This window comes from Streptomyces sparsogenes subsp. cuspidosporus (assembly GCF_039532705.1).
Taxonomy (GTDB): domain Bacteria; phylum Actinomycetota; class Actinomycetes; order Streptomycetales; family Streptomycetaceae; genus Streptomyces; species Streptomyces sparsogenes.
Genome location: NZ_BAAASD010000005.1, coordinates 225,889 through 336,675 on the forward strand (window position 1 = coordinate 225,889; position 110,787 = coordinate 336,675).

Sequence of the window (110,787 nt, forward strand, 5' to 3'; positions counted from 1 at the left end):
CCACGGGTTCAGGCCATGGGTTCGGGTCAAGGCCGCGGGTTCGGGTGAGACGGGTGAGGCGGTCTTGCCGCGGCCGCCCACCGCTCCCCACACTGCCCGGGTACGCACGGGAGGGGAGACATGGCAACCACGGCACGACGGCGACGCACGCGGTCCTTACGACGGCTGAAGACGCGGGCACGCCGCGGGGCATGGGGCGCCGGTGCCGTGGTGGCGCTCGCGCTGGCGCTGACGTGGCGGACCGTGTGGCCGTACGTGCTCGGGGCGGTCGTCGCGGCGCTGCTCGCCGGCATCGGCTGGTGGCTCCTGAGGGCCCACCGGCGCGCCGTGGCCGGCGACCACGCCTGGCGGGCCGAGGAGGAGCACCGGGCGCGGGAGCTGGCCATGTCCGATGTCGACGCGATGACCTGGCAGCGATTCGAGCGGTACGTCGCGGACTTGTGCCGCCGCGACGGCTGCACCCAGGTCGAGGTCTCCGGGAAGGCCGGCGACTTGGGCGCCGATGTGATCGGACTGATGCCGGACGGGCGTCGGCTGGTCATCCAGTGCAAGCACTACGCGCCGCACCGCACCGTGGGGAGCGGTGAGATGCAGAAGTTCCTCGGCACGGCGAAGGCCGAACACGGCGCGGACGTCGCCGTGTACGTCGCCACCTGCAACTTCACGGCGGCGGCTGAGAAGCTGGCGGTGAAGCACGAGATCCTCGCCATGCACCGCGACCTGCTCGGGGCATGGGTCCGCGGGGCCACCCTGGCCTCGCTGATCCCCCTCAACGGGACCGGCGGCGGGGCGCGAAGCGGCCGCCGCCCGGTCCGGTAGCCCGCCACCACGCCACCACGACGGCGTCCCGCCCGGCCGCCGCGCGATTCTGCGCACCTCCGACGGGTCGATCAGATACATAGCCGCGATCCTCGGGGCGTACTCCAAGGTGACCGAGCAGAACCCGGACAACGAGCCCATCCGTAACAACGTCCCGGTGCTCGTCAGCCTGTACCAGGGAAGCGATCTCAACAGATGGCGGAATTGGCTGAACACTCACCCGGGCGCCCCGTACGATCCCGGGAATCGGATGGGCGAATGGGCCGTGTCACCCGAGGGCCGGCGCTTGCTCGATGACTCCCTGCGGCTGTGGGACCAGGATTAGCCCCCACATGTGCACCGGATGTCGTGTCCGCCCGCGACGAGTCCCCTCCCGTCGCTGCCGTGGGGAACCAGGACCATCTGGAGCCGCCCGCAGGCGCAACGGCTCCAGACCACAACGCCCTCGCTGGTGGTGTGCCGGGAAACGACGGTGTTCGCGCTGGTGTTCATGACAGCAGGATGAACCCGGTCGACCGTTGCGGTGCGGCCTGATCGCCCCCGCGGGCGGGCGGCTGCGGCACAGCCACCCCGACCTCCAGGTGCGGGTCCGCGAGTGCGAGACCGCGGAGAGCATGGACCTGCTGGTGGCGGGCGAGGTGGACATCGCGGTCGTGGAGCCCATCGAGGACGGCCCGCCGCCGGATGACGCCCGGTTCGAGCAGAGCCCCCTGCTGGAGGAGCCGCACCTCATGCTGGTGCCCGCCGACCACCCGCTGGCACGGGCGGCGTCGGTGCGGCTGGAGGACGCCGCGGACGAGGACTGGATCGTCTCCGACCCGGGCGCCTGCGACCACGCCCAGCGGGTACGGATGCTGTGCGCGGCGGCCGGATTCTCACCCCGGATCGTGCACGCCGCCACCCACTGGCCGGCGATCTGGTCGCTGGTCGGAAACGGCCTGGGCGTCTCCCTGGTCCCCCGGCTGGCCGAGGGCCCGGCGGGCCAGGCGGTGGCGCGGATGCCGCTGTCGGGCGGGAACACGCCGACGCGCCGCATCCTCACCTGCGTACGCCGGGGCAGCCGGCGAAACCCGCTCATCGACCTCGGGATACGGGCGCTGGAAGAGGCGGCACGCGACCACGAGCCCAGGAACGACCGCCCCCGATTCGCCGCCTGACGGCTCGCCCGCCACGGGCCGGGGGCGGAGGGTAGCCGGAGCGGCCGACCGAGCCACCGCGCGCCACCCCCGGCCCCCTGCCGGGGGCTCACCCACCGCGCGCCACCCCCGGCCCCCTGCCGGGGGCTCAGCTACCGCGCGCCACCTCCGGGCCCCTGCCGGGGGCTCAGCCACCGGGTGTGCCACCGCTCCATACACTGACCCCATGTCAGCCACGGATCTCGAGCGCATCGCGGCCTTCCGCTCGTCCTTCGCCCGGCGTCAGGCCGCCGTGGTGACCGAGGTGCCCGGTGGGGTGGCGGTCCTGGACCAGGAGTACGCGGCTTCCCACGAGCACAACCAGCTGATCGTCGAGGGGACTTCGGCTCCCCCGGAGCTCCCCGCCCTCGCCGAGACCGTTCTCGGCCACCTGGGCCACCGCCGGATCACGGTCCTCGACGACGCCGTCGGCACCGCCTGTGCACCGGCGCTCACCGCGCTCGGCTACTCCCATGACACCGAGCTCGTGATGGCGTACTCCGGCTCCGCCGCCGTCCCCCACCCGTCCGTGCGGACGGTCACCCTCGCCGATCTGCGCCCCGCTCTGCTCCGCCGGCTGCGTGACTGGATGCCCGAGGCCGACGACGCCGTGGTCCGCCAGCTCGCCGACCGCAGGACGGCCCGGCTCCGCGGCGCCGACCAGGTCCGCTTCCTCGCCGTACGCGACGAGAACGGCACCGTCGCCTCCTGGGCCGACCTCTACCTCGATACGGCCGAGGGCGTCGCCCAGATCGAGGACGTCGTCACCGCCGACACCCACCTCGGGCGCGGCTGCGCGGACGCCGTCCTCGCCACCGCCCTGCACCACGCCGCGGGGTGCGGCCTGGTCTTCCTCCTCGCCGACCTCCATGACTGGCCGCGCCACTGGTACGCCCGCCGTGGCTTCACCCCGATCGGCCGCTCCCACGTCTTCACCCGGACGCGAGCCGGAAGCTGAACCTCCGGCGCCGTGGCCGTCGGCGCCGGTGGGCCGGCCGGGGCCTCGTCCAACTCCCCGCGTACGGCGGCGAGGCCGGCGACTTCACACGCCGGGTGCGGGCCGCACCGTGACGCCGTTCCGCTCGAGCAGCGCCGCCGTCACCCCGTCTCCCGACACCAACTCCCCGGCGAACGATCCGTCGTACACCACGCCCCGGCCGCACGAAGGACTGCGCGGCATCAACAGCGCCTCCGTGCAGCCTCCCCGCCGCGCCGCCTCAAGTGCGCGCTGAGCTCCGGCCACGAACGCCTCGGTCACGTCACGCCCGGTGTCCTCGACGACCCGCGCCGTCCCGTCGAGCACGTCGTGCCCGTCACCGCCGACCAGCTCGGCAGGCCTGCGCGGAGTCGTGAGCCCGCCCGCGACCTCCGGGCAGAAGGAGACGACTTCGCGGCCGGCCACCGCCTCCTCGAACTCCGGCGAAGCCTTGTGCCGCCCGTCGAACCGGCACGGCACCCCGCGCAGACACGCGCTCACCAGGATCGTTTCCATGCCGCCAGGTTAGCCACGCGCTCGGCCCCTCTGCCCCCGCCTCGGCTGCGAGACGGGTCGAGGGTCCGAATCAGGCTCTCGCACACCGGGGGCGACCGTCCCGCCCGGCGAGCCCGGCCGGGACGGGGCGGACGGCGCGCCGGGCGTCCCAGGAGAAAAGGGGGACCCTGGAGAGCGCGGCGCCACCGGTCCGCCTGGCCCGTTCTGCCCGGACGGCTACTCCCTGCAGACGCCGAGCTGGGACCCGGATGCCCTGGTGTGCCGCCGCGACGGCGCGCCTCGACCCGACGAGCCGACGCCGAGCCCGACGACGCCGGCCGCGCTCGCACCGGACCGCCGACGCCTCTGATACAAGACACCCCCTCGTCTGGCCTCCGGGCCGGGCGAGGGGGCTTTCGTCGTGTCAAGAGAACGCGACGGCCCCCACCGGAATGGGGGCCGATCGGCCGTACCCACGGAGCCGACCGCAGGTACCGTTCTGAGTGTCAGCAGAACGGAGTTCAGCATGCCATACGGCACGGACGAACACACCGGCGGAATCGGACAGCGCATCGCCGAACTGCGCGCTATCCGGGGCTACTCACTACGTCAACTGGGGCGACGCTCGCACGTCTCGGCCTCAATGCTCTCGATGATCGAGAAGGGCGACCGGAACGCAAGCGAGGAGATAGTGGCCTCTGTCGCTCGCGCTCTCGATGTCGGCGTCTCGAACCTGCGAGGCCAGCCCTACCGCGAACAGATGCAGCAGGACCGCATCGACCGAATGATCGAGCCTCTCGGTGGCGCTCTCGAGAGCTGGGACCTCTCTCCAGACCCAGCTGCACCCCCACCCCGCCCCCTCGAAGAGCTACGCGCCGCTGTGGCGAGCACCGTCGAGCTCCGCGCTGCGGCCAACCTGGGGGGGCTCGCTGAGGCCCTGCCTCCGCTGATTGCCGAGATCCTCCACGCGATCCACCTCCACGACCGGCCCGGCCGAGTCCGTGAGGAACTGCACGGGCTCCAGGCCGAGGCCGCCCGTGGCGTGTGGCGTGTGGCGTACCGGGTCGGCGAGATGCACCTCGCTCGACTGGCCTTGACCCGGATGGCCCAGGCCGCAGCTGAGTCCGGCGATCCGCGACAGGTCGCGGTCGAGCGGTGGATGCGCGCCCAGACGTCAGTCGAAGGAGGCAAGCCAGGCCTGGACGTGGGCTTGCGGCTGGTAGACCAGGCCCTGCGAGATCTCGAAGACGACGGCGCCCCGGAGACCCGGGCGGTACGCGGCGCGCTGCACCTGAAGGGCTCCATCCTCGCGTCCCGCCGGGGGGACAAGGACGGTTCCGATGCGTGGCTGGAGGAGGCGCGCGGGATGGCCCAGGAGACGGGCGAGACGCGCGCCTACGAGCTGACGTTCGGGCCCACGAACGTCGAGTTGCACGCCGTTGCCGCTGCGGCGGACCGGGACAAGCACGGGCTGGCGCTCAAGCGCGCGGCCAAGGTGCACATCCCCGAGGGCTACCCGCCGGGCCGGGCCGGGCACTTCTACATCGACCTCGCCCGAGCACAGGTGTGGACGGCGCGCCATGATGAGGCGTTCGCGTCCCTGCTCAAGGCGCGGGAGGTGGCGCCCCAGATGACGCGGCACCACCCCCAGGTGCATGAGACGGCAGCGGCGTTGCGACGAGCGCGGGCCCGAATCCCGGACGAACTGCGAGAGTTCTCTCTGTGGTGCGGCGTGTAGCGCCACGATTACACAAAGTCAAGGGCCCTGGTGTTCACAATCTGTGGACACCGGGGCCTTCCTGCGTCGGCACGATGTGACGGTCAGCACACCGTCCGTACATGGAGCCGACCATGACGACCAAAGACCCGAAGTGGGCACCGCCAAGCGGATACGACGTCAAGGTCGCGCGAACAGGGAAACAGCAGGACGCCGTCGGGACATCTGAGACGGTCGGCAGCGCGATCCCCGCCATGGACTGGATCCTCGACACCGGCGCCAGCCTCAGCGACACCCTCATCGCGTGGGACCGCGGCGACCTGGCCCCGCTACCCGTCGGAACGGCGTGGGACGTCGTCCGCCTGCAACAGCCAGCCGGGTGGGCAGCCATCCGCATGCTGCGGAAGATGGAGTCCCCGCTCGGACCGGTGCTGTACGCGCACCTCGCCGTCGAGGTCCCCGTCCCCGTCCACGCAGCCGACGACTGGGACCTGCCCGGCGCCACGGTGCTGGGCGCCGGCGAGACCCTCCTGGTTCCGCACGCGAGGATCGTCGCCCCCCGCACCCAGCACGGTCGAACGTGGATCGTCGCACCGCATCAACAGCCTCTCCTGACCGACGCCAACGACCTGTACGGCGCGTACTTCGCGGCCCTGGCCAAGGCCGGAGAGAAGCGGGGGGTGCTCCGATGACGAGCGCCATCGAGGCCAGCGCGCCGCCGGCACCGACCCCCGGTCTGATCGCCTCCCTCAAACCGCGGCTGTGGCTCGACCACACCATCGGCGGCGAGGTGTTCGCCGCCCTGCTCCTGACCTACCCCGCACCGCAGGTCGAGGACGTGGACCCGGCCAACATCGAGCGGACCATGCATGGCGTCGCCGCATCCCTCGGCCTCGCGCCGCGCGATCAAGGGCTCGTGGACGTCGGCGAGCGACTCACCGTCCACCCCGGCGGGGCCATCCTGCTGCACTTCGACGGTGCAGAGTACGCGCTGCGCCTCCCCGCCCACCAGCGGTGGGCCCAGACGATAGCCGGGTTCGGGAAGGTCTTGTTGGCCGTCGGCCTGGACGAGCTCTCCTCGGTGGCCTCCCCGGCCGAGGTCGACGAGTACATAGAGGCTGGCGGGGAGACCGGGCGGCTGCTGGTGGGGCTCGCCAGGGTGGCGGACTCGCCGCGCACCGCCCGGCGTGCGATCGCCGCCCGCCGCGCCGGCCAGCAGGGCAGGACCCGATGACCACGTGGATGACCACGCACTGCCGCCTGGCGAACCATGACCCTCGGTACGCCGAGGTGCACGAGTGGTGCCGCATACCCGCGGTCATCCCCACCGCCCGCTGCGGGTGTCCCTGCCACAACAACGCCGTCGTGAACGGCTTGCCCCGCCCCCAGCGGCCCCCTGGCGGGCGCCGGTGGGTCAGCCTCGGCGACGTGATCGGCGGCCCCTCGGACGCCGTGCCAGCCTCCGCTGTGCTCGACCCCGACGACCACCGGCCCCGCGCTGGGACAAGGAGGCGCTGGCCGAGACGGCCGACTGGGAGTTCCACGAGGCCGGATTCGAGCCGCAGTCCCCGTTCCCGGGGACCGTGAAGGCCCCGTGGCCGAGCCGGTGCTTGGGATGCGGCGCAGCACGCCAGCCGAGCCTTGCGGCGGTCCGGCGCGGCGCCCGGTGCGTGTGCCAGCGCCACTCGGCCCCTCGGCAGCGCCGCGCACCAGCTGGCGGCCGCTCATGAGCTGGCTGCCACGCGTGAGCTGGCGCGGCTCGCCCGCCGAGCGGGCACAGCAGGCCTGGCGCATCATCCGCGAGGCCGGGTACGAGCCGCTGGAGCCCTGGCCGGGTAAGGCGACCGTCCCGTGGCGGTGCCGGTGCATCACGTGCAAGAGGGTGCGGCATCCGACCGTCAGCGGCGTGCTCCAGGACCGGTGCCAGCACGTGCGGCCCGAGCAGCCGCCGCCCCGTAGCCGGGCGGCCCCGTAGACCGGTGGGCCGTCGGCGTCCGGTCCCCCCGTGCCGGGCTGCAGTCGCGTCCCGGCGGCCCACCTTCATAGACACCCTGCGAGTCGGTACAGCCAGGCACGGCCGCCGACCGCAGGGCAAGGACTCCGGCCCCGGCTTGGGGGCCGCGGGCCGGAGTCCCATCACAGAAGATCCGCACACGAATGGAGAACACCGTGACACTGACCATGGAACGTGCGCAGACCCGCTCGGCCGTGAGGCCGTTCGGGCTGTCCAAGGCCGTCCCCATCGCCGACGAGAAGCTCATCCTGCCGGCCCTGCGGCTCTGCCCGGAGCGGCAGATCAGCGTGACCGAGGGCGGGACGCCGTTCATCAGCGAGCCGTCGATGAAATCGGCCTTCGAGTCGACGAGCCAGACCAGGGAGGACAGCCAGCTGGCGGACGACAAGGAGAACGACACGGACTGACGTCGGCTGACAGAAGGATCTGAATCATGACCGTCCTGGTGCTGACCCGGCCCACTGACGCGACCGCTGACCTGGTCATAGCGGAGCTCAACGAGCGATCCGTGCCCGTGTGTCGCCTCGATCCCGGGGACTTCCCGGAGGCGCTGATGGTGGCGGCCCGGATCGACTCCGACCGCACATCGTGGTCGAGCGTCTTACGTGGTCAGCACCGGGACGTGTCTCTCGCCGACGTCCAGTCGGTCTACTACCGGCGCCCTGGAACCCCCCGGCTCCACCCGGAGATGCCCGAGGAGGACGCACGGTGGGCCCAGGCCGAGGCGCAGGCCGGGTTCGGCGGGCTGCTGTACTCGCTGCCCTGCCTGTGGGTGAACCACCCCCACCGCAACCGGTGGGCCTCGTACCCGCCGGTCGCCCTGGCCGCCGCTGTCCGGAGCGGGCTCTCCGTCCCCCGCACGCTGATCACCAACGACCCGGGCGAGGCACGCGAGTTCATCTCGGCGCTGCCGGGCCAGGTCGCCGCGTACAAGGCGCTCGGCACCACCCACCCCAGCGACCGCAACGACCGGCCGCAGGCCCTGTGGACGACGCAGGTCCGGTCCGACGAGATCGACGCCTCGGTCGCGCGCACTGCCCACCAGTTCCAGGAGTGGGTGGACAAGGCGTACGAAGTGCGGCTCACCGCTGTTGCCGAGCAGCTCTTCGCCGCCGAGATCCACGCGGGCTCGTCAGCGTCGCGCATCGACTTCCGGGCCGACTACGACAGCCTCACGTACAAGCCCTGCCAGGTGCCCGAGCCCACCGCCGCCGGGGTCCGCACGCTCATGGCCACATTCGGCCTGCGCTACGTCGCACTGGACTTTCTCGTTAACCCCGAGGGGCGCTGGTACCTGATCGACGTGAATCCCAACGGGCAATGGGGATTCATCCCCGACCTGCGCGCACCCATCACCCACGCACTCGCCGACCTACTGGAGAGGCCCACCTCATGACCGTCACCGACGCACCGTCCGCTGACGAGCTGCGCCACCACATGGCCGACCATCTGGTGAGGAACGGCAGTATCCGGTCCGAGCCGTGGCGCGCCGCCTTCCTGAGCGTGCCCCGCCACGAGTTCGTCCCCGACTTCACCGTCCGGTCCCAGGGCAGCCTGCACAGGTACAGCCAGGGCGACCCCGCATGGCTGGCCGCGGCCTACCAGGACATTTCCCTGCTGACCCAGTTCGACCAGGACGGCACCGCCACCAGCTCGTCCACGCAGCCCTCCCTCATGGCCCAGATGCTCGAGGCCCTGGACGTCCACGACGGGGACACCGTGCTGGAGGTCGGCGCGGGCACCGGCTACAACGCGGCTCTCCTCTCCCACCGCCTCGGCGCCGACCGCGTCGTGACCGTCGACGTCGACCCCGACCTCGTGGCGACCGCGCAGACCCGGCTGCGGGAGGCCGGGTACGAGCCCACTCTCATCGCCGGCGACGGCATGGCCGGGCATCCGGAACGGGCCCCGTACGACCGGCTGCTCGCTACCTGCGGAGTGCCCCGGATCCCGACGCCCTGGCTGGAACAGCTCCGCCCCGGCGGCGTCATCGTGGCCAACATCGGCTGCGCCATCGTCCGCCTGGAGGTCGCGGCCGACCACTCCGCCGCCGGCCGCTTCCTGCCCGGCCTGGCCACCTTCATGACCGCCCGGCCGACCCCCGACACCGTGGGCGCCACCGCGCAGCGGCTCGTGCAGCCGCTGCTGACCTGGACAGGCCAGACCCGGGGGATCACCGTCCCGGCGCTGGGCACCCCAGGGCCGCAGTTCCTCGCCTCGATGCTGCACCCAGGAGTCAGCGATTTCGCCCTGGCCGACGATGACGGCCGGCAGATCCGGTGCCTGTTCGACCCGGTTACCGAGTCGTGGGCGCGGATCACCATGACCGGGGTGACGAGCGCTCGGCTCGACCACGGGGGGCCGCGTGATCTGTGGGCCGAGCGGGAGCCGCTGCTCAGGCACTGGCGCGATGCGGGGCGGCCGGGGCACGAGCGGTACGGCTTGACCGTCACTCCGGACGGCGGGCATTCGCTGTGGCTGGACGAGCCGGATGGGGTGAGCTGGCAACTGCCGGAATAGGCGTCCTGGTTCTGCTGGGAGCTGGCCGTCTTGCCTGTCAAGCATTGCCGGTAACGCGTACCCGCCGGTAGTCGCTGATCAAGCCGAAACTAGTTGGGCAGTGCACGAATTAGCAAGGCTCAAGGATCATCATGGAACAGGCGGTACGACGGCACGTCCAGCGCCCGGGCCAACTTGGCGATCTGGTCAATCGATGTTGGGTGTCGGCCGTTCTCGATCCGGCTGATGGTCTTGTTGTCGATCCCGGCCCGCGTGCCCAACTCCATCTGCGTGAGCCCCTTCTCGGTGCGCAGGGCCCGGAGTCGCTGCCCAACGGCCCAGCGGTGTTGCTGGATCCAGAGCGGAAGATCGTCGGGCACCTTCCTACGCTCGGGCGATCGCTCGGAGAAGTCCTTACCGCAGGTGGTAAATCACAGACCGAGTCCCGCGCCTCAATCCTTGGAGGCGCACGGGGCTCGCAGAAGCGGCGCAGTGGCGGCGTACAGGAATCCGCCGCTTCGCGCCGTTAGACGCCCAAGCTTCGGCCAAGGCGTCCCGCCCCGGGGGTTGTGTGCCCCCGGGGCGGTTAGGTTTAGACGTAGGCGCCCCCGCCGGTTAATGCGGCGGGGGCGCTCTCCCATGGTGTGGGCCTCCCCGCCCAGGGACCACGGGTCTGCTGAGGCAGGAATCGACTGCGCGGAACGGGGAGCGGCGCAGTCCCTCAGGTCTCAACGTACGAGACGCTTACCCAGGTCGCATAGGGTTACACACCGTTGCACTGCATGATCATTTGGGGATGTGGCATCTATGTGGCATCCGAGCACGAACGGCCCCCCAACCCAGAGAGGTTGAGGGGCCGAATCAGGCTTTCACCTGCGGTCATTCACTGTGGGCGCAGACGGGTTCGAACCGCCGACATCTGCCTTGTAAGGGCAGCGCTCTACCGCTGAGCTATGCGCCCGGGATGAGGTGCCAGCCTACATTGTCCGCGCCCCGGCATCGCAATCCCGTGGGCGGGCGGAAAAGGGGGCCGCCCGGCCGCGAACCGAACGTCACGCCTGTTCGTCAGTGACGGGTGGGAGAATGACAGCCGGGCCTGGGGCGATCCATGTGGGAGAGGGAAGTGACGGCGACATCCGCGCGGTCTGCGCGTCCAGTACGTCGTCGGCGGGCGGTGCGCGGGCCGCGGGCGGTGGGGCGTCCGGGTGGGCTGGGGCGCCGGGTCGGCGAGGGGGTTGTGGGGGCCGTCGTGGGGCGGGCCGTGGTGGTGCTGGCGCCGTTGTCGCTGCTGGTGGCGGTGGTGCCGATGACGTTCGCCGGGGGCGGGGCGCGGCGGTGGTTCGGGGGGCGGGGGGAAGGACAGCGGGCGCAGGCGCAGGCGGCGAAGGACGAGGCCGCGGCGGCGTTCTACGAGCTGGACACGGCGCAGCGCGATCTGCGGATCTCGATCGAGACGATCACGGCGGTGGACGACTCCCCCGCCGCCCGGCGGGCGGTGGCCGGCTTCGAGGCGCTGGGGCAGCGGATCGACCAGGTCAGCCGGGACTACATCACCGCCGTGGACGCCCATGACCTGGACCGGGACGGCCTGGACGCACAGGCCGCCTCGCGCGCCCGCGCGGACCTGGTCGGGGCGAAGGACGAGCTGCGGCGCGCCAAGGCGGATCTCGACCGTTTCGCGCAGGGTCTCGGCCCGCTGCTCGAGCAGGCCGAGACCCAGCTGGCGCGGCTGGCGCCCGCCGTGGAGCGGGCCCGGCAGGCGCTGCGGGCGGCGAGCGACGCGCTGGACGCCGTACGGGGGTCCGGGCTGCGGGCCGACGACCTGGCGGCGCGGCTGGCCGCGCTGGCGCCCGAGCTGACCAAGCTCAACGAGGGGGCGGGCCGGCACGGTGTGCAGCAGACCATCCGCCGCGCGGACGAGGTGCTGCGCCGGGCGGAGGCGGTGCGCGGCGAGGCGGAGCGGCTGCCGGAGCGGGCCGCGGAGATCGACCGGCGGCTGGTGTCGCTGCGGACCCGCGCCCAGGCGATCACCACGCGGACGGAGGGCGTCGAGCCCGTGCTGAGCGAGCTGCGGCGGCGCTACAGCGCGGCCTGCTGGCAGGATCTGCAGTCCGTCCCCGAGCAGGCCGCGCAGGATGTCGCTCGGGCCGAGGCGAAGCTCAAGGAGGCGCAGCAGGCGCGGGACGAGCAGCGCTGGGCCGATGCCACGGCCCTGCTCGCCACCGTACGGGCGCTGCTGAACACCACGGACGAGGCGGTCTCGGCCGCCGGCGAGCGGCTGCGGCGGCTGGACGAGGTGTCGTACGACCGGGGCAAGGAGATCGAGCGCACGCGCTTCGCGATCCGCGACGCGCAGCGGCTGGCGATGGCCGGCCGCGACACCCCCGACCCGCGTCACGCCCGGCCGCTGGACGGAGCGGTGGAGCGGCTGGATCGGGCGGTGGCGGGCCTGGAGGGGCGGCATCCGGACTGGTGGCACTTCCTGTCCGAGACGGAGGCCGTGCGGCAGACGGTCGCCCATGTGGTGCAGGAGATCCGTGAGGAGCGCGGGGGCGGGCGCTGAGCGGTCCCCCGCGGGGGGCGGGGTCCCGCGGGGGCGGGGTCCCGCGGGGGCGGGGTCCCGCACCGGACCCGTGTTGTCCCGCGCCGTCCCTGGCTATGCTGCGGACCATGCCTCGCTATGAATACCGATGCCGCGCCTGCGGGACCACCTTCGAGCTGAACCGGCCCATGGCCGAGTCCTCCTCGCCCGCTTCCTGCCCGGACGGGCACGACGACACGGTGAAGCTGCTCTCGACGGTCGCCATCACGGGAGGCTCCTCCGCCCCGGCGCGGGCGCAGGCCTCCGGCGGTGGTGGCGGCGGGTGCTGCGGGGGCGGCTGCTGCGGTTGAGCGGGCCGGGCCGGGGGCGGATCCTGGGAGGTACGTACGCAGGTACGGCCTCGACCGCGCAGCGCGCAGCACCGTGAGGCCGGGGTCTCCGCGCGCGGCAGGGGTAAAGCCCATCAGCCCGAAGGAGGCCGGACATGGCTACTGGTCGCCCCTCCCCCATCGGTCCGAATCCAGCGGGGATCGGACGCCAGTTCCCGGAGCGGATCGGCGTCCGTACCAAGCTCGACGAGCATCTGCCGACCGACCACGCCCTGAGCCAGGTCTACCGCGTCGGCGCGGGGCTCACCGGCCTGGTCCTGGTCGCCTTCGGCAGCCTGGGCCTGGCCCACCAGATCGGTTTCTTCGACACCGGCGGTCACACCGTCGCCGGGCTGAACACCGACGGCGCGCTGAGCGTCCTGTCCATCGTCATCGGCGCGCTGCTGTTCGCCGGCATGGTCATCGGGGGCAACTTCGCCTCGACCCTCAACATCGTCCTCGGCGTCGCGTTCCTGCTGAGCGGTTTCGTCAATCTCTGCCTGCTGGAAACGCCCTACAATTTCCTGGCCTTCCGCCTCCAGAACGTGCTGTTCAGCTTTGTGGTCGGCCTGATGCTGATGTGGTTCGGCATGTACGGGCGGGTCAGCGGCGGCTTGCCGCACGACAATCCGTACTGGCGGGCCCGCCACCCCGAGCTCGCCCGGCGCGAGGCGCAGGCCCGGGAGGTCCGGGCCGGGACGCCCGGTAAGTGGGGGAAGCTCGATCAGCCCCCCGGAGGCTTCCCCGGCTCCTCCCGCGACGTCTCCCCCGGTACCTCCGCCGGTACCTCCGCCGAGCGCCGGGCCGAAGGGCAGCGGCGGCAAGGCGGAGGCGGGGAACGGGAAGCGGAAGGCGGGGAGCGGGGAGGAGGGGGCGGAGGCGGCAGGGAAGGCCGGCACCCGCACGCGCGGCGCCTCGCCCGGCGGCTGCTCCGCCGCCGCAGGCTCAGCGGCGGCGCGCCAGAGTCAGCCCGTCAGCGACCGTGAGCATGACCGCCTCCATGCGGTCGTCGGCGGACACGTGCTCGTTGAATGCCTTGATCGCCGCGCCCGAGCCCGTGGCCCCGGGGTCGACGACGGAGCCGTGGAAGAACACGTTGTCCGCGACGATCAGCCCGCCCGGGCTCATGCGCGGCACCAGTTCCTCCCAGTACGCGATGTAGTTGCCCTTGTCCGCGTCCAGGTAGGCCAGGTCGATGTGCGGCTCGGCCGGCATCGCGCGCAGCGTGTCGAGCGCGGGCGCGATCCGCAGGTCGATACGGTCCGCGACCCCGGCCTTCGCCCAGGCCTCGCGCCCGTACGCCGTCCACTCCTCCGATACGTCGCAGGCGATCAGCTTGCCGTCGGCGGGCAGCGCCTGCGCCATGGACAGGGCGGAGAAGCCGGTGAAGGTGCCGACCTCCACGATGTGCCGGGCGCCGGTCAGCCGTACCAGGAAGGCCAGCAGCGGGCCCTGCTCCTCGGCCGACTGCATGCCCGCGACCTCGGGGAGCCGGGCGTGGGTGACCTCGACGAGCTCGCGCTGGACCGGGTCGAGCGGCGGGTTGTGCCCCAGCATGTAGGCGTACAGCTCGTCCGTGATCGGCGTGCTCTTGCTCTCGGCCAACTCAGGTCCCCTTCAGCTTCCCAGATAGCGCAGGACGGCCAACACCCGGCGACTGTAACCCGAACTCGCGGGGAGTTCGAGCTTGTCGAAGATCGCATTGATGTGTTTTTCGACGGCGCTGCGCGAGACATGCAGCCGCTCCGCGATGGCCGTGTTGGCGTGGCCCTGCGCCATCGCGTCGAGGACGTCGCGCTCGCGCGGGGTGAGCCGGCCGAGGGGGTCGGTGTGGGTGCTGCGGGCCAGCAGCCTGCGGACGACCTCGGGGTCGAAGGCGGCGCGGCCCGCCGCCACCCGCTCCAGGGCGTCCAGGAACTCGTCGACCTCCACCACCCGGTCCTTGAGCAGATAGCCGACCCCCGCGCCGCCGTCCTCCGAGGTCAGCAGCTCGGTCGCGTACCGCTTCTCCACGTACTGCGACAACACCAGCACACCGATCCCGGGGTGCACCCGGCGGATCTCCAGCGCGGCCCGCAGCCCCTCGTCCGTGTGTGTCGGCGGCATCCGTACGTCCACCACCACCGCGTCCACGTCGGGGTGCAGCGCCACCGCCTCCACCAGCGCCGCGCCGTCGCCCACCGCCGCCACCACCTCGTGGCCCTCCTCGGCGAGCAGCCGCACCAGTCCCTCGCGCAGCAGCGTCGAGTCATCGGCCAGGATCACGCGCATGGCAGCTCCGCGCTGATGGTCGTGGGGCCGCCGGGCGGGCTGGCCACCCGCAGCCGGCCGTCCAGCGCCGCGACCCGCCGGGCCAGCCCCAGCAGCCCGCCGCCCGCCGGGTCCGCGCCGCCCTTGCCGTCGTCGGTGACCCGCACCAGCAGCAGCCCGCCCCGCGCCGTCACCTCCCCCGCCACGCCCCTCTCCGCCCTTCTCGTCCCCGCCACGCCCACCTCCGCCACGCCCCTCTCCGCCCTTCTCGCCGCCGCCACGCCCACCTCCGCCACGCCCTTCTCCGCATCGCTCCGGGTGAGCGCCACCGTGAGGTGCTCCGCACCCGCGTGCTTGATCGCGTTCGTCACCGCCTCGGCGACCACGAAGTACGCCACCGTGCGGACCGCCTCCTCCGGCTCGGCCGTCAGCCCGTACTCCAGCCGCACCGGGATCGGCGAGCGCTCCGCGACCGCCTCCAGCGCCGCCCGCAGCCCGGCCTCGTCCAGCGCGGTGGGGTAGACCCGCCACGCCACCTCCCGCAGATCGGTCAGCGCGGCCCGGCTCTCCTCGTGGGCCTGGACCAGCAGGGCGCGCGCCTTGTCGGGGTCCTGGCTGCGGCGCGCCCGGCCGAGCAGCATGCCGAGGGCGACGAGCCGCTGCTGCACCCCGTCGTGCAGATCCCGCTCGATACGGCGCCGCTCGTCGTGCACCGCGTCCACGACCCCGGCGCGGCTGGTGGACAGCTCGTCGATCCGGCGCCGCAGGGCCTCCTGGGGGCTGGGGCCGAGGAAGTGGCGGGCCAGCTGCCCCTCCAGCAGCGCGACGCCGACAACGCCCTGGAGGGCGAGGAAGAGCAGGAAGAGCCCGCCGATCGCCGAGGCGATGATCGTCATCCACTCGCCGCCGCTGATGAGGAACCAGCCCCACAGCAGCAGGCTGCCGTACGCGGCGCCGACCGCCACGGAAGCCAGCACCAGCCCGCCCAGCAGCCCCAGTGACCAGCGCACCGCCATGTACTGGCGGGCGCCGCCGTCGTCGTAGTCGGCCGCGATGTCCTGGCCCAGGAAGCGGGACAGCCGGCCGCGCTCGGCCTCCGCCAGCCGCCGGGCCCCGGCCGTCACCGCGCGCTCCACGCGCCGCCGGGCGGCGGGGCGCCCGCCCGGCCAGGCCCGTACGCCCAGCAGGGCCGCCCCCGCCACGGCGGCGCCCGGCAACTCCACGACGGCGGTGCAGGCGCCGATCAGCAGCCCGCCGGCCAGACGCCACCCGCGCCGCCATCCGCGCCGCAGCAAACTCCCCCATGTGCCCATGGACGGCCACGCTAGCGGGGCGCGTGGTCCCGCACACTGAGGTTTTCCGCAGGTTGTGGGTGCGGTGTACGGCCGAAGGGCCGGGTGGGCGCCCTCATGGCCGCCGGGCGGCGGGGTTTCTAGCGTCATCGGCATGAGCGATCGGATCACCGACTGGGCCACCGGCCTGATGGACACCCTGGGCGCGCCCGGCGCGGGCGCCGCCATCGCCTTGGAGAACCTCTTCCCACCCCTGCCCAGCGAGGTGATCCTGCCGCTGGCGGGATTCGCCGCCGCGCGGGGCGAGATGAACCTGTACGCCGCGCTGCTGTGGACCACGGCGGGCTCGGTGATCGGGGCGCTCGCCCTGTACTGGGCGGGCGGGCTGCTCGGCCGGGACCGTACGGTCGCGATCGCCGCGCGGCTGCCGCTGGTGAAGGTGGCGGACATCGAGCGGACCGAGCGGTGGTTCGCCCGGCACGGCACGAAGGCCGTGTTCTTCGGGCGCATGGTGCCGATCTTCCGCAGCCTGATCTCGGTGCCGGCCGGGATCGAGCGGATGCGGGTGCCCGTGTTCCTGGCGCTGACCACGCTCGGGAGCCTGATCTGGAACACGGTGTTCGTGCTGGCGGGGTACGCGTTGGGGGACAACTGGCATGAGGTGACGGACTACGTGTCGGTGTACTCGAAGGTGGTGGCGGGCGCGGCGGCGCTCGGGGTGGCGGTGTTCGTGGGCGCCCGGGTCCTCCGACCGGGGCAGGGGAAGCGGCGGGGGTGACGGGGCCGGGGGTGCTCGTCAGGTCGTGGCGGTGCGGGCCGTCGCGGTGCGGGCTTCCACCGCCCGGGCCGCGAACGCCCGCAGGATCTCCTCCCCCGCCGCCACCCCCCGCTCCGGCAGCGCGGTCACATGCGGCGCCGTCCAGCCCTCGTCGGCGAGCTCGCCGTGGCCCGGGCGCCAGGCGCGGTCGGCGGCCAGCAGGAGGTCGGCGTCCAGGAGGGAGTCCCCGGCACCCAGCACCTCCCCCGCCCCGGTGCGGCGGGCGACCTCGGCGACCGCGGCGCTCTTGGTGAGCGGCTTCGGCACGGCGTAGATCTTGCGACCCTGCAGCGAGACCGTCCAGCCGCGCTCCTCGGCCCATTCGCCCAGCTCCTTGACGTAGTTCCCGGGCAGCAGGGCCCGCTCCACGACGAGGTAGGCGAACAGGTCCTCGGCCACCCGCTCCTTGAGCAGCCACGCCGGGTCCGCGGTGCGGAGGAGGTGGGCGCGGACGTCCTCCAGGGGCGCGCACGCGGCGTCGAGACGATCGCGTACGGACGCCTGCCAGTCCGGGTCGGACTCGCCGTCCACCAGCAGATGCCCGCCGTTCGCGCAGATCGCGAAGCGGGGGGCGGGGCCGGGCAGGCGGATGCGGCCGTACTGCTCGCGGGTGCGGGTGGTGGTCGGCACGAAGACGGAGGTACGGGCCAGCCCGGTGAGCAGCTCGGCCGCCGTCTCCGTCATGTACGACAGCGGCTGGTGGCCGTACACCTCGACGCACAGCAGGCGCGGCGCCTCGGCGTCCGGCATACGCAGGGCGAGCGCGGCGGCGGAGTAGATCAGCGTGCGGTCGAGGTCGCTCGCGATCAGCACGGGTGGCTCGTGCCCCGGCACGCGGCTCGTACCCGGGCTCGGCTCGTGGCCCGGCCGGCCGGTGGCGTGGCTCGGCGTGTGGCTCGGCGTGTGGCTCGGCGTGTGGCTCGCCATCACGCGGTCACCGCCTTGCCGTCCGCGCCCGTCGCGCCGCGCGTGTAGCGGGGGTGGATCAGGCCGACGCACGAGTACGGCAGGCCGTCCACCTCCTCCACCGGCACCCCGCGCTGCTCGGCCAGCAGCCGCACATGGGCCAGGTCCGCCCCGGCGCCGCGCGCCGCGAGGATCTTCCACGGGACGCGGCGCAGCAGGACCCGCGTCGTCTCGCCCACGCCCGGCTTGACGAGGTTCACGTCGTGGATGCCGTACTCCTCGCTGATCCGCTCCACGGCCGCCCAGCCCTCCCAGGTCGGGGCGCGGTCGGCGGCCGCCAGCTCCTTCGCGTCGGCCGCGACCTGGTCGGCGACCTCGTCGAAGCGGGCCGTGACGGTGTCCAGGAAGAGCCCGGAGACATCGGCGCCGGCCAGCTCGCGGTAGAACTTCGCGCCGTGGAAGTCGTCCGGCCCGACCAGGTCGGCCCGCAGCACGGTGCGCGATATCAGCCCGGACACGGTGGAGTTGAGACAGGCGGAGGGGATGAGGAAGTCGTCGCGCGTGCCGTACGTGTCCACGCAGCGTCCGGGGTCGGCGAGCACGGCGATCCGCGGGTCGAAACCGGGGTACGGGCGTACGGCCGCCGCCAGCTCGCGGGTGATGGCGCCCTTGCCGGTCCAGCCGTCGACGAACACCACGTCGGCGGGGTCGTGCCGGTCCGCCAGCCAGCGCAGCGCGGTGGTGTCGATGCCGCGGCCACGCACGATGGAGATGGCGTAGTGCGGCAGGTCGAGCCCGTGCGCATGACGCGCCCAGCGACGCATCAGCACGCCGACGGGGGTGCCGGCCCGGGCCAGCGAGACCAGGACGGGGCGCGGCGAACGCTCGGCGAGCACGGTCTCGGTGACCGCGCCGACCGCGCGGGCGATGCGCGCCGCCGAGGTGGTGAGCGCGGCCCGGAACAGCTCCTGGTACTCCTCGGTGGGCTGGTACTCGACGGGCAGCGACTCCGCGTAGTGCGCGCCGCCGCTCTGGATCGCCTCCTCGCGCTCCTCGGTGGGCGCCTCGAGGGTGACCTCGGAGAGGTCCTGCAGCAGCCAGCCCACGTCCTCGGGGGCGTACGAGGAGAACGCGGGGCCGCGCAGCGGTTCCGGCAGCGGCGGTCGTGACATGGGGGGTGCCTGTCGGTCGGGGGTTCGGGCCGGGGTTCGGTCGGGGATTCGGGCGGAGGTGTTCGGCGTGTAGGACGGCACGACGGCCAGCAGGAGCCGGTCGGTGTGCGCGGCGAGGTGGGCCAACAGCCCGCCGGGCGCGTGCAGTTCGGGGGTGTCGGCCACCGAGTCCACGACGGCGACGATCGCGTCGAAGCGGCGCGCGGGGTCGCCGCCGGGGGCGACGTTGTACGCGTAGCGCTCCCCCGGGCCGTCGGCGGGCGCGTCGTGCGCGGGGAAGGCGAGGCGGGTACGGATTGCGTAGCCGGGGTGGTCGACGGCCAGCACGGGTGAGCGGGTGGTGGTCGAGTACCGCACCTCGGCACCGGCCGGCCCGGTGGCCGGCCCGGTGTCCAGCGCGGTGTCCAGCGCCTCGGCGATCCGCAGCGGCGCGTACATCAGCTCCTCGAAGCCGAGGACGAGGACGCGCCGGGGAGGCGCGGCGTCCGGCGCGGCGGCACGCAGCGCTCCGGCGATACGGGCGGCCATCCCCGGAAGCGCGGCCTCCAGCCGCTCCCGGTGAGCGGGCGTGAACCCGTGCCGCCCGCCATCGGGCAGCCCGCCCGGCCAGCCGAGCTCGACCCGGACCGCCCCGGTGCGGCTGGGGCACCCCGCGAGCACCGGGGCGGCCTCGGGCCCCGCCCCGGGGTGCGCGGTGGCGGCCTCGTGTTCCTCGACGAGGCGTCGGCCGCGTTCCAGAACCCCCTCGGGGAGCCGGACCGCGCCCGTCGCCGCGGCGATCAGGTCCACGCGCGCGCCGAGGTCGGCCGCGAACGCCTCCAGGTGGGCGCGGTCCTCGGGGGAGCGCATGTCGACCAGGGCGACCACCACGTAACGCTCGCGCGGGAAGCGCCGGTGGAGCGCGGCGATCGTGTTGAGCACCGTGCGGCCGGTCGAGAACTCGTCGTCGACGAGGACCAGGGGGCCGTCCGTGGCCAGCAGGTCAGGGTCCTCGGGGAGCAGGAGGTGGGACGTGGCGTGGCTGTGCTCCTCCTCGAAGCCGCCCACCGGCGCGACCCCCGCCACCGGGCGGCGGGTGGAGTGGAGGTAGGGGGCCAGGCCCAGGCCGTCGGCGACGCTGTGGCCCAGGCCCGTCGCCGTCTCCGCGTAGCCGAGGACGACCGCGCGCGCCGCGGCCCGGTCGCCCAGCAGCTCACGCACCCGGCGCCCGAGCCGCACGCCGGCGCCGTGGACGGCGCTCGGACGCTGCGGTACGTGCTTGCCGAGCACGTTGGAGACCAGCAGATGCGCGCGCTTGGGGTTGCGCCGCAGCGCGAGCCCCAGCAGCTCGCGCAGCTCGTCGCCGCCCTCGAGCCCGACTCCCAGCCGGTCCGCGACCCACTGCCCCGACCACATCACGCCGTACGCCCCATCTGCCCCGTCGACCCTGTCAGCCCCATCAAACCTCTCAGCCCCGTCATCCCGTCCGCAGCCCCGCCGCCAGCAGCTCCACGAAGCTGATGTGCTCCCGGGCCACCCCGAACACCTCGGCCCGCCGCAGGGTCCGCTCGGCCCACGCGCGGTGCGGCTTCACCTCGTTCATCTTGTTGGTGTAGGCCGAGCGCAGCACCCCGCCCCCGCCGCGCTCCGGTTCGAGGATGTCCACGGCGTCGCTGTATTCCTCGTGGCTGACCACCGACAGGGCGTGCACGGGGGCGACGTGGGTGGGGTGGATGCAGGTCTTGCCCTGGAGGCCGTTGGCGCGGTCGAGTTCGATCTCGCGCAGCAGCCCGTCCATGTCGTGTTCGATGAGCGCGGTGCGCAGCGAGGACGCGGCGCGGCCGGTGAAGGGGCTGAGGCGCAGCTGGGGCTTGAACATCCGCTCGTGGGGCTTGAAGTACTCCCACACCGGCCCGGTGACCGTGAAGCCCGTGCCGTCCGCGCGGCCCAGCATGTTGACCACGTCCGCGATGACGGAGGCCACGAGCTGTACGTCGTAGGCCGTCATGTCGGGGGCGCGGCGCAGCCCGTACGCCGAGCACAGGTCGGTGACGCCGAGACGGAGGGCCAGGATCCGCTCGCGGTACTTGTCGACGGTGCTCCCGATGCCGACCAGGGTCTCGGTGCGGGTCTCCCGGTGCATCAGCTCCGGCGATTCGAGGACCGGCATGGCATACAGTCGCCGCCCGCCCAGCGCGGCGGTGGCCTCCTCGGTTTCGGCCGATATCAGCGCCTCGAGGAAGGGGACACCCCGCTCCTCGGTGAACTTCGGCAGTACGAATCCGGACAGCAGCCGAACGGCCGTTCCCAGCCGCTGGACGAGGTCGACGATCTGCTCGGGGGTCCGGACCCGGATGAACAGCAGGGGCAGCGGGGTGTGCGGGCCGCGCGCCGCGAGGTCGCCGAGCTGGCGTACGAGGTTCTCCTCGCCTTGCGGGACCTCGTTGTCGTCGATGGAGTCCTCGAGGCAGATCACCATGGAGGTAACGCCCTGAGCTGCCTGCTTGGCGATGTCATCGGCGAGGCGGGGCCGGGTGGCCGGGCTGTAGAGGGTGGCGCCGAGCGCGACGGCGAGCGTGTGGGCCGGGGAGTCGGCGGTGAATTCGACCGGCTCCCGGTAGAAGAGATCTTTCCGCACCTCGGCCGACAGGTGTCCAAAATGCCGCATAGCTCTCCCTGCACTGCCGATGCCCGCGCTGGCCGATCCGGCCCGGTGGTGGCCGATAATCGTACGTGCGGCGACCGGTCAAAAGTTCCCCAAGAGCGTGAAAATCACGTAACTCATGTGCGTCCGGCGCGTGTCCGGGATACTGGCCCATCTTCTCCTCCTGACACTTTCCCGGCCCCGGAGCGGCCCCCTGCGTTGTCCCGGCCAGGGCCGGGAGGGCAGGATTGCGGCCATGACCCACGCGATGCTGAAGGGATCGAACATCCCGCTGGAGACCACCGCCGTACGGGCCGTGCTCCGCTGGACCCCCGGCACGGACGTACCCGACGTGGACGCCTCGGCGCTGCTGCTGGGCGCGGACGATCGCGTGCGTTCGGACGAGGACTTCGTCTTCTACAACCAGCCGCGCCACCCCTCCGGCCTGGTCCGGCACCTGCCCAAGGCGCGGGTGGGGGAGCGGCTGACGGACACCGTCGAGGCCGATCTGACGGCGCTGGAGCCGGCCGTCCACCGGGTGGTGCTGGCCGCCTCCGCCGACGGCGGCAGCTTCGGCCAGGTGCCGGATCTCAGCCTGCTGCTGTACGACGCGGCGGGCGCGCCGGGCGCGGAGCCGATCGCGGAGTTCGCGGTGGCGCCGGAGACCGGCAAGGAGACCGCGCTCATCTGCGGCGAGCTCTACCGGCGCGGGGACTCCTGGAAGTTCCGCGCGCTCGGCCAGGGCTATGAGTCGGGGCTGGTCGGGCTGGCCACGGAGTACGGCATCTCGGTGGACGACGGCGAGGGCGACGGCGAGGGCGGCGGCGAGGCGTCGGGCACCGGCGAGAGCGCGGCCACCGGCGCGGGCGCGGGCGGCACCGGGAGCACGGACGGGGGTGGGCCCGAGGGCTCGTCCACCACCCCGCCGTCGCCCATGGCGGCGCAGGACTCCCCGCTCGGCTCGGCGGCGCCCCCCGGCCCCTCCTTCGCGCAGGGCTCCTGGGACGACTCCCAGTTGACCCAGCCGATGGTGCCGCCCACACCGCTCCCCACGGCCGGCTACGGCCCGGCCCCGACCGGCGCCGTGCCGCCCCCGCCGACCGCCCCACCGCTGGCCCAACCCCACCCCCAGCACCAGCCCGGCTACGGCTATCCGCAGCAGCCTCCCGCCCAGCCCGCGTACGGCTACCCTCAGCCCCCCGCGCAGCCCCCGGCGGCGCAGCCCGCGTACGGCTACCCGCCCCAGCCGGCGTACGGCTATCCGCAGCAGGTGCAGCGCACGCAGCCCATACCGCCGCCCCCGGCGCCCGACCCCCACTTCACGCTGCCGCCGCAGGGGCCGCAGTTCCAGCACCGGTAGACGGGCCGGGCGCGGCCGGCGGCTGCGCCCTCAGGCTCTCTGCCTCAGGCCCTTCCGCCTCAGGCCTTCTCCCTCAGGCCTTCTCCCTCAGACCTTCTCCTTGTAGCCGCGCCCCCACTGAAGCCCCCACCCGTAGAGCCGGTCCAGCTCCGCCTGGAAGCCGTAGACGTACTTCACCTCGCGGCGGACCAGCATCTCGCCCTTGACGTTCTCGATCATCACCACGGCGCAGGAGCGGGCCTGCGGGGCGCGCTCGTGGAGCTCGATCTCCACCCGTGGTCCGTTGCTCGGGTAGAGCGTCACCATGCCGTGGGTGCGGTCGAAGGCCGGGGTGCCGTCGTAGATGTAGACGAAGACGAGCAGCCGCTTGATGTCGTCCTTGTGGTCCATGTTGATGTGCATCGTCTCGCCGGATCCGGACCCGAACCGGTCGTCGCCGCTGAGCTTGACGTAGGGCGCCTCGTTCAGGTTGCCCAGGAAGTTGCCCAGCGGCTGTACCACGCCCTTGGCACCGCTCTGCAGCTCGTACATGCAGGCCAGGTCCAGGTCGACGTTGACCATCGCGGGACCCTGGGCCTGTACCACCTCCGGCTTGAACATCCGCAGCGGATTGCGCAGCCCGCCGCGCCCGGGCCTGTCGTTGAAGTCCGAGGTCCGCATCCGCCAGGAGAGGTTGATCCGCAGGTTGCCGCTCACCGCCCCCTGTTTGGTCAGCGATATGGTCTGGTGCCGCCTGGTGAGCTGGACCACGCCCGAGGCGTCACCACTGTCGAAATCACGCCATGCGCCCCGTCCCCAGTTGCTCCAGAACGGCATCGTGGCCACCCCCACCAATCAGCTACTCACAACGGCCCGCGGGGCGGGTCGGGAGACCAGGACTCCCGACCCGCCCCGCTCGAAGCGTTCCTCAAACGGACCCGCGTCACACTCCGGACGCGACTTCCGTCTTGCTCTTGGCGTCCTCGCCGCCCTCTGCCGCCAGCCGGCGGTTGCGGACCACGGAGGACAAGTACGAGGCGCCGATGAGGACCACACCGATCAGGCCGGTGATCACCTCGCTGATCTCGTACTTGATCGTGATCAACAGGATGACGGCGAGCGCGCCGATGGCGTAGTGCGCGCCGTGCTCCAGGTAGACGTAGTCGTCCAGGGTGCCCTTGCGGACGAGGAAGACGGTCAGCGACCGGATGTACATGGCGCCGATGCCCAGACCCAGCGCCATCTCGAAGATGTCGTTGGTGATCGCGAAGGCGCCGATGACGCCGTCGAAGGAGAACGACGCGTCGATGACCTCGAGGTAGAGGAACAGGAAGAACGCGGCCTTGCCGGCCAGGCCGACCACCGTGGCGCCCTGGCCGCCCTTCTGGGCCCCGGAGGCCGCCTTGGCGGCCTTCTCGGCCTCCTCGGCTTCCTCCGCCTCTTCCTCGTCCTCCTCGAGCCTGTCCTCGAAGTAACTGGAGATGCCGCCCACGATCAGATAGGTGAGCAGACCGGCCACACCGGCCAGCAGCACCGTCGCGCTCTTGTCACCGCCGCTGTGCGCCACGTCGGTGGCGAAGGTCATGCCGGTCACGAGCAGGGCCAGCAGGGCGACGACGATGGAGAGCGTCTCCAGCTTGCCGAGCTTGGCCAGCGGCTTCTCCAGCCAGCCCAGCCACCTGATGTCGCGGTCCTCGAAGATGAAGTCGAGGAAGATCATCAGTAGGAAGATCCCACCGAAGGCCGCGATCGCCGGGTGCGCGGCGGTGACCAGGTGTTCGTACTGGTCCTTGTCGTTGATCGCCAGCTTGACGGCCTCCAGCGGCCCGATCTTCGCCGTGACGGCCACGATGACCACGGGGAAGACGAGCCGCATGCCGAAGACGGCGATCAGGATGCCGACGGTCAGGAAGATCTTCTGCCAGAAGGCGTTCATCTTGCGGAGAATGCCCGCGTTGACGACCGCGTTGTCGAAAGAGACGGAGATCTCCAGGATCGAGAGGATCCCGACGATGGCGAGCCCCTTCCACCCCCAGAGGACGCCGGCCAAGGCCAGACCGCCCGCCGTGACGGCGAACGACCAACCAAAGGTTTTGAGGAGCACTGGCAACCCAATCCTTCTTCGTGAGGTCTCCCCCGCGCGCTATTACGCGGCTTTACGAAACGTTGACCCCGAAGTCTAGAGCGATGCCGCGCAGACCTGACGCGTACCCCTGCCCCACGGCTCGGAACTTCCACTCCCCGCCGTAGCGGTAAACCTCGCCGAAGATCATCGCGGTCTCGCTCGAGGCGTCCTCGGAGAGGTCGTAGCGGGCCAGTTCATTGCCGTCGGCCTGGTTCACCACGCGGATGAAAGCGTTGCTGACCTGCCCGAACGTCTGGCGCCTGGTGTCCGCGTCATAGATCGACACGGGGAAGACGATCTTGTCGACCTGCGCCGGGACCTTGGTGAGGTCGATCAGGATCGACTCGTCGTCGCCCTCGCCCTCTCCGGTGAGGTTGTCGCCGGTGTGCTCGACCGAGCCCTCGGGGCTCTTGAGGTTGTTGTAGAAGACGAAGTACTCGTCGCCGAGCACCCGCCCCGACTGGCACAGCAGCGCGCTGGCGTCGAGGTCGAACGGTGCTCCGGTGGTCGAGCGCGCGTCCCAGCCCAGGCCGACCATCACCTGGGTGAGATTCGGCGCGGCCTTGGTGAGGGAGACATTGCCTCCCTTGGCGAGGGTAACGCCCATGATCGTGGTTCCTCCCCTGGTGTCGCGAGGTGCGCGTGAAGCGCGAGGTGCGCGTGGAGCGCGGAGCGCGCGGGCGGCGTGTGGGGCGCCCCGAGCGCGCGGAAGCGGCCTGAGCAGCAGCGCGTCCGGCGCCGCGCTCCTGTCGGTGTGCAGGGGCGCGGCGCCGGACGCGCGGGCGGTGCGGTGCGTACGCGGACGTACATGCGCCGGTGGTGCTGCGGGCGGTACGTCAGACGTTGACGCCGAAGTCCTGCGCGATGCCGCGCAGGCCCGAGGCGTACCCCTGGCCGATCGCCCGGAACTTCCACTCGGCCCCGTGCCGGTACAGCTCGCCGAAGACCATGGCGGTCTCCGTCGAGGCGTCCTCGGTCAGGTCGTAGCGGGCGAGCTCATTGCCGTCGGCCTGGTTGACCACGCGGATGAACGCGTTCCGGACCTGGCCGAAGCTCTGCTGGCGGTTCTCGGCGTCGTAGATCGAGACCGGGAACACGATCTTGGCGACATCGGCCGGCACACCGGCCAGGTTCACCTTGATCTGCTCGTCGTCGCCCTCGCCCTCACCGGTGAGGTTGTCACCGGTGTGCTCGACCGAGCCGTCGGGGCTCTTCAGGTTGTTGAAGAAGACGAAGTGCTGGTCGCTGGAGACCTTGCCTTCGGCGTTGGTCAGCAGGGCGCTGGCATCGAGGTCGAAGTCAGTGCCCGTAGTGGTGCGGACGTCCCAGCCCAGACCCACGGTGACGGCGGTCAGGTTCGGGGCTTCCTTGGTCAGCGAGACGTTGCCGCCCTTGCTGAGGCTGACTCCCACGAGTCCTCCCAAAAAGGTTCGTCAGGAGCACTGCGTGCCCCTTCGTTGCTATGCCGGGTGCCGGGGGCGCCGCCCGGGTGAGGCCGGGGGCGCCCGGTGATCCCATCAGGATCAACGCGTCGATCCTAGTGAGCGGTTCCCCTCGTCACAGGGTTTCCAGGGCCTTCACGTAGTCGTTGAGGTCCCGGGCGTCGGGGAGGCCGTTGACGACGGTCCAGCGGACCACGCCCTCCTTGTCGATCACGAAGGTGCCGCGCACCGCGCACCCCTTCTCCTCGTCGAAGACGCCGTAGGCCCGGCTGGCCTCGCCGTGCGGCCAGAAGTCGGACAGCAGCGGGTACTCGAGCCCCTCCTGCTCGGCGAACACGCGCAGCGAGAAGGGCGAGTCGTTGGAGACGGCGAGGAGCTGCACATCGTCGTTGACGAACTTCGGCAGCTCGTCGCGCAGGGCGCACAGCTCGCCGGTGCACACGCCGGTGAAGGCGAACGGGTAGAAGAGGAGGACGACGTTCTTCTCACCCCGGAAGTCGGAGAGCCGGACCGTCTCCCCGTGCTGGTTCCTCAGTTCGAACTCGGGGGCCTTCGCACCGACCTCTATCGCCATGGATGGCATTCCTTCCCTGGAGTTTCCGGATTGGCTGACCGGGGACCACCCTACGCGCAGAGCCCCCCTCCGATCGGTACGGAGGGGGGCTCTCAGCGGGGTGTCGCGGGGCCGTGCGCCGACGGCCCGCCGCACCGGCTCAGCGCTTCGACTTGGCGGCCTTGGGGGTGACCAGACGGCTGCCCGTCCAGTCCTTGCCCGCGTTGAAGCTCTTGGTCTGGGACAGGCCGGCGGTGGTCGCGGCCTCGTTGATGTCGCTCGGCTCGACATAGCCGTCACGGCCGGTCTTGGGGGTCAACAGCCAGACCGGCGCGCCGTCGTCGATCATCCCAATGGCGTCCACCAGCGCGTCCGTCAGGTCGCCGTCGCTCTCCCGGAACCACAGCACCACGGCGTCGGCCACATCGTCGTAGTCTTCGCCGACAAGCTCCTGGCCGGTGATCTCCTCGATGGCCTCGCGGAGCTCCTGGTCGACATCGTCGTCGTAGCCGATCTCCTGGACCACCTGATCGGGCTGGAAACCCAGCCTCACGGCAGGGCTGGTCCGCTCCTCCGCGTGGTCCGCGGTCGCGCTCACGGATTGCCTCCTGTCATCTTGCGTTCATTCCTCGAGTCGCTGTACGCCACGCGCGTACGCGGGGCATGGGGCGTAGTCCACACGGGCCGGGCGGATCGCGCAAGTACCTGGCCAGCGATCCCGCCCAAACGTGGGGGGTCCCCCCATACGGCGTTCAACGGAGTATTGGGGGAGTGTCGTCGCAACTCCCATCATGGACGAACAGCCACGAGTGAGTCACATCACTCCCATATGCCCGCTTTGCGCGTACGTATCGTCACGATACGCCGAGTACGCCGGACAGCGGCCGAACGGGGGTACGCGGACCCCGTCGGGGGTGGGCGTATGGTTGCGATTTGGCCGTCGCACCTCCGACGCCCGCGCAGCGACCGTCTCACCACGTGATGGTTACTCCCCGGTAGAGGTGACGTATCCCCTACCCGAGGTACACGATGGAGATCGGCGCGACACCAGCAGAGCACGAATCCATTGCGTGCACAGCACGACCGAAAAGCGAAGGAATAGCGTGGCTTCCGGATCCGATCGCAACCCGATCATCATTGGCGGCCTTCCCAGCCAGGTCCCGGACTTCGATCCCGAAGAGACCCAGGAGTGGCTCGACTCGCTCGACGCAGCCGTCGATGAGCGAGGCCGGGAACGTGCCCGCTACCTCATGCTCCGCCTGATCGAGCGCGCCCGTGAGAAGCGCGTCGCGGTGCCCGAGATGCGCAGCACGGACTACGTCAACACCATCGCCACCAAGGACGAGCCGTTCTTCCCGGGCAACGAGGAGATCGAGCGCAAGATCCTGAACGCGACCCGCTGGAACGCGGCGGTGATGGTCTCCCGCGCCCAGCGCCCGGGCATCGGCGTCGGCGGCCACATCGCCACCTTCGCCTCCTCGGCCTCGCTGTACGACGTAGGCTTCAACCACTTCTTCCGCGGCAAGGACGGCGGGGACGGCGGCGACCAGATCTTCTTCCAGGGCCACGCCTCCCCCGGCATCTACGCCCGCGCCTTCCTCCTGGACCGGCTGAGCGAGCAGCACCTGGACGCCTTCCGGCAGGAGAAGTCGAAGGCCTCCCACGGTCTGTCCAGCTACCCGCACCCGCGGTCGATGCCGGACTTCTGGGAGTTCCCGACGGTCTCCATGGGCCTCGGCCCGCTGGGCGCGATCTACCAGGCCCGGATGAACCGCTACATGGAGGCGCGCGGCATCGCCGACACCTCCCAGTCGCATGTGTGGGCGTTCCTGGGCGACGGCGAGATGGACGAGCCGGAGTCGCTCGGCCAGCTGTCCCTGGCCGCCCGCGAGGGCCTGGACAACCTGACCTTCGTCGTCAACTGCAACCTGCAGCGCCTCGACGGCCCGGTGCGCGGCAACGGCAAGATCATCCAGGAGCTGGAGTCGCAGTTCCGCGGCGCCGGGTGGAACGTGATCAAGCTGGTGTGGGACCGCACCTGGGACCCGCTGCTGGCCCAGGACCGCGACGGCATCCTGGTCAACAAGCTGAACACCACGCCCGACGGCCAGTTCCAGACGTACGCGACCGAGACCGGCGCCTACATCCGCGAGCACTTCTTCGGCGACGACCAGCGGCTGCGCAAGATGGTCGAGGGCATGACCGACGACCAGATCCTGCACCTGGGCCGCGGCGGCCACGACCACCGGAAGATCTACGCGGCGTACGCGGCGGCCAAGGCCCACAAGGGCCAGCCGACGGTGATCCTGGCCCAGACGGTCAAGGGCTGGACACTCGGCCCCAACTTCGAGGGCCGCAACGCGACCCACCAGATGAAGAAGCTGACGGTCGACGACCTCAAGCGCTTCCGCGACCGGCTGCACCTGCCGATCCCCGACAAGGAGCTGGAGTCCGGCCTGCCGCCGTACTACCACCCGGGCCGGGACTCGGAGGAGATCCAGTACATGCACGACCGGCGCAAGTCGCTGGGCGGGTACGTACCGACGCGGCTGGTGCGCGCCAAGCCGCTCCAGCTGCCGGACGACAAGACGTACGCGTCGCTGAAGAAGGGCTCCGGGCAGCAGCAGATCGCCACCACCATGGCGTTCGTGCGGCTGCTGAAGGACCTGATGCGGGACAAGGAGATCGGCAAGCGGTTCGTGCCGATCGCGCCCGACGAGTACCGCACCTTCGGCATGGACTCGCTCTTCCCCTCGGCGAAGATCTACTCCCCGCTGGGCCAGACCTACGAGTCGGTGGACCGCGAGCTGCTGCTCGCCTACAAGGAGGCGCCGACCGGGCAGATGCTGCACGACGGCATCTCCGAGGCGGGCTGCACGGCCTCGCTGATCGCGGCCGGCTCGGCGTACGCCACGCACGGCGAGCCGCTGATCCCGGTGTACGTCTTCTACTCGATGTTCGGCTTCCAGCGCACCGGCGACCAGTTCTGGCAGATGGCCGACCAGCTCGCGCGCGGCTTCGTGCTGGGCGCGACCGCCGGCCGTACGACGCTGACCGGTGAGGGCCTGCAGCACGCGGACGGCCACTCGCAGCTGCTGGCCTCGACCAACCCGGCCGTCGTCGCCTACGACCCGGCGTTCGGCTTCGAGATCGCGCACATCGTGCAGGACGGTCTGCGCCGGATGTACGGGGAGCCTGCCGGTGGCGAAGATCCGAACGTGTTCTACTACCTCACCGTCTACAACGAGCCGATCCGGCACCCGGCCGAGCCCGCCGACGTGGACCGCGAGGGCATCCTCAAGGGCCTGTACCGCTTCAAGCAGGGCGAGAAGGGCGCGATCCCGGCGCAGATCCTCGCCTCGGGCGTCGCGGTGCCGTGGGCGCTGGACGCGCAGCGCATCCTGGCCGACGAGTGGGACGTGAAGGCCGATGTGTGGTCGGCGACCTCCTGGAACGAGCTGCGGCGCGACGCGGTCGAGGCGGAGGAGCACAACCTGCTCCACCCGGAGGAGGAGCAGCGCGTTCCGTATGTGACCCGGAAGCTGGCGAACGCGGAGGGCCCGAAGGTGGCCGTGTCCGACTGGATGCGGGCCGTTCCGGACCAGATCGCCCGCTGGGTGCCCGGCACGTACCAGTCGCTGGGCGCCGACGGCTTCGGCTTCGCGGACACCCGCGGGGCGGCGCGCCGCTTCTTCCACATCGACGCGCAGTCGATCGTTCTGGGCGTGCTCACCGAGCTGGCCCGGGAGGGCCGGATCGACCGCTCGGTGCTGAAGCAGGCGATCGACCGCTACCAGCTGCTCGACGTGTCCGCCGCGGACCCGGGCCCGGCCGGGGGCGACGCGTAAACGGTCACGGCCCCGCCTGGTAGCCGGGCGGGGCCGCACAGGCGAAAGCGCCGGGCGGGCCGGTAACGGCCTGCCCGGCGCTTTGCCGTGCCGGGGCGTACTTGCCGCGGCGTACTCCGCCGTGGCGTACGGGTCAGATGTGCGCGGCTCCGGCGCCCGCCTCCGCGTTGGCGCCGCGCTTGGTGAACGCCGCCACCCCGGCCGCGACGAGCGAGACGACGCCCGCGACGACGAAGGCGAGGCTCATCCCGGACACGAAGGTGTCATGCGCGACACCGGTGATCTTCGCCGCGATCTCCGGCTGGGTGCCCGGGGCGATCGGCGGCTTGCCGACCTCGACCGCCTCGGACGCCTGGTCGAGCTGGGTTCCGGTCAGCGGCGGGAGCCCGGCGCGCTGCCAGGAGCCGGGCAGCGCGTCATCGACCTTGGCGGCCATGACCGCGCCGAGCGCGGCCGTGCCGATGCTGCCGCCGACCTGCATGGACGCCTGCTGGAGGCCGCCGGCGACGCCCGCGAGCTCAAGCGGCGCGTTGCCGACGATGACCTCGGTGGCGCCGACCATCACGGGGGCGAGGCCGAGGCCGAGGAGGCCGAACCACAGGGACATCTCGCCGGTGGAGGAGTCCACGTCGAGGGTGGAGGCGCCGAACATCGCCACGGCGGTGAGCAGCATGGCGACGACCAGCGGGATCCGTGGTCCGACCTTGGTGATCACCCCTCCGGCCACCGGCGAGGCCACGATCATCATGCCGGTCAGCGGCAGCAGGTGCAGCCCGCTGTCGACCGGGCTCATGCCGTGCACGTTCTGCAGGTAGAAGGTGACGAAGAAGAGCCCGCCCATGAAGCCGAAGGCCATCAGCACCATCAGCACGGTGCCGGCGGACAGCGGGATGGAGCGGAACATGCGCAGCGGCAGCAGCGGCTCGCCGGACCGGGTCTCCCAGAACGCGAACAGCGCGAAGCAGACCGCGGAGAGCGCGAGGAACCCCAGCGTCCTGGAGTCGCCCCACTGCCAGTCGCCGGACTTGATCACGGCCCAGATCAGGCAGAACATCGCGCCCGACAGCAGCGCGATGCCGGGGATGTCGAAGGACCGGGGGGCGTTCTCGGCGCGGTGGTCCTTGAGGATGATCAGCCCCAAGGCCAGGGCGAGGGCGCCGACGGGAACGTTGATGTAGAAGACGGACTGCCAGTTGACGTGCTCGACGAGCAGACCGCCGACGATCGGGCCGCCCGCGGTGGACGCGCCCACCACCATGCCCCAGATGCCGATGGCCATGTTGAGCTTCTCGGCCGGGAAGGTGGCGCGCAGCAGTCCGAGCGCGGCGGGCATGAGCAGGGCGCCGAACAGGCCCTGGAGCACGCGGAAGGTCACCAGCAGGCTCACGCTGCCGGACAGGGCGATGGCGGCCGAGGAGGCGGCGAAGCCGACGACGCCGATCAGGAAGGTCTGGCGGTGGCCGAAGCGGTCACCGAGCTTGCCTGCCGTGATCAGCGAGACGGCGAGGGCGAGCAGATATCCGTTGGTGATCCATTGGGCATCGGCGAGAGAGGCGTGGAGGTCTTCCGCGATGGCGGGGTTGGCGATGGCGACGATCGTGCCGTCGAGGGCGACCATCGTCACCCCGAAGCCGACGGTCAGCAGCGTCAGCCACGGGTGTCCACGCAGCCCCTTCGGGGGATCGGGTACGGGAGGTTCCGGCGCCCCGTGGGCGATGGTGGTCTCAGACGTCATGGAGAGAGGCTAGTGTCAGCGACTGACAATTGACAAACAACTTCACCATTCGGTAACTGTCATTTTTGCCGCGGGTATGGTGAGCAGCCCCTGAGCACCAGAAAGCGAGCCGACAGGTGACAACGGACCAGGCGGTGGCACCGCCATCGGCGGGACTACGGGAGCGCAAGAAGCGGCGGACCCGGGCCGCCCTGGTGCGCTCGGCCCTGGAGCTGTTCACCCGGAACGGCTACGACCACACCACGGTCGACGAGATCGCCGAGGCGGTCGACGTCTCCCAGCGCACCTTCTTCCGGTACTTCGCCAACAAGGAGGAGGTCGCCTTCGCGGCCCAGGAGGCGACGGACTCCCACTTCTTCGCCGCGCTCACCGCCCGGCCCGCCGGCGAGGCACCGCTCGCCGCCCTGCGCGGCGCCGCCCTCGACGCCTGGGACACCATCGGCGAGGCCGTCACGGAACTGGTCTCCCCGGACCTCTACATGCGCATGTACAGCGTGATCGAGTCGACCCCGGCCCTGCTGGCCGTCCATCTGCGCCGCACCGCCGAACTGGAGGAGCGGCTGGCCCGGGAGATCGCCCGCCGGGAGGGCCTCGACATCGAGACGGACCCGCGGCCGCGCCTGGTGGTCGCGGCGTTCAGCGGGGTGATAAGGGTGGCGGGCCGGCTGTGGAGCGAGGGCGAGGACACCAGCATGGAGGCCCTGCGGGAACTCACCGCGTTCCACCTCGACCACGTCGGGGCGGCCCTGACCGGACACTGGAGTGAACGGCAGGAATGAACAGCAGGAATGAACAGCCCTAAATAGGACAAAGAGGCCGCCCCGGGTCTGTTCAAACGTGAGAAGTGTCACGGCATTTGGCAGCCACCACCGCGCTTCTCCTAGGGTGGCCCGCGGTGACTTCCTTCTCTGAGCTCGGCTCCCCCTCCCCTGGCTCCACCGCCTGGCGTGCGCTGCTCGCCCTGGCGGTGGTGTTCGTACTGCTCGCCACCACCGGCTGGACGACCATGCGGAACCAGCGAGGGCCCGAGGGCCCGCTGGCCGCGTCGCTCGCCGCCTGGCACAAGGGAACGCTGGGCGGCCACGCCCTCCCCGACCCCTCCGGCCCGCCGCGCCGCCTGGCCCGCTACCTGGACTCGCTCACCGCCGCCCAGCGCGAGCGCCTGGCCCGCCGCTACCCCCTGGTCATCGGCAACATGAACGGCGCCCCGGCCGGGCTGCGCTACCGCGCCAACCGGATCGCCCTCGTCCAGGCCCGGAACGTCGAGCGCGAGCGGATGCACGACAGCGAGCTGACCCCGCTGGGGCGGCAGGACGCCGGGCGCCGGATGCACCGCTACGAGGAGCTGCTCGGCAAAGGACGGCAGATCCTCGCCTTCGATCCCAGCGGCTCGGGGCGGGCCGCCGAGGTCTTCGGCGACCTGGAACACGCCGGCCGGGTCTCGGTCGTGGTGCCCGGCGTGGACACCGACATCCTGACCTTCCAGAAGTCCGAGCGCGGCTACACCGCCGTGGTCGGCATGGCGCGCGCCCTCTACGACGCCGAGCGGGCCGTCGACCCGAACGGGAAGAACGCCGTCATCGCCTGGGCCGACTACACCTCCCCCAGCGGCGTCGGCATGGACGCCGCCACCGGCAAGCTCGCCGCGCAGGGCGCCCTGCGGCTGCGCGCGCTGGTCAACGGGCTGCCCGAGCTCACCCGCGTCTCGCTGATGTGCCACAGCTACGGCTCGGTGGTGTGCGGGGTGGCCGCCCGCGACCTGGCCCCCAAAGTCACCGACATCGCCGTCGCCGGCAGCCCCGGGATGCGCGCCGACCACGCCTCCGACCTGGGCACCAGCGCCCGGGTGTGGGCCATGCGCGACTCCGGCGACTGGATCCAGGACATTCCGCACGTCGAGCTCGGCGGGCTCGGACACGGCGCGGACCCGGTCTCCTCCGGCTTCGGCGCCCGGATCCTGTCCGCCGACGGGGCACAGGGCCACGCCGGGTACTTCGAGCCCGGCACCACCAGCCTCGCCAACTTCGCCCGGGTCGGGGTCGGCTCCGTCGGGACCGTGAGCTGCACGAACGGCGACAGCTGCCGGTCCGGCCTGAGCTGACGGCTGAAACTCACGCTGACGGCTGAAAATTAGCTCACGGCGCACATTCATTTGACGCGCGTAACCTCCGAAGGGGGACGGGCGGGCCCCCGCCGCATACGATGAGCCGCATGGGTGATGTGCTGGCCGGTTTTCAGACCGTCTGGGAGTTCGACACCGACTCCGTGCTCATCCGCTTCGAACGGGGGATCCGTACGCCGAAGCTGCTGCAGGCGCTCGGCGAGCGCCGCGTCCCTTACGAGGCGCTGTCCGCGGTGGAGGTCACTCCCGGCAAGCGGGGCACGGTGGTGCTCCGCGCCGTGCCGAGACCCGGCGCGGACCCCCTGATGGACGCCGCCGACGGCCAGCTCCGGGACGGCGGCGACCCGTACCGGCTGGTGCTCCCCGCCGAGCGCGGGACGCTCGCCGAGTACTACGCCGAGGAGATACGCGCCGCCCTCGGCCCCGCGGCCGCCACCCCCGCCGACTCCTACCTGGTCGCCGCGCCCGCCCCGCCGCTGTCGTTCAAGGCGTACGACGGCAAGGCGTCCTTCGACGGCAAGGCCGTCTCCTTCCGCTGGTTCTGGACCGGCGCCTCCTCGGCCAAGTGGAAGGCCGGGGACCAGCGCTTCCGGGTCGACGAGCTGTCGGGCGTCGAGTGGCGCTCGCCCGAGTCCAAGGGGAGCGGCTCCCCCAAGGAGGGGCGCAGCGGCTATCTGCGGCTGCTGCCGCACGGCGCGCAGGACGCGCCCCGGGGCGCGGGCGGCGTCGGCGCGAGCACGGCGCGCCCCGGCGCGGGCGCGGGTGCGTCGGGCTCCCCGGGCCTGACGGGACCGTCCGGCGCGGACGGCACCGCCGTGGCCACACGGCCCGACCACGACCCCGCCGCCGTCGTCTTCGGCCTCGGCTACGGCATGGTCCACGAGTCGCTGCCGTTCGCCGCCGCGGTGCTCGAGGCCGTACGGGCCACCACCCCGGACCCGTCCGCCGGCCGCGCCCGCCCCACGGCCCCGCCCGGCCGCCGCGACCCCGCCGACATCGCGGACCGCATCCGCCACCTCGGCGAACTGCACACGGCGGGGCTGCTGACGGACGACGAGTTCAGCTCGAAGAAGGCCGAACTGCTCGCGGAGCTGTGACTCCGGGCCGCTCAGGCCATACCCCGGTATGCGATACCCCGGTATGACGTGCGGGCACCCCGGCCCCCCTACGCTGTAGCCGCCATGTCCCAGCCCTCGCCCGCCTCGACGCCGTCCGCGCCCGGCCACGCCACCGCCGTGCCGTCCGCCGCGCACGAGAGCCTGCTGGCGGCCACCCGCCGCCACACCTCCGCCCTCGCGCGGGCGCTCGTGACGCCCGCCTACCCGGCGACCCCGCTGTTCGCCCGGTCCTCCCGGCGCTGGCTGCGGCGGCTGCCGTACGCGGTCGCGGGGATCCTCACCCTCGTCCTCGTCCCGGTCACGGCGCAGCTCCTCACCAACGACTACGGCGTGAACGGCGGCTTCGCCAGCGTGCTGGCCACCGCCCAGGCCGCGCCGCTGCTGCTGGCCGTGACCCGCCCGCTGCCCGCCTGGTGGATCGTCTTCATCGCCGACAGCGTCTGCGCGCTGGCGGTGCTGGGCTATCCCCACCTCCCGGCCCGCAGCTGGCCGTGGACGCCGCCCGGGATCATCGGCTACCTCTTCCTCCTCCTCGCCCTCGCGCTGCGCGAGACCCGCCACACCCTGGTCGCGGTCTGGCTGATCACCGGCGGTGTGGGGGTGCTCTTCGGGATACCGGGGGCGAGGTACAGCGACGGCAGCAACGTGCTGCTGTTCGTGCTCAGCGGCGTGGTGCTGCTGGTCGGCGGCGCGCTGCGGGAGCGCGGGGACGTCCAGCGGCGACTGGCCGAGCAGGAGACGATCAGCGAGGCGGAGCGGGCCCGCCGCACGCTGCTCGAGGAGCGCGCCCGGATCGCGCGCGAACTGCACGACGTGGTCGCCCACCACATGTCGGTAATAACGGTGCAGGCGGACAGCGCCCCGTACCGGATCGGCGGCCTGCCGCCCGAGGCGGAGCGGGAGTTCGGCACCATCGCGGCCACCGCCCGTGAGTCCCTGGCCGAGATGCGGCGGCTGCTGGGCGTGCTGCGCAGCGAGGACACCCGCGGGGAGCGCGCGCCGCAGCCCGGTCTCGACCGGGTGCCGCAGCTGGTCGAGGCGACCGTACGGGCCGGGATACCCACCAAGCTGTCGATCGCGAAGGACGTGGCCGCGCTCGGGCCGCTGCCGCAGGCGGTGGACCTGTCGGCGTACCGGATCGTGCAGGAGGCGCTGGCCAATGTGGTGCGGCACGCCCCGGGCGCCCCGACGAACGTGTCGATCCTGGCCTCCGCGGACCGTACGGGGCTGACGGTGCTCGTCGTCAACGGCCCGGCCGGCGGCACGCCCGGACCGCCCCTGGAGACCACCGGCACCGGCCACGGCCTGGTCGGCATGCGGGAACGCGTCCGGCTGGTCGGCGGCACCCTGGACACCGGCCCGCTGCCCGACGGCGGCTTCCGCCTGGCGGCCCGGCTCCCGCTCGTCGAGGTGGCCCGGCCCACAGCAGAAGCAGACACAGCACAATCAGCGAGCGCAGCGGAATCAGCGAGCACAGAAGGCGCGACAGGCGCAGAGAGGAACCCCCACGCTCCATGACCATCCGGGTGATCATCGTCGACGACCAGGCCATGGTGCGCGCGGGCTTCGCCGCGCTGCTCGCCGCGCAGAGCGACATCGACGTCGTCGGCGAGGCCCCGGACGGGAAGCAGGGGGTCGAGGTGAGCCGCAGCACCCATCCGGACGTGGTCCTCATGGACGTCCGGATGCCCGAGATGGACGGCCTGGAGGCGGCGCGCCGCCTGCTCGACCCGCCGCCCGGGGTCACCCACCGCCCGAAGGTGCTGATGCTCACCACCTTCGACGTGGACGACTACGTGTACGAGGCGCTGCGCGCGGGCGCCAGCGGCTTCCTGCTCAAGGACGCCCCGCCCGCCGACCTGATCTCGGCGGTGCGGGTCGTGGCCGCCGGGGAGGCGCTGCTCGCCCCGTCCGTGACCCGCCGTCTCATCGCCGACTTCGCCCGGCAGCGGCCCGCGCCGCGCAAGAACCTCGCCGTGCGGCGCAGCGGGCTCACCCCGCGCGAGACCGAGGTGCTGGAGCTGATCGCCCGCGGGCTGTCCAACCAGGAGATCGCGGAGTCGCTGGTGCTGGCCGAACAGACCGTCAAGACGCACATCGGGCGGGTGCTCGCCAAGCTGGGGCTGCGCGACCGGGCCCAGGCAGTGATCTTCGCCTATGAATCGGGCCTGGTGACGCCGGGTCAATAGCCCGCAGCCCGCGCCGTCTTCCCTGCCCCCACCCCCTACCCAGGTATGACCCGGCAGTTGGCTCCGGGGTGTGACGCTTCGCCATCCACCGTCTTCCTACGTTTCCCTCCGCCAGCGAACGACAGAGGGGGACGCGACCATGTCGCACACATCGGTCGGCCGACACCGGGCCCGCAGCCTGATCACCGCCGCGCTCATGGTCACCGTGATGGCGGGCACCGCGGGCTGGACCGTGGCCCATGAGCAGCAGGCCATCACCGGCCCGCCGCCCGGCACGGCCGCCTGGCGCGCGGACCACTCCCTGGGCCCCGGCGCCGCGGGCCGGCTGCCCGACCCGGCCGACGCCTCCCCCGCCGAGGTCGCGCGTTTCTTCGCCCGGCTCACCGCGGCCCAGCAGCACACCCTGGCCCTGCGCCATCCGCTGGTCGTCGGCAACCTCGACGGCGCGCCCGTGGCGCTGCGCTACACCGCCAACGCCCTCGCGATCCGGGCGGAGCGCGACAGGGAGCGGGCCGACGACCCCGAGAGCCCGCTCATCGACCGCTACACCCGGCTCCTCGCCCCCGGCCGCCGGATCCTGGCCTTCGACCCGCGCGGCCGCGGCCAAGTGGCCGAGGTGTACGGGGACCTGACGACCGCGCAGCGCACGGCGGTGCTCGTGCCGGGCTCCGACACCGACCTGGGCGACTTCGACCGCGTCAGGGCCTCGTACGGCTCGGCGGCGGGCATGGCCAGGTCGCTGCGCGCGCAGATGGCCCGGGAGGCGCCCGGGGTCCGCTCGGCCGTCGTGGTCTGGGTCGGCTACACCACCCCGCTGGGCCTGGGCCCGGACGCCGCCACCGGTCGCCTCGCCAAGGCGGGCGCGCCCCGCCTCGACCGCTTCCTCGCCGGTCTGGCCGCGACGGCCGGCGAGGCCCTGGAGGCCCCGCCGGCCGTCTTCTGCCACAGCTACGGCTCGGTCGTCTGCGGGCTGACGGCCTCCGGCCTGGACCGGGCGGAGATCTCCGACCTGGTGGTCTTCGGCAGCCCCGGGGTCCGGGCCGACGACGCCGCGGACCTGGGCCCGGCCGCCCGGGTGTGGGCGGCGCGCGACGGCTCCGACTGGGTGCGGCGGGTCACCGGCTTCGACTTCCTGGGGCTCGGCCACGGCGAGGACCCGACAGACCCGTCCTTCGGCGCGCGGGTCGTCTCAGCCGCCGGGGCCCACGGCCACACCGGCTACTTCGCGCCCGGCACCGAGTCGCTGCGCAACTTCGCGCGGATCGCCGTCGGCCACTTCGCCGCGGTCCGCTGCGCCGACGGCGCGGGCTACGACCGCGACTGCCGCCATGACCTCGGCTGAGCCCCCGCCGTCCGGGTTCGCGGTGCTGTGCGCGTATCTCTTCGCCCTGGGCCGGGAGGGTGGGGAGCCCGGCGAGGATCCCGGCGACGAGCCGCCGCCCGGGGAGCGCCGGGCGCTGCTGCTCCGCGCGGCCACCGCGGTCGTCGCCTCCCTCGCGATATGCGCGGCGGCCCTCCTGGACATCGGCTCCCCCTAGGCGGGTGGGATCGGCAGCGGACAGCGGCGGGCACGGCGACGCCGGCCCGGACGGGTCCGGGCCGGCGTCGGGGTGCGGGTCACGCGCTGCGGCTACGGCTTGTCGAAGGTCCAGACGGCGCGGGCGCCGGGGCCCACGACCAGGGTCGAGTTGCCGATCCGCTCGGTGTGCCGGTAGTCCACCGACTTGTTGAGGGCCATGGTGATCTGCTTCAGGCCCACCTTGTCGGCCGGAACCACGTCGAACTGGACCGTGGTGAGGCCGTCCTTGACGAGGACGCCACCCTTGACGTGCCGGATGTCCAGCCCGCCCGCCTCGTACAGCGGAAGCTGCTGCTTCAGGTCGCGTTCGGTGACGGCGAAGCGGACGCGGGTCAGGTCCCGCATCAGGTGGTCCTTGTAGGTGTCCGGAAGGTAGCGCTGCCGGCTGACGTCACCGGGGTAGCTCGCCGGGCCCGTCTTGCTGCGCGGGTCGGCGAAGTATTCCGGCCGGTACTCCATCGCCCAGGAGCCGAAGGCGTCGTAGGCGGTGATCGGGATCTGGACGCCGTTGAACCACGGCACCCGGACGCCGTCGCCGAAGTCACGGGTCTGGAGGAACTCGTCCGGCTTCTCGACCCCCCGCTCCTTCAGCCCCTCGGTCACCTTCGCCAGGTCGCCCTCGTGCTCGGGCGAGTACGCCACCGCCGAGGAGCCGAAGTTGGCGTCCTGGCCGGGCAGGTCGCCGGCGCCGAACAGCTCGACGTAGGTCTGGCTGCCGTACAGGTAGCGGCCCTTCCAGGTGAGGTCGCCACCGGTGGTGGTGCGGACCTCGAAGGCGCCGAACTCGCGCAGGAACTGCGAGTTCTCGACGGCGTCGGCCGTCTCCCGGTCCAGCACGCCGTAGGAGTGGTTGTAGAAGAGGAGCTGGTCATCGGCCGATGCCCGGCTCTCGGTGTGGCGCGCCGTCTGCGCGCCGGCCTGGGCGGACCCGGCGAAGGCCACACTGGCGACCACGGCGAGGCCTACTGTTGCCCTTAAAACGCGACGAATAAACATGCCGGTGATCCTAAGCGGTGCCGATCACAAAGGGAACGTTTGTTCGTGATTCAAGGGTTCACCACTCCCGGCCGCGCATTCGCTACTCCCGGCCCGCGCTGGTGAAGGTCATGTCCTCGTAGCGGTCCCCCGCGACCCGGCCCGCGATCGGCTCCAGCGCGGCCAGCTCCTCCTGGCTCAGCTCGATCCGCGTCGCCGCCGTGTTCTCCTCCAGGCGGCGCCGGCTGCGCGTGCCCGGGATGGGCACCACGGCCAGGCCCTCGTGGACCCGCGCCCGCTGCTGCACCCACGCCAGCGCGATCTGCGCGAGCGTCGCCCCGTGGGCCTCGGCGACCTTCCGCACGGGCTCCAGCAGGGCCGCGTTGGCCGCCGCGTTGTCGCCCGTGAAGCGGGGCTGCCGGCGGCGGAAGTCGTCGCTGGGCAGTTCCCGGTCGGCGTTGGCGAACGACCCGGTCAGGAAGCCTCGGCCGAGCGGCGAGTAGGGCACGAAGGCGACGCCCAGCTCGCGCGCCGCGCCGACCACCCCCTGCTCGACGTCCCTGCTGAACAGCGACCACTCCGACTGCACCGCCGCGATCGGGTGCACCGCGTGCGCGGCGCGCAGCTCGCCGCCGGTGACCTCGCTGAGCCCGAGGTGCCTCACCTTGCCCTCGGCCACCAGCTCGGCCATGGCGCCGACGCTCTCCTCCAGCGGCACGTCGGGGTTGCGCCGGTGCATGTAGTAGAGGTCCACATGGTCGACACCGAGGCGGCGCAGGCTGTTCTCGATGGCCTCGCGGATGTACGGGGCGTCGTTGCGGATCACGGTCCGCCCGTAGGGGTCGTCCGGCGAGCGCACGATGGAGAACTTGGTCGCCAGCACCACCCGGTCCCGGTTGGCCCGGACGAAGGGGGCCAGGAACTCCTCGTTGGCGCCGAGGCCGTAGACGTCGGCGGTGTCGAGGAGGGTGACACCCAGCTCCAGGGCCCGCTCCAGCGTGGCCCGCGCCTCCGCCTCGTCCGTCGGTCCGTAAGCCCAGCTCATGCCCATGCAGCCCAGGCCCTGCACCCCGACTTGGGGGCCGTCGGTGCCCAGCGCGACGGTGTCGAGCTTCTCGCTGTCCGCGGTGGTCATATGGTGTTCAGGCCCTCTCCGCCGAGCGTCGGGCGCCGGCGTAAATCTCGATCTTGAAGTCGAGGACGTGCAGGGTGTCCTGCAGCTCGGCGATCCGCTCCCGCACGTTCTCCCGGTGGGCGGTCAGCAGCGCCTCGCGCTCGCTGAAGGTGTGCTCGCCCTCGCGCACCAGCTCGGCGTAGCGGACCATGTCGGCGACCGGCATCCCGGTCAGCCGGAGCTTGCCCACCAGCTCCAGCCAGTCGAGGTCGCGGTTGGAGAAGCGGCGCTGGCCGGTGTGGGTGCGGTCCACGTGCGGCATCAGCCCGATCCGCTCGTACCAGCGCAGGGTGTGCGCCGAGAGCCCGGTGTGGGCGGCGACCTCGCTGATCGTGTAGCGGTCCTGCCCGGTGGGCCGGGGGTGGGTGACCCGCCCCGCACACGTCCGCACCTTCACCGGCGCGCTCTCCAACACGGTCATGCCGCTCCACCTCTCGCCGTCGCTGATCCGTAAAGCCTCACGACGTCCTCAACGCTATTGACTTGGAGTGCACTCCAAGCAAGCCCAGATTTGAGGAATTCTTGGCTCCCCTTCCCGGGGTCCGGCCGCCGGCGGCCCTTGGCCAAGCGGCCCCGGGGAAGTAGGGGTGGGTTCCCGCGTCGTCTGGTGCGGTGCATCGCAAGGCGGAGGATCGCCCTCGTACTGGGCGCTGCGGTCGATATGCCGCTGCCGCGGCGTGGCGGGCGACTCCGACAACGCAGCCGGGGGCACCTCCCAGCGGTAGCTGGGGGCGCCGTGCCAGGCGGCGCGGGGGCCTGCCTCTACTTCCCCGGGGTCGCTTAGGCTCTGGACCATGGAGAGCCTGCGGATGATCGAGAACTGGCCGGTGTCCACGGCGGCCGCCGCCGTCGTGCGCGCGGACGGCACGGTGGCCGGATCGTACGGCCCCGCCGACCATCGCTTCCCCCTCGCCTCGGTCACCAAGCCGCTGGCCGCGTACGCCGCGCTGGTCGCCGTCGAGGAGGGCGCGGTCGAGCTGGACGAGCCGGCCGGACCCGAGGGGTCCACGGTCCGCCACCTGCTGGCCCACACCTCCGGGCTCGCCTTCGACGAGCACCGCTCCGCCGCCGCGCCCGGCACCCGCCGGCTGTACTCCAACGCCGGGTTCGAGGTGCTGGGCGACCACATCGCCAAGGCCACGGACATCCCCTTCGCCGAGTATCTGCGCCAGGCGGTGCTGGAGCCGCTGGGCATGGCCTCGACCGAGCTGTCCGGCTCCCCCGCCAAGGACGGCGTGTCCACCGTCGCCGACCTGACCCGCTTCGCGGCCGAGCTGCAGGCCCCGCGGCTGCTGGCCGACCGGACGCTGGCGGAGGCCACCGCCGTCGCCTTCCCCGGGCTGGGCGGGGTGCTGCCCGGCTACGGCCACCAGCGGCCCAACGACTGGGGGCTCGGCCTCGAGATACGCGACGGGAAGTCCCCGCACTGGACGGGCGCCGCGTCCTCACCCCGCACGTTCGGGCATTTCGGGCAGTCCGGGACGTTCCTATGGGTGGACCCGGACGCGCGGGCGGCCTGTGTGGCCCTGACGGACCGGGCCTTCGGCCCCTGGGCGATCGAGGCCTGGCCCGCGCTGACCGACGCGGTCCTCGCCGAGCTGCGCGCCTGAGCCGCGCCCGGCAGCCGCGCCCGACAGCCCGGCGCGGCCCGTCAGCCGTACGAGGGCTCCGCGCGCATCGCCCACACCAGCAGCTCCGCCGGGGTCAGGGCGTGGGCCGCCAGGTCCCGGCCATCGGTGATCCGCGCCGCGTCCCCCGCCGTCAGCGTGTGGCCGGCGAGACGTATCTCACCCCGCACCACATGGGCGTACACCCAGGGCGCGGCGGGCAGCGCCACCCGCTCCCCGGCGGCCGGCCGCCGCACGGCGAGCGCGGCCCCCGCCCGCTCCAGGGCGTACGGCTCGGCCGGCCCACGGTCCGCGACGCCCCGCACCACCTCGTACGCGGGCTCGGCGCCCGCCTCCGCCGAGGTGAAGCCGGGGGCCGGGGCCAGCCACATCTGCAGGAACGTCAGCGGCTCGCGGCCCTCGTTGCGCTCGCTGTGCCGCACCCCGCCGCCCGCGCTGAGCCGCTGCAGCTCGCCGGGGCGCACCACGGTGCGGCCGCCGGTGGAGTCCTCGTGGGTGAGCTCCCCCTCGACCACCCAGGTGACGATCTCCAGGTCGCGGTGCGGGTGCTCCGCGAAGCCCGCGCCCGGGGCCAGCCGCTCCTCGTTGCAGGCCACGAGTGATCCGAATCGCGCATTTTCCGGGTCGTAATACCCAGAAAAGGAAAAGGCGTGGCGCGTCTCGATGCCTGCCCCGTCTCCGCCCCGATACCGTTCACCGGCCCGCTGTACCCAGATCACCCGGACCACGGTACCCACACCCACGACCCCGTCACCCGATAAGGCAGTCTTGTCCTCGTGCCAGAACCAGCCGCGAACAGCCCTCATCCGCACAGCGCCACCCTGCGCCGCCTGGAGAAGTCCTCCGGGAAGCTCGCAGCGAGCGCCATCGCCCGCATGGACGAGCAGCTGCCGTGGTACCGCGCGATGCCGCCGGAGAACCGGTCCTGGATCGGGCTGGTCGCCCAGGCGGGCATCGCGGCGTTCACCGAGTGGTTCCGGCACCCCGAGGCCCCGCAGGCCATCAGCACCGATGTGTTCGGCACCGCGCCGCGCGAGCTGACCCGCGCGATCACGCTGCGGCAGACCGTCGAGATGGTCCGCACCACGATCGAGGTCATGGAGTCCGCGATCGACGAGGTAGCGGCCCCCGGCGACGAGTCGGTGCTGCGCGAGGCGCTGCTGGTGTACGCGCGGGAGATCGCCTTCGCCACGGCACAGGTGTACGCGCAGGCGGCGGAGGCCCGGGGCGCGTGGGACGCCCGGCTCGAGTCGCTGGTGGTCAACGCGGTGCTGTCCGGGGAGGCCGACGAGGGGGCGCTGTCCCGGGCCGCGGCCCTGGGCTGGAACTCGCCGGAGCATGTGTGCGTGGTGCTGGGCACCGCGCCCGACGGGGACAGCGAGCTGACCGTGGAGGCGATCCGGCGCGCCGCCCGCCACGCCAAGCTGCAGGTGCTCACCGGTGTCCTCGGCGACCGGCTGGTGGTGGTCGCGGGCGGCTCCGACAATCCGCTCCAGACGGCGAAGGCGCTGATCGGGCCGTTCGCGGCGGGCCCTGTGGTGGCGGGCCCGGTGGTCTCCGACCTGCTGGCCGCGACCAAGTCCGCCGCGGCCGCCGCGGCCGGGCTGAAGGCGTGCACCGCCTGGCCGGACGCGCCGCGGCCGGTGCTCGCGGACGATCTGCTGCCGGAGCGCGCGATGGCCGCGGACCCGGCGGCGCGTGAGCAGTTGGTGGAGGAGATCTACAGACCGCTGGAGGAAGCGGGCTCCGCCCTGCTGGAAACTCTGAGCGTATATCTGGAACAGGCAAGCAGTCTGGAAGGCGCGGCGCGCATGCTCTTCGTTCACCCCAACACCGTGCGCTACCGGCTACGACGTGTGACCGACGTCACCGGGTGGTCTCCCTCCGACGTGCGCTCGGCGTTTACTCTGCGCATAGCCCTGATCCTGGGGCGTCTGGCCGACGCGGACCCCCAGGCCTAGCTCTTTGTCGGAGTCCAACAATTCCCTTCACGGTTCTTCGTCCTTGTCCTCACGGGCGGGCGAGACCGACCACAAGAGAGAGTGTGAGGGTGCTCGTACTCGTCGCTCCCGGCCAGGGCGCCCAGAAGCCCGGCTTCCTGACCCCCTGGCTCGACCTCCCCGGTGTCACCGAACGGCTGACCTGGTGGTCCGCCGTATCCGGCCTGGATCTGATCCACTACGGCACCAAGGCCGACGAGGAGGAGATCCGGGACACCGCCGTGGCCCAGCCGCTGCTGGTGGCCGCGGCCCTCGTCTCCGCCCGGGCCCTGTTCCCCAAGGACGCCGCGGGCGCCGAGGGTGCCGGGAACTCCGCCGAGGGGCTCCCCGGGAGCGCCCGGGCCGTGCTCGGCGCGACGGCCGGCCACAGCGTCGGTGAGATCGCGGCGGCCGCGGTCGCCGGGGTGCTGACCGAGGAGACCGCCATGGTGCTGGTCCGCCGCCGCGGGCTGGCCATGGCGGAGGCCGCGGCCCAGGCCGAGACCGGCATGTCCGCGGTGCTCGGCGGCGAACAGGACGACGTGGTCGCCCATCTGACCAAGCTCGGGCTGACCCCGGCGAACGTCAACGGCGCGGGCCAGATCGTGGCGGCCGGAACCGCCGAGCAGTTGGCCGCGCTGGCCGCCGACAAGCCCGAAGGGGTGCGCCGGGTGGTTCCGCTGGCGGTGGCCGGCGCCTTCCACACCGACCATATGGCCCCGGCGGTCTCGGCCCTGGACACCCTGGTCGCGGGTGCCCCCTTCGCTGACCCGCGCCTCCCCTACGTCTCCAACCGGGACGGACACGTCGTCAACTCCGGCGCCGAGATCGCCCAGCGCCTGGTCGCCCAGGTGTCCAACCCGGTCCGCTGGGACCTGTGCATGGAGACCTTCCAGCGGCTGGGCGCCACCGCGATCATCGAGGTGGCGCCGGGCGGCACGCTCGTCGGCATCGCCAAGCGCGCCCTGCCGGGCGTCAAGACGCTGGCCCTCAAGACTCCCGACGACCTCGAGGCGGCCCGTGCGCTGATCGCCGAGCACGCTGTTCCGGTCGCCGACACCCCGGCCGAATAGGAGCTCCCAGAGCATGACCGCGAAGATCAAGCCCACCAAGGGCGCCCCGTACGCGCGCATCCTCGGTGTCGGCGGCTACCGTCCGCACCGCGTGGTCCCCAACGAGGAGATCCTCAAGCACATCGACTCCTCCGACGAGTGGATCCGCAGCCGCTCGGGGATCGCCACGCGGCACTGGGCCGGGCCGGACGAGACGGTGGCCACCATGTCCGTCGAGGCGGGCGGAAAGGCCATCGCCGCGGCGGGTCTGACGCCGGAGCAGATCGGCGGCGTGGTCGTCGCGACCGTCTCGCACTTCAAGCAGACTCCGGCGGTGGCCACCGAGATCGCCCACCGGCTCGGCGCGGGCAAGCCGGCCGCCTTCGACATCTCGGCGGGCTGCGCGGGCTTCGGCTACGGCCTGACCCTCGCCAAGGGCATGGTCACCGACGGCACCGCCGAGTACGTGCTGGTCGTCGGCGTGGAGCGGCTCTCGGACCTGACGGACCTGGAGGACCGCGCGACCGCCTTCCTGTTCGGCGACGGCGCGGGCGCCGTGGTCGTCGGCCCGTCCGAGGAGCCCGCGATGGGCCCGACCGTCTGGGGCTCGGAGGGCGACAAGTCCGACACCATCACCCAGACGCTGCCGTGGGACGTGTACCGCGACGAGAAGGCCGCCGAGGTGCGCTTCCCCGCGATCACCCAGGAGGGCCAGTCGGTCTTCCGCTGGGCGGTCTACGAGATGGCCAAGGTCGCCCAGCAGGCCCTGGACGAGGCCGGGGTCAGCCCCCAGGACCTCGATGTCTTCATCCCCCATCAGGCCAACATGCGGATCATCGACTCGATGGTCAAAACCCTTGAGCTGCCGGAGCACGTCACGGTCGCCCGTGACGTGGAGACCACCGGCAACACCTCGGCCGCCTCCATCCCGCTCGCCATGGAGCGGCTGTTGGCGACCGGACAGGCGAAGAGCGGCGACACCGCGCTCGTCATCGGCTTCGGGGCGGGTCTCGTATACGCAGCGACGGTCGTTACCCTCCCTTAGTCAAGATCCCACGCAGCCCCGAACAGGTCGGACGCTGCGCACTCACCGCAAACACCCGAAGAAGGAGCGCCGCAATGGCCGCCACTCAGGAAGAGATCGTCGAGGGTCTCGCCGAGATCGTCAACGAGATCGCCGGTATCCCGACCGAGGACGTCCTGCTGGAGAAGTCCTTCACGGACGACCTGGACGTCGACTCGCTGTCCATGGTCGAGGTCGTCGTCGCCGCCGAGGAGCGCTTCGACGTGAAGATCCCGGACGACGACGTCAAGAACCTCAAGACCGTCGGCGACGCCGCCGACTACATCCTCAAGCACCAGGGCTGAGTCCGAGCGCTTGTCGCCACCCGAGCGGTGGCGGGTCCAGCACCTTCAACACGTGGAATAGGAATCCTGTGAGCTCGACCAATCGCACCGTGGTCGTCACCGGTGTTGGTGCCACGACGCCGCTGGGTGGCGACGCCTCCGCCACCTGGGAGGCACTGCTCGCCGGTCGTTCCGGCGTACGCCTCCTCGACGAGGACTGGGCGGCCGACCTGCCCGTGCGCATCGCCGCGCGGATCGCGGTGGAGCCCGGTACCGTCATCCCCCGTCCGCAGGCCCGCAAGCTCGACCGCTCGGCGCAGTTCGCGCTGATCGCGGCCCGGGAGGCCTGGGCCGACGCCGGCTTCACCGCCCGGGCGGGCGAGGACCCGACAGTCGACCCCGACCGTCTTGGCGCGGTCGTGGCCTCCGGCATCGGCGGTGTGACCACCCTCCTCGACCAGTACGACGTGCTGCGCGAGAAGGGCGTCCGCAAGGTGTCCCCGCACACCGTGCCGATGCTCATGCCCAACAGCCCGGCGGCCAACGTCGGCCTGGAGGTGGGCGCCCGCGCCGGTGTCCACACCCCGGTCAGCGCCTGCGCGTCGGGCGCCGAGGCCATCGGTTACGCCATCGAGATGATCCGCACCGGCCGCGCCGACGTGGTGGTCGCGGGCGGCACCGAGGCGTCCATCCACCCGCTGCCCATCGTGGCCTTCGGCAACATGATGGCGATGTCGAAGAACAACGAGGACCCGCAGGGCGCCTCGCGTCCGTTCGACACCGGCCGCAACGGCTTCGTGATGGGCGAGGGGTCCGGCGTCATCGTCCTGGAGTCGGCCGAGCACGCCGCCCGGCGCGGCGCGCGGGTCTACGCCGAGGCCATCGGCCAGGGCATCTCGGCCGACGCGCACCACATCACCCAGCCCGAGCCCTCCGGGAACGGCATCGCCCACGCGCTGCAGAACCTGGTCGAGGCCACCGAACTCAAGCCGGCCGAGATCGCGCACGTCAACGCGCACGCGACCTCGACCCCGCAGGGCGATGTGGCGGAGCTGAAGGCGCTGCGCAAGGTCTTCGGCCACGACGTCGACCACATGGCGATCTCCGCCACCAAGTCGATGACCGGCCACCTGCTGGGCGGCGCGGGCGGTGTGGAGACGGTGGCCACCGTGCTGGCCCTGCACCACCGGCTGGCCCCGCCCACGATCAACCTCGACCACCTCGACCCGGAAGCGGACGGGGACATCGTGCGCGGCGAGCCCCGGCCCCTGCCGGCGGGCGCGATCGCGGCGCTCAACGACTCGTTCGGCTTCGGCGGCCACAACGTGGTGCTGGCCTTCCGGACGGTCTGATCCACCACCGGGGCTCCGCCCCGGACCCCGGCACACCTCAGGGTGCCCGCCGGGTCCGGGGCGGAGCCCCGCGTGTTGCCGCCGCGTGTTCCGGCCGCGTGTCTCACTCGCGTGTTCCGGCCGCCGCCTGCCGCAGCCGCGCGTTCAGCCGTCGAAGCTGGCGAAGTACGACGCGGCCATGTCCTGGTCGCCGTGCCCCTTCTCGGTGGCCCGCCGGAACCGCTCCGCGCCCGCGGCCGCCACATCCAGCCGCACCCCCGCGCGCTGCCCCGCCTCGACGATCAGCCGGGCGTCCTTCTCCGCGGTCCTGGTCGCGAAGCTGGCCTCCAGGTGGCCGCTGAGCAGCATCTCCGCCTTGGTCCGCAGATAGCCCATGTCCAGCGGCCCGCCCGCGACCACGTCCAGGAAGGCGCGCGGGTCCACGCCGAGCCCCTCCGCGAGGGCCAGCGCCTCGGCCGTGCCGTTCGTGACGGTGAGCACCCAGCTGTTGGCCACCAGCTTGAGCCGGCTGGCCGCGCCCTGCTCTCCGCTGTCGCCCACCCACAGGGTCCGGCTGCCGATCCCGTCGAAGACGGGGGCCAGGACGGTACGGGCCGGCTCGGGGCCGGCGGCCAGCACCACCAGCTGTCCGCTCTCGGCGGGCTGCTTGGTGCCCAGGACGGGGGCGTCGACGAAGACCAGTCCGCTCTCCCGGGCGAAGGCGGTGAGGTCGTCGAGTCCGCTGAGACCGGCGGTGGTGGACTGGGCCCACACCGTGCCGGGGCGCAGCCCGGGGGCGGCCTGGCGCATCGCGTCGAGGGTGGCCGGGCCGTCGTGGAGGATCGTCAGGACGACATCGGCGCCGTCCACGGCCTCGGCGGGGGTGTCGGTGACGCGGACACCGTGGGCGGCCAGTGGCTCGGCCTTGGCGCGGGTGCGGTTCCAGGCGCGGACCTCGAGCCCGGCCCCGGCGAGGTTGCGGGCCATGGGGAAGCCCATGGTGCCGGTGCCGAGGACGGCGACGGATCGGGCGGGACGGGGGGTGGGGAGGTTTTCGGTCATGCCCGCACGCTAGGGCTTCGAGCGAGCTCCAGGCCAAGCCGCGGGGTTCAGACCACCTGGTGGAGCCAGCGTACGGGCGCGCCCTCCCCCGCGTAGCGGAAGGGCTCCAGCTCGTCGTCCCAGGGCTTGCCGAGCAGCTTGGCGACCTCGGCCTGCAAGTCGCTCTCCCCGCGCGCCGAGCGCCCGAGCGCGGCGCGCAGCCGGTCCTCGGGGATCAGGATGTCGCCGTGCATGCCGGTGACCGCGTGGAAGATACCGAGGTCGGGAGTGGAGCTGTAGCGCTCGCCCTCGGCCGTGGCGCACGGTTCCGCGGTCACCTCGAAGCGCAGCAGGTGCCAGCCGCGGAGCGCGGAGGCCAGCTTGGAGGCGGTGCCGACCTCGCCCTGCCAGGAGAACTCGGCGCGCCATGTGCCGGGCGCGGCGGGCTGCTTGATCCAGTCGAGGGTGACGCGCACGCCGAGTACGCCCGCGATGGCCCATTCGACGTGTGGGCACAGCGCGCGCGGGGCGGAGTGAACGTACAGAACTCCACGTGTCGTCACCTGGGCCTCCTGTGCGGTTCGAGGTACGCCTTCCCCAGCGGCCTCGTGCCCGTACCGGTGACGCCCGGGACAGCACTAGACATTCTGCCCTAATGATCACCCTCGCACCAGCCCCGAGGTTACCTGCAGTGAAATTTTTTGGGCAGAATTCTTATGAAAACGGACAGTGTGTGACGCCGGGTAATGTGCCCGTACCGCAATGCTCCCGTTCCCGCCAGGGTGTGAGCGGGGCCGGCACGGGAAAACGCTACCGCGCGGTGCGTCCGGAGGAGTGACGTACCGTCGGTCCTGGACAGAATCACCCATCAGTCGGAGGGGGAACAGCCATGCGGGGCAGCGCAGCACGGCGGGGCCGGCCGTCTTTTGACGCCCGGTACGCCTTCGGCCCGGCCGCGTCGACGACCATCCGTACCACCGCGCGTGCCGCCGTCCGTACCGCTGTGGCGCTGCTCACCACGGGGGCCGTGCTCGCGTCGGCGGGCTGCCTCGGCGGCTCGGACGACGCCTCACATCCGGGCGGGCCCCGGGCGGGCAAGCGCCCCGCCGCCAAGCCCAGCATCCTGTGGAACACCCGGCCCGACTCCATCGCCTCGCTCGGCGACTCCATCACCCGCGGCTTCGACGCCTGCTCGGTGCTGGCCGACTGCCCCGAGGTGTCCTGGTCCACCGGCACGGAGGTGAACAGCCTCGCCCGCCGCCTGCTGCCCGCCGCCTCCCGCTCGACCGCGCGCAGCTGGAACTACGCCAAAACGGGCGCGGTGATGGCCGATCTGTCCGGCCAGCTCCAATCCGCGATCCCCCACAAGCCCGAGCTGGTGACCATCCTGATCGGCGCCAACGACGCCTGCCGGAGTTCGGTGGACGCCATGACGCCGACGGCCGAGTTCCGGGCCGACTTCAGCGCGGCGCTCAGGACGCTGCGCCAGGAGCTGCCCAAGGCCCAGGTGTACGTGGCCAGCGTGCCGGACCTGAAGCGGCTGTGGTCCGAGGGGCGCAAGAACGTGCTCGGCAAGCAGATCTGGAAGCTGGGGATCTGCCCGTCGATGCTGAAGGACTCCGACGCCACCGACCCGGCGTCGGTGGAGCGGCGCCGCCGGGTCGCGGACCGGGTGGAGGCGTACAACGGCGCGCTGAAGTCCGTCTGCGACCGGGACGCGCTGTGCCGCTACGACGGCGCGGTGCACGACTACCGCTTCTCGACGGACGAGTTGAGCAAATGGGACTGGTTCCACCCGAGCAAGCGCGGTCAGCAGCAACTGGCCGCCATGGCCTACCGCCGCATCACCACGCCATAGTCCCCGCGCGGGAGGTTGTGGTGAGTATGAGACGGCGACACGCCGTCGCGTCGGCGTGTCGCCGTCTCATACTCACCACAAATTGCTGCTTCAGACCACAGTCACCGGGGCGGACAGCCGGGGGTCGGCGATGCTGCGGGCCGCCTGGGCGGTGTACGTGCCGGGGACCAGCCGCCACGCGTGCGCGGCCTCGTCCCAGACCTCCGCGGCCCGGCGCGGCAGCGCGATGGCCACCCGGGCCCGCTCGCCCGGCCCGGCGGTCACCGAGGCGAAGCCCGCGAGGCGGCGCGCCGGCCGCTCCTCGCCGTCTCCCCCGGGCACCGCGAGATAGACCTGGACCACCTCACGGCCGGCCCGCGCCCCGGTGTTGCGGACCGAGACGGTGAGCGTGCCCAGGGTGTCGCCCGGCTCCGCGGACGGGGTGAACTCGGCCTCCTCGTAGGCCCATTCGGTGTAGCCGAGGCCGTGGCCGAACCAGTACGCGGGGGCCGGCGCGGCCTCCGGCCGCTCGGCGGCGCGCCGCTCCCACGCCCGGTAGCCGATGAACACGCCCTCGTCGTAGCCCAGCCGGCCGTCCGTCGGCCGGACCCGGCTCACCGGGGCGTCCGCCAGGCGGGCCGGCCAGGTGGTGGGCAGCCGCCCGCCGGGCTCCTCGGCGCCGAGCAGGACGTCCGCGAGCGCCGCGCCCGCCTCCTGACCCGGGAACCAGCTCAGCAGCACCGCCGCGACGTCCTCGCGCCAGGGCATCTCCACGGGCGAGCCCGCGTTGACGACCACGACGGTCGGGGTTCCGGTCGCGGCGACGCGCCGCACCAGCTCGTCCTGACGGCCCGGCAGCCGCAGGTCGGCGCGGTCGAAGCCCTCGCTCTCGACGCGCTCGGTCGTCGCGACCACCACCACGGCGGCCTCGGCGGCTCCGGCCGCCGCCACCGCCTCCTCGATCAGCTCGTCCGCGTCGCGCTCGGGAGCGCGGTGCATCAGGCTCACGCACACCGCCTGCAGGGGCGCGTCCTCGAGCTTGACGACCCGGCAGGTCAGGCCGACCCGTACCGGCAGTCCGGCCGTCAGCTCGACGGTCCCGCGCGGGGCGGGCTCGCCGAAGAACGCCTCGAAGGGGTCGCGCGCGTCCGCCGTGTCCTGCGCCCCCTCGAAGAGCACCGCGTCGCCCACGGACAGCCGGAAGCCACCCAGGCCCCGGGTGCCGAAGGCGTGCGGGCCGCTCTCGCGCGGGGTGAAGGTGCCGGTGATCTCGACGGTGTGCAGCTCCTCGTACGTCACCCCCTCCGGCAGGTCGCCGAGCCACCGCACCTCGCCGCTCGGCAGGCTCGACTCCCCCAGCACCCGCCCGTCCCCGTCGCGCACGACGGCGCGCAGCTCGAACCCCTGGGCGGCCGGGGTCAGCTCGTCGGTGGGGTCGGCCCCGACGGCGTACGTGAGCACGCCCGGCGGCAGCGCCTCGCGCAGCCCCTCCAGCGGGGAGACGACGCGCTCGGGGAAGACCTGGGCCGAGCCGCCGCCGAGCACCCGGGCGTCGCGGGCGGCCGCGCCGAGCAGCGCCACGCCCGTCACCCGGGTGGGGTCCAGCGGCAGGGTTGGACGGCCGTCGGGCCCGGGCTCGTTGCGCAGCAGCACGAAGGAGCGGTGGGCGATCTCGCGGGCCAGCGCCGGGCCGCCGCCGTCGCCGAGGGGTTCCGGCCGGTCGGCGACCGGCACCGCCGGGCCCACGCCCTCCAGGGCCCCGACGCGGGCGGCGAGCCGGAGCACCCGGCGCACCGCCTCGTCCACGTCGGCCTCGGCGACCCGACCGGCCCGTACGGCGGCGGCCAGCGCCTCGCCGTAGACGGTGCGCGGGCCGGGCATGGCGGCGTCGAGCCCGCCGAGCAGGGCCCCTACGGTGTCCCGGGCGGCCAGCCAGTCGGACACGATGAACCCGTCGAACCCCCACTCGCCGCGCAGCACCCCCTGCTGCAGCTCGCGGTGCTCGGTCATCGTGGAGCCGTTCACCCCGTTGTAGGCGGCCATGACGCCCCAGGGGCGGGCGTTCTTGACGATGGCTTCGAAGGGGGCGAGGTACAGCTCGCGCAGCGCCCGCGCGCCGACCCGGTTGTCGACGGTGAAGCGCTCGGTCTCGGCGTCGTTGGCGACGAAGTGCTTGACGGTCGTGCCCACCCCGCCCTCCTGGACGCCGGTCACGTAGCCGGTGCCGATCTCGCCGGTGAGGTACGGGTCCTCGCTGTACGCCTCGAAGTGGCGGCCGCCCAGCGGCGAGCGGTGCAGGTTCACGGTCGGCGCCAGCAGCACGTGCACGCCCTTGCGGCGCGCTTCCTGGGCGAGGAGGTGGCCGGCGCGGCGGGCGAGGGCGGGGTCCCAGGTCGCGGCCAGCGCGGTGGGGCTGGGCAGGGCGATGGAGGGGTCGTCGGCGGTCCAGTGCACGCCGCGCACGCCGATCGGGCCGTCCGACATGACCAGCGACCGCAGCCCGATCTCCGGGACGGCGGGCAGCGACCACATGTCCTGACCGGAGAGCAACCGCGCCTTGGTGTCCAGGTCGAGCTTGCCGAGCGCGTTCTCCACGGCGTCCACGGCGCCACCTCCTCGTCGTCATGCCCGTTGGCTCAGGCCATGGTGGCCCGGCCGCCCGCGCTTCCCTGTAAGCCGGTAGGTATAGTTACCCTTTCGTTATGCAACCCCGTGGGGGCGGCGCGGGCGCGGGGATGTCGTACGGTCGGCGAGCGGCGGACGAGCGTCCAAGGCGGACGGCGTTCAAGGCGGCGTTCAGGACGGCGAGCGGGAAGGGCGGAGACGGCGATGGCCGAACGGACGCGGAGCGGCGGGGGCGACGGCACCAGACACGGCGCGCGCGGCGAGGAGCGGCGCGCCGAGATCGTCCGCCGCGCGCTCGAGGTGATCGCCGAGCGGGGCTACCGCGGCGCCACCCTGGGCGCGGTCGCCGAGCGCGTCGGCCTCACCCAGCAGGGCCTGCTCCACTACTTCCCCACCAAGGAAGCGCTGCTGGTCGCGGTGCTCGACGAGCGCGACCAGTGGGACACCGGCTCCACCCGGCCCACCGCCTCGGGCGGCTGGCCGCTGGACCTGCTCGCCTCGCTGGTGGAGTACAACGCCATGCGGCCGGGCGTCGTGCAGACCTTCTCCGCCCTCCTCGGCGAGAGCGTCACCGACGACCATCCGGCCCGCGAGTTCTTCACCCGCCGCTACGAGCGGGTGCGCGCCGAGATGGCGGCCACGCTGCGCGGCGAGTTCGGCGACCGGCTGCCCGGAGGGCTCACCCCCGAGGAGGCCGCGCCGCTGCTGGTCGCGGTGATGGACGGGCTGCAGTACCAGTGGCTGCACGACCCGGAGGGCGTGGACATGCCCGCCGCCTTCCGATCCTTCCTCACCCTGCTGGGCCGGTCGGCCGCGCCGCGCGGCTGACGGCCGCTACGCGTAGGTGTAGGACAGCATGTTGGAAGGCCCGCCCGGTGTGATCACCTGGACCTGGGCGTCCCCCGGCCCGGCCGCCGCCGGGGCGATCACGGTGATCTGGCTGTCGGAGTCCACCGTGGGGAACATCCGCGTGGTGCCGAATCTCACCTCGGTGGTGGTGCTGAGGTAACGGCCGGTCATCACCACGGTGTTGCCCCCCGCCACCGGGCCGGTGGAGGGCGACAGGGCGGTCAGGAGGGGCGGGGGGATGTAGTAGAAGTGGCCGAGGGGGCCCGTTCCGCCGGGCGTGGTCACCGTCACCGTCACCGCCCCGGTGCCCGCGGGGGTCACCGCCGTGATGGTGTTGTCGTCCAGCACGGTGAAGCTCCTGGCCTGCCGGGAGCCGAACCTCACGGTGGTGGCGCCGGTGAAGTAGTGGCCGGTGATGGTCACGGTGGTGCCGCCGCCGATCGGGCCCTGGTCGAGCACGACACCGGGCGGGGAGCGGAACACGCTGACCGAGTCGCCGCCGTTGTCGACCACGTACACGTACCGGCTGTCGGGGGTGACCGCGAGCCAGTTGGGCACGTTGAAGCCCGGCACGGTGGCCGTGACGGCGTCGGTGGCGATGTTGACGACCTGTACGGAGCTGGTGCCGTCCACGCTCACATAGGCGCGCCCGCCGGCGGGGGCGGCCGCCACGAAGAACGGGATGGACATTCCGCCGATCGTCCTGACGACGGTGTTGCTGTAGGTGCTGACGACGGACACCGTGTTGCCGCCGTAGTCGGTCACGTACAGGCGCAGGCCGTCGGGCGTGAACGCCAGGCCCCGGGGCAGGTCGAAACCGGTGATGGTGGTCAGCACGGTGTCGGTGGCGGTGTCGATGGCGCTGACCGTGTCCCCGCCGAAGTTGCTCACATAGGCGCGGGTGGCGTCGGAGGTGATGAGGACGTTGTACGGTCTGGTGCCGACGGGCACGGTCGCCACCACGGCGCGGGTGGCGGTGTCGACTTTCAGGACCGTGTCCGTCCCCTGGCTGACCACGTACGCGAACTGGCCGCCCGGCGCGAAGTCGATACCGACCGGGCTGGTGACGCCGCCGATGGTGGCGACCACCGTGTTCGTCGCGGTGTCGATGACGCCGACCGTGCCGGCGCCGAAGTCGCCGACGTAGACCTGGGTCCCGTCCGGGGACACCGCGATGCCCCAGGGGCCGGCGCCGGTCGTGACCGTGGCGGTCACGGTCCGGCGGTGTCGATGACACTGACCGTGCCCGAGCCGAAGTTGGTGACATAGGCGTGGGCGCCGTCGGGTGCCATCGCGATGCCGATGGGGCCGAGGCCGACGGGTATCCGGGTCAGCGGATCGGCCGACGGGGCGGGTGCCTGCGGCGCCGTCGCGGGGAGTGACATGAGAGCTCCTTCCGCGCGGCTCCGCTGTGTCCGGCACGGCCCGCGCAGAGACACCCCCCTTTTCTTCTCCTGATCACAAGAATTGCAGCAGCCGGTGGCCGACCGGTGAAGGGGTTATCGCCACCTGTCGAGGCACTACGGCGTGGAATTCCCCCGGGCGTCGCCTTTTCATACAGTCATATTCACCCCCACGGGTATTGTATGCGCCCTTCTCACCCGATCGAGTATTTCGTTCAATCGATCCAGAGAGGTGGCCGTCTCGTGGCGATACCGGCTGCAAGCCACGGTCGCGAGCCTCGATCCGCCGGCAACGAGGTCCCCCATCCCCCTCTCGTCCAGCGGTTTCCCCATCCACGGGCGCAAGCGGGCCCGCAGGGGTCCGGCTCGGCAGCTCCGCGATCCATGGCCACGGAGACGCCCTCGCCGCCCGGCCCCGGGGACATGCCGCACCCCACAAAAGGAGCCCCCCATGGCAACACTCAACCCCACCCAAGGCCCCTCGTCGGGCGGAAACTCGGTCGTCATCACCGGCACCAATTTCACCGGCGCGACGAGCGTGAAATTCGGCAACAAGTCCGCGAGTTTCACCGTCAACTCCCCGACCCAGATCACCGCCACCGCCCCCTCCGGCAGCGGCGTGGTGGGCGTGACGGTGACCACCCCCGGCGGCACCACCAGCCCCGTCAACTACTTCTACGTCCCGCAGCCGATCAAGACGACCCTCAGCAATACCTCGGGCCCGCTGGCCGGCGCGACCACCACCATCTCCGGCGCCAACCTGTCCACCGCCTCGTCGGTAAGCTTCGGCACCGTCGGCTCGGCCACCCCGACCGTGGTGAACGACAACACCATCACGGTCACGGCCCCGACCTCCGGCACCGCCCAGACGGTGCCGATCACCGTCACCACGAAGGGCGGCTCCACCAACGGGCTGTTCTTCTCGTACGTGGGCGCGCCCACCACGACCGGCATCGATCCGGCGAGCGGCCCCGAGGCCGGCGGCACCGCGAGCACCATCACCGGCACCGGGCTCAGCGACACCACGAGCGTGACCTACGGCACCGCCTCGGCCGCCTTCGTGGTCAACAGCGACAGCCAGCTCATCGCGTACGCCCCGCCCGGCACCGGGACGGTCACCGTCAACGTGACCACCCCCGGCGGCACCGACTCCACCCAGACCTTCACCTACGTGCCCCCGCCCACCTGATCGGCTCCCCGGGGCGGGAGGCGGCCCTGCCGCCTCCCGCCCCTCGCCGCGCGCTCCCCACCCTCATCCCGCCATTCCCTCAGGCACACCGCGACCCCGACCCGGATCCACGCCTCCGACCACGGAGACGAGAAAGGCGCAGCCGTGCCCACGCCACCCGCCCCCTCGTCCCGGCCACCCGCCGCCGACCCCGAGGCCGCCGCCCGGACCGATGCCCGCGCCGTCGCGGCCGCGCCCGTGGTGTCCTCGGTCAGCCCCAGCAGCGGACCGGCCGGCACGGCGGTCGTCATCACCGGCAGCGGACTCACCGGGGCCACCCAAGTCAGGTTCGGCACCGCCCTGTCCTCCTTCACCGTGGTCTCCGACACGCAGATCAACGCGACCGTGCCGACGGGCAGCGGCACCGTGCAGATCACCGTCACCACGCCGAACGGCACCAGCACCCAGAACGTCACCTTCACCTACGCCACGGCGACGGCCCCGACCCTCACCTCGCTCAACCCGGCCTCCGGACCGACGGGCGCCGGCAACACCGTCGTCCTCACCGGCACCGGATTCACCGGCGCCACCCAGGTGCTCTTCGGCACCACCCCGGCCCCCTCCTTCACCGTCAACTCCCCCACCCAGATCACCGCCACCGCCCCGGCCGGCAGCGGCAGCGTGCAGGTGAAGGTCACCACCCCCGGCGGCAGCAGCAACACGCTCACGTACACCTACGTCAGCGGCCCGGCCATCAGCTCGCTGTCCCCGTCCGCGGGGCCGCAGGCCGGCGGCAACACGGTCCTCATCACCGGGACCAACCTGGCCAACACCACCTCCGTACACTTCGGCACCACCTCGGTCGCCTTCACCGTGCTCTCCAGCACCCAGGTGTCCGCGGCCGCCCCGCCCGGGACCGGCTCGGTCAACGTCAACGTCACCACCCCCGGCGGCACCAGCAACAACCTGACCTACACCTACTCCGCCATCCCCACGGTCGGCACGGTCAGCCCCGGCCAGGGCCCGACCGCCGGCGGCAACACCGTGATGATCACCGGCACCGGCTTCAGCGGCGCCACCCAGGTGTTGTTCGGGACCACCCCGGCCCCCTCCTTCACCGTCAACTCCCCCACCCAGATCACCGCCACCGCCCCGGCCGGGGTGGCCGGGGCGGTGGCGGTGAACGTGGTCACCCCGGGCGGCACCAGCAGTCCGGGCGCGTTCTACTTCTATGTGGCACCGCCCGCGCTGACCTCCCTGTCCCCGCCCAGCGGACCGGCGAACGGGGGCAACACGGTGGTGATCAACGGCTTGAGCCTCACCCTCACCACCGCCGTGCACATCGGCGCCGCGTCGGTGCCCTTCACCGTCCTGAACGACAGCCAGGTCTCCTTCGCGGCACCGCCCGGCACCAGCACCGCCAACGTCAACGTCACCACCCCCGGCGGCACCAGCAACAACCTGACCTACGCCTATGTGGCGGCCCCGGCCCTCTCCGGTCTCAACCCGAACCTGGGCCCGGAGAGCGGCGGCACGGTCGTGACGGTCACCGGGACCAACCTGGCCACCACCACCTCCGTCCACTTCGGCGCCGTCTCGGCCGCGTACACGGTGCTCTCCGACACCCAGCTCACCGCGGTCGCCCCGCCCGGCACCGGCACCGCGAACGTCAACGTCACGGCCACCGGCGGCACCAGCAACAACCTGACCTTCACCTACGTGCCCCCGCCGGGATGAGGCCTCGCACCCGTCGGACCCCGACGGTGCCTCGCGCTAGCCGATGAACCGCACGTCCGGGTGGCGCGGCGAGGGCCCGTCCAGCAGCGGCCGGTGCAGCCCCCGCAGATGCCGGTCGAAGAAGGCGGTGAGGTAGGCCCGCCGGCTCGCCGTGAAGCGGGCCGGGTCCACGGTGCCGATCATCTGCTTCTGGAACCCCTCCGGCAGCGCGAGGTGCTCGGCGAGCGCGGGGAGAACGGTCTCGTAGTCGGTGAACGCGTTGTGCTCCGCCTCCCTCACCCACAGGTCGCGCTTCCAGCCCGTGGAGTTCTGCCACAGCGCCCGCCAGGACGGCGAGTGCTCGTGGGTGTGCGGCACCCGTTCCGACGTGGTCGTCAGCCACGCCCCCATCAGCAGGAACGGCCTGTCCAGCCCGCTGTGCGCGACCGGCAGCAACTGGTCGGGGTCGGACCAGTCGTAGCCGAGCGGCCCGTCCAGGTTGGCCCCGGCCCGGATCCGGCGGTCGAGCCGCATGGCCTCCGCCGTCGCCATGCCCCCGAGCGAGTGCCCGAACATGCCGACCCGCGCCATGTCCAGCGCCGCGCCCAGCCCGCTGGGCAGCCGCCGCCCCTCGGCGTCGGGGTTGCCGCCGCGCGCCAGCACCTCCAGCCGGTCCAGCACGAAGCGGACATCGGCCACCCGCACCTCCAGCGCCGCCTTGTTGCGCTCGGCCACCGGCTCGATCCTGCCGATCTCCGGCGACGGCTCGACGACCCGCCCGTCGGGGAACTCCACGGCGTGCGCCTCGTACGTGGGATCGACCGTCACCACGACATAGCCCTGCCCGGCCAGCTCCACCACCGCGCCGGTGTCCAGCGTGCGCTCGTTGTACATCCCGGGCGAGTACAGCACGACGGGCCTGCGCCCCAGGCCGCGCGCCACGGCCGCCCCCTCGCGGGCGTGGGTGGGGAACCCGCCCCAGTCGACGGCCCCGTGCTCCACCCTCAGGATCCGCTCGGCGCCCGCCCCGAACACCTCCGCGGCGCCCGGCCGCATGTAGGGCGCCTGCGCGGCGTCCGTGCCCCCGCCGGCGTCCGTGCCCGCGTCCTTCCGCGCGGGGTACCACACGCTCACCATGAGTTCCCGCGCCCCGGGCCCCCACCGCTCCTCGCGCCCCTGGTCCACCAGGTGCAGCTCGGTCATCCCCACCGGGTACGGGCCCGTGGGCGCCGGCAACTCGACCCGCAGGCCGCCCTCGGCCCGCCCCTTCCCCTTACGGCCCGCCTGGCCCTTCCCCCGGCCGTCCCCGGAGGACACCGCCCCGGAAGCGACGGTGGCGGAGGCGAGGGTCACGGCGGCGCCCGTGGCGGCCAGCCCGCCGAGCAGTTGACGCCGTGACAGCCGGGACACGGCGGAAGTCTTGAATCGCATGCCCAGACCCTCCCGCGCCACCGCGCCCCCGCCCCACTGTCGAACGCCAGGCGCGCGTCTTACTTTCGTCGGGTTCCCGGCCCACCCCTCGAACTCGTGGTCGAGCGTGCGAGGATGCCGACATGACCACACTTGGCCGTACGAGCGCGAGACCCGCCGACCCGGACCCGGTCGGACGGCCGGGATCCACGCTCCCCCGCCTGGCCGCCCTCGGCACGACGGCGGCCCTGCTCGGCCTCCTCGCCGCCTGCGGCACCAAGCCCGCCTCCGAGACCGCCGGGGCACCCGCCCCGCCCCCCGCCCCCTCCCGCCCCGTCCAAGCCGAGGAACTCCCCAAGGACCTTCCCAGCTACGGCGAGCTGCCGACCCCCACCCCCGCCACGCCGCCCCCCTGCCCAAGGTCCGGGGTGGTCGTCCAGGGGGAGGAGCCGGGCGCCGCGATGGGCCTGCGCGTCATGTCCCTGAAGCTGACCAACTGCGGCAAGCGCCCCTACACGGTGAAGGGCTACCCGACCGTCCGCGTCCTGGACGGGGACGGAAAGCCCCTGGACATCCGCGTGGCACACGGGTCCGCCGGCATCGCCACCCTCGACGACTTCGACGCGGCGCCCCGACAGGTGACCCTGCGCCCCGGCCAGACGGCGGTGGCGGGCCTGGCGTGGCGCAACACCGTGACCGACGCGACGAACCCGGCCGTCAACGGAGAGGCGCTGGACGTGGCCCCGGCCGAGGGGAGCCCCCGGCAGACCGTGACCGAACTGATCGACCTCGGCAACACCGGCAAGCTGGGCGTCAGCCCCTGGCGCGCCCTCGCCAAGCCCGCCGAGACCCCCGCGCCCCGCCCGAGCGCCCCGGCCACCCCACGGTGAGCCCCACGCGGAACGGGTAGCCAACGGCCGTCGGCTACCCTCCCCGCTCGGTCCGCCGCTCAGTCGCCGTCGAGCTCGATGTCGATGCCCATGTCCTCCAGGGCGTCCTCCAGCTCGTCCAGCACCTCGTGGACTACATCGTCCTGGTCATCGGCCACGGTGGTGGTCCGCCTTTCTCACAAGAAACACACGCGGGCCCCGCGGCTGCGAGGCCGCCCGCATCATATGCAAACCCCCTGGCCACCAACGACGTTGGCGCACCCCTCCGCGCCACCGGCCGACGCGGTCGGCACGGCCGGCGCGGCTGACACCATGGGCGCATGTCGAACATCTTCACCGACGCCATCCGGGTCTACGCCCGCCCCGACGACCGCATCACCGGTGTCGAGGCACAGTGGATCACCTGGATGCTGCTCGGCCGCCACGGCTCGTACCACGTCCCGGTGGTGACCCGGCGCGGGCCGGAGGGGGCTTACGTCGACATCCAGTACGGCTCGGGCAAGAGCCCGGACATCGTGAACTTCAGCCAGGACCACGCCCCGTACCTCTACGGCTCCCTCTGGGGCCGGCACTACAACGAGGGCGGTGACCAGGACATCATCTGGCAGGGAGACGTCAACGACGGCCCGCACCGGTACTGCCGCTACGGATTCGACGAGGTGCGCGTGGCGACCACCACCGGCGACCGCCCGCCCGTCGGCCCCGAAGCCCCCTGGCGGCGCCACCCGGACGGCTCCTGGCGGCTGTCCGTCGCCGGCAGCTACCGCACCGGCAACTGCCGCTACGCCGACGTCGGCCCCATGGCCACGCCGACCACTCCCCTGCCCGACCCGCCGCCGGCTGCCCTGCCCACGCCCACCACCCCGAACGACGAAGGCGAGGCCCTCGCCGCCCTCCACCCCCACTGGCTCGCCCCGTTCGCCGACGACCACCCCGACGCCACCTGGATCGAATACCGCTGGCGGGGCCGCGTCGTCCACCGCGCCCGCGAGGAGGACGACTGGGACGGCCCCACCTGGCAGCACCGCTGCGCCGACGACTGGGACAACTGCCTGGACCCCGACTTCCTGCGGGCCACCGGCGCGACCGGCCTGCTCGCCCCGGACGAGGTCTACGAACGCGACCGCGAGGACTGGGAGAAGCGCGGCTCGCGCTGACGGCGGCGGTCAGTGCTCGTGCGACGGCCGAGCGCTTCCGCGTGGCACGTCGCTCAGAGACAGACACTTCCGGTCCTGCCGGATCGGCTTCACCGCCTTGCTCAGGTCCACCAGGACCGCGTCGAGTTCGGCGACCCGGTCGGAGACGAAGACCTCCACCGCCGGGTCCCGGCCGTAGGTGATGACGACCTTCCGGCCGTCCCCGGACGCGGTCTCCCGCACCACCCAGTCCACCCCGTTGACATTCACACACGGGTCGGGCGTCGGAACGGGCGGCACCGCCCCGCAGCGCGACACCACCGCCCGGTCCCCCCACACGGCGACCCCGGCCGCCCCTCCCGGCGCCCGCTCCCGGCCGGCCAGGTCGTCGGGGTACCCCTTCTCGATCCGCGCGCACTCCGGTGCGTCGCCCCGGGGCGCCGCCGCCACGCCGTACGCGGGCGAGGTCACCACGCGGGCCACGTACACGCCGGCGACCACCAGCCCGGCAGCGGCCACCCCCACGGCGACGCGCGCCCTCCGAGAACGAGGGACCAACCTCACGAACCCGCTCCTCAGCCCCGCCGGCCGGCCCTCCACCGGCCCTTGCGGATCATCGTCCCACCGGCACTCCGGCGGGCCGACGCCAGGGCGCACCGTCCGCGTCAGATCCCGGGCAGGGTGTCCTGCTCGACGTCGTGCGCGGGCGGCTTCGGGGCGCCGCGCACCGCCAGCTTGGCCCGGCACTCGTCCCCCAGCCCCCACAGCCGCGCCTCCCGCCCCCGCAAGGGGCGCCCGCACATACGGCAGGTGACGCGGCGACGGGCGGGGAGCGGCTCCTCGCCGAGGCCGGGGAGCGCGGCGGGCGGCGCGGTGGGTGGCGTGGCGGACGGCGCGGTGGGGTCGTTGGTCGGGTCGTCGGTGGTCATGGCTCCGGTGTACCACCTCGGCCGGCGCCGACCACAGCCGGCGTGCGAACGCCCGCGAGGGACCGGTTTCGCTATGTGAAGATGCCCGAGAAGGCATGAGCGAAGGGTGGACCGTGGATCTGCTGCAGTTGCGCTACTTCCAGGTGGTCGCCCGCCACGAACACATCAGCCGCGCCGCGGAGGAGCTGCGCGTCGCCCAGCCTTCGCTCAGCCGCACCATCGCGCGCCTGGAGGCCGAGCTGGGCACCCCGCTCTTCGACCGCGAGGGCCGCCGTATCCGGCTGAACCAGTACGGAGCGATCTTCCTGCGCCATGCCGAGCGCGCCCTGAGCGAGCTGGACGACGGCCGCAGGGCCCTGCGCGACGCCCGCGACACCGGGCTGGGCCGGGTCAGCGTCGCCTCCGAGACCCTCCTGACGATCACCCATGCCCTCGGCAGTTTCCGTGCCGCCTACCCCCGCGCCGACGTTCGGCTCTACCAGTCGAACGCGGAGGACATGGCCCGCCAACTGCGGGCCGGAGAGGTGGACTTCTGTGTGGCCTCGCAGCCGCTGACCGGCAGCAACCTGGAGTCGATCCAGCTCGCCCGCGAGGAGGTGCTGCTCGCGGTCCCGCGCGGACACTGGCTCGACGGGCGGGAGAGCGTGACGATCCCCGAGATCGCCGACGAGCCGTTCGTCACCACACGCCCGGGCCACTGGCAGCGCGCGCTCCTGGACCGGCTGTTCGCGGCCGAGGGGCTCAGGCCACTGCTGTCGTGCGAAGGCGACGAACCGGCCTCCAGCCAGGACATGATCAGCGCGGGACTCGGCATCGGCCTCATCCCGGCGATGTCCCGCCAGACCGGTACGGACGCGATCGTCCCGGTCGCCTGGGTGCACCTGGACGCGCCCGGCTGCCACCGGGTGCTCACCCTGGTGTGGAACCGCGACACCTACCTGGCCGAAGCCGCCCTGAGGTTCAGGGAGTTCATCACCAGCAGGCCCTTCATGACCCACCGCCTGCCCCACCCGCGCGGCGGGCCTGACCACGACCCCGCATAGCGGCCCACCGGGTCTCGCCCCCACGCACGGGGACCCACGGAGCGCAAGAGGGACGCAGGGCCCGATCCGATATCCGTTCGACAACGAACCTGCGACCACCCCGCCCCGGCTCCCGCGCACGGCAGAAAATCAACAAAGTAGAAAATCATTCGACAACCGTTTCCCCCGACCATTGACACCCCTTACGCCCGGTGACTACCGTCACGCCAGGATTTCGAACGTGTGACGAAATATCGAACACGAACGGACTACCGACCCGGAACACGAACCATCGCGAAAGGGCAGACCGCCTTGCGCATCACCGGAATCAGCACGCATGTCGTCGGCACCCCATGGCGCAACCTGACCTACGTACAGGTGCACACCGACGAGGGCATCACCGGCGTCGGAGAGACCCGCATGCTCGGGCACACCGACGCGCTGCTCGGCTACCTCCGTGAGGCCGAGGCCAACCACATCGCCGGCTCGGACCCCTTCGCCGTGGAGGACCTGGTGCGGCGGATGAAGTACGGCGACTACGGCCGCGCGGGCGAGATCGTGATGTCGGGCATCGCCTGCGTCGAGATGGCCTGCTGGGACATCAAGGGCAAGGCGCTGGGCGTGCCCGTCTGGCAGCTCCTCGGCGGCAAGGTGACCGACAAGGTCAAGGCGTACGCCAACGGGTGGTATACGACCGAGCGGACGCCGGAGGCCTACCACAAGGCCGCCCAGGGGGTCATGGAGCGCGGCTACAAGGCGCTGAAGATCGACCCGTTCGGCACCGGCCACTTCGAGCTGGACCACAAGGAGACCCTGTACGCGGTCTCGCTCATCGAGGCCGTGCGGGACGCGATCGGCCCGGACGCCGAGCTGATGCTGGAGATGCACGGCCGCTTCTCCCCCGCCACCGCCGTCCGCCTGGCCAACGAGCTGGCCCCCTTCAAGCCGGCCTGGCTGGAGGAGCCGGTGCCGCCGGAGAACCTGAAGGCGCTGGAGAAGGTCGCGGCCAAGGTGGACATCCCGGTCGCCACCGGTGAGCGGATCCACGACCGCATCGAGTTCCGCGAGCTCTTCGAGAGCCAGGCCGTGGACATCATCCAGCCGGACGTCGGCCACATCGGCGGCATCTGGGAGACCCGCAAGCTGGCCGCCACCGCCGAGACCCACTACATGCTCGTCGCGCCGCACAACGTCGGCGGGTCCGTGCTCACCGCCGCCTCCCTCCAGGTCGGTTTCACCTCGCCCAACTTCAAGATCCTCGAGCACTTCAACGACTTCGCCGACGCGGAGATCAAGAAGGTGGTCAAGGGCGCCCCGCAGGTCGTGGACGGCTACTTCGAGCTTTCCGACGCCCCGGGCCTGGGCATCGAGCTGGACACCGACGCGGCCGCCGAGTTCCCGCAGCAGCAGGCCCGCTTCGACCTGTGGGCCGAGGGCTGGGAGAAGCGCGACCCCTCGGGGACCGGCCGCAAGTGACCACCGGCGGCGACGGAGCGGAGGTGAGCGGCATGGAAGAGGCCCTCGTACTCGACGGGCCGGGCAGCCACCGGCTGGCGGCCCGCGCCGTGGCCGACCCGGGCCCCGGGGAGGCGCGGGTGCGGGTGCACGCCTCCGGGATCTGCGGCAGCGACCGCGAGATCTACCAGGGCAACCGGCCCGAGGGGTACGTCCGCTACCCGGTGACCCCCGGCCACGAGTGGTCCGGCACGGTCGAGGCCGTCGGGGCCGGGGTGCCGGCCTCGCTGGCCGGCCGGAAGGTGGTCGGCGAGGGGTTCCGCAACTGCCAGGTGTGCGACGCCTGCCACGCCGGGGACACCACGCTGTGCGCCGCCGGCTACGAGGAGACCGGCTTCACCCAGCCGGGCGCCATGGCCGCCACGCTCACCCTGCCCGCCCGCCTGCTCCACCCGCTCGCCGACGACGCCGACCTCACCGCCGCCGCGCTGCTGGAGCCCGCCGCCTGCGTCGCGGCCGCCGCGCTCAAGGCGGACGCCCGGCCGGGGCAGCGGGTCGCGGTGGTCGGCACCGGCACCCTCGGCATGATCGCGGTGCAGTTCCTCGCCGCGGTCTCCCCGGCCGAGCTGCTGGTGGTCGGCGTCAGCCGGGACCGGGAACGGATGGCGCTGTCCTTCGGCGCGACCTCGTTCCACACCCGGGACGCCCTGCCCAAGGGCGCGGCCGGGACGTACGACGTCGTCATCGAGACCGCCGGCTCCGCTGCCGCGGCCCGGGAGTCCGCGGCGCTGCTGCGGCGCGGCGGGCGGCTGGTGCTCACCGGCATCCCGGCGCCGGGCGCGGACGGCCTGGACCCCACCGACCTGGTGGTGCGCCAGATCGAGGTGCGCACGGTCTTCGGGGCCCCGCCCGCCGCGTGGGCGCACGCGGTGCGGGTCTTCGACGCCGGGCTGCTGTCCCTGCTGCCGCTGGTCACCCACGAGCTGCCGCTCGCCGACTTCGGCGCCGCGATCGAGCTGGTCGGCGGCGCCGACCCGAAGGTCGGCAAGGTCCTGCTGCGCCCGGGGGGCACCTCCTAGCCGCGCGCCGGTACGGGTCGCCCTGACGCGATCCGTACCGGCGTGCACCCAATCTTCCGAATGTCGTCCGGGATTCCGGACACCGAACACCTCGAACGACCCCGAAACGTTCTCAGCCGGTGCTGCTCAGCACCACCCACCACTCCACAGGGAGCACCGTGACCGCCGCCTCAGCCACCACCCCCGGCCCCCGCCGCCCCGCCGCCTCGGCCCTCGCGCAGCTCGGCCACGCCGGGCCCGAGGCCGACCCCGCCGACGCCTCCCCGCACTCCTTCCCGGACGGCGGCACCTGGCGCACCGAGATCCCCTCCGTGGAAGGGCCCGAGGCGCTGGCCACCGTCTTCAAGGAGGCGAGCCGCCTGGAGGTGCCGATCCACCGGATCAGCCAGGGCAGCGGCGTGTGGATGCTCACCGACGCGGAGATCACCGAGATGGTGGAGTCCTGCGCTGAGCGCAACGCCGAGCTGTGCCTGTTCACCGGCCCGCGCGGCACCTGGGACATCGGCGCCGCCACCCGCACCGACTCCGGCGGCGGTGGCCTGCGCGCCCGCGGCCACGACGCGGTCGCCGGCTGTGTCGAGGACGCGCTGCGCGCCACCGCGCTGGGCGTGAAATGCCTGCTGGTCGCGGACGAGGGCGTGCTGTGGCTGCTGCACCAGCTGCGCGAGCGCGGCGACCTGCCGGCCGACACCACCTTCAAGCTGTCCGCCCTGGTCGGCCCGGTCAACCCGGCCTCGTTCGCGGTGTACGAGCAGCTCGGCGCCGACTCCATCAACATCCCCTCGGACCTGACGCTGGAGCACCTCACCGAGATCCGCCGGGTCTCCCGCGCCCCGATGGACTTCTACGTGGAGGCCCCCGACGACCTGGGCGGCTTCGTCCGCGTCTACGACGCGGCCGAGCTGATCCGGCGCGGCGCCCCCATCTACCTCAAGTTCGGGCTAAGCAAGTCCCCCGGCATCTACCCGTACGGCGCTCAGCTGCGCGACCTGGCCCTGAACAGCGCCCGTGAGCGGGTGCGCCGCGGACGGCTCGTGCTCGACATGCTCGCCCGGCTGGGCGCGGACGGCGGGATGTCCCCGCTGGGCTCTCGGCTGCCCGGCCCGCTGCGGCGCTTCGCCGTGAGCCAGGCACAGCCCGCTCCCCAAGAATCCTGAGCCACGGACGCACTAGGGAAGGACGACCCGATGATCATGCGTAAGGCCAGAGCGGTACGAGCGTTGGCGGCCCTCGCCGCCCTGCTCACGCTCTCGCTCACCGCCACCGCCTGCGGCCAGGAGGCGGTCGGCGGCAGCCGCTACAAAGGCGGCAACAGCAACACGATCGGCATCGCGATGCCGGTCAAGACCTCCGAGCGGTGGATCGCCGACGGCAAGAACATGGTCAAGCAGTTCCAGGCGGCGGGCTACAAGACGGACCTCCAGTACGGCGAGGACGACGTCCGCACCCAGGTGGCGCAGCTCGAGAACATGATCACCAAGCAGTACAAGCTGCTGGTGATCGCGCCCATCGACGGAACCGCCTTGACCGATGTGCTCCAGAGCGCCCATGACGCCAACATCCCGGTGATCTCCTACGACCGGCTGATCCTGGGTTCGAAGTACGTCGACTACTACGCGACCTTCGACAACTTCAAGGTCGGCGTGCTCCAGGCCTCGTACCTCGTCAAAAAGCTCGGACTGACCGAGGGCAAGAAGGGCCCGTTCAACATCGAGCTGTTCGCCGGTTCGTCGGACGACAACAACACCCGGTACTTCTTCAACGGCGCGATGAGCGTGCTCAAGCCGTACCTCGCCGACGGGCGGCTCGTCGTCCGCAGCGGCCAGACGAAGCTCAACCAGCTGTACACGGAGAAGTGGAGCGGTAAGGCCGCCCAGGACCGCATGGAGAACCTGCTCAACAAGGCGTACAGCAACGCTGACGTCAACGCCGTGCTCTCGCCGTACGACGGCATGTCCATGGGCATCCTGTCCGCGCTGCAGGGCGTCGGCTACGGCACGAAGTCCAAGCCCTACCCGTTCGTGTCCGGCCAGGACGCCGAGCTGCCCTCCATCAAGTCCATCATCCGCGGCGAGCAGACCCAGACCGTCTACAAGGACACCCGTAAGCTCGCCAAGGCCACCGTCCAGATGGCCACCGCGAAGCTGGACGGCGGCAAGCCCCAGGTCAACGACACCACGTCGTACAACAACGGCAAGAAGGTCGTGCCGGCCTATCTGCTCAACCCGGTCAGCATCGACAAGTCCAACACCCAGCTCCTCGTGAAAGAGGGCTACTACACCGCCGGCCAGCTGAAGTAGGGATGGAGGCCGGGAACATGAACCACATTCTCGAAATGCGCTCCATCACCAAGACCTTCCCCGGGGTCAAGGCGCTGTCCGACGTCAACCTCCGCATCCGCGAGGGCGAGATCCACGCCATCTGCGGGGAGAACGGCGCCGGGAAGTCGACCCTGATGAAGGTGCTCAGCGGGGTCTACGCGCATGGCACCTACGACGGGGAGATCCACTTCCAGGGGGAGGTGTGCGCGTTCAAGGACATCAAGGCCAGCGAGCAGCGCGGCATCGTCATCATCCACCAGGAACTGGCCCTGATCCCGTACCTGTCCATCGCCGAGAACATCTTCCTGGGCAACGAACACGCCAAGGGCGGCCTGATCAGCTGGAACGAGACCCTCAAGCACGCCAAGACGCTGCTCAAGCGGGTGGGGCTGACGGAGTCACCGCAGACGCGGGTCGCCGACATCGGGGTCGGCAAGCAGCAACTCGTGGAGATCGCCAAGGCGCTCTCCAAGGAGGTGAAGCTGCTCATCCTGGACGAGCCCACCGCGGCGCTCAACGACGAGGACAGCGGCAAACTCCTCGATCTGCTGCTGGAGTTCAAGGCCCAGGGCATCTCCTGCATCATCATCTCGCACAAGCTGAACGAGATCCGCAGGGTCGCCGACTCCGTCACCATCCTGCGCGACGGCCAGACCATCGAGACCATGGTCGTCCGCGAGACGCCGGAGTCACAGCCGCAGGTCTCCGAGGACCGCATCATCCGCGGGATGGTCGGCCGGGACCTCGACCACCGCTTCCCCGAGCGCACCCGGTACGAGGGCGACGACGCCTCCGAGGTGGCCATGGCCATCGAGGACTGGACCGTACGCCACCCCATCGACCAGCAGCGCAACGTCGTGGACGGGGTGTCGCTGAACGTGCGGCGCGGCGAGATCGTGGGCATCGCGGGCCTCATGGGCGCGGGCCGCACGGAGCTGGCGATGAGCGTCTTCGGGCGCGCCTACGGCCGGTACGTGGGCGGCCGCGTCTACCGCGACGGCAAGGAGGTCCGTACCCGCACCGTCCCCGAGGCGATCGAGCACGGCATCGCCTATGTCACCGAGGACCGCAAGCACTACGGGCTCAACCTCGAGGACACCATCGCCCGCAACATCACCCTCTCCTCGCTGGCCAAGGTGGCGCGCCGCGGCGTGGTCAACGAGCACGAGGAGTCGCGGGTGGCCGAGCGGTTCCGCAAGACGATGAACATCAAGGCCCCCACGGTCTTCGAGCACGTGGGCAAGCTCAGCGGCGGCAACCAGCAGAAGGTCGTCCTGAGCAAGTGGATCCACGTGGGCCCCGAGGTGCTGATCCTCGACGAGCCCACCCGTGGCATCGACGTCGGGGCCAAGTACGAGATCTACACGGTCATCAACGACCTGGCGGCCCAGGGCAAGGCCGTCGTCTTCATCTCCTCGGAGCTGGGCGAGTTGCTGGGGATGTGCGACCGGATCTACACGATGGCGGCTGGGCGGCTGACCGGGGAGGTCCCGCGTGCCGAGGCGACTCAGGAGGTACTGATGCGCCACATGACCAGGGACAGAGGAGACGAACGATGAGCACGGCGACCCAGGACGTCAAGAGCCCGGCCCCACCACCGGAGGGCGGTTCCCCGAACATCGGGGCGCTGCTGGTGCAGAGCCTGCGGGGCAATGTGCGCCAGTACGGGATGCTGGTGGCGCTCGCGCTGATCATCGTCATCTTCCAGATATGGTCCGACGACATCCTGCTGCGGCCGCTCAACGTCACCAACCTGGTTCAGCAGAACGGCTACATCCTGATTCTCGCGATCGGCATGATGATCGTGATCATCGCGGGTCATATCGATCTGTCGGTCGGATCGCTGGTCGCGTTCATCGGCGCCTTCGCGGGCGTGCTGATGGTCAACCACGATGTGCCCTGGCCACTCGCGGTCGTCCTCTGTCTGCTGGTCGGCGCGGTGGCCGGGGCGTGGCAGGGCTTCTGGATCGCCTACGTCGGGATCCCGTCCTTCATCGTCACCCTGGCCGGGATGCTGGTCTTCCGCGGCGGCACCCAGATCCTGCTGGACGGGCAGTCCCTGTCGCCCTTCCCGGAGGGCTTCCGGAAGATGAGCATCGGCTTCATCCCGGAGATGGGCCCGTACACGCAGTACCACAACCCCACCATGGTCATCGGCCTCGCGGTGTGCGCGGCGGCCGTCTGGCAGGAGTGGCGGAGCCGGCAGCAGCGTGCGGCGTACGAGCTGGACGTGATGCCGCTCAGCCTGTTCTACGCCAAGTGCGCCGCGATCGTGGCCGCGGTGATGGCCTTCGCCATGACCCTCGCGAGCTGGCACGGCGCGCCCGTGGGCCTGCTGATCCTGTGCGGCCTGCTGGCGATCTTCGCCTTCGTGATGCGCAACACCGTGGTCGGACGGCATGTGTACGCCCTGGGCGGCAACCAGCCCGCGGCCAAGCTGTCGGGTGTCCGGGACAAGCGCGTCACCTTCATGGTGTTCGTCAACATGGGCCTGCTGGCGGCGCTCGCCGGCCTCGTCTTCACCGCCCGACTGGGCTCCGCCACCCCCAGCGCGGGCCTCAACTTCGAGCTGGAGGCCATCGCCGCCGCGTTCATCGGCGGCGCCTCGGCCAGCGGCGGCGTCGGCACCGTGCTCGGCGCGATCATCGGTGGTCTGGTGCTCGGCGTGCTCAACAACGGCATGTCGCTGGTGGGCATCGGCACCGAGTACCAGCAGGTGATCAAGGGCCTGGTGCTGCTGGCGGCGGTGGGCTTCGACATCTGGAACAAGCGCAGGGTCGGTTCGTAAGTCCGTCTCCCACCACCCCCGATGGAACCGATGGAGCCGCACATGACCACGAGCAGACGCACACTGATGACGGCGGCAGCGGCCGCCGGGCTGGCGGCCACGGCCGTCGCCACCGGCACGGGCACGGCTTACGCGAAGGACGGCGGACGCGCGGTGAAGGAACACTTCGGCACGCTGGCGGACGGCACCCGGGTCGACCGCTGGACGATTCGGAACGGCCGCACCCGGCTGTCCGTCCTCAGCTACGGCGGCATCGTCCAGTCCCTGGAGATCCCCGACCGCCACGGCCGCCTCGCCAACGTCTCCCTGGGCTTCGCCGACCTCGACTCGTACGTCGCCGGCAGCCCGTACTTCGGCGCCCTGATCGGCCGCTACGGCAACCGCATCGCGAACGGCAGGTTCACCCTCGACGGCCACACCTACCAGCTCCCCGTCAACGACGGCCCCAACAGCCTCCACGGCGGCGACAAGGGCTTCGACAAGCGGGTGTGGTCCGTCGAGCCGTTCGAGCGCGCCGGCAACGTCGGCCTGACCCTGCGCCGGGTCAGCCCCGACGGCGAGATGGGCTACCCCGGCGAGCTCACCGTGCGCGTCGACTACACCCTCACGCCGACGGGTGACTTCCGCATCGACTACGAGGCCACCACCGACAAGGCCACCGTCGTCAACCTCACCAACCACACCTACTACAACCTGGGAGGGGAGGGCACCGGCTCCGTCTACGACCACCGGCTGGAGATCGCCGCCTCCCGCTACACCCCCGTCAACAAGACCCTCATCCCGACCGGCGAACTGCCCAAGGTGGCCGGCACCCCCTTCGACTTCCGTCGGCCGAAGGCCATCGGCCGGGACATCCGCGAGGCACACCAGCAGGTGCTCTACGGGCAGGGGTTCGACCACAACTTCGTCCTCGACAAGGGCATCACGAGCCGTCCCGAGCACATCGCGACGGTCAGCGAGCCGGAGTCCGGACGGGTGATGCGGATCGCCACGACCGAGCCGGGTGTGCAGTTCTACTCCGGCAACTTCCTGGTCGGCACCCTGGCGGGCACCTCGGGGAAGGTCTACCGCCAGGGCGACGGCTTCTGCCTGGAGACCCAGCACTTCCCCGACTCCCCGAACCAGCCGGACTTCCCGTCCACGGTGCTGCGGCCGGGGCAGACCTACCGGTCGACGACAGTGCACTCGTTCTCGACGCGCTGAGTTCGGCCTTCATCTCCCTCCTGCCCCGCGCGACGGCTTCGCAGCGCGGGGCAGGAGGGAGTTCGCGCGTTGCTTCGTGGTCAGGCGGCGGAGAACTCCCCGCCCTTCACGGCGGCGACGAACGACGACCAGGCGGACGACTCGAAGACGAGCGCCGGGCCGTGCGGCTCCTTGCTGTCACGGACGGGGACTATGCCGCGCGAGGCGACGAGATTGGCGGCGACCTCGACGCAGTCGCCGCCGTTGTTGCTGTAGGAAGACTTGAACCAGCGGGGGGAATCGGTCGTCACGAGATGCCCTTTCGTACCTGCTCGATCATGGCCACAGACTCCGCCTGCGAGCAGGCTTCAGCCTGTAGTTGATGGTAGGCCGTCAGCATGGGCGCCACGGACGTACTTTCTCGGTCCAGGTTTCCTTGAGCCTGCGACTCGGCGTAACACATCACGGACCGGTCCGGCAGCGTCAACAGGTTGACGGGCAGATCGAACGTCCGGCGCTCCCCTATCTCGTACGGCGCCACCTGGAGCAGCGTGTTCGGCAAAGTGGCGAACTCGACCAGATGGGCCAACTGGGCGTCCATGACCTCGGCCCCGCCGACGGGCCGACGGATACAGCTCTCGTCCATGGTGACGAACAGCATGGGTGGCCGGGGACGCACCAGCGCCGCCTGTCGCTCCGCCAGGAACGAGACACGTTCATCCGCCTGCTCGGGTGTGATGGCGCCCCGCCGCACGGCGCTGTCGGCCAACACTCGTGCGTACTCCGGCGTCTGCAACAAGCCGGGGATGATCCCAATGTTGTAGAGGCGGATCTCCACTGCCTGGGCCTCGTACCCGACGTACTCCGGGAAGCCCTCCAGCAGACTGCCGTTCCGAAGCTCCCCCCACGCGCGTTCAAACGAGTCCGAGGTCCCGGTGAGCCCGAGGGCCGTGTCCGCGCACCGCGAGAACCGGCGCGTTGGCGGTTTGCAGCCTGTTTCGACCGCCGAAACATGCCTCCCCGAGTAGCCCATCCGCTCACCCAACTGGTCCTGAGTCCAGTCGCGTGCTTCCCGCTTGCTGCGTAAACGCGCACCGTAGGCCGCTTGGGGGGAGGCGTCCGGGTTCAACTCCTTCAGGTTTACCAATGTGTCCTCCGTGCCTGGAACGTTGAAGACACCCCGCCTGTAGACCACGCTGGGCGCTCCCAGTAGTGGAAACACTACGGAGAGGAGTGATCGATGGCAGGCGAAACCACAAATCCGCCAGGACAGGCCGACGAACAACAGGGGCCGCAGGGCAACGACGAACGGCCGACCCTGGAGGAACTGCGGCAGCAGTCGGTGGCCCTGGGCGAACAGATCGCTCAGCATCTGGCGCGGGGAGCGAAGTGAAGCGCGCGGACTGGACCACCATCCTGCCCCGTCTCGCGGTCGGCATGGTGGTCTACGACCGGCACTACGACATGCCTGCGACCATCGCCGACTTCGACGGCCCCATGGTCTGCCTCACCCGCCCCACCGGGCTCGAATGGCGAACGCACTGTGCGTCGGTGCGCCCCGCTACGCAGTACGAGCGGCGGCAGCTACGCGCCATCGCCAAGCTTCACGCCCAGCGCCAACGAGGCATGGCCGGGACCGGCCAAGATCGCCATTTGTGGTGAGTATGAGACGACGACACGCCGTGGCGTCGGCGTGTCGTCGTCTCATACTCACCACAAAGTCATGACGCAGAGCCCTTCGCCGGAGTGAGCCCCCATGGCAGACGGCCCCTGGCACGCCGAATGGACGTTCATCAGCACATCCGGCGTCACCACAGGAAAAGCCGACCGCACACGGTATTTCGAGATCCGCACCGCCATCTTCAATGCGGCCTCCGCATCGCTACGGGACCTGGCCCTCGAGGAAACCGCCGAGCGGGACGAGCCCTGGAAACTCCTCGTCGCAGTCCTGTACTCCGAGGCGATGCTGTCGGCTGATGAAGTCGGCGAATGGCGGTACGCGAGTCCGGATGGCTGGGCGAACGTGACGGTTCGCTTCGCCCCGTAGCCGCTACGACTGCGCCCCGGAATAAGGCGCCGCGGGGTGGCCCGGCTGCGTGCGGTCGTCGTCCCCGGTTCCGTCGTCGTCGTCCTGGCGCGCCTGCTCCCCCATCAGGTCCCGCACGAACAGCGTGGCGCCCGCCACCGCCCCCGGCATCAGGAACACCGCCACCAGCGGCAGCAGGAAGGCCAGCGCCAGCGGGACGCCGAAGCCGAGGGTGAACATCCGGCGGCCCTTCAGCAGCCGGCGCCTCTCCTTGAGGAGCACCCCGCGCCGCAGCAGCGCGATCGACGTGAGCTCCTCGGCCAGGAAGAAGCCCGTGACGCAGAAGGCGAGCACCGGGATCACCGTCTGGCCGACCACCGGCACGAAGCCGAGGGCGAAGAACAGCGCGCCCCAGATCGCCGCCCGTATCACCAGCGCGATGGCCTCCCGCAGGCCGATCCACAGCTCGCGCCACAGCGGCAGGCCGGACTCGGGGGCGGTGCCGCCCTCGGTGATGTCGACCTGCTCGGAGAGGGATTCGTAGAAGGGCTGGCCGACCAGCAGCGTGACCGCGGTGAAGGTGAGGATGGCGAGGAAGAGGCACACACCGACGAAGAGGACGGCGAGCGCGCCCCGGAAGACGTCGAGCCACGGCGAGGGCCAGCCGTCGGCGAAGGGGGTGGCCCACCCGATGAGGTCGTCGGTCCAGAAGAACAGCGCGACCAGTGCCGCCGCGTACCCGACGAGGGTGATGAGCGCGGGAATCATCCCGAACCCCCACCACCGTCCGTGCCGGGCGACCCAGCGCTGCCCCTTCACCAGATAGCCGAACCCGGCCGCAAGATCACGCATGGGGCCGTAGCTTAGTGGGCCGGGTTGTACCCCTGTTGAAGAGCGTACGGCGCGCGGGGAGCACCGCCCCACCGGAGTCGGCTCCGGTGGGGCGGTGCGGTCGGGTTTCGTAGAAGTGCCCGGTGCCGAACCGCAGGCTCGGGATCCGCGAGTAGACGTTGCTGAACCAGTTGTGGTGGTACGTCACCTTCAGATGGCCGGTGTCCTCACTGGCGTTGTTGTCGCCGTGTCCGACCAGGCTGGCCTTGTCGCCGTCCGCCGGCTACCGGGGCAACCTCACGGTCGGCGTGAACCGGAACGCCTGACCGGCCCCTCCAGCGGGTACGGCAGCGCGGTGACCGCGTGTGCCTGGCCCCGGCGGGGTCAGGCACACGCGTCTTACGATTCGCTCTCGTCTTCGGGAGCCGCGAAGGACGCGGTGTCGAGCTCACAGTCGAACGGAGCGGGAATGTGCACCTTCTCACCGAACGGAACGGTGAGGTGGGAGACATAGCCCCTCGAGGACGGTGTCCAGAAGACGGTCGTCGTCTCGTTCTGCATGTCGAGCAGCAGGTACACGGGCACGCCGCTCTTGCCGTAGACCTCTGCCTTGTCGCTCAGGTCGTTGGCGCGGGTCGCGATGGACGTGAGCTCGGCGACGAGCGAGAGAGCTTCCCCTTCGATGTAGCGGGACCTCGTCCGAAAGGCCGAGGCATCGGCTACGTAGACGTCCGGCCCATAGGCACGCTCCGATGCGGGAAACGTGAAGAGGTACGGAGTGCTCGCGGCCTTGTGCCCTTCCGGTGCGAAGGGCTGCAGGTGCTCGCAGATCGCCCAGATGATCGGCGCGTAGTACCCCTGAGACCACGGCGACACGACGATGCTCCCCCTGATGATTTCCGCCCGGTAGCCATCGGGCACGTGCAACTCGGGCAGCAGCCGACACAGCTCCTCGAAGGACCCTGCCTTCGATGCCTCTCCTCCGCTCGATGCCTTCATCGTCTCCGTGGGGCGATCGATCATGATGGTCACCGCATGCCTCCTGCCGAGGGCTGATCCTGCCACTCAGCGTAGTTGTCCGGACTGACATTCCCCCACCGAATCACCCGTTCCGGTGAAGGGCCCACTCCGGCTCCGCCATCGTCTGCGCCCCGGCCCGCTCACCCCAGCCGGATGACGTTCCAGGACATCGGCTCCAGCGTGGCCCGCAGCAGCCCGCCGTCCAGCTCCGTGCCGGTCGCGGCGTGCGGGGCGACGCGCTCGGGCTCGGCCAGGGTGTTGCGGGCCTCGGGGTCGGCGTCGGCGAGGACGCTGTGCTCGACGACGCGGGCCACGGACAGGCCGCGCAGGTCCACCTCCAGGGGCAGCGGGGCCGTCTGGGCGCGGTTGACGGCGAAGATGGTGACCTCGCCGGTCTCCTCGTCCGCGACGGCGGTGGCGTGCAGCAGCGGCACCTCGCCGTACTTGGCCGTCTCATACGTCGGGCTGTCCACGTTGACCTGGAGGACCCGTCCGCGCCCGTGCCGCGAGGCCTGCGCGAAGGGGAAGAAGGTGGTCTGCTTCCAGGCCGGGCCGCCCGGCTCGGTCATGATCGGCGCGATGACGTTGACGAGTTGGGCGAGGCAGGCGACGGTGACCCGGTCGGCGTGGCGCAGCAGCGCGATGAGCAGCGAGCCGAAGACGACGGCGTCGGTGACGGAGTAGTTGTCCTCCAGGAGCCGGGGGGCCTCCTCCCAGTTGGGCGGCTCGGCGTCCTGGAAGCGGGTCAGGTACCAGACGTTCCACTCGTCGAAGGAGAGGTTGATCTTCTTCTTGGACTTCAGCCGGGCGCCCACGTGGTCGCAGGTGGCGACCACGTTCTCGATGAAGGACTCCATGTCGACGGCCGAGGCGAGGAAGGAGTCGCGGTCGCCGTCGAGTTCTTCGTAGTAGGCGTGCAGGGAGATGTAGTCGACCAGGTCGTAGGTCTCCCGCAGGACGGTGGCCTCCCACTCCGCGAAGGTCGGCATGGCCTGCGAGGAGCTGCCGCAGGCCACCAGCTCCACGTCCGGGTCGATCTGCCGCATCGCGCGGGCGGTCTCGGCGGCCAGCCGCCCGTACTCCTCGGCCGTCTTGTGGCCGGTCTGCCAGGGCCCGTCCATCTCGTTGCCCAGGCACCACAGCCGGATGCCGTACGGGTCCTTGTCGCCGTGTGCCACGCGCAGGTCGGACAGGGCGGTGTCGGAGGGGTGGTTGGCGTACTCCTGGAGTTCCAGCGCCTCGGCCACCCCGCGCGTGCCGAGGTTGAGCGCCATCATCGGCTCTCCGCCGACCTTGCGGAGGAAGTCGATGTACTCGGCGAGCCCGAACCGGTTGGTCTCGGTCGACCGCCAGGCCAGGTCCAGGCGGCGCGGGCGCTCCTCGACGGGCCCGACGCCGTCCTCCCACTTGTAGCCGGAGACGAAGTTGCCGCCCGGGTAGCGGATGACGGTGACGCCGAGCTCGCGGATCAGCTCCAGGACGTCGGTGCGCAGGCCGGCCTCGTCGGCGCTGGGATGACCGGGTTCGTAAACGCCGGTGTAGACGCAGCGGCCGAGGTGCTCGACGAACGACCCGAACACGCGGGGGTCGACGTCCCCCACGGCGAAGGCAGGGTCGATGGCGAAGCGGGCCGGACGGGCGGGAGCGGGGGTGTCGGCGGGGGTGGTGCTGGGGGGCGTCGGCTGCATGGCGGCGTCTCTCTCCTGCGCTGGCGCGCGTCACAGTGTCCGAAATCTCGGATGTCGATCGCGACTTCGAACGAGACCGTAAGATCTAGCCTCCCGCGCGTCAACGCCTCGCGCACCGCGACCCCGGCGGGTCCGCCGAGGCGGACCGGTCCCTACGTGATCTGTTCGGCGGCCCACTCGGCCCATTCGCGGCGCATCGCGTTGAACCGCAGGCCGTACTCCAGGGCGATCCGGCCGTAGACCGAGAGGTCGTCGTCGCCCCAGTCGATGGACTCCGCCAGCCGGCTCAGGTCCTCGTGGCCCTGCTCGGACATCTCGGCCAGCCCGGTCAGGTAGGCGCGCGCCTGCTCGGGTTTCAGCACCCCAAGGAAGAACACCCGCAGCAGGATGTCGCTGCGGGTGTTCCGCTGCGGCTTGGTCTCCGTCAGCCAGTGGCGCAACTCGGCCAGCCCGGCGTCGGCGATGGCGTACTCCTTGCGGCCGCGCGGGCCCTCGGCGGCCACCGTGATCAGGCCGCCGCCCGCGAGTTTGGTCAGCTCCGTGTAGATCTGGCTCTGGGTCGCCGGCCAGACGGTGGCCAGCGAGGTCTCGAACCGCTTGAGCAGGTCGTATCCGCTGGCGGGGCGCTCCGCGAGCAGGCCGAGCAGCGCGTGTCGAAGGCTCATGCGCTCCAGCTTACCTTCCACAATTGACATGTCGCGGCTCGACCTTCTACTTTTGACATGTCAGAAGCGACACCTTGCTTCAGAACCTCAGAAGCTCAGAACGGGGAGACCAATGACCTACCTGCGCACGTTCCTGCCGTGGATCGTCTTCGCCGCGCTGCCCTCCGGGAGCTGGCAGTGGGGCGCGTCGGCCGCGCTGGTGGTCGCGGTGGCGCTGATCGCCGGACAGGTACGGGCCGGAGTCGGGCTCGACGCGCTGATCATCGAGCTGGGCTCGGCGGTCTTCTTCGCCGTCCTGGCCGTCGTCGCCTTCGCCGATCACGACTCGGGGGTGCATGACTACTCGGCGGCGCTCTCCTCGGGCACCCTCGCGGTCATCGCCGGGGTCTCGCTGGCCATCGGCAAGCCGTTCACGCTGGGCATCGCCAAGCGCACCACCCCGCGCGAGGTCTGGGGCCTGAGGCCGTTCGTCCGCACCAACGTCGTCATCACCGCCGCATGGACCGCGGCCTTCGCCCTGACCGCCCTCGCACTCGCCTTCGAGGCGCAGTCCGGACACGGCCACTCGACCCCCGCCACGCTCGTGCAGGTCGCCGGCTTCGCCGTCCCGATGGTCTTCACCGTCCGCTACGTCGCCCATGTCCAGGCCCGCGCCGGGCAGTCGGCCCGATGACCCCGCGGCACCTCGCCGGGAACTACGCCCCGGTCTCCGAGGAACTCACCGCCCACGACCTGCCGGTGACCGGCACGATCCCGCCCGAGCTGACCGGCTGGTACCTGCGCAACGGGCCCAACCCGGCCGACGCCGCCTCCGGACATTGGTTCTTCGGCGACGGAATGATCCACGGGCTGCGGCTCGAGGCCGGGCGGGCCGTCTCCTACCGCAACCGCTGGGTGCGCACCCGCAGCCTCACCGACGGGGCGCGGATCCACGACGAGCGGGGCCACCGCGACCTGGCCGCCGGCCCGGCCAACACCCACGTCGTCCGGCACGCCGGCCGCACGCTGGCCCTGGCCGAGACGACCCTGCCCTACGAGCTGACCCCCGACCTGGACACCAAGGGCCCCTACGACTTCGGCGGCAGGCTGCACACCGCCATGACCGCCCACCCCAAGACCTGCCCGGCCACCGGCGAGCTGCACTTCTTCGGCTACGGGATGCTCGAACCCACCCACCTCACCTACCACCGGGCCGACGCCTCCGGCGAACTGGTCGTCAGCAGGGCCGTCGAGGTGCCAGGACCGACCATGCTGCACGACTTCTGCCTGACCGCCGGACACGTCGTCTTCATGGACCTGCCCGTCGTCTTCGACCCCGACCTCGCCCTGGCGGGCCGCACCATGCCCTACCGCTGGGACGACGGATACGGCGCCCGGCTGGGCGTGCTGCGCCGCGACGACCCGCAAGGCGAGGTGCGGTGGTTCGCCATCGACCCGTGTTACGTCTTCCACTCCCTCAACGCCTACGACGCGCCGGACGGCACCCTCGTGATGCATGTGATGCGCTACCCGGAGATCTGGCGGCGGACCGACCACGGCGTCACCCCGCCCCGGGACGCGGTCCTGTGGAAGTGGACGATCGACCCGGCGGCCGGGACGGTCCGCGAGGAGCAGTGCGACGACCGGCCGGGCGAGTTCCCCCGGATCGACGACCGGCTGACCGGGCTCGCCTCCGCCCACGGGCATCTGACCTGCGAGCGCTCACTGGTCCGTTACGACCTGGCCACCGGGGCCACGACCGCCTACGACTTCGGTCCCGGCCGCACCCCCGGCGAGGCCGCCTTCGCCCCCGCCGACGAGGTGGCCGGCGGCCCCGGCTGGCTCATGACGTACGTCCACGACGCCGCCACCGACCGCAGCGACCTGGTCGTCCTGGACGCGGACGACCTCGCCGCCGGGCCCGTCGCCACGGTCCATCTGCCGGCCCGGGTGCCGTTCGGCTTCCACGGCAACTGGATCGACGACCGCCACCGGCCCCGGACTCCGTGATTCACTGACCCCGGCCGAAGAGCACTGAAAGGGAGCCACCGTGACCACCGAACGCCCCCGCATAGCCATGATCGCGGACGAGCGCGAGACGCTGCGCGGCTTCCTCGAGTTCCACCGGGCGACGCTCGCGATGAAGTGCGACGGGCTCTCTGACGAAGACCTGCGGCGGCAGTCGATGCCGCCCTCGACGCTCTCGCTGCTGGGGCTGGTCCGGCACATGGCCGAGGTGGAGCGCAACTGGTTCCGCCGGGTGATGGGCGGCGAGGACATCCCGCTGGTGTGGTCGGACTCGTTCGACTTCCAGGCGGCCTACGACGCGCGGGAGGCCACGCGGGCGGAGGCGTTCGCGGCCTGGGAGGCGGAGATGGCACACGCGCGGCGGATCGAGGCGGAGGCGGAGTCGCTCGATGTGACGGCGCACGCCGCGCGATGGGGCACGGACGTGTCGCTGCGCACGGTGATGCAGCACGTGATCCTCGAATACGGGCGGCACAACGGCCACGCCGACCTGCTCCGCGAGGGCATCGACGGGACCGTCGGGACCTGACGCGGCGGGGCTCCTCCGGACGAGGAGCCCCGTCCCCGGGTCCTTCGGGTCCTTCAGCCGCGTTCCAGGCCCGCTTCGCGCGGCACCAGCCGGAGTTCGACCTCGCGCTCCTGGTCGCCCGGGACCTTGCCCCGGTCCTCGATCACGAAGGCGCGCGCCAGGACCTCGCGGATCTGCTCGACCTGGCACGGGCAGCCCTGCAGGTCGGCCGTGACGGGTGCGGTCAGGGCGGTGGGCTCGGGCTCCGTACGGGTCGGGGTCACCTCGAAGGTCGAGGTCCACACCACCGGGTGTTCCTCGAGCGGGTGCTGCGGCAGGCCGGCGTACGCGTCGTCGGAGCGGTAGCACCCGTGCAGCACAGTGAAGACCGTGTCGGCGTCGTCCCGCGAGATTCCGCTGAGGGTCACCAGAACGTGCTCGGCATGCCCTTCCACATTGGCCATGGTGGACACCTTCTTCGCTGCTGAGCGATAGTCCTTGTCTTTCATGTTCGCAGCTTTCGCGCGCTTTCACCCGGATGGTTCGTCCGGAATCGGATGGTCCGGGCGCGTGCCCCCGGGCTGCGGGCTGCCCCGCCGCCCGGTGCCGGACTCGTCCAGGTCGGGCACGTCGTCGTCGCGGTCGTCCGGGCCTTCATAGGTGGAGCCGGAGCGGTCCACGTCCAGGGGGTCGGGGCCCTCGTGCACCTGCTGGTCGGGCATGTCCCTGGGTATGGCGTGGAGGTGATCTCCGGGCGCTTCCAGTCGTCGGTCGGTCACGGACGGTTCCCTTCGTCGGCGAACGGTCGGTGGACGGACCCCTCAGGTACCCCGAGCGCCCGGCCCTACGCCATCAGGCCACCCCCGGGCCGCCCCCGACCACCCCAGGCCGCACAGCAGGCCTGCCAGCCGCCCCGGCCGGGCCCGAACCTCGGCACAAGGGGCGATATCGCGCCATGCTTGCCCCTTTCCCCATCGAGCGTTTACCGATCTTTTACCTTTGGCATTCAGATCTCGTGGTCGACGGGGGAGCAATGATCGAAACGGTGTTCAGGACCGATGCCGTGCCGGTGGCGGATCGGTTCGATCTGTGGCGGGAGGTCCTGACCAAGACGAAGGCGGCGGCGCCCGCGGAGATCAGCAGTGACCATGCCGATGACTACTGGGCGGAGATACGCCTCATGCGGCTCGGCGCCGCGCGCGTGTGGCCCGCGGGCATGCGGCCCATGCGCATGTGCCGGACCCCGAGGATGATCCGGCAGTGCGATCCGGAGGTCTACCACCTCACCTACGCGCTCCGGGGCACCAAAGGGATCGTCCAGGCCGGCCGGGAGGGCACCCTCACCCCCCAGGAGATGCACATCGTGGACTCGTCGCGGCCCTACGAGGTCCATGTACTGGCTCCCGGGCGCGCCAGGGCGGTGGGGCTCGAGATCCCCAAGAGGCTCCTGCCGCTGCCCCTCGACCGGGTGGACCGGCTGCTCACCCGGCGGCTGTCGGGGCGGGACGGAGTCGGTGCCCTGCTGGCCGGGTTCCTCACCCGGCTCACCGAGGACACCGGCTCCTACGGCCCGGCCGACGGCCCCCGCCTGGAGACGGTCCTGGTCGACCTGGTGACCGCGGTGCTGGCCCACCACCTGGACCACGAAGCCGCCCTCCCGCCGGAGACGCGCCAGCGCAATCTGGCGCTGCGCGTCCAGGCCTTCATCCGGCAGCACCTGGGCGATCCCGAGCTGACGCCGAGCGCGGTGGCCGCCGCGCACCACATCTCCGTCAGCTATCTGCACCGGCTCTTCCGGACCCAGGACACCACGGTCGCCGCGTGGATCCGCCGCCAGCGCCTGGAGCGTGCCCGCCGCGAGCTGGCGGACCCCGCGCAGCGCGCCGTCCCCGTCCACCGGATAGCCGCCCGTTGGGGATTCCCCCACCACGCCGCCTTCACCCGCGCCTTCCGCGCCACATACGGGCTTCCGCCCAGCGACTACCGACACGAGACGCTGGGCGCGAGCCCGGCCCGCTGAGTATTCGCCCCTCATTGAGGAGACGCGCCGTCAAGCACCGTCCACGCTTCGTCAAGGACTCGTCGGTGGATCTCCCACACCCTGGAATCGAAGCATTCGCGCTTCTTCCCACCAGGAGGAGTACTCACGTGACCAGAGCTCTTCGCAAGGCCATGCGCCTCGCGCCCGCTGTGGCGGTCGCAGCCCTCGTGTTACCGGCCTCGGCGGCAGCCGACTCGTCCGGTCCGCGCCTGGCGTCGCCGTCGACGTTCGGCCCGGCCGCGGAACAGCGCCCCATCGCGGTGACGGCCGGGTCCGCGCCCTCGGCCGCGGCCGACGTTCCCCCCAGTTGGGACCTGATGTTCACCACCGGGTTCGACTACCTGGGCTCAAAGGTCTGGAGAAGCAAGGACGCCGCCCTGTCGCACGGTGGCGAGTTCCACGCGTGCATCAAGACCTCCTACGCCGGCGACGCCCGATACGCCCTCTTCGAATACGACGCGGAGAACGGCGACGAGCAGGTCGGGAGTACGCGCACCCAGACGGCGGGCGGGTGCGAGACCTGGGACGTCGACGCGTATGTCGACGGCGACAACAACCGGGCCGAGCTGTACATCGTCACCAACGATCCCGGCACCAAGACGGTGACGTACTACGACTGACGGTCCGAGCCGGGCCCGCTGGGAACCCCCGGCGGGCCCGGCTCGGAGGAGTTCCTCGCGGAACTCAGACGAGCACGTTCTTGTAGAAGAGGTTGCTGCGGCGGTCGCCCGCCTCACCGGAGGCGAAGCCGAGGAAGAGCCGGACCTCCCCCGCCGCCGTCCGGTACACCCCCATGCCCTCCGGTTCGCGGTAGGTCAGTGTCGAGCCCGCCCCGGTGAAGGCCCGCTGGGTCAGCGCGCCCGTGTTGACGTTGACGCTGGAGGTGTAGGCGTTGCCGGGGGACGGGTTGGTGTCGCTGTAGGCGGTTCCGGTCAGCTGGTAGACGTAGGAGCCGTAGAGCGCGTAGCCCTGGAAGACGGCGGGGTCGCTGGGCTGGGCGAAGTCCGCGAGCCGGTTGGTGTAGTTGCCGGCCGCGACCTCGTTCACGTTGAAGATCGCGTACCGCCTGCTGCCCGCGGTGTTCAGATAGCGGATGGCCATCCGGTTGTTCACCGGGTCGATCGCGCAGGTGGTCTCCGTCGCGTCGGAGACGGGCGAGTGCTTGGTCAGGGCGGAGGAGGTGTTGGAGAGGGTGGCCCCGCTGTTCCAGCGGAAGCGGGCCAGCCGTCTGCCGCGGGCGCCGCTGTTGACGTCCACCTCGGTCCACAGATAGGTGTCGGACCCCACGGCCTGCGCGCCGATGGACACGCCGTGGCCGAAGCCCAGCAGATACATGTAGCCGAGCTGATTGCCGGAGAAGTCCAGCTGGGTGATGCACAGGTCGCCGCTGTCGTCCGGGGAGCCGTCCTTGAGCTGGGCCACGAAGAGGCGCCGGTTGACGTTGTCGAAGGTGAAGGACTGCTGGACTCTCGCGTTGTGCAGGCGCGCGTGGCGGAACAGGTCGTACGAGGGCTGGGTCAGGTCGAAGCGCTTGGACGCCGGCACGGCCGTGGGGGCGGCCTCGCCGGCGCGGGCGGTCGCGCCGGCCGCCCCGGCCACCGGTCCGAGCGCGGCTCCCGCCGCGGCTCCTCCGCCGAGTTTCAGCAGCCGGCGCCGGTTCCAGGTGCGGTCTCGCGTCATGATCTCCGCTTTCTCTCGGGGAGGGTGGGTCCGCGGCGCCCCCGCCCCCGGCCGGCGTCGCCGGTGCGGGCGCGGGCGGGAGCGGGGGCGGGGGCGCTACGGGCGTAGATCAGTCGTTCTCCGGATGCGCCGCCGATACACCCGCCTCTGACGTCAGGTTCATGTCAGGTCGGGACGTATCAGTACGCGGTGGGCCAACCGCCGCTCCAGCTCAGCAGGTTGACGCCGAGCTTCGGGGTGCCGTTGTCCTGGCCGTCGTAGTAGTGGTAGACGAGCAGGTCGCCGTCCACGTCGCTCATGACGGACTGCCCGCCGGGGCCGATGTAGCGGCCGTGGGACTCCAGCACCACCGAGCCGCCGTTGTTCATCATGTTGACCCCGTTCTTGTCCAGGTACGGCCCGGTGGGCCTGGTGGCGCGGCCGACCTTGATCTTGTACGTGGAGCTGGCGCCCGCGCAGCAGGTGTCGTACGAGGCGAACAGGTAGTAGTACCCGTTGCGCTTGACGACCGTGGGCGCCTCGACGGCCTTGGTACCGGTGGGCCGGGAGGCGATGGAGTAGACGGTCCGGTCGCCCGCGTACTGCTTGCCCGTGGAGGGGTCGAGGCGGATCATCTTCAGCCCCGACCACCACGAGCCGAAGGACAGCCACCACGTGCCGTCGCCGTCGACGAAGAGGTTGGGGTCGATGGCGTTGTAGTCGCTGCTGCCGGTCGTGGCGTGCACGATGCCCTGGTCGGTCCAGGTGCCCGCCTTGCCGCTCCGCGAGGTCGCGAACCCGATCGCCGAGTTGCTCGACCCGAAGGACGAGACGGCGTAGTACATCAGGTACTTGCCGCCCTGGTACGAAATGTCGGGCGCCCAGGGGTCGTTGCCGGCGGAGTAGCTCTTCCACCACGACGGCGGGGTGTTGAAGGCGTTCCCCGAGCGGCTGAAGGCGATCCGGTCGGTGGAGGTGCGGGCCTCGAGGCCGCCGTGGGTGGAGTAGAGCAGATAGGTGCCGTCGGTGGCGCGGATCATGGTGGGGTCGTGGACGACGATGTCGCCCGTCACCCGCCCCGGGTTGGGGTAGGCGGAGGCGCTCGTCGGCAGCAGCGCGAGGGCCGTGGCGGCCGCGAGGGCGGCGAGTCGCCGGGCCCCGGACCGGCCGGCGGCGGCCCGGGCACGCCTCGACTTGAGGTGGATCATTCGGCTCTCCTTCGGAATGTTTTCGGTGCCCCTCCGAAACACATGGCGCGACACGCCGCGCCGACTGGCCTCAACACCTCCCCTCTCCCGGGGGATTGACTCGCCCCTCAGCTGCCTCTACTTTCCCCCGGACGTTTCGGTGACGTTCCGGAAGTTTTTCGGTGGCAGAGGAAGGGACGCTCTCGTGATCAAGGTGATGCGCGCCGCTGTGACGGGCGCACTGGCCGTCGCCCTCCTGGGGACGGCGGCGACCGTGCCGGAAGCCCGTGCCGGCGACGGCGCCCCGGCGGGGGCCTTGGGCCGGGTGGACTTCGGCCACCGCCTCCAGCCCATCGACGGCTTCGGCTTCTCCCAGGCCTTCCAGCGCGCCGACCTCATGCACGGCGCGCGCGGACTGACCCCCGAACACCAGCGGGAGGTCCTGGATCTGCTGCTGGACCGGACATCCGGGGCCGGGCTGAGCATTCTGCGGCTGGGCATCGGCTCGTCCTCGGACGAGGTGTACGACCACATGAAGTCGATCCAGCCGACCGACCCGGGCGGACCCGACGCCACGCCCCGCTACCAGTGGGACGGCGACGACGGCGGCCAGGTGTGGCTGGCGAAGGAGGCCAAGGCGTACGGCGTGAAGCGCTTCTACGCCGACGCCTGGAGCGCCCCCGGCTATATGAAGACCAACGGCACGGACGCGAACGGTGGGACGCTGAGGCCCGAGTGGCGGCGGGCCTACGCCGACTACCTGGTCCAGTACGCGAGGTTCTACCGCCAGGAGGGCATCCGCGTCACCGACCTCGGCTTCACCAACGAGCCGGACCTGTCCACCTCGTACGCCTCCATGCGGTTCACGCCCGAGCAGGCGGTGGAGACGGTCAAGGCGCTCGGGCCGACCGTGCGCCGCGCCGGGATCAACCTGGTGTGCTGCGACGCCGCCGGGTGGGACGAGCAGGCGGAGTTCAGCGCGGCGATCGAGAAGGACCCGCGGGCCGCGGCGTATGTCGGCGTGCACACCGGCCACCCGTACGTCACCCCCTCCGACCAGCCGCTGCCGGCCGGGCGCCGCACCTGGATGTCCGAGTGGAGCCCCAACGGCCCGACGTGGAACGAGGCGTGGGACGACCGCTCCGGCTATGACGGCCTGGCGGTCGCGGAGGCCATCCACACCACCCTCGCGGACGCCCGCGCCAGCGCGTACGTGTACTGGTTCGGGGCGTCCATCGGGGCCACGCGGGGGCTGATCCAGCTGGACGGGGCGGACTACCACGTCTCCAAGCGGCTGTGGGCGCTCGCCGCGTACAGCAGGTTCATCCGGCCGGGGGCGGTACGGGTGGCCGCGTCCTCGGGGACGGAGGACGTCAGGATCACCGCGTTCCGCAACCGGGACGGGTCGCGGGTGCTGGAGATCCTCAACACCGGTGAGGAGCCGGTGCGGGCCCAGTACGCCGTGGACGGCGGCCCGGGCGCCTCCGGGCGCGGCTCGGTGTACCGCACGGACGAGACCCACTCGCTGAGCCGGGTGGCGACGGCGCGGGTGCGCGGCGGCCAGCTGGGCGTGGAGCTGCCCGCGCGGTCGCTGACCACGGTGGTGCTGGGGAGGTGACCGGCGGGGAGCCCGGTGCGCCCGGCCGGGCGCACCAAGCCCCCGTGGGGGGATCCTCACTGGCCGGCCAGCCCCGTGTGGGCCACACCGCGCACGATCTGGCGCTGGAAGAGCGCGAAGACCACCAGCAGCGGCAGGCCCGCGATCACAACCGAGGCCATCATCTGGGCGTAGCGCAGCCCGTACGAGGACTGGACGTTGACCAGCCCCACCGGCAGGGTCATCCCGTTGGGATCGGTCGTGACCAGGAACGGCCACAGGAAGTTGTTCCACGTGGAGATGAAGGTGAAGATCGCCACGGCCGCGAGCACCGGCCGGGACAGCGGCATCACCACGGTCCAGAAGACCCGCCACCGCCCCGCCCCGTCCACGAACGCGGCCTCCTCCAGCTCGCGCGGCACCCCGTCGAAGAACTTCACCAGGATGAACACCATGGCGGGCACGGCGACCTGCGGCAGGATCACGCCCCAGTAGGTGTCCACGAGCCCCATGGAGACCATCTCCGCGAACAGCGGGGCCATCAGCACCTGCGGCGGCACCATGATCCCGGCCAGCACCAGCCCGTAGAGCGCCTTGCGGCCGCGGAACTCGGTGCGCGAGAAGCCGTACGCGGCCATCGCGCACAGCACCACGGTCAGCAGGGTCGTCATGATCGAGATGTAGGCGGAGTTGAACATCCACTGTCCGATGTCGCCGGACTTCCACACCTCGCGGTAGGCGTCGAAGGTGATCGTCGAGCCGATCCACTTCAGCGGTGTGGTGGTGGTCTCGCCCTCCGGCTTGAGCGAGGTGGCCACCGCCCACGCCAGCGGCACCAGCCACACCGCCACCAGCGCGAGCGCGACCAGCAGCATGCCGATCCGGCCCGGGGACCAGCGGACCCTGCGGCCCGCGTCGGCGCCCGCTTTCACCTGTGTCACGTCTTTCACGGCTGTCTCCGCGCTCATGACCGCGCGCCCTCCTCACTCGCGCGGCGGGTCAGCCGCAGATGGACCAGGGAGACGATCACGATCAGGGCGAAGAACAGGTACGAGACGGCGGAGGCGTAGCCGATCCGGTAGCCGGTGAAGCCGGACTGGTAGACGTACTGCAGGATCGGCCGGGTGGCGTCGTCGGGGCCGCCTCCGGTCATGATGTAGACCTGATCGAAGATCTTCAGCGAGGCGAGGATCTGCAGGATGACCACGACGCCCGTGGTCCGCCGCAGCATCGGCAGGGTGATGTTCCGCAGCCGGGCCCAGGCGCCCGCGCCGTCCAGCTCCGCCGCCTCGTAGAGGTGTTGCGGGATGGCCTGGAGCGCGGCCAGGTACAGCAGGAAGTTGAAGCCGACGGTCCACCACACGGTGGTCAGGACGATCGACAGCATGGCGTAGCGCTCGTCGGTGAGCCAGCCGATGCCGGGGTGCAGGCCGAGGGAGGCCAGCGCCTGGTCGGCGAAGCCGAAGTCGGAGGGGTAGATCACCCACAGGAAGAGCAGCCCGACGACACCGGACGGCAGCAGGAAGGGCGCGAACCAGCTCAGCCGCCACAGCCACTGGACCACCCGCAGATGGTGGGCGAGCAGCGCCAGGCCCAGGCCGACGAGGACGAGGGGGACGGTGGACAGGACGGTGAACCAGACGGTGTTCCACAGCGAGGACCACACGTCGGGGTCACGCAGGGCCTCGGCGTAGTTGTCGAAGCCGATGAAGTGGCTGTCGGTGCCGGTGATGTTGTCGTCGCCGAGGCTCATCTTGACGCCGTACAGCAGCGGCCAGAGGAGGAAGAGGGCGTAGACGACGAGGAAGGGCCCGACGAACACCAGCCCGTGTTCGGTCCAGGGGCGGCGCACGGTCCTGGGCGGGGTGGTGGCAGGCGTGGCCGGGGACGAGCCGGGCGGGGGCGCGGTCACGGTCGGCGCGCTCATTTCGCACCTCCGAAGGGGTTGGGGGTGTCGAGGAGCTCGCGCAGCCGGGACTTGGCCTCCTTCAGGGCGCCCTCGGGCGTACGGGAGCCGGTGAACACCCCGGAGAACACCGAGCCGAGCGCGATCCACATGAGGGAGGCGGAGCCGGTGAACCAGGCGGGTTCGTCGAGCGCGACGTCGTTGACGACCGAGCGGTATTCGGACTGCGGCTGGAGCTTGAGGTAGGCGGGGTTCTTCAGCGTCGGCAGATAGGCCGGCACATGGCCGCCCTTGGCCCACTCGACGGTGTGCTTGAGCATCCAGGCCACGAACTCATGGGCCGCTTCGTTGGTGGCGCCGCCCCGGTCGTTCTGGTGGGGCAGCACGAAGGAGTGGCAGTCGGCCTGGGCGGTGGGGCGGCCGAAGAGGGCCGGCACCCGGGTCATGGAGAACGGCAGCTCGGTGGTGCGGAAGGAGCTGACCTCCCATTCCCCGTTGAGGTAGAAGGCGGTCTTGCCGCCGTTGAAGACGCCGACGGAGCCCGGGTAGTCGACCCGGCGGACGCACAGCCCCTCGTCGACGAGCATGCGCATGTACCGGAGCACCTTCAGCGCCTTGGCGTCGTCGAGGGCGAGGCGGCGGCCGTCGGCGGACAGCACCTTCCCGCCGGTCTGGGAGTAGAAGGTGGAGAACACCCGCCAGGGGCCGATGACGTCGCCGCCGATGGTCTCGGTGACCATGCCCGGCTGCCCGGTGGCCTTCTTGGCGGCGCGCAGGGCGGCGGTGAACTCCTCGGCGCCGTGGATCGGCGCCAGCTTGCCGTCGGAGCCGAGCAGCCCGGCCTTCTCGCACACCTCGGTGTTGTAGAAGAGCACCATGGGGTGGGTGTCGAGCGGGATGGCGTACTGCTTGCCCTCCACCGCGCCGCGCTTCCAGATGCCCTCGGGGAAGTCGGCGGGGGTCACGCCGTGTTCGGCGAGCAGGTCGAGGTCGAAGGCGTCGAGGAGGCGGCCGGGCGCGAAGCCCGCGAGCCTGGCCAGGTGCAGCGCCGCCACCTCCGGGGCCCGGCCGCCCGCGCCCGCCATGCCGAGCTTGGTGTAGTACGGCGAGCCCCACTGGAGGGTGGCGGCTTCCAGGCCGATCGAGGGATGGGACGCGCTGTAGGCGTCCAGCATCGCCCGCATGTTGACGCCGTCGCCGCCGCCGAAGAGGTGCCAGTAGCGCAGCCGGGTCTTGCCCTCGGCGACCGACGAGGGCGCGGCACAGGCGGTGGCGCCCGCGCCCAGGGCGCCGGCGGCGGCGAGCGCGCCGAGACCGGTGAGCACGCTTCGGCGGCTCGGGGAGGATCGTTGCATTGCGGCTCATTCCTGCTGCACCAGAGCAGCGTTTGTTCGTGATTTCGAATGCCGCTCGTAACTTCGGACGGAAGATAAGCCGCCGTGGAGTGCACGTCAACGCTTTGCGCAGGACTCGCCCCACCTCCCGCAACCCTCTTGACCCCGGCCTCGGCAAGCGCTTACCGTCCGCCTCACGGCATCCGTTGTCCGCGAGGGCGGCCGCGAGGACCTGCCGGCATGGCAGCGGCCCCCGGCGTGGCCGGGGGCCGTGGAATGCTCAGCCGGTGAGCGCCGCCCGGCGGCGGGCCCTGGGGAGAGCCGTCAGTCGTTCAGTGCGACGATCATCTTGCCGATGTTCTCGCCGCGCAGCATGCCCAGGAACGCGTCCACCGCGCTGTCGATGCCCTTGACCACCGTCTCCCGGTAGTGCAGCTTGCCCTCGCGCAGCCAGCCGCCGACCTCCTCGACGAACCGCTGCTGGAGGTGCTGGTGGTCCTGGACCAGCATGCCCTGGATGCGCAACCGCTTGCCGATGACGAGGGCGAGGTTGCGCGGGGCGGCGGGCGGCTCGGTCGCGTTGTACTGGGCGATCATGCCGCAGATGGTGATGCGTCCGTGCACGTTCATGCGGCCGATGGCGGCCTCGAGGTGTTCGCCGCCGACGTTGTCGAAGTAGACGTCGATGCCGTCGGGCGCGGCCTCCTTGAGCTGCTCGGCGACCGGGCCCTCCTTGTAGTTGAACGCCGCGTCGAAGCCGTACTCCTGGGTCAGCAGCCGGACCTTCTCGTCCGAGCCCGCGCTGCCGATGACCCGCGAGGCGCCCTTGAGCTTGGCGATCTGGCCGACCTCGCTGCCGACCGCGCCCGCCGCGCCGGAGACGAAGACCACGTCGCCCTCCTTGAAGGAGGCGACCTCGAGCAGGCCCGCGTACGCGGTCAGCCCGGTCATGCCGAGGACGCCGAGGTACGCGGAGAGCGGGGCGGCGGCCGGGTCCACCGTGACCGCGTGCTCGGCGTCCACCGTCGCGTACTCGCGCCAGCCGGCGAAGTGCAGGACGTGGTCGCCGACGGCGACGCCCTCCGCGTTCGAGGCGATGACCTGGCCCACGGCGCCGCCGTTCATCGGGTGGTCGAGCTTGAAGGGCGGGAGGTACGACTTCACGTCGTTCATCCGGCCGCGCATGTAGGGGTCCACCGACATGTACAGGTTGCGGACCAGCACCTGGCCGGGGCCCGGCTCGCCGACGGGCACCTCGCGCAGCGCGAAGTCCTCCGGCTTCGGCCACCCTTCGGGGCGGGCGACGAGGTGCCATTCACGGCCGGTGGTGGGTATCCCGGAGGTGGGGGTGGTGGCGGTCATGGGGGTGAGCCTCCTCAGATGCTTCAGGATGTTTCAGATAGTGAAACAATGATGGTGCTGGATATTTCATGGTGTCAAATAAATGGGTACCCTGGACCCCATGACCTCCAGCAACGAACCTCCTGATCCGCTGACGCTCGAAGTCGTCGAGCTCATCGGCACCATCGTCGCGCGCTATCACGAGGAATACGAGCAGGCCGCCGCGAAGCACTCCCTCACCGGCGCGCAGGCGCGGGTGCTCGGGCTGCTGTCCCGGGGCCCGACGCCCATGCGCCGCATCGCCCAGCAGTTGAAGTGCGAGCCGTCGAACGTGACGGGGATCATCGACCGCCTGGAGACCCGCGGCCTCGCCGAGCGCCGGCTCGACCCGGCCGACCGCCGCGTCAAGCTCGCCGCCGCGACGGACCGGGGCAAGGAGACCGCCGACCGGCTGCGCGGCTCGCTCGGCTTCGCGCGCGCCCCGCTGGCCGGGCTGTCGGAGCGGGAGCGCACGGTGCTGCGCGACCTGCTCAAGCGGATGGTGGGGCCGGACGGCGAGCTGCCGGCGGTCTGACGCGGTCGGAAGGCGATCCGATCCGATCCTGACGCGAGCCCGACCCCGGCCCCGGCCCCGGCCCCGGCCCCGGCCGGCGCCCCGGGCGCACCACCGGTCCTACGTGCACCACCACAGGAAGCGGTCGCAGCTCTCCGTGGGCGTGGGCGCGGGGGTGGTCGGCGCCACGGTGGTGGGGCCGGGGTCGGACGGCGAGGTCGGGTCCTGCGTGGAGCCGCCTCCTCCTCCGCCGCCGCCCGTGGCCGCGGGCGTGGCGGAGGGGCCGCCGGAGCCACCGGCCGAGGAGGGGTCGTCGGGGCCGGGCGACTCGCCGTCCTCGGACTTCTCACCGTCCTTGGACTTCTTGCCGTCCTTGCCTGCGGCGTCCCCGTCCCCGTCCGCGCCCTCGTCCTCGTCCGCGCTCGCCCCGTCCGCGCCGACCGAGGGGCCCGCGCCCGGTGCGCCGCTCTCCCGCGTGCTCGGCCCGCTGGAGCCCCCGGCGTCCGGGCCGTGGTCCACCTGCGAGGTGTCGGGGCCGGACGAGGACGAGGGCTCGTGGAAGATGCCGCCCTCGGTGGCGATCTCCGCCACGAACAGCCCGGCCAGCACGGGGCCGAGCACCGCCGCCATGATCGTCACCCGGCGCCGCCGCCCGCGGCGCGCCCGCCGCGCCCGCCCGCCGACGATGCCGCGGGGCCTGGGCTTTCCGCGGGCCGCCTTGCGCCGGTCCGCGCGCGTCGAGGCCGCCTCGGGGGCCTCCGCACGCGTCGGGGCCGCCTCGGCCTCGGCAGCGGGGGACGGCTCGCCATCCGCGTCGGCGTCGGCATCGAAGGGGGCGCCTTCGGGCGCGGGGTAGGCGTACTCCCCCGCGTACGCACCACAACCCGGGCAGGAGACAGCGCCGTTGAGGTGGCGGCGGCAGGAAGGGCAGTAATCCATGTCGCCGGGCAGGTTATGTGACCCCCGGGTAGTGGAGAAACCGCAGATTGTGAGGATCCTGTGCAAGGATCGATTTCTCGCCGCCCGGGCCCCTGCTTGGCCGAAATTGTCCGTCTCGGCCCGTGAACACCTCGGCCCGCGAACGCCTCGGCCCGCGAACGCCTCGGCCCGCGAACGCCTCAGCCCGCGAAAGCCGGTTGCGCCAGCCCCTGCCCCGCCCCCGCGAGCACCAGCACCGACCCGGCGAGCGGCTGTTCGGCGGGGCCGAGCCCGACCCGCGCGGAGGTCACGTACAGGTCGGTCAGGTCCGGGCCGCCGAAGGCGCACGCGGTAGGGCGGCGCACCGGCAGCTCCACCACCCGGTCGAGCGAGCCGTCCGGGGCGTACCGGCGGACCGCTCCGCCGTCCCACAGCGCGACCCACACGCCGCCGTCGGCGTCCACGCACAGCCCGTCGGGGAAGCCCGCGCCGTCCTCGATCCGCGCGAAGAGGCGGCGGCCGGTGACCTCCGCGCCCGCCACGTCGAAGACGTCGATCCGGCGGGTCGGGGTGTCGGCGTAGTACATGAGACGGCCGTCCGGGCTCCAGCCGATGCCGTTGCTGATCGTGACGTCCGGCAGGATCTCCGTACGGGAGCCGTCCGGGGCGATACGGGACAGCGTGCCGCCGCCCGTGGCCTCGTCGTAGCGCATGGTGCCCGCCCACAGCGAGCCGTCCGGCGCCACGGCCGCGTCATTGCCGCGGCGGCCGGGGACCGCCTCGCGGACCAGCCAGGAGAACCCGCCGTCGGCCCCGTACAGCCCGACGCCGTCGCGGAGGTTGACCGCCAGGCCGCCGCCGGCCCGGGGCTTGGCCGCGCCGACGTGCTGCTCGGTGACCAGGACCGTGCGCCGGCCGGTGGCGGGGTCCCAGGTGTGGACGCGGGAGGAGAGGATGTCCACCCAGATCAGCCGCTTCGCCGCGGCGTCCCAGGTCGGGCCCTCGCCCAGCTCGGCGGTCGCCCGGACCGCCACCTCCAGGCCGTGGCCGTTGCCGCTCATGCGCCGCGCCTCCGGTGTCCCAGGCGGGCCGACAGCTCGCCCGCGCCCTTGGCGGCCAGCTCCGCCAGCTCCTGCTGCCGCTCCTCGCTCCAGCGGATCATCGGCACCGAGATCGACAGCGCCGCCACCACCTTGCCCGCCGAGTCCCGCACCGGGGCCGCCACACAGCTCACGTCCGGGTTCGACTCGCGCTGCTCGACCGCGATGCCGCGCTCGCGGATCTCCGCGAGATGGCGGCGCAGCTCCTGCGGGGAGGTGATGCTGTTGTCCGTCATCGCGGTCAGCGGCCGGTCCTCCGGGATGCGGGCGGCCAGGGCATCCTCGGAGAGGGAGGCGAGGAGCATCTTGCCGACCGAGGTGCAGTGGGCGGGCAGCCGGCGGCCGGCGGCGGAGACCATGCGGACGGCGTGGGTGGAGTCGACCTTGGCGATGTAGATGACGTCCGCGCCCTCCAGGATGGCGACGTGGACGGTCTCGTCGCAGGTCTCGGCGACGCTGCGGGCCACCTGCCGGCCCTCGGCGGCCAGGTCGAGCTGCTCGGCGTAGCGGCTGCCCAGCTGGTACGGGCGCACGCCGAGCCGGTAGCGACCCGGCTGGTCGGGCACTTGCACCAGGTAGGAGCGGGCGGCCAGGGTGGTCACCAGCTCATGGACCGTCGTCCGGGGCAGCCCGAGCTTGCGGGTGATCTCGGGTGCGGAGAGCGTGCCGTCCCCGTCGAGAAAGAGCTCGAGTATGTCCAGGGCCCGGGTCACCGCGGGCACCAAGCGTCCCATGTCGCTCGCCCACCCCTTCTGGTCCAGTTGGCACCGTCTGTTCGAGATTACGGCCATCGGCCGGTATCGCGAACAGATTACGCAGAGGTGACTTCCGCAGGCAATGGCCCGGTGGGCCCGGCGGGCCCCGGGTGCCACGGGCCGGGGGTGCCCAGGGAGGGCCGTGGCCGGGTACGCGACGGCCGGGTGCGCCACGATGGGGCCATGAACTCCGCGCTCGACCCCTCGGCCGACTCCTTCCCCGCCCCCTTCCCCTTCGTGCTGGTGCTGCTGCGGAGAATGGCCGACTACCACCCGGACCTGGTCGAGGAGGCACTGCGGGAGCTGGGCTTCAGCCGCTCCGTGATGCGCGAGGCGAACCGCCGCTGGCAGGCCATGCGGCGCTCGCCCCGGCGCAGGTCCGCCATCGGCCACTACCGCTCGGTGCTGGGCGCGCCCGAGACGGCCGCCCCCCGCCGGATCGGCGATCTGACCTGCGAGGCGCTGAGCTGGCCGGTGCCGCTGTGGCCGGGGCTGCGGTTCGAGGTGCTGACCGCCCCGGGCGGCGGGGTGTGGAACGAGTGGCTGGTGCGGGCGCCCGGCGCCGCCGGGCCCCCGCTGCGTACGGTCGAGGACCTGACGCCCTGGTCCTGCACGGTGGACGAGGTGGCGCGGGCCTTCGCGCCCGCCCGGCCGATGGAGGGCTCGGCCCCCACCCGCTGGCGGCTCGCCTTCACCGCCCCGGACGGGAATGGTGAACCCCACCACTGCGTGGCGGAGTTCACCTGGGGGCTGCTCCAGCGCGTGGACGCCGTCAGGCCAGCTTCGCCGAGAGAGTGATCTCCGTACCGGCGAGCGCCTGGCTCACCGGGCAGTTCTTCTTGGCGTCCTCGGCCGCCGCGACGAACGCGGCCTCGTCGATGCCCTCCACCGTGCCCTCCACGGTCAGGTGGATGCCGGTGATGCCGGTGCCCGGCTGGAAGGTGACGTCGGCCTGCGTGGTGAGCTGCGTGGGCGGGTTCCCGGCCTGGGTGAGGCCGTGCGACAGCGCCATCGAGAAGCAGCTGGAGTGCGCGGCCGCGATCAGCTCCTCGGGGCTGGTCTTGCCGTTCGCCTGCTCGGCGCGGGAGGGCCAGGAGACCGGCTGCTCGCCGATCCCGGAGGAGTCGAAGGTCACCGCCCCCTTGCCCTCGGTCAGATTGCCGTGCCAGACGGTGTGCGCGGTGCGCGTCGTAGCCATGCTTCCCTGCCTTCTGTGAGCTGGTGAGAGCACCTGCCGGTGATCGCCTCAGAGCCTACGACGCCGGGCCCACGTTCCACGCGACGACGGCCGGCCGGCCGTGCTCGGTGCCGAGCCGGCTGACGGTCGCCGTGTCGAGGCGGAAGAGCGCTCCGGCGGACGGCGGCAGCCCGAGGCGGCGGGCGGTGAGGACGCGCAGGACGTGCCCGTGCGCGACGAGCACCACATCGCCGCGGTCGGCGCTCAGCTCGGCTTCCAGGCCGGCCAGCACCCGGTCGACGCGGGCGCCGATCCGCTCGGGGCTCTCGCCGGGGTGCTCGGCGTTGCCCGGGGCGCCCCCGTCGGTCCACAGGTCCCAGTCGGGCCGGGTGCGGTGGATCTCGTCGGTGGTGATGCCTTCGTAGCCGCCGTAGTCCCACTCCACCAGGCCCGGCTCGATCCGCGCCCCGTCGATGCCCGCGAGCCGCGCCGTGTGCACGGCCCGGCTCATCGGGCTCACCAGGGCCAGCGCGATCTTGCGCTCGGCGAGCAGCGGGCGCAGCGCGCGGGCCTGGTCCTCTCCGCGGGGCGTGAGCGGCAGGTCGGTCCAGCTGGTGTGCCGGCCCGACCGGCTCCACTCGGTCTCGCCGTGGCGGATCAGGAGCAACTCACCCATGGCTGCCCGGCGCCGCCGCCTCGCCCGCTTCCGCCGCGGCCTTGTCCTGCGCCTCGGCGACGGAGGCGCGGACCGCGTCCATGTCGAGGCCGCGGGCCTGGCCGATGATGTCCTCCAGGGCCGGCTCGGGGAGGGCGCCGGGCTGGGCGAAGACGGCGATGTTCTCGCGCACGATCATCAGCGTCGGAATGGACTGGATGTCGAACGCGGCGGCGAGTTCGGGCTGGGCCTCGGTGTCGACCTTGGCGAAGACCAGGTCCTGGTGGGTCTCCGCGGCCCGCTCGTAGACGGGGGCGAACATCCGGCACGGTCCGCACCAGGAGGCCCAGAAGTCGATCAGGACGAAGTCGCTTCCCGAGACGATCTCGTCGAAGTTGTCCTTGGTGAGTTCTACGGTACTCATGCCGGCGTTACCTGCTTCCCTGCTGTCGGGTGGCCCCCGCGCTGTCGGTGTGGCGGGTCCGGCCGCGTCAACCAGGCCACCGCGGGGGGTATTCCTGACCGGGCCGCACCGCAGGTCACAGGGGCCGCGAGGGCCCGCCGCACGGGCACGTGGGGCTCGGCGAAGGCCGGACCCGCGCTGTAGGGCCCGGCCTTCTCGCGTCCGAGTCACGCGCAGCCCGCAGCGTGGATAGGACGCGTTCCACGGTAGGGCGGGGCACTGACAACGCCCCTCGTCCGGTCACGGGGGCACGGTCACAGGCCTGGGGCGTCGAGGAGGGAGATGCCGACGGCGGTGGGGCTGTGGAGCGCCGTGTTGCGGTGCCGTACGGTGCGGATCAGGCCGGCCGAGCGCAGGACGGTGGTGTGTTCACTGGCGCTCGAGCTCGCGATGCCGGCGCGGGCGGCGAGTTCCTTGGTCGAGCAGCCGGGGTGCTCCGCGATGGCCCGCAGCACGGCGGCGCGGGTCGGGCCCAGCAGGGCCGACAGCGCCGACCGCCCTCCTGACCGCCCTCCTGACCGCCCTTCTGACCGTCCTCCGGAGGGGAACAGCGGTGGCGAGTCGGAGGACCCCGCGCCGCCGAGGGGGTACCTCAGCACGGGCTGGGGCTGCGCGTCGATGTCGATGGTGGGTGCGTTCGGTCCGAAGACGGAGGGGACGAGCAGCAGTCCGCGGCCCTCGAGGTGCAGGTCGCCGTCGAAACCGCTGAGCATCGCGAGCTCCAGGACGGGTGGGTTCCAGCGGATGCGCGACGGAAGCAGCCCGGCGAGCAGGCCCTCGACGCCGCCGTCGAGCGCCTGCCGCACGCGCGCCGCCCGGTCGGCCGCCGTGGCACTGGCGATCCCCTCCCAGGACGGGGCCAGCAGGACGTCGAAGACGTGGTCCAGGCTGTCGCACAGCCGCCGCAGCAGATCGGGGTCGTCGGCAAGGCCCCGCGTCCACGGCGGCAGCGGGTGCCACTCGGCCACATGCGCCAGGTCCCGGCGGATCCGGGAGCGGGGCGTGCCACGCACCCGCTCCAGTAACTCCCGCGCGCCGCCGGCTTCGGCCGGGGTCAGAAAGGTGGGCGCCCAGCCGCGGGGCGGAATCAGATCCATGACCATGCGCGCGTCGGGCCGCAGCCGGGCGCGGGCACGGCTTCTCCAGGCTCCGAAGCGCACCGGATGGCCGCCCGTCTGCAGGGTCCGTACCGAGGAGCTCAGCTCCATGAGCGGCGGCGGGACCGGGGCGACCCGGGTGCGCGCGAGGTCCTCGACCGTGAAGTGAATGCGGTAGACCACGGTCCCCATCATTCGGTCCAGACCGAATGAGGTCGAGAGGCGCCGCGAAAGCCCCGAGAGTGGCCGGGGGCACCGCCGCGCAACCGGGCGCACCGAAAAGCGCTTCTTGTGTCTACAGGACCTCTTGGGTCCACAGGCCCGGAACGTGATACAGGACCGGACAGTGACGAATCACCGTGTCGAGGGGACATCATGGACATCGCGACCATGACGACGGCGTGGCTGACGCCGGAAGAACGGTTCGGCTGGTGGCACGACATGACGGCTTCCACGCTGATCCCGACCGCCATGGGCAGCGACCGGGCGGCGGACTTCGAGGCCTCGGCCCGGGTCCTGAACCTGGGCGACGTCCAGGTCTCCGACATGGCCTACCCCATGCTGACCGTGGCCCGGACCCCACGGCTGATCCGGCGCGCCGACCCCGGCTATGTGCAGCTGTCGCTCACCCTCTCCGGAAACATGGGCTTGTCGCACCTCGGGAGGCAGGCCCTGCTCGGCCCCGGGGATCTGGCGGTGTACAGCTCGTCGGAGCCGTTCGACGGCTGGGCCGGCCCCGAGGGCGCGGCACCGGTCCGCCAGTTATTGCTGCATCTGCCCCGGGCGGCCCTCCCGCTGACCGCGGAGCAGGTGGACCGGATCGCGGGCACCCGCATACCCGGCGGCGAGGGGTTCGCCGCGCTGCTCGTCCAGTTCCTCACGCACATCGCCCGCAATCCGCAGCAGTTCGGCCCCCAGGACGCGCCCCGGCTGGCCACCACCTTGATCGATCTGCTCTCCCACACCATCGCCCAGCGGCTCGACGCCCTCTCCGCCCTGCCGCCGGAGAGCCGGGAGCGCTCCCTGCTCCTCCAGGTCCAGGACTTCATCCGGGGCCACCTCCACGACCCGGGCCTCACCCCGGACGCCGTCGCCGCGGCCCACCACATCTCCACCCGCTCCCTGCACCGTCTCTTCCAGCGGCACGGCCTGACCGTGGCCGCCTGGATCCGGCTCCAGCGCCTCGAGAGCTGCCGCCGCGACCTGGCCGACCCCCGCCTCGCCGCCCGCCCGATCCAGGCCGTCGCCGCGCGGTGGGGGTTCTCCCGCCCCGCAGACTTCACCCGCGCCTTCCGCGCCGCCTACGGCGTGCCCCCGAGCGAATACCGTCGGCACCGCACCGCGGGCCACTGAGACCGCTGAGGGCCGCTCACAAGGCGGTCGCGGCGGCCGGGGCGCCGCCACCCGTACGGGTGAATGCGCGCGCCGTCTTGTTCCTTTCCCGGCAAGGCCCCGGCACTCTGCTGCCTATTGCGGCATGGGGAGGGGTTTCGTGCTGTGACGACAACAGGGGTGCCCCACAGGAGCGTGCCGCGTCACGTCGCGTGCGTGATGGACGGTAACGGCAGATGGGCGGCGAGCAGGTCGCTGCCGCGTACGTCCGGCCATCGTGCGGCGGAAGCGACGGTGATCGACGTCATCGAGGCGGCCCGGACGGCGGGGGTGGAGTGGCTGAGTCTGTACGCCTTCTCCACCGAGAACTGGCGCCGCCCGGCCGGCGAGGTGGATTTCCTCATGCGGTTGGTGCGGCACGCGGTGCGCAAGCACGCCCCGCTGCTGCATGCCCGGGGAATACGCTGCCGGTTCCTCGGCGTGACGGACTCCAGGATCCCGGCGCCGCTGGCCCGGGACTTCGACGACCTGATGACGCTGACCGGCGCCAATCGAGGCATGACCTTGACCGTGGCGTTCGATCACGGCGGGCGTGGGGACATCGTCGAGGCAGCGCGGTCGCTCATCCGCAGCGGCGTGTCCGCCGAAGCCGTCGACGAGGAGAACTTCGCCGCCCATCTCCCCTTTCCCGACACACCCGACGTGGATCTCGTCATCCGCACGTCCGGCGAACAGCGCATCTCCAATTTCATGCTCTGGCAGGTCGCCTATGCCGAATGGGTCTTCCCGCCCGTGCTCTGGCCCGACTTCCGGGCGACGCACTTCGTGGAATGCCTGCGCACCTTCCAGCAACGCGACCGCCGCTTCGGCGGCGTCACACCGAACGCGAATGGAGAAACCCGGCCGTGACCGACACCACCGGCAGCCACCCCGACGCCACCGCCCAGGAGCACCCCGTGGACGGCGACGCTCCCCTGTTCGGCCCGGGGTCGCAATTCCACCAGTTCTTCAACGATCCGCGCTGGGCGCTGGCCATGGTGCGGGCGACCGTGCTGGAGGCCGCCCATCCGCAGGTCGGGGCCGCTCTGATGGAAAGCTCGACGTTCGTGGTCCACCCGTGGCGGCGGCTGCGCAACACCTTCCTGAGCCTGCAGCGGATGTTCGGCGCCGACGACCAGGTACGCCAGCGGGAGGCGGCGCGGCTGAACCGACTGCACTCGCGGCTCAACGGCACCGACGCGCACCAGCGGCCCTACGACGCCATGGACCCCCACGTCCGGGCCTGGGTCGTGGCGACCCTGTTCGAAAGCACCGTCACCATGTGCCGGCTCAGCGGCCAGCCACTCGAACAGCGCACCATGGAACGCCTTTACGCCGAGTTCCAGGCGTACCTCGCGGTCATGGACGGGGAAAACGGCCGGCTGCCGGCCACCCTCCAGGAATTCTGGCCGTACTACGACCGCGTGGTCGAAGAGGAACTGGAGAACACCGAGGCGCTCCGCATCATCCTCTACAAGCTCTTCGACCACCTCCCGGCGCCCCCGGTGCTGGACGGCCTGCCCACCGTGTGGGCGGCCGGCCGGGCTCTCGCCGGCCCCCTCATCGGCGCCATCACCGTGTCGTCCCTCCCGGAATCCTTCCGCCGCCGGGCGGGGCTGCCCGACATCCCCGGCGCCCGGACGCTCACGCAGAGCGCCTACCTGGCCATCGGCCTGGCACGCTTCCTGCCGGACGGCTGGACCCAGGCCGAAGGCCTGGTCAGCCTGCTCTTCGTGTCTCCCGACAGCGAAGACCCCCGCGCCAGGACGATCACGGCGGTGCGCGACGGCATGAAGCGAGCCGGCGCCCTCCTCAGGCTGATCACGCCCCTCCCCGCCCAGCCCGACCCCGCCGAGGCTCCCGGGCCACAGCGCACCGCCGAGGAGTTCTTCCGCGACGTGCTGGACCAGACCGGCGACGGCTATCTGGACTGGCCCGACCTCGCCGCCATGGCCCGGGAGCTGTCCGGCCGCCTCGACCTGGACGAACCACAGGAGACCAGGCTCTACAACGCCTACGCCGAGTGGTGGCGAGAGCTGCAGACGGATCTCGACACCGACGGCGACGGCCGCATCAGCAAGGAGGAGTACGCCGCGGCCGTGCCCTCCCTCGCCGGACCCGCGCTGATCAAAGTCGCCGAAGTCCTCTTCGACGCCACCGACGCCGACGGCAACCAGTCCATCGACGCGGACGAGTACCGGGCCCTGTTCCGCACCGGCTTCCACCGGGACGTGGCCGACACCGACGGGAGCTACTCCCGCGCCGCGTTCGTCAGGGACTTCCTCTCCTTCATGTCGGGCCGGCAGAGGTCGAGCCCCTACGACCCGCTGCTCGCCGAGGCGTGAGGCGCGCCCCTGGCGACCGGCCGGGCCGCTCTGCGCACCGCGCCGTTACGGCGCGAGCAACAGGCTGTCGCCGCGCTCCTTGGCCGCGGCGTACCGCTTGGCCACGTCCTGCCAGTTGACGACCTGCCACATGGCCTCGATGAAGTCGACCTTCTGGTTGCGGTACTGCAGGTAGAAGGCGTGCTCCCAGGCGTCGAAGACGAGGATGGGGGTGGAGCCCTGGCCGACGTTGCCCTGGTGGTCGTAGACCTGCTCGACGACCAGCCGCCCACTCAGCGGCTCGTAGGCGAGCACGCCCCAGCCCGACCCCTGGGTGGTGGCCGACGCCTTGGAGAGCTGCGCCTTGAAGCGGGCGAACGACCCGAAGGACTCGGCGATCGCGTCCGCCAGCTCCCCCACGCCGTCCTTCTCCAGCGGCTCGCCGCCGCCGTCACCGGTCATGTTGTGCCAGTAGATCGAGTGCAGGATGTGCCCGGAGAGGTGGAAGGCCAGGTTCTTCTCCAGGCCGTTGATCGAACCCCATGACTCCTTGTCCCGCGCCTCCGCGAGCTGCTCCAGCGTGTCGTTCGCGCCCTTCACGTACGCGGCGTGGTGCTTGTCGTGGTGCAGCTCGATGATCTCGGGGCTGATGACCGGGGCGAGTGCCGCGTAGTCGTACGGGAGCTCCGGGAGCGTGTAAACCGCCATGTCCAGCATCCTCCGAAGTAATTGCAACTCATGTGCAACTGCACGCTAGCAGCAAGAGCGGCGCGGTGCGGATCAGGCGTTGGTCCTAGGTCCGGCGGGCCGGTTCGATGAGCCCGGACCGCTCGCCGTCCCGGAGCCCCCGTAACGGCCTGCGCGGCCCGGTTTCGGTCCTCTCGTACGGCTCGTGGTGACGTGTGTTCGCCCGATGGTTCTCATCCGGGGTGGTACCGATACCAACCGTGGCGGCGACCGCACCGGCGCCGCGCCGCTTGAGTTCGTCGCCGGGGCCGCCGCCGGTTCGCGGGCGGCGGTGCCATGTCCGACGGCGCCGCACACCGAGCAGACCGGCATTGTGCAGTGGCTCGATGACCGCACGAACGGCCGACTTAGGGCGACCGAAAGTGCGGACCCGCCACTCAGAGATCTCCGCAGCCCGGTCAAGCATCTCGTCGTCGACATCGATGATCAGTGGACACCCACAAAATTCGTACGATATCTTGTACAAGTCGAGAGAGGAGGCAGCTCCATGTCCATCACCGCCAGCGAGGCGCGCCAGAACCTGTTCCCACTGATCGAGCAGGTCAACGAGGACCATGCTCCCGTTCACATCACCTCCCGCAAGGGGAACGCCGTCCTGATGTCCGAAGAGGACTTCAACTCCTGGGCGGAGACGGTGCACCTCCTGCGCTCCCCCAAGAACGCACGTCGCCTGCTCGACTCCATCGCCGAGGCGGAAGCCGGCAAGGCTCAGCGGCGTCAGCTGATCGACCCCGACGCGGGGCGTGCGTGAAGATCTCGTTCACGTCACACGCCTGGGAGGACTACACCTACTGGGCCGAGAACGATCGCAAGATGGTCAAGCGCATCAACAAGCTGATCGACGACACCACACGCGATCCCTTCAAGGGCATCGGCAAGCCGGAGCCCTTGAAGGGCGACCTGTCGGGCTACTGGTCCCGAAGAATCGACGACACGCACCGGCTCGTGTACAAGCCGGCCGACGATGAGTTGATCATCGTCCAGGCTCGGTACCACTACTGACGCGAGTCGAGGAAACGGGCCCGCCCCCGGAGCAGACCAGGCACGGCGAGGCGCGTTCCCGGTTGGGCGATCGACGCCGCCGCCCGCAGGACGGGGCGGGTCACGGTCAGGAACGTATGTCTCGTTGCTCCACACCCTTCAAGACAGCCGCCACGGCTACGAAGTTTCGACGGAGCCCAACAGGCGCCGCCACCCTGGCGCCGCGCCGCTGCCCGCGAGGCCGATCAGGCAATACGGCGGATTACGGGCATGACTCACATACCGCGCACCATGTCCGGTGCGCGCCCCCTGGATCTTGCTCTGAACGGATGAAGGGGGTCGGCGCTTCGGAGCGGCGGCCCCCCCTCTCTACGTTTACGCAGGTAGACAGAATTCTTCCCGCGTAGTGCCGGTCGGTGGGGCGGGTGGGACTCGAACCCACGGCCGACGGATTATGAGTCCTTTTCGGATCTTCCGATCCGTCCCCGCTCTTGCCTCGATCTTCCTATAGCAGCAGGTCAGAGGCACTTTGCCGTTCTCTCTCCGCGTCGGCCTTCCTGATCTTTCCGGGTCCTTCCGTCCCCTGCGTGTCCCCTGGCGGTCCTGGGAGCCTCCCCGTGGGGGGAGCCTGGGACACCGGTGAGACGGCTACGGCGCCGTAGCCGCCCCGCTCACTGGCCGAGATCGGTCAGCAGGTCGTCGAGTACCGTCTCCTCCTCGATGCGCACGCCGAGTTCCGTGAGGGCAGCGGGCAGGTCCGGATCCCACGCGGCGGTGGTCGGCGTGCCGGTCAGGGGCGGGGCCAGGGGAGTGGCCGCGACGGCGGCACGGTAGTCGGCGGCCGTGTAGCGCCAGGGGTGCCAGGGGATGCGGCGCAGCAGGGCGGAGGCGATGCGCAGTCCGCCCCAGTCGAAGTCGCCGTGATAGCGCAGCGTGGTTCCCTGGGCGTGCAGGTGGCGCAGCAGGGTGAGGGCGGCGGCCGAGGGCTGGCCCTGGAGACAGACCAGCGGCGGGCAGGCGGTGCCCAGGGTGTCAGCCGCGACGGCCAGGACGGCCGGGTTCTCGCAGACGCGGACGACAGCAGGTGCCGTGCGCGGCGGCTGCCGGGTGAGCTGCCGTAGCGTCAGGACCGCGGGTTCGCCCTCGCCGGCCGCCCAGTCGAGGGCGGGGGAGCCGTGCAGGCCCAGGGTCAGGACCGTGGCGGACAGGGCGTCCTTGAGGACCCCGGCGGAGGCCCAGGCCTCGCGGCGCCATTCGGCTCCGCTGCTGTCCGGGAAGCCGGTCAGGGCGCGGGCACCGGACAGGACGAGGGTGGCGAGCGGGGTGCCGTCGTCGAGGGCGTGGGCGTCGTTGAGGGTGGCGGCGGCGAAAACGGACAGGGAGACGGCCGGGTCTGCGGGCAGCCGGCGCAGGGCCTCGGCCGTGCCGCCCAGAAGGCTCTTCGCCGCCTGCGGGGTACGGGCGAGCCGGCGTACGAGGCCGTCCGCGCGCAGCCGCTCGGCCCAGCCGGCCAGTTGGGGCCTGTGGGTGTGGATGAGCTCGTCGAGCGGGGCGTACGCGTCCCGCCAGGCCTGCTCCTCCCGCTCGCGAACGTCGGCGACCCGGGCGACGGGTCCGGTGAGGGCGGTGACGGCGGAGCCCAGGCCGCCGGGGCTGACGCCGGAGCGGCGCAGGACGGCGTCCACCGTGTCGAGGCGCACGCTGAGCGAGCGTCCGGCGCCGGGGGCACGCCCCAGCAGCCGTTCGGCGGCGGCGCGCTGCGCGGGGGTGGGGTCGGCCAGGGTGACCGGGCCGGTCAGGGACTCCTCCCGTGCCATGCGGCGGCGTACGCGGTCGACCAGCCAGGCGAGGTCCGGGCCACCGAGCAGCCGGGCCAGGCGGTCGCGGTCGACGGGCGCCGGGGGCCGCCCGTCGTTCACGGCCACAGGGCGTCCTCGCCCTCAGCGGTGGAGGCGACGGCCTGCGCGGGCAGGGACACGAGCCCATGGCCCGGTTCCGTACCCCGCACCCGTTCGGCTCCGTCCCATTCCCATCGGGTCACCAGGACCGCCGGGATCTCCTCGACGCGGGAGAGCTGGGCGATGGCGATGCCGGGAACCTGCGGGTAGCAGGCCCATTCGCGTTCGCTGGTCATCACCACATCCAGGTCGAAGGCGTGCAGCAGGCCAAGGCACTTGGCGCGGGAGTCGTCGTCGACCCCGGCGAACGCCTCGTCCAGGGTGACCAGGCGCGGGGCGTGCGGGGCGGCCGTGGCGTAGTGCGAGGAGGCCGCCGCGAACAGCGGCACGCTCACGGCCAGGACCCGTTCGCCGCCGGAGGCGGGCCCGGTGGCCGGGACCCACTTGCCGTGCTGGTGGCGTTCGATGCCGAACTCGTGCCAGGCGCGGTAGTCGAGGGCCGCGGTGAGGACCTCCAGCCAGCTGCCCGCGGTGTCGTCGGCCTGCCTGCGGGCGATCTCGGCCTGCAGGAACTCGCCGACCGCGGCCCGGTCCTCGGGCGTCCAGGCGTCGGCGGACTGGCGCAGCCGCTCGCGGGCCTGTGCGAGGCCGGCCGGAGCCTTGCGCGAAGGGCGCCAGACCAGGCGCAGCCTCATGCCGGTGGAGGTGGGCCGTTCCTCAAGTTCGGCGTTCATGGCCCGCACCTGGCGCTCGGCGGCGCCGATCAGCTCCTGCAGCGTGCCGGCGACCTCGGTGAGGAGGTGGGTTTCGAGGATCTCGCGTTCGTGCGCGGACAGGATGCGGGTCAGCTCGGCGACCTCCGCGGCGAGGGCCTCGGCGAGCTCGGGGACGGCCCGCTGACGGCCCTGGTAGACGATCTCGACGACCATGCCCTCCTCGGCCATCCGGGCGGAGGCGCTGTGGCCGCCGCGGGAGAGGGCGTCCTGGAGCTTCTTGTACTCCTCGCTGAGCCGCTTCTGCACCCGCTCCCAGGCCCCCTCGGAATCATCGGTTCCGGACAGTTCGGCCTCGATGGAGCGGGCGAGGGCGACGGCCGGGGTGGCGGCCCATGGCCCGGCGTCGAGCGGAGGTACGGCTGCCTCGGGCAGGGCGACGGCGAGCAGCCCGGTGGCCGCGAACCGCTGGAGCGCCGCGATGGCCTCGGCGCGGGCCGCGGTAGCGTCACGGACGTCCACCTCCAGGCGTTCGATGTGCCCCTGGGCGAGATGGGCGCGCCGGTCGGCGGCCGTGTGGTCCTCGCGGGCCCGCCGCTGGTCGCCCTCGCAGGCGACCAGCGCGTCGGCGGTCTCGGCGAGGCGCCGCTGAAGTTCCGCGACGGCGGCGCCGACGGTGGAACGCAGGGTGGTGTGGCGTTCGTCTGCTGCGGCGGCGAGACGCGCCGATTCCTCGGCGCGCAGGGACAGTTCGGCCACCCGAGTGCCGGCCCGCTCGGTCTCGGTATGTTCGTCGGCCAGGGCACGCGCCGCGTCGGTGCGCTCGCTCAGGGCGGGCCACAGGGCGGCGAGGACGGCACCGTAGTCGGCCAGGGCCTGGCGGACGGCGGCCAGGCCCGCCCGGTCCGCGGGCAGGTTCACCGCCGCCGCGGTCTCGGCGAGTTCGGTGGCGGCCCCGGCTTCCCGCCGGGACACGGCCGCCAGTTCGGCCGAGCGTTCGTCGCGGCGGGAACGAGCCCGGTGCGCGGCGTCGGCGGCGGCGGCGGCGAGCGCGTGCGCGTGGCGCAGGGCGGCGTCGTCGGGAAGGGCGGCCAGCTCGGTGTCGAGGGTGCCCCGGCGCCGGTCCACGTCGGCGCGCTCGGCGTCGAGCCGGTCCATCTCGCCCGCCAGGGCGCCGAGTTCGTCACGCAGGGCGGCGATCCGGGCCCGGCGCGCCTCCTCGCGGGCGCCCTCGCCGACGTACACGGCCGCCGGTTTCGACCAGCCGCCGGTCAGCGCCCCGATGCGGAAGCGGCCGTCGGCCGCCACCCGGGTGTCACCGGATCCGCCGGAGCCGAGACCCACGGCCGCCAGCAGCCGGGAGACGGTCTCCTCACCCACCGACAGGGCCCGGGCGTCGCCGTGGTCGACGGCGGGGCGGAGCACGTCGGCGAGCGTCGGCCCGCTCAGGGGGGCACCCGGCGACAGCAGAACGTCGTGCCCGTCCGCGTGCACGGCGGTGCCGTCCGGGTACACCCAGGCGTCCAACAGACCGGAGGCCTCCAACGCGGCCTCCAGGCCCGCCCGTTCACCGGCCGGCACCTGCTCGCGGAAGTCGACCAGCCGCCACAGCGGCGCCCCCGGCGCCTGGTCGCGGACGCCGGGCGTCCGGGTGTGCGGTGCCGTGGGGCCGCGCTGGCCGCCCGCCTCCAGCTCGGCCAGTTCCCGCTCGGCCTCGGCGGACCGGGCCCGGAGCCCGGCGAGTTCCTGCCCGAGGGCAGCCGTCCGGTCGGCCAGACGCGCCGCCCGTTCGCGGTGGGCCTGAGCCGCGTGTTCCCGTGCGGGATACGAGCCCTGACAGTGCGTCACCCAGCCCTGGAGGCCGTCCAGCAGCCCGGCCGGATCGGCGACGGCCAGCTCTTGGCAGGCGTCCAGATGCGCGCGGACGCGGGCCACGAGGTCCCGGCCCGCCTCGGCGGCCCGCTCCTCGGCCTCGGCCTGTCGCCCCGCGGTGTGGCCGGCCTCGGTCTCGGCCTCGTCCAGCCGGCGGGCGGCGGCCCGCCGTTCGGCGGCGGCCTCGTCGGCGCGGGCTGCCAGCTCCTCCACGTGCTCGACGGTGCGGCGCCTGCGCGCCACGGACTCCTCGGCCGTACGCCGCAGTTCGCTCTCCGGCACGCCCTCGGTGCGCAGCCCG

109 protein-coding genes, 1 tRNA gene and 1 pseudogene (1 of these 111 only partly in view) are annotated in these 110,787 nt (G+C 71.9%); 58 read left to right on the plus strand and 53 right to left on the minus strand.

Going from position 1 to position 110,787, the window contains the following annotated elements; all coding sequences use genetic code 11:
* Positions 1-120: 120 nt before the first annotated feature.
* The 3 genes from ABFY07_RS08945 to ABFY07_RS08955 all read left to right on the plus strand — a co-directional run bounded on the left by ABFY07_RS08945 (position 121) and on the right by ABFY07_RS08955 (position 2,952).
* Positions 121-819: a restriction endonuclease gene (locus ABFY07_RS08945; protein ID WP_346173931.1), complete on the plus strand. Its 699-nt coding sequence runs from the start codon at positions 121-123 to the stop codon at positions 817-819.
* Positions 820-1,337: 518 nt separating this feature from the next.
* A complete protein-coding gene (locus ABFY07_RS08950) occupies positions 1,338-1,976 on the plus strand; it encodes a LysR substrate-binding domain-containing protein (RefSeq protein ID WP_346173932.1) in 639 nt (212 codons plus the stop codon).
* Between the two features lie 205 nt (positions 1,977-2,181).
* The gene (locus ABFY07_RS08955) at positions 2,182-2,952 is read left to right on the plus strand and encodes a GNAT family N-acetyltransferase (protein ID WP_346173933.1); all 771 of its coding nucleotides are present in this window, start codon (positions 2,182-2,184) and stop codon (positions 2,950-2,952) included.
* A gap of 84 nt (positions 2,953-3,036) precedes the next feature.
* On the opposite strand, the gene ABFY07_RS08960 is transcribed toward ABFY07_RS08955, so the two are convergent.
* The gene (locus ABFY07_RS08960) at positions 3,037-3,486 is read right to left on the minus strand and encodes a 2-thiouracil desulfurase family protein (RefSeq protein WP_346173934.1); all 450 of its coding nucleotides are present in this window, start codon (positions 3,484-3,486) and stop codon (positions 3,037-3,039) included.
* Between the two features lie 505 nt (positions 3,487-3,991).
* Here ABFY07_RS08960 and ABFY07_RS08965 point away from each other — a divergent pair.
* The 6 genes from ABFY07_RS08965 (at position 3,992) to ABFY07_RS08990 (ending at position 9,716) form a co-directional block, all read left to right on the plus strand.
* The gene (locus ABFY07_RS08965) at positions 3,992-5,203 is read left to right on the plus strand and encodes a helix-turn-helix domain-containing protein (RefSeq protein WP_346173935.1); all 1,212 of its coding nucleotides are present in this window, start codon (positions 3,992-3,994) and stop codon (positions 5,201-5,203) included.
* A gap of 113 nt (positions 5,204-5,316) precedes the next feature.
* The gene (locus ABFY07_RS08970) at positions 5,317-5,874 is read left to right on the plus strand and encodes a hypothetical protein (protein WP_346173936.1); all 558 of its coding nucleotides are present in this window, start codon (positions 5,317-5,319) and stop codon (positions 5,872-5,874) included.
* A complete protein-coding gene (locus tag ABFY07_RS08975) occupies positions 5,871-6,416 on the plus strand; it encodes a hypothetical protein (protein ID WP_346173937.1) in 546 nt (181 codons plus the stop codon). Before ABFY07_RS08970 ends, ABFY07_RS08975 begins: the two co-directional genes overlap by 4 nt.
* Before the next feature lie 935 nt (positions 6,417-7,351).
* A complete protein-coding gene (gene tgmA / locus ABFY07_RS08980; protein WP_346173938.1) occupies positions 7,352-7,603 on the plus strand; it encodes a putative ATP-grasp-modified RiPP in 252 nt (83 codons plus the stop codon).
* A 26-nt stretch (positions 7,604-7,629) separates the two neighbouring features.
* A complete protein-coding gene (gene tgmB, locus ABFY07_RS08985) occupies positions 7,630-8,592 on the plus strand; it encodes an ATP-grasp ribosomal peptide maturase (RefSeq protein ID WP_346173939.1) in 963 nt (320 codons plus the stop codon).
* Positions 8,589-9,716 carry a methyltransferase domain-containing protein gene (locus ABFY07_RS08990; RefSeq protein ID WP_346173940.1) on the plus strand — a complete coding sequence of 376 codons (1,128 nt, stop codon included), beginning with the start codon at positions 8,589-8,591 and terminating at the stop codon, positions 9,714-9,716. Before tgmB ends, ABFY07_RS08990 begins: the two co-directional genes overlap by 4 nt.
* A 119-nt stretch (positions 9,717-9,835) precedes the next feature.
* Here the strand turns inward: ABFY07_RS08990 and ABFY07_RS08995 are convergent, their stop codons facing one another.
* Both ABFY07_RS08995 and ABFY07_RS09000 read right to left on the minus strand, forming a co-directional pair.
* Positions 9,836-10,075 carry a helix-turn-helix domain-containing protein gene (locus ABFY07_RS08995; RefSeq protein WP_346173941.1) on the minus strand — a complete coding sequence of 80 codons (240 nt, stop codon included), beginning with the start codon at positions 10,073-10,075 and terminating at the stop codon, positions 9,836-9,838.
* A 509-nt stretch (positions 10,076-10,584) separates the two neighbouring features.
* Positions 10,585-10,656 (minus strand) — tRNA-Val (locus ABFY07_RS09000).
* A gap of 345 nt (positions 10,657-11,001) precedes the next feature.
* On the opposite strand from ABFY07_RS09000, the gene ABFY07_RS09005 reads away from it, so the two are divergent.
* The 3 genes from ABFY07_RS09005 to ABFY07_RS09015 all read left to right on the plus strand — a co-directional run bounded on the left by ABFY07_RS09005 (position 11,002) and on the right by ABFY07_RS09015 (position 13,591).
* On the plus strand, positions 11,002-12,258 hold the full coding sequence (locus ABFY07_RS09005) for an efflux RND transporter periplasmic adaptor subunit (RefSeq protein ID WP_346174036.1): 1,257 nt from the start codon (positions 11,002-11,004) through the stop codon (positions 12,256-12,258).
* A gap of 107 nt (positions 12,259-12,365) precedes the next feature.
* Positions 12,366-12,587 (plus strand): FmdB family zinc ribbon protein, encoded by a 222-nt coding sequence (locus ABFY07_RS09010; protein WP_346173942.1) that lies wholly within the window; start codon positions 12,366-12,368, stop codon positions 12,585-12,587.
* Between the two features lie 134 nt (positions 12,588-12,721).
* Positions 12,722-13,591, plus strand: coding sequence for a DUF4383 domain-containing protein (locus tag ABFY07_RS09015; RefSeq protein ID WP_346173943.1), 870 nt, complete (start codon positions 12,722-12,724; stop codon positions 13,589-13,591).
* On the opposite strand, the gene ABFY07_RS09020 is transcribed toward ABFY07_RS09015, so the two are convergent.
* From ABFY07_RS09020 to ABFY07_RS09030, 3 genes are read right to left on the minus strand one after another with little or no spacing between them, the layout of a single operon-like run.
* The gene (locus tag ABFY07_RS09020; protein ID WP_346174037.1) at positions 13,551-14,162 is read right to left on the minus strand and encodes an O-methyltransferase; all 612 of its coding nucleotides are present in this window, start codon (positions 14,160-14,162) and stop codon (positions 13,551-13,553) included. The genes ABFY07_RS09015 and ABFY07_RS09020 overlap by 41 nt on opposite strands.
* Positions 14,163-14,222: 60 nt before the next feature.
* Positions 14,223-14,876, minus strand: a complete 654-nt coding sequence (locus tag ABFY07_RS09025; RefSeq protein WP_346173944.1) for a response regulator — start codon at positions 14,874-14,876, stop codon at positions 14,223-14,225.
* Entirely contained in the window at positions 14,867-16,168 is a 1,302-nt protein-coding gene (locus ABFY07_RS09030; protein WP_346173945.1) for a sensor histidine kinase, read from the minus strand. The genes ABFY07_RS09025 and ABFY07_RS09030 overlap by 10 nt, the downstream gene beginning before the upstream one ends.
* 133 nt (positions 16,169-16,301) lie before the next feature.
* Between ABFY07_RS09030 and ABFY07_RS09035 the strand changes: the two genes are divergently transcribed.
* A complete protein-coding gene (locus tag ABFY07_RS09035; protein WP_346173946.1) occupies positions 16,302-16,925 on the plus strand; it encodes a DedA family protein in 624 nt (207 codons plus the stop codon).
* 18 nt (positions 16,926-16,943) lie between these two features.
* Here the strand turns inward: ABFY07_RS09035 and ABFY07_RS09040 are convergent, their stop codons facing one another.
* The 3 genes from ABFY07_RS09040 to ABFY07_RS09050 form a co-directional block, all read right to left on the minus strand.
* Positions 16,944-17,774 carry an HAD family hydrolase gene (locus ABFY07_RS09040; protein ID WP_428836893.1) on the minus strand — a complete coding sequence of 277 codons (831 nt, stop codon included), beginning with the start codon at positions 17,772-17,774 and terminating at the stop codon, positions 16,944-16,946.
* Between the two features lie 116 nt (positions 17,775-17,890).
* On the minus strand, positions 17,891-20,437 hold the full coding sequence (locus ABFY07_RS09045) for a phosphoribosyltransferase (protein ID WP_346174039.1): 2,547 nt from the start codon (positions 20,435-20,437) through the stop codon (positions 17,891-17,893).
* A 61-nt stretch (positions 20,438-20,498) separates the two neighbouring features.
* Positions 20,499-21,689 (minus strand): HpcH/HpaI aldolase/citrate lyase family protein, encoded by a 1,191-nt coding sequence (locus ABFY07_RS09050; protein ID WP_346173947.1) that lies wholly within the window; start codon positions 21,687-21,689, stop codon positions 20,499-20,501.
* 232 nt (positions 21,690-21,921) lie between these two features.
* On the opposite strand from ABFY07_RS09050, the gene ABFY07_RS09055 reads away from it, so the two are divergent.
* A complete protein-coding gene (locus ABFY07_RS09055; RefSeq protein WP_346173948.1) occupies positions 21,922-23,025 on the plus strand; it encodes a TerD family protein in 1,104 nt (367 codons plus the stop codon).
* 87 nt (positions 23,026-23,112) lie between these two features.
* On the opposite strand, the gene ABFY07_RS09060 is transcribed toward ABFY07_RS09055, so the two are convergent.
* From ABFY07_RS09060 to ABFY07_RS09085, 6 genes are all read right to left on the minus strand, one after another.
* Positions 23,113-23,841 carry a TerD family protein gene (locus tag ABFY07_RS09060; protein ID WP_346173949.1) on the minus strand — a complete coding sequence of 243 codons (729 nt, stop codon included), beginning with the start codon at positions 23,839-23,841 and terminating at the stop codon, positions 23,113-23,115.
* A gap of 106 nt (positions 23,842-23,947) precedes the next feature.
* Positions 23,948-25,108 carry a DUF475 domain-containing protein gene (locus ABFY07_RS09065; protein WP_346173950.1) on the minus strand — a complete coding sequence of 387 codons (1,161 nt, stop codon included), beginning with the start codon at positions 25,106-25,108 and terminating at the stop codon, positions 23,948-23,950.
* A gap of 52 nt (positions 25,109-25,160) precedes the next feature.
* On the minus strand, positions 25,161-25,736 hold the full coding sequence (locus ABFY07_RS09070) for a TerD family protein (protein ID WP_346173951.1): 576 nt from the start codon (positions 25,734-25,736) through the stop codon (positions 25,161-25,163).
* Between the two features lie 229 nt (positions 25,737-25,965).
* On the minus strand, positions 25,966-26,541 hold the full coding sequence (locus ABFY07_RS09075) for a TerD family protein (RefSeq protein ID WP_065958889.1): 576 nt from the start codon (positions 26,539-26,541) through the stop codon (positions 25,966-25,968).
* Positions 26,542-26,686: 145 nt separating this feature from the next.
* Positions 26,687-27,145: a peroxiredoxin gene (locus ABFY07_RS09080; RefSeq protein ID WP_346173952.1), complete on the minus strand. Its 459-nt coding sequence runs from the start codon at positions 27,143-27,145 to the stop codon at positions 26,687-26,689.
* Between the two features lie 139 nt (positions 27,146-27,284).
* Positions 27,285-27,722 (minus strand): DUF3052 domain-containing protein, encoded by a 438-nt coding sequence (locus ABFY07_RS09085; RefSeq protein ID WP_065958891.1) that lies wholly within the window; start codon positions 27,720-27,722, stop codon positions 27,285-27,287.
* Between the two features lie 505 nt (positions 27,723-28,227).
* On the opposite strand from ABFY07_RS09085, the gene aceE reads away from it, so the two are divergent.
* Positions 28,228-30,972, plus strand: a complete 2,745-nt coding sequence (gene aceE / locus ABFY07_RS09090; protein ID WP_346173953.1) for a pyruvate dehydrogenase (acetyl-transferring), homodimeric type — start codon at positions 28,228-28,230, stop codon at positions 30,970-30,972.
* Positions 30,973-31,105: 133 nt separating this feature from the next.
* On the opposite strand, the gene ABFY07_RS09095 is transcribed toward aceE, so the two are convergent.
* Complete coding sequence (locus ABFY07_RS09095) at positions 31,106-32,707, minus strand: MFS transporter (protein ID WP_346173954.1); 1,602 nt, start codon at positions 32,705-32,707, stop codon at positions 31,106-31,108.
* A gap of 116 nt (positions 32,708-32,823) precedes the next feature.
* On the opposite strand from ABFY07_RS09095, the gene ABFY07_RS09100 reads away from it, so the two are divergent.
* The 7 genes from ABFY07_RS09100 (at position 32,824) to ABFY07_RS09130 (ending at position 39,674) form a co-directional block, all read left to right on the plus strand.
* Complete coding sequence (locus tag ABFY07_RS09100; protein ID WP_428836885.1) at positions 32,824-33,486, plus strand: TetR family transcriptional regulator; 663 nt, start codon at positions 32,824-32,826, stop codon at positions 33,484-33,486.
* Between the two features lie 116 nt (positions 33,487-33,602).
* A complete protein-coding gene (locus tag ABFY07_RS09105; RefSeq protein WP_346173956.1) occupies positions 33,603-34,808 on the plus strand; it encodes an alpha/beta hydrolase in 1,206 nt (401 codons plus the stop codon).
* 110 nt (positions 34,809-34,918) lie between these two features.
* On the plus strand, positions 34,919-35,926 hold the full coding sequence (locus ABFY07_RS09110) for a DUF4429 domain-containing protein (protein ID WP_346173957.1): 1,008 nt from the start codon (positions 34,919-34,921) through the stop codon (positions 35,924-35,926).
* 84 nt (positions 35,927-36,010) lie between these two features.
* Complete coding sequence (locus ABFY07_RS09115; RefSeq protein ID WP_346173958.1) at positions 36,011-37,465, plus strand: sensor histidine kinase; 1,455 nt, start codon at positions 36,011-36,013, stop codon at positions 37,463-37,465.
* Entirely contained in the window at positions 37,462-38,136 is a 675-nt protein-coding gene (locus tag ABFY07_RS09120) for a response regulator (RefSeq protein WP_065958902.1), read from the plus strand. The genes ABFY07_RS09115 and ABFY07_RS09120 overlap by 4 nt, the downstream gene beginning before the upstream one ends.
* Positions 38,137-38,275: 139 nt before the next feature.
* Positions 38,276-39,478 carry an alpha/beta hydrolase gene (locus ABFY07_RS09125; RefSeq protein ID WP_346173959.1) on the plus strand — a complete coding sequence of 401 codons (1,203 nt, stop codon included), beginning with the start codon at positions 38,276-38,278 and terminating at the stop codon, positions 39,476-39,478.
* The gene (locus ABFY07_RS09130; RefSeq protein WP_346173960.1) at positions 39,465-39,674 is read left to right on the plus strand and encodes a hypothetical protein; all 210 of its coding nucleotides are present in this window, start codon (positions 39,465-39,467) and stop codon (positions 39,672-39,674) included. The genes ABFY07_RS09125 and ABFY07_RS09130 overlap by 14 nt, the downstream gene beginning before the upstream one ends.
* A gap of 92 nt (positions 39,675-39,766) precedes the next feature.
* Here ABFY07_RS09130 and ABFY07_RS09135 read toward each other — a convergent pair whose 3' ends face one another.
* From ABFY07_RS09135 to ABFY07_RS09145, 3 genes are all read right to left on the minus strand, one after another.
* Positions 39,767-40,711, minus strand: coding sequence for a DUF5829 family protein (locus tag ABFY07_RS09135; protein ID WP_428836886.1), 945 nt, complete (start codon positions 40,709-40,711; stop codon positions 39,767-39,769).
* Positions 40,712-40,793: 82 nt separating this feature from the next.
* A complete protein-coding gene (locus tag ABFY07_RS09140) occupies positions 40,794-41,825 on the minus strand; it encodes an aldo/keto reductase (RefSeq protein ID WP_346173962.1) in 1,032 nt (343 codons plus the stop codon).
* A 7-nt stretch (positions 41,826-41,832) separates the two neighbouring features.
* Positions 41,833-42,285, minus strand: coding sequence for a MerR family transcriptional regulator (locus tag ABFY07_RS09145; RefSeq protein WP_065958907.1), 453 nt, complete (start codon positions 42,283-42,285; stop codon positions 41,833-41,835).
* Between the two features lie 373 nt (positions 42,286-42,658).
* On the opposite strand from ABFY07_RS09145, the gene ABFY07_RS09150 reads away from it, so the two are divergent.
* Positions 42,659-43,474, plus strand: a complete 816-nt coding sequence (locus ABFY07_RS09150) for a serine hydrolase domain-containing protein (RefSeq protein WP_346173963.1) — start codon at positions 42,659-42,661, stop codon at positions 43,472-43,474.
* Between the two features lie 41 nt (positions 43,475-43,515).
* On the opposite strand, the gene ABFY07_RS09155 is transcribed toward ABFY07_RS09150, so the two are convergent.
* Positions 43,516-44,220 carry a pirin family protein gene (locus ABFY07_RS09155; RefSeq protein ID WP_428836894.1) on the minus strand — a complete coding sequence of 235 codons (705 nt, stop codon included), beginning with the start codon at positions 44,218-44,220 and terminating at the stop codon, positions 43,516-43,518.
* A gap of 48 nt (positions 44,221-44,268) precedes the next feature.
* On the opposite strand from ABFY07_RS09155, the gene ABFY07_RS09160 reads away from it, so the two are divergent.
* The 5 genes from ABFY07_RS09160 (at position 44,269) to fabF (ending at position 49,222) form a co-directional block, all read left to right on the plus strand.
* Entirely contained in the window at positions 44,269-45,453 is a 1,185-nt protein-coding gene (locus tag ABFY07_RS09160) for a PucR family transcriptional regulator (RefSeq protein ID WP_346173965.1), read from the plus strand.
* Positions 45,454-45,542: 89 nt separating this feature from the next.
* Positions 45,543-46,544 carry an ACP S-malonyltransferase gene (locus ABFY07_RS09165; RefSeq protein WP_346173966.1) on the plus strand — a complete coding sequence of 334 codons (1,002 nt, stop codon included), beginning with the start codon at positions 45,543-45,545 and terminating at the stop codon, positions 46,542-46,544.
* 13 nt (positions 46,545-46,557) lie between these two features.
* Positions 46,558-47,568: a ketoacyl-ACP synthase III gene (locus ABFY07_RS09170; RefSeq protein WP_346173967.1), complete on the plus strand. Its 1,011-nt coding sequence runs from the start codon at positions 46,558-46,560 to the stop codon at positions 47,566-47,568.
* Positions 47,569-47,642: 74 nt separating this feature from the next.
* Entirely contained in the window at positions 47,643-47,891 is a 249-nt protein-coding gene (locus ABFY07_RS09175; protein ID WP_065958912.1) for an acyl carrier protein, read from the plus strand.
* A 68-nt stretch (positions 47,892-47,959) separates the two neighbouring features.
* A complete protein-coding gene (gene fabF, locus ABFY07_RS09180; RefSeq protein ID WP_346173968.1) occupies positions 47,960-49,222 on the plus strand; it encodes a beta-ketoacyl-ACP synthase II in 1,263 nt (420 codons plus the stop codon).
* 144 nt (positions 49,223-49,366) lie between these two features.
* On the opposite strand, the gene ABFY07_RS09185 is transcribed toward fabF, so the two are convergent.
* Positions 49,367-50,263, minus strand: a complete 897-nt coding sequence (locus ABFY07_RS09185) for an NAD(P)-dependent oxidoreductase (RefSeq protein ID WP_346173969.1) — start codon at positions 50,261-50,263, stop codon at positions 49,367-49,369.
* A 47-nt stretch (positions 50,264-50,310) separates the two neighbouring features.
* Positions 50,311-50,805 carry a DUF3145 domain-containing protein gene (locus ABFY07_RS09190; RefSeq protein WP_065958915.1) on the minus strand — a complete coding sequence of 165 codons (495 nt, stop codon included), beginning with the start codon at positions 50,803-50,805 and terminating at the stop codon, positions 50,311-50,313.
* A gap of 326 nt (positions 50,806-51,131) precedes the next feature.
* On the opposite strand from ABFY07_RS09190, the gene ABFY07_RS09195 reads away from it, so the two are divergent.
* Complete coding sequence (locus tag ABFY07_RS09195) at positions 51,132-52,100, plus strand: SGNH/GDSL hydrolase family protein (protein ID WP_346173970.1); 969 nt, start codon at positions 51,132-51,134, stop codon at positions 52,098-52,100.
* A gap of 90 nt (positions 52,101-52,190) precedes the next feature.
* On the opposite strand, the gene ABFY07_RS09200 is transcribed toward ABFY07_RS09195, so the two are convergent.
* Positions 52,191-54,674, minus strand: coding sequence for a glycoside hydrolase family 3 protein (locus ABFY07_RS09200; protein WP_346174040.1), 2,484 nt, complete (start codon positions 54,672-54,674; stop codon positions 52,191-52,193).
* 234 nt (positions 54,675-54,908) lie between these two features.
* Between ABFY07_RS09200 and ABFY07_RS09205 the strand changes: the two genes are divergently transcribed.
* Positions 54,909-55,532, plus strand: coding sequence for a TetR/AcrR family transcriptional regulator (locus tag ABFY07_RS09205; RefSeq protein ID WP_346173971.1), 624 nt, complete (start codon positions 54,909-54,911; stop codon positions 55,530-55,532).
* A 6-nt stretch (positions 55,533-55,538) separates the two neighbouring features.
* Here the strand turns inward: ABFY07_RS09205 and ABFY07_RS09210 are convergent, their stop codons facing one another.
* Both ABFY07_RS09210 and ABFY07_RS09215 read right to left on the minus strand, forming a co-directional pair.
* The gene (locus ABFY07_RS09210) at positions 55,539-56,768 is read right to left on the minus strand and encodes an IPT/TIG domain-containing protein (protein ID WP_346173972.1); all 1,230 of its coding nucleotides are present in this window, start codon (positions 56,766-56,768) and stop codon (positions 55,539-55,541) included.
* The gene (locus tag ABFY07_RS09215) at positions 56,765-56,938 is read right to left on the minus strand and encodes a YncE family protein (RefSeq protein WP_346173973.1); all 174 of its coding nucleotides are present in this window, start codon (positions 56,936-56,938) and stop codon (positions 56,765-56,767) included. The genes ABFY07_RS09210 and ABFY07_RS09215 overlap by 4 nt, the downstream gene beginning before the upstream one ends.
* Before the next feature lie 469 nt (positions 56,939-57,407).
* Between ABFY07_RS09215 and ABFY07_RS09220 the strand changes: the two genes are divergently transcribed.
* Together ABFY07_RS09220 and ABFY07_RS09225 are read left to right on the plus strand one after the other, a co-directional pair.
* Complete coding sequence (locus ABFY07_RS09220; protein WP_346173974.1) at positions 57,408-58,145, plus strand: IPT/TIG domain-containing protein; 738 nt, start codon at positions 57,408-57,410, stop codon at positions 58,143-58,145.
* 144 nt (positions 58,146-58,289) lie between these two features.
* Positions 58,290-59,861, plus strand: coding sequence for a beta strand repeat-containing protein (locus ABFY07_RS09225; RefSeq protein ID WP_346173975.1), 1,572 nt, complete (start codon positions 58,290-58,292; stop codon positions 59,859-59,861).
* Between the two features lie 36 nt (positions 59,862-59,897).
* Here ABFY07_RS09225 and ABFY07_RS09230 read toward each other — a convergent pair whose 3' ends face one another.
* Positions 59,898-61,271 carry an alpha/beta hydrolase family protein gene (locus ABFY07_RS09230; protein WP_346173976.1) on the minus strand — a complete coding sequence of 458 codons (1,374 nt, stop codon included), beginning with the start codon at positions 61,269-61,271 and terminating at the stop codon, positions 59,898-59,900.
* Between the two features lie 122 nt (positions 61,272-61,393).
* On the opposite strand from ABFY07_RS09230, the gene ABFY07_RS09235 reads away from it, so the two are divergent.
* Both ABFY07_RS09235 and ABFY07_RS09240 read left to right on the plus strand, forming a co-directional pair.
* Entirely contained in the window at positions 61,394-62,140 is a 747-nt protein-coding gene (locus ABFY07_RS09235) for a DUF4232 domain-containing protein (RefSeq protein WP_346173977.1), read from the plus strand.
* A gap of 320 nt (positions 62,141-62,460) precedes the next feature.
* Positions 62,461-63,297 carry a hypothetical protein gene (locus ABFY07_RS09240; protein ID WP_346173978.1) on the plus strand — a complete coding sequence of 279 codons (837 nt, stop codon included), beginning with the start codon at positions 62,461-62,463 and terminating at the stop codon, positions 63,295-63,297.
* 9 nt (positions 63,298-63,306) lie between these two features.
* On the opposite strand, the gene ABFY07_RS09245 is transcribed toward ABFY07_RS09240, so the two are convergent.
* Positions 63,307-63,840 (minus strand): DUF3515 family protein, encoded by a 534-nt coding sequence (locus tag ABFY07_RS09245; RefSeq protein ID WP_346173979.1) that lies wholly within the window; start codon positions 63,838-63,840, stop codon positions 63,307-63,309.
* A gap of 101 nt (positions 63,841-63,941) precedes the next feature.
* Entirely contained in the window at positions 63,942-64,205 is a 264-nt protein-coding gene (locus ABFY07_RS09250; RefSeq protein ID WP_346173980.1) for a DUF6011 domain-containing protein, read from the minus strand.
* Positions 64,206-64,318: 113 nt separating this feature from the next.
* Here ABFY07_RS09250 and ABFY07_RS09255 point away from each other — a divergent pair, with 113 nt between their 5' ends.
* From ABFY07_RS09255 to ABFY07_RS09290, 8 genes are all read left to right on the plus strand, one after another.
* Positions 64,319-65,248 (plus strand): LysR family transcriptional regulator, encoded by a 930-nt coding sequence (locus tag ABFY07_RS09255; RefSeq protein WP_346174041.1) that lies wholly within the window; start codon positions 64,319-64,321, stop codon positions 65,246-65,248.
* Between the two features lie 291 nt (positions 65,249-65,539).
* Entirely contained in the window at positions 65,540-66,703 is a 1,164-nt protein-coding gene (locus tag ABFY07_RS09260) for a mandelate racemase/muconate lactonizing enzyme family protein (RefSeq protein WP_346173981.1), read from the plus strand.
* Positions 66,704-66,735: 32 nt separating this feature from the next.
* Complete coding sequence (locus ABFY07_RS09265; RefSeq protein ID WP_346174042.1) at positions 66,736-67,761, plus strand: zinc-dependent alcohol dehydrogenase; 1,026 nt, start codon at positions 66,736-66,738, stop codon at positions 67,759-67,761.
* 158 nt (positions 67,762-67,919) lie between these two features.
* Positions 67,920-68,918 carry a hypothetical protein gene (locus tag ABFY07_RS09270; protein ID WP_346173982.1) on the plus strand — a complete coding sequence of 333 codons (999 nt, stop codon included), beginning with the start codon at positions 67,920-67,922 and terminating at the stop codon, positions 68,916-68,918.
* Positions 68,919-68,954: 36 nt separating this feature from the next.
* On the plus strand, positions 68,955-70,061 hold the full coding sequence (chvE, locus tag ABFY07_RS09275; protein WP_346174043.1) for a multiple monosaccharide ABC transporter substrate-binding protein: 1,107 nt from the start codon (positions 68,955-68,957) through the stop codon (positions 70,059-70,061).
* A gap of 17 nt (positions 70,062-70,078) precedes the next feature.
* Positions 70,079-71,641: a multiple monosaccharide ABC transporter ATP-binding protein gene (mmsA, locus tag ABFY07_RS09280; RefSeq protein WP_346173983.1), complete on the plus strand. Its 1,563-nt coding sequence runs from the start codon at positions 70,079-70,081 to the stop codon at positions 71,639-71,641.
* On the plus strand, positions 71,638-72,870 hold the full coding sequence (gene mmsB / locus ABFY07_RS09285; RefSeq protein ID WP_346173984.1) for a multiple monosaccharide ABC transporter permease: 1,233 nt from the start codon (positions 71,638-71,640) through the stop codon (positions 72,868-72,870). Before mmsA ends, mmsB begins: the two co-directional genes overlap by 4 nt.
* Positions 72,871-72,912: 42 nt before the next feature.
* The gene (locus ABFY07_RS09290) at positions 72,913-74,073 is read left to right on the plus strand and encodes an aldose epimerase family protein (protein ID WP_346173985.1); all 1,161 of its coding nucleotides are present in this window, start codon (positions 72,913-72,915) and stop codon (positions 74,071-74,073) included.
* Positions 74,074-74,153: 80 nt separating this feature from the next.
* Here ABFY07_RS09290 and ABFY07_RS09295 read toward each other — a convergent pair whose 3' ends face one another.
* Both ABFY07_RS09295 and ABFY07_RS09300 read right to left on the minus strand, forming a co-directional pair.
* Positions 74,154-74,363 carry a DUF397 domain-containing protein gene (locus ABFY07_RS09295; protein WP_346173986.1) on the minus strand — a complete coding sequence of 70 codons (210 nt, stop codon included), beginning with the start codon at positions 74,361-74,363 and terminating at the stop codon, positions 74,154-74,156.
* Positions 74,360-75,199: a helix-turn-helix domain-containing protein gene (locus ABFY07_RS09300; protein ID WP_346174044.1), complete on the minus strand. Its 840-nt coding sequence runs from the start codon at positions 75,197-75,199 to the stop codon at positions 74,360-74,362. Before ABFY07_RS09300 ends, ABFY07_RS09295 begins: the two co-directional genes overlap by 4 nt.
* A gap of 93 nt (positions 75,200-75,292) precedes the next feature.
* Here ABFY07_RS09300 and ABFY07_RS09305 point away from each other — a divergent pair, with 93 nt between their 5' ends.
* From ABFY07_RS09305 to ABFY07_RS09315, 3 genes are all read left to right on the plus strand, one after another.
* Entirely contained in the window at positions 75,293-75,445 is a 153-nt protein-coding gene (locus ABFY07_RS09305) for a hypothetical protein (RefSeq protein WP_346173987.1), read from the plus strand.
* Positions 75,442-75,714 carry a hypothetical protein gene (locus ABFY07_RS09310; protein ID WP_346173988.1) on the plus strand — a complete coding sequence of 91 codons (273 nt, stop codon included), beginning with the start codon at positions 75,442-75,444 and terminating at the stop codon, positions 75,712-75,714. The genes ABFY07_RS09305 and ABFY07_RS09310 overlap by 4 nt, the downstream gene beginning before the upstream one ends.
* Positions 75,715-75,808: 94 nt before the next feature.
* Positions 75,809-76,099: a hypothetical protein gene (locus tag ABFY07_RS09315; protein WP_346173989.1), complete on the plus strand. Its 291-nt coding sequence runs from the start codon at positions 75,809-75,811 to the stop codon at positions 76,097-76,099.
* A 3-nt stretch (positions 76,100-76,102) separates the two neighbouring features.
* Here the strand turns inward: ABFY07_RS09315 and ABFY07_RS09320 are convergent, their stop codons facing one another.
* The 5 genes and pseudogenes from ABFY07_RS09320 to ABFY07_RS09340 form a co-directional block, all read right to left on the minus strand.
* Positions 76,103-76,930, minus strand: a complete 828-nt coding sequence (locus ABFY07_RS09320) for an EI24 domain-containing protein (protein WP_346173990.1) — start codon at positions 76,928-76,930, stop codon at positions 76,103-76,105.
* Between the two features lie 106 nt (positions 76,931-77,036).
* Positions 77,037-77,186: pseudogene (locus ABFY07_RS09325) on the minus strand (pectate lyase family protein); the annotation flags it as partial.
* Positions 77,187-77,308: 122 nt separating this feature from the next.
* A complete protein-coding gene (locus tag ABFY07_RS09330) occupies positions 77,309-77,932 on the minus strand; it encodes a Uma2 family endonuclease (protein ID WP_346174045.1) in 624 nt (207 codons plus the stop codon).
* 137 nt (positions 77,933-78,069) lie between these two features.
* Positions 78,070-79,617: an arabinosylfuranosidase ArfA gene (arfA, locus tag ABFY07_RS09335; RefSeq protein WP_346173991.1), complete on the minus strand. Its 1,548-nt coding sequence runs from the start codon at positions 79,615-79,617 to the stop codon at positions 78,070-78,072.
* A 152-nt stretch (positions 79,618-79,769) separates the two neighbouring features.
* The gene (locus ABFY07_RS09340) at positions 79,770-80,282 is read right to left on the minus strand and encodes a PadR family transcriptional regulator (protein WP_346173992.1); all 513 of its coding nucleotides are present in this window, start codon (positions 80,280-80,282) and stop codon (positions 79,770-79,772) included.
* A gap of 112 nt (positions 80,283-80,394) precedes the next feature.
* Here ABFY07_RS09340 and ABFY07_RS09345 point away from each other — a divergent pair, with 112 nt between their 5' ends.
* From ABFY07_RS09345 to ABFY07_RS09355, 3 genes are read left to right on the plus strand one after another with little or no spacing between them, the layout of a single operon-like run.
* The gene (locus ABFY07_RS09345) at positions 80,395-80,955 is read left to right on the plus strand and encodes a hypothetical protein (RefSeq protein WP_346173993.1); all 561 of its coding nucleotides are present in this window, start codon (positions 80,395-80,397) and stop codon (positions 80,953-80,955) included.
* The gene (locus ABFY07_RS09350) at positions 80,952-82,271 is read left to right on the plus strand and encodes a carotenoid oxygenase family protein (RefSeq protein ID WP_346173994.1); all 1,320 of its coding nucleotides are present in this window, start codon (positions 80,952-80,954) and stop codon (positions 82,269-82,271) included. Before ABFY07_RS09345 ends, ABFY07_RS09350 begins: the two co-directional genes overlap by 4 nt.
* 40 nt (positions 82,272-82,311) lie before the next feature.
* Positions 82,312-82,818 carry a DinB family protein gene (locus ABFY07_RS09355; RefSeq protein WP_428836887.1) on the plus strand — a complete coding sequence of 169 codons (507 nt, stop codon included), beginning with the start codon at positions 82,312-82,314 and terminating at the stop codon, positions 82,816-82,818.
* A 53-nt stretch (positions 82,819-82,871) separates the two neighbouring features.
* On the opposite strand, the gene ABFY07_RS09360 is transcribed toward ABFY07_RS09355, so the two are convergent.
* Together ABFY07_RS09360 and ABFY07_RS09365 are read right to left on the minus strand one after the other, a co-directional pair.
* Positions 82,872-83,306: a hypothetical protein gene (locus ABFY07_RS09360; protein ID WP_346173995.1), complete on the minus strand. Its 435-nt coding sequence runs from the start codon at positions 83,304-83,306 to the stop codon at positions 82,872-82,874.
* Between the two features lie 21 nt (positions 83,307-83,327).
* On the minus strand, positions 83,328-83,576 hold the full coding sequence (locus ABFY07_RS09365) for a hypothetical protein (RefSeq protein WP_346173996.1): 249 nt from the start codon (positions 83,574-83,576) through the stop codon (positions 83,328-83,330).
* A 254-nt stretch (positions 83,577-83,830) separates the two neighbouring features.
* Here ABFY07_RS09365 and ABFY07_RS09370 point away from each other — a divergent pair, with 254 nt between their 5' ends.
* Together ABFY07_RS09370 and ABFY07_RS09375 are read left to right on the plus strand one after the other, a co-directional pair.
* The gene (locus ABFY07_RS09370; RefSeq protein ID WP_428836888.1) at positions 83,831-84,817 is read left to right on the plus strand and encodes an AraC-like ligand-binding domain-containing protein; all 987 of its coding nucleotides are present in this window, start codon (positions 83,831-83,833) and stop codon (positions 84,815-84,817) included.
* Positions 84,818-84,945: 128 nt separating this feature from the next.
* Positions 84,946-85,458 (plus strand): hypothetical protein, encoded by a 513-nt coding sequence (locus tag ABFY07_RS09375; protein WP_346173998.1) that lies wholly within the window; start codon positions 84,946-84,948, stop codon positions 85,456-85,458.
* 64 nt (positions 85,459-85,522) lie between these two features.
* Here the strand turns inward: ABFY07_RS09375 and ABFY07_RS09380 are convergent, their stop codons facing one another.
* Both ABFY07_RS09380 and ABFY07_RS09385 read right to left on the minus strand, forming a co-directional pair.
* A complete protein-coding gene (locus tag ABFY07_RS09380; RefSeq protein WP_346173999.1) occupies positions 85,523-86,518 on the minus strand; it encodes a phage baseplate protein in 996 nt (331 codons plus the stop codon).
* Positions 86,519-86,697: 179 nt separating this feature from the next.
* Entirely contained in the window at positions 86,698-87,705 is a 1,008-nt protein-coding gene (locus ABFY07_RS09385; protein WP_346174000.1) for an arabinan endo-1,5-alpha-L-arabinosidase, read from the minus strand.
* A gap of 184 nt (positions 87,706-87,889) precedes the next feature.
* On the opposite strand from ABFY07_RS09385, the gene ABFY07_RS09390 reads away from it, so the two are divergent.
* Positions 87,890-89,302 (plus strand): glycoside hydrolase family 30 protein, encoded by a 1,413-nt coding sequence (locus ABFY07_RS09390; RefSeq protein WP_346174001.1) that lies wholly within the window; start codon positions 87,890-87,892, stop codon positions 89,300-89,302.
* 56 nt (positions 89,303-89,358) lie between these two features.
* On the opposite strand, the gene ABFY07_RS09395 is transcribed toward ABFY07_RS09390, so the two are convergent.
* The 4 genes from ABFY07_RS09395 to ABFY07_RS09410 form a co-directional block, all read right to left on the minus strand.
* Positions 89,359-90,249 (minus strand): carbohydrate ABC transporter permease, encoded by an 891-nt coding sequence (locus ABFY07_RS09395; RefSeq protein WP_346174002.1) that lies wholly within the window; start codon positions 90,247-90,249, stop codon positions 89,359-89,361.
* Positions 90,246-91,208: a carbohydrate ABC transporter permease gene (locus tag ABFY07_RS09400; RefSeq protein WP_346174003.1), complete on the minus strand. Its 963-nt coding sequence runs from the start codon at positions 91,206-91,208 to the stop codon at positions 90,246-90,248. The genes ABFY07_RS09395 and ABFY07_RS09400 overlap by 4 nt, the downstream gene beginning before the upstream one ends.
* Complete coding sequence (locus ABFY07_RS09405; protein ID WP_346174004.1) at positions 91,205-92,542, minus strand: extracellular solute-binding protein; 1,338 nt, start codon at positions 92,540-92,542, stop codon at positions 91,205-91,207. The genes ABFY07_RS09400 and ABFY07_RS09405 overlap by 4 nt, the downstream gene beginning before the upstream one ends.
* A 303-nt stretch (positions 92,543-92,845) precedes the next feature.
* Positions 92,846-93,883, minus strand: a complete 1,038-nt coding sequence (locus ABFY07_RS09410; RefSeq protein WP_346174005.1) for an NADP-dependent oxidoreductase — start codon at positions 93,881-93,883, stop codon at positions 92,846-92,848.
* An 82-nt stretch (positions 93,884-93,965) separates the two neighbouring features.
* Here ABFY07_RS09410 and ABFY07_RS09415 point away from each other — a divergent pair, with 82 nt between their 5' ends.
* Complete coding sequence (locus ABFY07_RS09415; protein WP_428836889.1) at positions 93,966-94,436, plus strand: MarR family winged helix-turn-helix transcriptional regulator; 471 nt, start codon at positions 93,966-93,968, stop codon at positions 94,434-94,436.
* Positions 94,437-94,535: 99 nt separating this feature from the next.
* Here the strand turns inward: ABFY07_RS09415 and ABFY07_RS09420 are convergent, their stop codons facing one another.
* The 3 genes from ABFY07_RS09420 to ABFY07_RS09430 form a co-directional block, all read right to left on the minus strand.
* On the minus strand, positions 94,536-95,354 hold the full coding sequence (locus ABFY07_RS09420; protein ID WP_346174007.1) for an SCO2400 family protein: 819 nt from the start codon (positions 95,352-95,354) through the stop codon (positions 94,536-94,538).
* 179 nt (positions 95,355-95,533) lie between these two features.
* Positions 95,534-96,394, minus strand: a complete 861-nt coding sequence (locus tag ABFY07_RS09425; RefSeq protein WP_346174008.1) for an SMP-30/gluconolactonase/LRE family protein — start codon at positions 96,392-96,394, stop codon at positions 95,534-95,536.
* Entirely contained in the window at positions 96,391-97,167 is a 777-nt protein-coding gene (locus ABFY07_RS09430) for an IclR family transcriptional regulator (protein ID WP_346174009.1), read from the minus strand. The genes ABFY07_RS09425 and ABFY07_RS09430 overlap by 4 nt, the downstream gene beginning before the upstream one ends.
* Positions 97,168-97,371: 204 nt before the next feature.
* Here ABFY07_RS09430 and ABFY07_RS09435 point away from each other — a divergent pair, with 204 nt between their 5' ends.
* A complete protein-coding gene (locus ABFY07_RS09435; protein ID WP_346174010.1) occupies positions 97,372-97,986 on the plus strand; it encodes a hypothetical protein in 615 nt (204 codons plus the stop codon).
* Here the strand turns inward: ABFY07_RS09435 and ABFY07_RS09440 are convergent.
* From ABFY07_RS09440 to ABFY07_RS09455, 4 genes are all read right to left on the minus strand, one after another.
* Positions 97,961-98,386, minus strand: a complete 426-nt coding sequence (locus tag ABFY07_RS09440; protein WP_346174011.1) for an OsmC family peroxiredoxin — start codon at positions 98,384-98,386, stop codon at positions 97,961-97,963. The two genes, ABFY07_RS09435 and ABFY07_RS09440, sit on opposite strands and share 26 nt — an antisense overlap.
* A 55-nt stretch (positions 98,387-98,441) precedes the next feature.
* Complete coding sequence (locus ABFY07_RS09445; protein WP_346174012.1) at positions 98,442-99,041, minus strand: histidine phosphatase family protein; 600 nt, start codon at positions 99,039-99,041, stop codon at positions 98,442-98,444.
* On the minus strand, positions 99,034-99,444 hold the full coding sequence (gene trxA, locus ABFY07_RS09450; RefSeq protein ID WP_346174013.1) for a thioredoxin: 411 nt from the start codon (positions 99,442-99,444) through the stop codon (positions 99,034-99,036). Before trxA ends, ABFY07_RS09445 begins: the two co-directional genes overlap by 8 nt.
* A 293-nt stretch (positions 99,445-99,737) precedes the next feature.
* Positions 99,738-100,772: a winged helix-turn-helix domain-containing protein gene (locus ABFY07_RS09455; protein ID WP_346174047.1), complete on the minus strand. Its 1,035-nt coding sequence runs from the start codon at positions 100,770-100,772 to the stop codon at positions 99,738-99,740.
* Between the two features lie 183 nt (positions 100,773-100,955).
* Between ABFY07_RS09455 and ABFY07_RS09460 the strand changes: the two genes are divergently transcribed.
* From ABFY07_RS09460 to ABFY07_RS09470, 3 genes are all read left to right on the plus strand, one after another.
* Positions 100,956-101,933: an AraC-like ligand-binding domain-containing protein gene (locus ABFY07_RS09460; protein WP_346174014.1), complete on the plus strand. Its 978-nt coding sequence runs from the start codon at positions 100,956-100,958 to the stop codon at positions 101,931-101,933.
* A gap of 144 nt (positions 101,934-102,077) precedes the next feature.
* A complete protein-coding gene (gene uppS, locus ABFY07_RS09465; RefSeq protein WP_346174048.1) occupies positions 102,078-102,821 on the plus strand; it encodes a polyprenyl diphosphate synthase in 744 nt (247 codons plus the stop codon).
* Complete coding sequence (locus ABFY07_RS09470) at positions 102,818-104,296, plus strand: oxygenase MpaB family protein (protein ID WP_428836890.1); 1,479 nt, start codon at positions 102,818-102,820, stop codon at positions 104,294-104,296. The genes uppS and ABFY07_RS09470 overlap by 4 nt, the downstream gene beginning before the upstream one ends.
* A gap of 45 nt (positions 104,297-104,341) precedes the next feature.
* Here ABFY07_RS09470 and ABFY07_RS09475 read toward each other — a convergent pair whose 3' ends face one another.
* Positions 104,342-104,983 (minus strand): superoxide dismutase, encoded by a 642-nt coding sequence (locus tag ABFY07_RS09475; protein WP_065958985.1) that lies wholly within the window; start codon positions 104,981-104,983, stop codon positions 104,342-104,344.
* 526 nt (positions 104,984-105,509) lie between these two features.
* On the opposite strand from ABFY07_RS09475, the gene ABFY07_RS09480 reads away from it, so the two are divergent.
* A complete protein-coding gene (locus ABFY07_RS09480; protein ID WP_346174050.1) occupies positions 105,510-105,773 on the plus strand; it encodes a type II toxin-antitoxin system Phd/YefM family antitoxin in 264 nt (87 codons plus the stop codon).
* Positions 105,770-106,024, plus strand: a complete 255-nt coding sequence (locus ABFY07_RS09485) for a Txe/YoeB family addiction module toxin (protein WP_346174015.1) — start codon at positions 105,770-105,772, stop codon at positions 106,022-106,024. The genes ABFY07_RS09480 and ABFY07_RS09485 overlap by 4 nt, the downstream gene beginning before the upstream one ends.
* A gap of 650 nt (positions 106,025-106,674) precedes the next feature.
* Here the strand turns inward: ABFY07_RS09485 and ABFY07_RS09490 are convergent.
* Positions 106,675-107,928, minus strand: coding sequence for a TIGR02679 family protein (locus ABFY07_RS09490; protein ID WP_346174016.1), 1,254 nt, complete (start codon positions 107,926-107,928; stop codon positions 106,675-106,677).
* Positions 107,919-110,787 carry the 3' portion of a TIGR02680 family protein gene (locus ABFY07_RS09495; RefSeq protein ID WP_346174017.1) on the minus strand. It continues 1,235 nt past the right edge of the window, so only the last 2,869 of its 4,104 coding nucleotides appear in the window; its start codon lies off the right edge, out of view; it ends in the stop codon at positions 107,919-107,921. The genes ABFY07_RS09490 and ABFY07_RS09495 overlap by 10 nt, the downstream gene beginning before the upstream one ends.

What these genes read in the sequence shown, in the direction of transcription:
- arfA (WP_346173991.1), bottom strand. Translation starts at nt 79,617, where the DNA reads ATGCAGCCGACGCCCCCCAGCACCACCCCCGCCGACACCCCCGCTCCC.
- ABFY07_RS09130 (WP_346173960.1), top strand. Translation starts at nt 39,465, where the DNA reads ATGACCTCGGCTGAGCCCCCGCCGTCCGGGTTCGCGGTGCTGTGCGCG.
- ABFY07_RS08955 (WP_346173933.1), top strand. Translation starts at nt 2,182, where the DNA reads ATGTCAGCCACGGATCTCGAGCGCATCGCGGCCTTCCGCTCGTCCTTC.
- mmsB (WP_346173984.1), top strand. Translation starts at nt 71,638, where the DNA reads ATGAGCACGGCGACCCAGGACGTCAAGAGCCCGGCCCCACCACCGGAG.
- ABFY07_RS09395 (WP_346174002.1), bottom strand. Translation starts at nt 90,249, where the DNA reads ATGAGCGCGGAGACAGCCGTGAAAGACGTGACACAGGTGAAAGCGGGC.
- ABFY07_RS09060 (WP_346173949.1), bottom strand. Translation starts at nt 23,841, where the DNA reads ATGCCGTTCTGGAGCAACTGGGGACGGGGCGCATGGCGTGATTTCGAC.
- ABFY07_RS09020 (WP_346174037.1), bottom strand. Translation starts at nt 14,162, where the DNA reads ATGCTGGGGCACAACCCGCCGCTCGACCCGGTCCAGCGCGAGCTCGTC.
- ABFY07_RS08945 (WP_346173931.1), top strand. Translation starts at nt 121, where the DNA reads ATGGCAACCACGGCACGACGGCGACGCACGCGGTCCTTACGACGGCTG.
- ABFY07_RS09440 (WP_346174011.1), bottom strand. Translation starts at nt 98,386, where the DNA reads ATGGCTACGACGCGCACCGCGCACACCGTCTGGCACGGCAATCTGACC.
- ABFY07_RS09250 (WP_346173980.1), bottom strand. Translation starts at nt 64,205, where the DNA reads ATGACCACCGACGACCCGACCAACGACCCCACCGCGCCGTCCGCCACG.
- ABFY07_RS09120 (WP_065958902.1), top strand. Translation starts at nt 37,462, where the DNA reads ATGACCATCCGGGTGATCATCGTCGACGACCAGGCCATGGTGCGCGCG.
- ABFY07_RS09305 (WP_346173987.1), top strand. Translation starts at nt 75,293, where the DNA reads ATGGCAGGCGAAACCACAAATCCGCCAGGACAGGCCGACGAACAACAG.
- ABFY07_RS09215 (WP_346173973.1), bottom strand. Translation starts at nt 56,938, where the DNA reads ATGTCACTCCCCGCGACGGCGCCGCAGGCACCCGCCCCGTCGGCCGAT.
- ABFY07_RS09035 (WP_346173946.1), top strand. Translation starts at nt 16,302, where the DNA reads ATGAGCGATCGGATCACCGACTGGGCCACCGGCCTGATGGACACCCTG.
- ABFY07_RS09230 (WP_346173976.1), bottom strand. Translation starts at nt 61,271, where the DNA reads ATGCGATTCAAGACTTCCGCCGTGTCCCGGCTGTCACGGCGTCAACTG.
- ABFY07_RS09400 (WP_346174003.1), bottom strand. Translation starts at nt 91,208, where the DNA reads ATGAGCGCGCCGACCGTGACCGCGCCCCCGCCCGGCTCGTCCCCGGCC.
- ABFY07_RS09145 (WP_065958907.1), bottom strand. Translation starts at nt 42,285, where the DNA reads ATGACCGTGTTGGAGAGCGCGCCGGTGAAGGTGCGGACGTGTGCGGGG.
- ABFY07_RS09430 (WP_346174009.1), bottom strand. Translation starts at nt 97,167, where the DNA reads ATGGGACGCTTGGTGCCCGCGGTGACCCGGGCCCTGGACATACTCGAG.
- ABFY07_RS09015 (WP_346173943.1), top strand. Translation starts at nt 12,722, where the DNA reads ATGGCTACTGGTCGCCCCTCCCCCATCGGTCCGAATCCAGCGGGGATC.
- ABFY07_RS09315 (WP_346173989.1), top strand. Translation starts at nt 75,809, where the DNA reads ATGGCAGACGGCCCCTGGCACGCCGAATGGACGTTCATCAGCACATCC.
- ABFY07_RS09360 (WP_346173995.1), bottom strand. Translation starts at nt 83,306, where the DNA reads ATGAAAGACAAGGACTATCGCTCAGCAGCGAAGAAGGTGTCCACCATG.
- ABFY07_RS09420 (WP_346174007.1), bottom strand. Translation starts at nt 95,354, where the DNA reads ATGGATTACTGCCCTTCCTGCCGCCGCCACCTCAACGGCGCTGTCTCC.
- ABFY07_RS09455 (WP_346174047.1), bottom strand. Translation starts at nt 100,772, where the DNA reads ATGGGGACCGTGGTCTACCGCATTCACTTCACGGTCGAGGACCTCGCG.
- ABFY07_RS09480 (WP_346174050.1), top strand. Translation starts at nt 105,510, where the DNA reads ATGTCCATCACCGCCAGCGAGGCGCGCCAGAACCTGTTCCCACTGATC.
- ABFY07_RS09025 (WP_346173944.1), bottom strand. Translation starts at nt 14,876, where the DNA reads ATGCGCGTGATCCTGGCCGATGACTCGACGCTGCTGCGCGAGGGACTG.
- ABFY07_RS09005 (WP_346174036.1), top strand. Translation starts at nt 11,002, where the DNA reads ATGACGTTCGCCGGGGGCGGGGCGCGGCGGTGGTTCGGGGGGCGGGGG.
- ABFY07_RS09195 (WP_346173970.1), top strand. Translation starts at nt 51,132, where the DNA reads ATGCGGGGCAGCGCAGCACGGCGGGGCCGGCCGTCTTTTGACGCCCGG.
- ABFY07_RS09095 (WP_346173954.1), bottom strand. Translation starts at nt 32,707, where the DNA reads ATGACGTCTGAGACCACCATCGCCCACGGGGCGCCGGAACCTCCCGTA.
- ABFY07_RS09125 (WP_346173959.1), top strand. Translation starts at nt 38,276, where the DNA reads ATGTCGCACACATCGGTCGGCCGACACCGGGCCCGCAGCCTGATCACC.
- ABFY07_RS09045 (WP_346174039.1), bottom strand. Translation starts at nt 20,437, where the DNA reads ATGTGGTCGGGGCAGTGGGTCGCGGACCGGCTGGGAGTCGGGCTCGAG.
- ABFY07_RS09110 (WP_346173957.1), top strand. Translation starts at nt 34,919, where the DNA reads ATGGGTGATGTGCTGGCCGGTTTTCAGACCGTCTGGGAGTTCGACACC.
- ABFY07_RS09410 (WP_346174005.1), bottom strand. Translation starts at nt 93,883, where the DNA reads ATGACCGCCACCACCCCCACCTCCGGGATACCCACCACCGGCCGTGAA.
- ABFY07_RS09080 (WP_346173952.1), bottom strand. Translation starts at nt 27,145, where the DNA reads ATGGCGATAGAGGTCGGTGCGAAGGCCCCCGAGTTCGAACTGAGGAAC.
- ABFY07_RS09435 (WP_346174010.1), top strand. Translation starts at nt 97,372, where the DNA reads ATGAACTCCGCGCTCGACCCCTCGGCCGACTCCTTCCCCGCCCCCTTC.
- ABFY07_RS09460 (WP_346174014.1), top strand. Translation starts at nt 100,956, where the DNA reads ATGGACATCGCGACCATGACGACGGCGTGGCTGACGCCGGAAGAACGG.
- ABFY07_RS09175 (WP_065958912.1), top strand. Translation starts at nt 47,643, where the DNA reads ATGGCCGCCACTCAGGAAGAGATCGTCGAGGGTCTCGCCGAGATCGTC.
- ABFY07_RS09385 (WP_346174000.1), bottom strand. Translation starts at nt 87,705, where the DNA reads ATGATCCACCTCAAGTCGAGGCGTGCCCGGGCCGCCGCCGGCCGGTCC.
- chvE (WP_346174043.1), top strand. Translation starts at nt 68,955, where the DNA reads ATGCGTAAGGCCAGAGCGGTACGAGCGTTGGCGGCCCTCGCCGCCCTG.
- ABFY07_RS09140 (WP_346173962.1), bottom strand. Translation starts at nt 41,825, where the DNA reads ATGACCACCGCGGACAGCGAGAAGCTCGACACCGTCGCGCTGGGCACC.
- ABFY07_RS08975 (WP_346173937.1), top strand. Translation starts at nt 5,871, where the DNA reads ATGACGAGCGCCATCGAGGCCAGCGCGCCGCCGGCACCGACCCCCGGT.
- ABFY07_RS09205 (WP_346173971.1), top strand. Translation starts at nt 54,909, where the DNA reads ATGGCCGAACGGACGCGGAGCGGCGGGGGCGACGGCACCAGACACGGC.
- ABFY07_RS09055 (WP_346173948.1), top strand. Translation starts at nt 21,922, where the DNA reads ATGACCCACGCGATGCTGAAGGGATCGAACATCCCGCTGGAGACCACC.
- ABFY07_RS08970 (WP_346173936.1), top strand. Translation starts at nt 5,317, where the DNA reads ATGACGACCAAAGACCCGAAGTGGGCACCGCCAAGCGGATACGACGTC.
- ABFY07_RS09425 (WP_346174008.1), bottom strand. Translation starts at nt 96,394, where the DNA reads ATGAGCGGCAACGGCCACGGCCTGGAGGTGGCGGTCCGGGCGACCGCC.
- ABFY07_RS09320 (WP_346173990.1), bottom strand. Translation starts at nt 76,930, where the DNA reads ATGCGTGATCTTGCGGCCGGGTTCGGCTATCTGGTGAAGGGGCAGCGC.
- ABFY07_RS09475 (WP_065958985.1), bottom strand. Translation starts at nt 104,983, where the DNA reads ATGGCGGTTTACACGCTCCCGGAGCTCCCGTACGACTACGCGGCACTC.
- ABFY07_RS09170 (WP_346173967.1), top strand. Translation starts at nt 46,558, where the DNA reads ATGACCGCGAAGATCAAGCCCACCAAGGGCGCCCCGTACGCGCGCATC.
- ABFY07_RS08965 (WP_346173935.1), top strand. Translation starts at nt 3,992, where the DNA reads ATGCCATACGGCACGGACGAACACACCGGCGGAATCGGACAGCGCATC.
- ABFY07_RS09350 (WP_346173994.1), top strand. Translation starts at nt 80,952, where the DNA reads ATGACCCCGCGGCACCTCGCCGGGAACTACGCCCCGGTCTCCGAGGAA.
- ABFY07_RS08990 (WP_346173940.1), top strand. Translation starts at nt 8,589, where the DNA reads ATGACCGTCACCGACGCACCGTCCGCTGACGAGCTGCGCCACCACATG.
- ABFY07_RS09185 (WP_346173969.1), bottom strand. Translation starts at nt 50,263, where the DNA reads ATGACCGAAAACCTCCCCACCCCCCGTCCCGCCCGATCCGTCGCCGTC.
- ABFY07_RS09010 (WP_346173942.1), top strand. Translation starts at nt 12,366, where the DNA reads ATGCCTCGCTATGAATACCGATGCCGCGCCTGCGGGACCACCTTCGAG.
- tgmB (WP_346173939.1), top strand. Translation starts at nt 7,630, where the DNA reads ATGACCGTCCTGGTGCTGACCCGGCCCACTGACGCGACCGCTGACCTG.
- ABFY07_RS09265 (WP_346174042.1), top strand. Translation starts at nt 66,736, where the DNA reads ATGGAAGAGGCCCTCGTACTCGACGGGCCGGGCAGCCACCGGCTGGCG.
- ABFY07_RS08960 (WP_346173934.1), bottom strand. Translation starts at nt 3,486, where the DNA reads ATGGAAACGATCCTGGTGAGCGCGTGTCTGCGCGGGGTGCCGTGCCGG.
- ABFY07_RS09135 (WP_428836886.1), bottom strand. Translation starts at nt 40,711, where the DNA reads ATGTTTATTCGTCGCGTTTTAAGGGCAACAGTAGGCCTCGCCGTGGTC.
- ABFY07_RS09415 (WP_428836889.1), top strand. Translation starts at nt 93,966, where the DNA reads ATGGGTACCCTGGACCCCATGACCTCCAGCAACGAACCTCCTGATCCG.
- ABFY07_RS09235 (WP_346173977.1), top strand. Translation starts at nt 61,394, where the DNA reads ATGACCACACTTGGCCGTACGAGCGCGAGACCCGCCGACCCGGACCCG.
- ABFY07_RS09030 (WP_346173945.1), bottom strand. Translation starts at nt 16,168, where the DNA reads ATGGGCACATGGGGGAGTTTGCTGCGGCGCGGATGGCGGCGCGGGTGG.
- ABFY07_RS09380 (WP_346173999.1), bottom strand. Translation starts at nt 86,518, where the DNA reads ATGACGCGAGACCGCACCTGGAACCGGCGCCGGCTGCTGAAACTCGGC.
- ABFY07_RS09345 (WP_346173993.1), top strand. Translation starts at nt 80,395, where the DNA reads ATGACCTACCTGCGCACGTTCCTGCCGTGGATCGTCTTCGCCGCGCTG.
- ABFY07_RS09445 (WP_346174012.1), bottom strand. Translation starts at nt 99,041, where the DNA reads ATGGGTGAGTTGCTCCTGATCCGCCACGGCGAGACCGAGTGGAGCCGG.
- ABFY07_RS09290 (WP_346173985.1), top strand. Translation starts at nt 72,913, where the DNA reads ATGACCACGAGCAGACGCACACTGATGACGGCGGCAGCGGCCGCCGGG.
- ABFY07_RS09370 (WP_428836888.1), top strand. Translation starts at nt 83,831, where the DNA reads ATGATCGAAACGGTGTTCAGGACCGATGCCGTGCCGGTGGCGGATCGG.
- ABFY07_RS09220 (WP_346173974.1), top strand. Translation starts at nt 57,408, where the DNA reads ATGGCAACACTCAACCCCACCCAAGGCCCCTCGTCGGGCGGAAACTCG.
- ABFY07_RS09240 (WP_346173978.1), top strand. Translation starts at nt 62,461, where the DNA reads ATGTCGAACATCTTCACCGACGCCATCCGGGTCTACGCCCGCCCCGAC.
- mmsA (WP_346173983.1), top strand. Translation starts at nt 70,079, where the DNA reads ATGAACCACATTCTCGAAATGCGCTCCATCACCAAGACCTTCCCCGGG.
- ABFY07_RS09070 (WP_346173951.1), bottom strand. Translation starts at nt 25,736, where the DNA reads ATGGGCGTTACCCTCGCCAAGGGAGGCAATGTCTCCCTCACCAAGGCC.
- ABFY07_RS09115 (WP_346173958.1), top strand. Translation starts at nt 36,011, where the DNA reads ATGTCCCAGCCCTCGCCCGCCTCGACGCCGTCCGCGCCCGGCCACGCC.
- ABFY07_RS09340 (WP_346173992.1), bottom strand. Translation starts at nt 80,282, where the DNA reads ATGAGCCTTCGACACGCGCTGCTCGGCCTGCTCGCGGAGCGCCCCGCC.
- ABFY07_RS09330 (WP_346174045.1), bottom strand. Translation starts at nt 77,932, where the DNA reads ATGATCGATCGCCCCACGGAGACGATGAAGGCATCGAGCGGAGGAGAG.
- ABFY07_RS09405 (WP_346174004.1), bottom strand. Translation starts at nt 92,542, where the DNA reads ATGCAACGATCCTCCCCGAGCCGCCGAAGCGTGCTCACCGGTCTCGGC.
- ABFY07_RS09050 (WP_346173947.1), bottom strand. Translation starts at nt 21,689, where the DNA reads ATGCGGCATTTTGGACACCTGTCGGCCGAGGTGCGGAAAGATCTCTTC.
- trxA (WP_346174013.1), bottom strand. Translation starts at nt 99,444, where the DNA reads ATGAGTACCGTAGAACTCACCAAGGACAACTTCGACGAGATCGTCTCG.
- ABFY07_RS09150 (WP_346173963.1), top strand. Translation starts at nt 42,659, where the DNA reads ATGGAGAGCCTGCGGATGATCGAGAACTGGCCGGTGTCCACGGCGGCC.